Raw genomic sequence first — 115,343 nt, 5'->3', positions numbered from 1 at the left:
TGCCCGCAAAATTTTCCAGCGCACGCGCAATGGTCTGCGGCTCCACGCCCAGCTGCCAACCGATCGCGGCAGCGGCCAGTGCATTGAGCACGTTGTGACGGCCCGGCAAGGCCAGCGTCACCGGCGTGGTGGTGCCTTCGGGCAGACGCAGAGTGAAGCGCATGCGCGGGCCGTCCTGCACCACATCTTCGGCGCGCACGTCGGCGTTTTCGCTCATGCCGTAGCTCATCACGTGGCGCGGCGTTTTGCCGGCCAGTGCGGCCACTTCCGGGTCGTCGATGCACAGCAGGGCCAGGCCGTAGAACGGCAGGCGCTGCAGGAATTCTGCGAATGCCGCCTGGATGCGCGAGAAATCGTTGCCGTAGTTTTCCAGGTGATCCGAGTCGATGTTGGTGATCACCGCCATCAACGGATTCAGACGCAGGAAGCTGCCATCGCTTTCATCAGCTTCGGCCACCAGCCACTGGCCGCCACCGAGCTTGGCATTGGCGCCGGCTGCCAGCAGTTGCCCGCCGATGACGAAGGTCGGGTCCAGGCCACCTTCGCTCAGCACGGCCGCGGCCAGGCTGGTGGTGGTGGTCTTGCCGTGCGTACCGGCGACTGCGATACCGCGACGGAAGCGCATCAATTCAGCCAGCATCGCCGCGCGCGGCATGATCGGAATGCGCTGGCTGCGCGCTTCCATCAGCTCGGGGTTGTCTTCGCGGATCGCGCTGGACACCACCACGCAATCGGTACCGAGCACGTTGGCGGCCGAGTGGCCGCGCATCACGCGCGCACCGAGCTTGGCCAGGCGGCGGGTGGCCGCATTGTCGGCGTTGTCCGAGCCGGAGACTTCATAGCCCAGCGTCAGCATGACCTCGGCAATGCCGCTCATGCCGGTGCCGCCGATGCCGACGAAGTGCACGCGCGGAAATGCGCGGACCAGATCGCCACTGTCCTGCAGACGGCGGATCACTGGGCACCTCCTGAGGAAATGCGAATCGGGAATCGGGAATCGGGAATCGTGTGAAGCGAAGCACCAACGGCGACGGACGCCTGGTCGGTGCGCTTGTCTGCGTGCATTGAGGTGTATTCCTGCGGTTGATCTGAGCTCTTCCTATCCCCCAATCCCGACTCACCACTCCCGGCCTCTTGCAGAATGATGTCGGCAATGCGCTCGGCGGCGTCCGGTTTGGCCAGGGTGCGGGCGGCTTGCGCCATCGACAGGCGGCGCGCGGGGTCGGTGAGCAGGGTCTGCAAGACCTGCTGCAGGCGCACGGGCAAGGTGTCGTCCTGCTTGAGCAGCACGGCGGCGTCGGCGCCGACCAGGTATTCGGCATTGCGGGTCTGGTGATCGTCGACGGCGGCGGCAAAGGGCACCAGCACGCTGCCGACACCGGCGGCGCACAGCTCGGCCAGGGTAGAGGCGCCGGCTCGGCACACCACCAGATCGGCCCAGGCGTAGGCGGCGGCCATGTCGGCAATGAACGGTTCAACGCTCGCCTGTACCGCAGCCTGCGCATAGGAAGCCTCGGCTTCGGCGCGCAGCTTTTCGCCACACTGATGGCGCACTTCGACATCCGGATGCCCGAGCGCGGCCAGTGCCGACGGCACGGCTTGATTCAATGCGCGTGCGCCCTGGCTGCCGCCGAGCACCAACACGCGTACCGGACCACCCCGCCCGACCAGGCGCGTGGACGGGGCAGGAAGCGCGGCGATTTCCGCGCGCACCGGATTACCCACCGCTTCTTCGCCAGCAAAGCTGCCGGGGAAACCGGTCAGTACGCGGCGCGCAAAACGCGACAACACCTTATTGGTCATGCCAGGCGCGCGATTTTGTTCGTGCACGAGCAATGGCACGCCGAGCAGACGGGCAGCCAGGCCACCGGGGCCAGCCGCAAAGCCGCCGAAGCTGACCACCGCGCGTGGCTGTCGCTTGCGCAACACGAAGCCGGCAGCGCGTACTGCACGCATCACCCGCACCGGTGCGCCAAGCAACTTGATCACGCCCTTGCCGCGCAGGCCACTGATGGCCAGCGTGTCGATCTGGATATCGTGCTGCGGCACCAGCCGCGTTTCCATTGCGCCGTCGGCGCCCAGCCAGGTCACTGGCACGCCACGCGCACGCAGCACCTTGGCCACTGCCAGACCCGGGAAAATATGCCCGCCGGTGCCGCCAGCCAAAATCATGACAGGTCGACCGCCCGCAGATGGTTGTGCGGGCTGTTGCGAGGGATTCGCATAAACACTCATGCAATCCTCCCAAAGGTCGGTTCCACACGCGGCTGCATGCGGCTGGTGCCACGCAGGATGGCCGATGCCGGCGCCACCGAGGGTGCTGCAGCTGACGCCGCTGCAACGGGTGCAGGCGCTGCAGCGGCCTCGCGCTGCGGCTTGCGTCCCGCTGCATAGGCAGGCGGCACCGACTCGACCACCGGCTCGGCCGACTCGGCCGATGGCGCACCCGTACCCTGCGGCGACAACTTGCTGCGCAGGCGCTCGGCGCGATCCATTTCATAGGACACGCGCAGCAGCAGGCCCATCGCCACGCAGGTCATCAGCACGGACGAACCGCCGGAGGAAATCAACGGCAGGGTCAGGCCCTTGGTTGGCAAAATGCCTAGATTCACACCTACCGACACGAAGCTCTGCAGGCTGATCCACAGACCAATACCGAAGGCGATATAGCCGGAGAAATGGCGCTTCATCTCCACGCAGCGCATGCCCAGCCAGAACGCGCGGCCGACCAGCAGTGCGTACAGCGAGATCACACCGCAGACGCCGACAAAACCCAGCTCTTCGGCAATCACCGAAAAGATGAAGTCGGTATGCGCTTCGGGCAGATAGTTGAGCTTCTGCACCGAGGCACCCAGACCTGCGCCGGTCCATTGGCCGCGGCCGACCGCCATCAACGCGTTCGACAACTGATAGCCGGAGCCCAGCTGATCGGCCCACGGATCCAGGAACGAGGTGATGCGACGCAGGCGGTACGGCTCCAGAATCGCGATGAAGGCGAACACCGGCAAGCCGAACACGATGGGCATCGACATGCGCGGCAGGTTCACCCCGCCCAGCACCAGCATGCCGGCGGTGATCGCCAGCAGCAGCGTGGACGAGCCGAAGTCCGGCTGCATCAGCAACAGCCCCACCAATGCGATCGCCACGCCTAGCGGCTTGAGCATCGCGGGCCAGGTCGCGTTGACCTCATCGCGAAAGCGCACCAGGTAGCTGGACAGCCACACGATGTAGAGCACCTTGACCGCTTCCACGGTCTGGAATTTCGACACGCCCAGGTTGATCCAGCGCTTGGCGCCGTTGACGCTGCTGCCCAGGCCGGGCACGAACACCACCATCAACAGACCGAAGCAGGCCAGCAGCAATACCTGGTTGTATTGCTCGATGGTCTTGAGCTCGGTGCGCATCGCCCAGAACGCCAGGCCCACGCCGATGCCCAGAAACAGCAGATGGCGGGTCAGGTAGTAAAACGGGTTGTCGGACAGCTCGATCGAACTGGACGCCACCATCACCACGCCCAGCGACGCGAGCGTGGCCGCCGCGCCGAGCAGCCACGGGTCATAACGGCCGCCGATGGCGTCCAGTCGTGTGGCCTGGCGGGACATGTCGTTCATCAGCGCACCTTCAACGTGGCAAGGCCGATCAGCACCAGCACCACCGAAATAATCCAGAAGCGCACGATCACGCGCGGCTCCGGCCAGCCCTTGAGTTCGAAGTGGTGGTGGATCGGCGCCATGCGGAACACGCGCTTGCCGGTGAGCTTGAAGCTGGCGACCTGGATCATCACCGACAGCGTTTCGATGACGAACACGCCGCCCATGATCACCAGCACCATTTCCTGGCGCACGATCACCGCGATGGTGCCAAGCACCGCACCCAGCGACAGCGCGCCGATGTCGCCCATGAACACCATGGCCGGGTAGGTGTTGAACCACAGAAAGCCCAGACCTGCCCCGGCAATCGCCGAACAGATGATGATCAGCTCGCCGGCGCCCGGAATCAGCGGGATTTTCAGGTATTCGGCAAACACCACGTTACCCGAGGCATACGCAAATACGCCCAGCGCGCAGGCCACTAGCACGGTCGGCATGATCGCCAACCCATCCAGACCGTCGGTGAGGTTCACCGCGTTGGAGAAACCGACGATCCAGAAATAAGCGATTACCACGAAGCTCACGCCGGCCAGCGGCAGCGCGATCGACTTGAACATCGGAATGTAGAAGGTGATCGCCGCCGGTACGTCGGCGGTGTAGAACAGGAACAGGCCGGCGGCCAGGCCGAAGATCGACTGCAGCAGATACTTCCAACGCGACTTCAGGCCGTTGGGATCGCGACGCACGATCTTGATCCAGTCGTCGTACCAGCCGATCGCACCGAAGCAGAGCATCACCGCCAGCACCAACCACACATAACGGTTGCGCAAGTCGCCCCACAGCAGCACCGACAAGGTGACGGTGAGCAGGATCAGCGAGCCGCCCATGGTCGGCGTGCCGGCCTTGGAGAAATGCGTTTGCGGGCCGTCCTGACGGATCGGCTGGCCGCCCTTGAACTGGGCCAGCTTGCGGATCACTGCAGGGCCCATCCACAACGACAGGAACAACGACGTCAACGCCGCCAGAATGCCGCGGAAGGTCAGATAGTTGAACAGCCCGAACAGGCTCTCCAGTTGCTGTAGCCAACGCGCCAGCTCAAGCAGCATGTGAGGCATCCTCCGACGGTGCGAGCAGCGCGGCGACGATGCGGTCCATGGCGCTGCCGCGGGAGCCTTTTACCAGCAGCGTGGGCGGAAGTTGCGCGGTGGTGGCGACAGCCTGCGCCGCCGCACCAGTGTGTTCGTGCATCAAAGAAGATTCCTGCGTTTGAGTCTGCGAACCGGCGACCTGCGCCAGATCCGCCTGCAATGCCGTCGCCAAGGCGGCATGTGTGACAAACACGCGGCCGCCCTCGCCGAACGCCTGCGCGGCAGCGGCACTGAGCTCGCCCAACGCGTACAGACGCTGCAACTTGGCCGCGCGTGCGCGACGTCCGGCAGCGGCATGCAGTGCCGCGGCGTCGGCGCCGAGTTCGCGCATGTCGCCCAGCACCAGCCAGCCATCGCCCGGCGCGGCAGCCAGTGCATCGATGGCCGCATCCAGCGAGCCAGGGTTGGCGTTGTAACTGTCGTCGATCAACACCGCGCCACCGGGCAAGCGATGGGCGATCTGCCGGCCAGCCACCGGGCGCGCCTGCGCCAGGCCAGCGGCGATGATCGGCAGCGCGATCCCGGCGCCGATCGCCAAGCCGGTCGCAGCCAATGCGTTGAGCACGTTGTGGCGGCCCGGCAATGGCAGCGCAATCTGCGCCTCGCCCTGCGGGGTTACCAACGTGAACTGCGCGCCGTCGGCCTGCAGTCGCAGTTGACGTGCGGTGATATCGGCGCTGGCCTGCAGGCCATAACGCAACACGCGACGGCCTTGCACCGGCTGTGCGTGCAGTTGCTGCTCGAACCAGGCGCCGAAAGCATCGTCGGCATTGATCACCGCCACGCCATCGGACGGCAGCGCGGCATAGATCGCGCCCTTGGTCTGTGCAACGCCGAGCAGGCTGCCCAGGCGCTCCAGGTGCGCCGGCGCGATGTTGTTGACCAGCGCAACATGCGGCCGCGCGATGTCGGTGAGGTAGGCGATATCGCCCGGCTTGCCGGCACCCATTTCATAGATGGCAACATCTGCATCGTCGGGCGCGGCGATCACTGCCAGCGGCAAGCCGATTTCGTTATTGCGATTGCCCGGCGTGGCATAGACGGTGGTGCCATCGACACGCCCTGCTTCGGTCAGGATCGACAGCAGCAGCGCCTTGACGCTGGTCTTGCCGTTGGACCCGGTCAGCGCGATCACGCGGGTGGCGCGATCGCGCTGCATGCCGGCAGCAATCCGCGCCAGCGCCAGCTCGGTGTTTTGCACCAGCACCTGCGGCACGCTCAGCGTGGGCAACAAACGATCCACCAGCAAACCGCTGGCGCCCTGCGCGAGCGCATCGGCAGCGAAGTCGTGCCCATCGAACCGCTCGCCGCGCAGCGCCACATACAGGCTGCCGTTGGACAGCGTGCGCGTGTCGTTGCCGACCGCATCGATCATGGCATCGTCGCCGTGCAGCTCGCCGCCGGCCCAATGCGCAATCAACGACAGCGGAGTGAGCTTCATGCGCGCACTCCCAGCACGGTGCGCGGCAGCAAGGCCTGCGCCGCCACCACTGCATCGTCGAAGGCATGCTGCACGCCAGCCACTTCCTGGTACGGCTCGTGGCCCTTGCCGGCGATCAGCACGATGTCCGACGCGCTGGCCATGCTGATGGCCTGATGGATCGCAGCGGCGCGGTCGCGCTGCACGATGGCTGCATCCGGGCGCGCAAAGCCGCGCACGATATCGGCAACGATGACATCGCCGTCTTCGCCGCGCGGGTTGTCGTCGGTGACGATCGCCACATCGGCATTGAGTTCGGCAATGGCGGCCATTTGCGGGCGCTTGCCGGTGTCGCGTTCGCCGCCACAACCGAACACGCAGATCAGCCGGTCCTGCGCATGCGAGCGCAGGCTGGCCAGTGCCTGTTCCAGCGCGTCGGGCGTGTGTGCGTAGTCGACCACTACCAGCGGTGCGCCATGCGCGCCACCGAGGCGATTCATGCGGCCGTGGATCGGCTGCAGCTGGCCCAGCACCTGGGCGATCTGCGCCGGCGCATGGTCCAGCGCGTGCAAGGCACCGGCGACCGCCAGCAGGTTGTCCACGTTGAAGCGACCCAGCAATGGCGAATGCACGGCGTGGACGCTGGCATCGATCCGCAGCGCGAAGCTGATGCCGTTGTGATCCAGCTGCAGTGCGTCGGCGCGCACCGTGGCGCCAGCCTGCCCGCGCGAACTCACGCCGATCGCGCGCAGCGCAGGATCGAGCGAGGCGAACAGCGTGCGGCCGAACGCGTCGTCCAGATTCACCACCGCAGCCTGCAAGCCGGCGCGCGTGAACAGCTTGGCCTTGGCCGCGCCGTATTGCGCCATATCGCCGTGATAATCGAGATGATCGCGGGTGAGATTGGTGAACACCGCCACGTCGAAATGCACCGCATCCACGCGACCCTGATCGAGCGCGTGCGAGCTCACCTCCATCGCTGCGGCCTGCGCGCCTTCATCGCGCAGCTGTGCCAGCAACGCATGCGTGGGCAGCACCAACGGCGTGGTGAAACCGGTCGGGACGGCGCTGCCATACAGGCCGACGCCCAGCGTACCGAGCGTGCCAGTGGGCGTGCCGAGCAAGGTCAGCGCCTGCGCAAGCAGCTGCACGGTGGAGGTCTTGCCGTTGGTGCCGGTGACGCCCACCATCCGCAGCGTGCGCGACGGATGGCCATGAAACTGATCGGCCATGCTGCCAAGCCGCGCACGCAAGCCGGGCACGGCGATCGCATCGGCAGGCGCCGGCAGATCGGCAGGCGCGGGCGGCTCGAACAACACCGCCACCGCACCATTGGCGCGCGCCTGTTCAACAAAGCCCAGCCCATGCGCGCCGAAGCCGGCGATCGCCACGAACGCATCGCCTGCGCGCACTGCACGGCTATCCATCACCAGGCCTGACACCTGCACATCGCGCGCAAGCGTCAGGTCCGGCAGCAGCTGCGACAGCGGCATGGCGCGACTCACTGACGGCTCTCCTGCAACGGCGCAGGCTGCGCAGGCGCAGGCGCAGGCGGCGGTGCGATCGCGGTCGGAATGCCGGCCGACACTTCATCAACCGGGTCGGGCACCAGCGCCGGATCCAGATCGGCCGGTTGCGGCTTGACGATCGGTTGACCGGTCTTGCCGGCGGCCTGCGCGGCCAGCCACGACTGGATATCGTCCGGCGGCACGTCCATCAACCGCAGCGCACCTTCCATTACCTTATGGAACACCGGTGCCGACACCAGGCCGCCGTAATACACCTTGCCCTGCGGATCGTTGATCACGATGACGGTGGCAAACCGCGGGCGCGTGGCCGGTACCAGACCGGCAAACAGCGCGTTGTAATGCCCGCGCTCGTAACCATTGGCGCCGTTCTTGCGCGCGGTACCGGTCTTGCCGGCCACATGATAGCCAAGGATCGCCGCGCCCTTGGCGCCGCCCTGAGTCACCACCGTCTCCATCATGTCGATGACCTGTCGCGCCACCTCGGGGGTGATCACCTGACGGGTCTCGTTGTGCTGGCCACGCACGAAGGTCGGCGGCGTCAGCTTGCCGCCATTGCCCAGCGTGGCGTACGCCTGCGCAATCTGCAGCGGCGTGACCGACAGGCCGTAGCCGTACGACATCGTGGTCTTGGACGGGCCGCTCCAGCGCGCCGGCTGCAGCACCACGCCGGCCGATTCGCCCGGAAAACCGCTATGCGGCGCGCTGCCGTAACCGAAGTTGCGGATCGACTGATAGAACGTCTGGTCCGGCACCTTGGCCGCGATCTTGGCCGCACCGATATTGGAGCTGCGGGTGATCACGCCGGTGACGTTGAGCACGCCGTTGTTGCGCGGCACATCGCGAATGGTGAAGCGCCCCACCGACATATAGCCGGGGTTGGTATCGATGACGGTGTCCTTGGTCACCACACCGGCGGTCAGCGCGGTGGCCACGGTCAGCGGCTTCATCGTCGAGCCCGGCTCGACCAGATCGGTAACGGCGCGATTGCGTCGTGCCGACGGATTGATGCCGGTCACCGAGTTGGGGTTGTAGGTCGGCAGGTTGACCATCGCCAACACTTCGCCGGTGGCCACATCCATCACCACCATCGACCCGCCAGCGGCATTGTTTTCGACCAACGCGTTACGAAGCTCCTTGTAGGCCAGGAACTGGATGCGGCGGTCGATACTCAGCGTCAGATCCTTGCCCGGCTGCGCCGGACGCACCAGATCCACGCTCTCCACGATGGCGCCGCGCGCATCGCGCACCACCTTCTTGGAGCCGGGCTTGCCGCGCAGCCATTCGTCGAAGGCCAGCTCCAGCCCTTCCTGGCCGCGGTCGTCGATATTGGTGAAGCCCAGCACGTGGGCCATCGCTTCGCCTTGCGGATAGAAGCGACGGAACTCGCGCTGCGAAAACACGCCTGGGATCTTCAACTCGACGATCGCATGCGCCTTGTCCGGGTTGATCCGGCGCTGCAGGTACATGAATTCCTTGCCGGCTTTTTGCGCCAGCTTGGCGTTCAACTCGTCCAGCGGCTGGCCGAGCGCCTTGGCCAACTCGGGAATGCGGTCGGGGTTGCGCAGCAGTTCCTGCGGATTGACCCAGATCGATTCCACCGGCGTGGACACGGCCAACGGCTCGCCATTGCGGTCGGTGATCATCCCGCGCGAGGTGGCGATCGGCAGCTCACGCAGATAGCGCGCTTCGCCCTGGCGCTGATAGAAATCGCGATTGACCAGCTGCACGAATGCAGCGCGCCCGATCAACGTCACCGAACACAGGCCCAACGCGATACCGACCAGGGTCAGCCGGCCGCGCAGGTTGAAGTTGCTACGGGGGCGGTTGCGGCCGGCTTTCATGGCGCACCTCCGTGTGCGCCACCCTGCGGGCGGCTGCGCCGTGCAAAACGGCTGTCCTGCCGTTTTGTCATGGGCGCACCTGCTTGTGCGCCACACTGCGGGCGGCTTCGCCGTGCAAAACGGCTGTCCTGCCGTTTTGTCATGGGCGCACCTGCTTGTGCGCCACTCTGCGGGCGGCTGCGACGTTCAAAAAGGCTGTCGTGCCGTTTTGTCATGGGCGAAGCTGCTTGTGCGCCACCCTGCGGGCGACTGCGACGTTCAAAAAGGCTGTTGTGCGACTTCGTCATGGGCGCACCACCACGATGTCGTTGGTCTCCGGGAACTTCATCCCGATGCGCGCACGCGCGACCTGATCGACACGGTTGCTTTCCGCCCAGGTGGCCTGCTCCAGCTGCAGCCGGCCGAATTCGATGTTCAATTCATCGCGCGCGTGTTCGAGCTTGGACAACTGCACGAACAGCTTGCGGTGCATGTGGCGCATGTACACCACCCCGATCGCCGAGGCGATGCTGCAGGCCAGCAGCACGATCAGCAGCAGGCGGCTCATTGGGCGTCTCCGTCCGGAGCCGCCGGGAATCGGGAATCGGGATTTGGGAATCGGGGAGCAGTAGCGCTGTCGCCGTTACCCATTCCCCATTCCCCATTCCCCATTCCCAGCTTCTCGGCCACCCGCAGTACTGCGCTGCGCGCACGCGGGTTGACGCTCAACTCGTCGAAGTCAGCCTTGACTGCGCCTGTCACCAGCTGCAGCGTCGGCACGAACGGCTGCGCTTCGGGTAGGCGGCGGTTGCTCGGCGGGGCCTTGGCGTAGCGGGCCATGAACTGCTTGACGATGCGGTCTTCCAGCGAGTGGAAGCTGATCACCGCCAACCGGCCGCCCGGCTTGAGCGCGCCCAGCGCGGCGTCCAGCCCGGCTTCCAGATCGGCCAGCTCGCGGTTGATGTGGATGCGGATGGCCTGAAAGCTGCGCGTGGCCGGATGTGTCTTACTGTCGCCGCGCGGCATCACCGAGGCGATCAGGTCGGCCAGCTGCGCGGTACGCAGCAGCGGCTGTTCGGCGCGGCGAGCCACGATGGCGCGTGCGATACGGCGGCTCTGGCGTTCTTCGCCATAGGTCCACAACACATCGGCGATCTCGCGGTCGCTGGCATGCGCCAGCCACTCGGCCGCGCTCTGTCCGGCGTCCGGATCCATGCGCATGTCCAGCGGGCCGTCCTTGCCGAAACTGAAACCGCGGCCGGCCACGTCCAGCTGCGGCGAGGACACGCCCAGGTCCAGCAGGATGCCGTCGACGGTCGCAGCGGCGACCACCTGACCGAGTCCGGCGAAGCTGCCGCGATGGATGGACACGCGCGCATCGCCGCCGAACGTCTGTTCGGCCACTGCGATCGCTTCAGGGTCCTTGTCCATCACCAGCAGTCGACCTCCCGGGCCAAGGTGTTCCAGCACGCCGCGTGCGTGTCCGCCACGCCCGAACGTGCCATCGAGATAGGTTCCGCCTTCGGTCACCTGCAGGCCATCCAGAACCTGCGTGTACAGCACCGGCACATGGGCCGCCGGCGGCTGCGACACCGGGTGACCGGGCTGCGCTTCACCGCGCATCCGGGCACCCCGGCTCACAACCTGAGATCGAGCAATTCATCGCCCAGATCCCCGTCAGACAATGTCTGCTGGATCAGTGCGCGATGTGCCTGCTCGCTCCAGAGTTCGAATTTGTCGCCCATGCCAAGCAGCACGGCTTTCTTCTCGATGCCGACCGCATTGCGGTGGCTGGCCGGAATGCTCAGACGGCCATTGGCGTCCAGCTCCAGCACGGCGGAGGAACCCACCAGTTTTTGCTGCAGCGTGCGGACCACGCGCTGGGTATTGGGCTTGGACATCACATCGTCGCGCACCCGCTCCCACTCCTTCTCCGCATACAGCCACAGGCAACCGGCTTCGAACGGGTTGTAGGTGAGCACTAGGCGGTTGCCGCTCACACGCGTGACCAGGTCGCGATACGCGGTAGGTACCGCCATGCGCCCCTTGTCGTCCACCGTGATGGCAGTCTCGCCCTGAAACACCGAATGCAACCTCGAATACCCGCTGGGGGATCATTGAACCACGAAAAACCACAAAACACCTGGTTTTCCCTCCGATGCCCACCTTAGCAGTGCGCCAAAGGTTGTCAACAGTTTTCAAGATCGCAAATCGCCAGTCGCATCAATGAGTTGCAGCACTCTTTAGAGACTTGTTCAAAGCTTATCCACAAGTTGCTGTTTCGTCTCAGATTTTGAGATTGAACAAAAATTCAGGGGCGTGAAGGCTGTGTAAACACGACCCGCGTCTCACTTCACGCTGCGCCAGCTGCACCGCATGGCTGCGCAAACGCGCCACACTTGGCGGCATGTGCTTAGTCGCTCTTGCCTGGAAAACCCACCCGCGTTGGCGCCTGCTGCTGGCAGGCAACCGCGATGAATTCCACGAACGCCCCACCGCACCGCTTACGCGCTGGGCAGCGCCTGCCGACAACGTGCTGGCCGGGCGCGACCTGCGCTCTGGCGGAAGCTGGGTCGGACTGGGCAGCGACGGCCGAGTCGCCGTGGTGACCAACGTGCGCGACCCGATGGCCACCACGTCCGGGCGCTCGCGCGGTCATCTGATTGCCGACTATCTATCCGGCAGTTCCGACGCTACTGCCTATGCCCGGGAACTGGCCGCGGACGGACACGCGTTCCCACCGTTCAACCTGCTGCTGTGCGACGCCGAGCGCTGCGAACACCTCAGCAATCACCCACCGCTGGCACGCGCGCTGGCTCCCGGCATCCATGGGATGTCCAACGGCCCGCTGGACGCGCCCTGGCCCAAGACCGCTGCGCTAACTGCGGTCTTGCATGACTGGTGCGCCACAGGCAGCGAGGACCTGCAGCCGCTGTGGACCGCCCTGGGTAACGCCGTCATCGCTTCCGACGATGCCCTGCCTCACACCGGCGTCGATCTACCCACCGAACGCCTGCTCTCGGCCGCCTTCATCGCCGGCCAGAGCTACGGCACCCGCGCCAGCACCATCGTGGCGGTGGATCATGCAGGCAGTGGCTTCATCCACGAACGCCGCTTCGGCCCCGGTGGAACATTCCAGGGCGAAACACGTCTGGACATCTTCGGTACGCATTGACACTGCGCAATCATGCGCATAGCGTGCGCATGAACGACAGGAGGCTGCCCATGAGCCGTTACTACGACAGTTCCGCGCAAAAGAAACCGCTGAACCTGACCATCAACTCGGACCTGGCCGCACAGGCACGGGCGATGACCGGCAACCTGTCGGCAAAGGTCGAAGAACTGCTGGCCGACTACGTCACCAAAGAGCGCGACAGCCACAGCGCCAGAGCGATGGAGTTGCAGCGCGCTGCGAGCGAATGGAAGACCTTCACCGACACGCACGGCTCCTTCGCCGACGAGTTCTCCACGTTATGACCGACCAGTTCGATGTCTACGCAAACGTCGGACAGAACAAGAACATTCCCTACGTGGTCGTGGTCCAGTCGAAGATCTTCGACGCCTTCCCCCGCCGCGTCGTCGTGCCCTTGGTGATCAAATCCAAGCACTCCCCGACCCCGTCCCGCTTCACTCCGGAACTCACCGTCGCCGGCCAACGCGTCATTCTGCAACCCCTGGAAATGACCTCGGTGCCGCTCGCAGTGCTCAACAACCCTGCCGGCTCCCTCAAGGACCAAGCCCAGACCATCATCGACGCCCTGGACGAGCTGTTCACCCGCTCATTCGGCTAGCCATCTCGCCAATACGGGCAAGCGAGCGCATCGCGCAAGCGCCTCAACCAACCACCCAACTGCAAGCCCCCTTGAGTCAAGGGGGCGCGGCGACAGCCGCGGGGTTCTGGCATGCCACGGAGCGGGACCCGCGTTTTGTACTGCCGCAGGCGGTACGAAGCGTGGGTGTCTGCTTGGGGGCGAGCGCCCAAAGAAGGCAGCGATACAGCAGTAAGGATCTGACATGCCCATCAAATCGCTGGACGCACCATTCAACCACTCATTCGACTAATCATTCCGCAATTGGGGCAAGCGAGCGCATCGCGCAAGCGCCTCGACCAACCACCTAACTGCAAGCCCCCTTGAGTCAAGGGGGCGCGGCGACAGCCGCGGGGTTCTGGCATGCCCGGAGCGGGGCCCGCGTTTTGTACCGCCGCAGGCGGTACGAAGCGTGGGCGCCTTAAGCTTTGGGCGATGCCCAAAGCAAGGCGGCGGAGCCGGCCGATAAGCCGGGTTCTGTCGTGGACAGTCATTCGTCTAGGCGCTACGTCACCGCAGCGCTCAAGCAACCTACCCGGATCCAGCGCGGGCCACGCCAATGGATCCCTATTTGGTCTTGCTCCAGGTGGGGTTTGCCGTGCCGGTCCGTTACCGGACTCGCGGTGCGCTCTTACCGCACCATTTCACCCTTACCACGCGCCTCTTGCGAGACCGTTCGGCGGTATCTCTCTGTTGCACTTTCCGTCGGCTTGCGCCGCCCAGGCGTTACCTGGCACCTTGCCCTATGGAGCCCGGACTTTCCTCGGCACCCTTGCGAGTGACGCGACTGTCTGGCCGACTCCGCCGGGGCGCATTCTACGCTATCGCCACAATCCAGAACGGCGCAGCGTTTCCAACCGGCCATTGACCGTAGGAGCGCACCCGGGCGCGACAGCCTGACCGAAAAAGCGTCATCGCCGATCACAGCGCGCTCGCGACGACCACCCTAGCCGCCATACAACGCCTTGCGCGGCGCACCGGTCAGCTCGGCGGCGAGCTTGGCGGCGGTGGACGGCGGCAGGTGCTCGGCGAGTTTGGCGTAGACGCGGCGGCCTTCGGCGAGTTGGCCTTCGGCGGCGTCGGCGGCGCCCTGCACCATCACCACAAACTCGCCCTTGCGCTGGTTGTCGTCGGCTTCGACCTTGGCCTGCAACTCGGCCAGGCTGCCGTCGAGCACGGTTTCGAACAGTTTGGTCAGCTCGCGGGCGATCACCGCAGGACGGTCGTCGCCAAAGGCGAAGCGCAGGTCGGCCAGCGAGTCGACGATGCGGTGCGAGGATTCGTAAAACACCAGGGTGCGGGTCTCACCGGCCAGGTGCGCCAGGCGCTCCCGGCGCGCAGCGCTCTTGGCCGGCAAAAACCCCTCGAAGCTGAAGCGGTCGCTGGGCAGGCCAGCCACGCTGAGCGCGGCAATCGCCGCGCAGGCACCCGGCACCGGGCTGACCTTGATGCCGGCCGCGCGGGCGGCGCGCACCAGCTTGAAGCCGGGGTCGCTGACCAGCGGGGTGCCGGCGTCGCTGACGATGGCCAGCGACTCGCCCTCACGCAGGCGCGCCACGATGCGCTCGGACATCGCCTCTTCGTTGTGGTCGTGCAGGGCCAGCAGCGGGCGGTCAATGCCGAAATGGCTGAGCAATTGGCGGGTGTGGCGGGTGTCTTCGGCGCAGATCGCGGCCACGCCACGCAACACCTCCTGCGCGCGCGGCGACAGGTCGGCCAGGTTGCCGATCGGCGTGGCGACCACGTGCAGGGTTCCAGGGGACATCATCAGCGGTCTTCCGGGGGCAAAGGGTAGAATCGTAGCGGTTTTCAACGGACCGCCCTGGCGGTCCCTGTCCAATGGATCTGAAATGAACAAGCGTGTTGCAAGGATCTCCGCCCTGTCGTTACTGGTCATGCTGGCGGCCGGTTGCGCCACCAGCAGCGTCACCCAGACTGCCTCGCCGACGCAGAGCGCGGCGTTGGCGTTGCTGGACCAGGGCAAGCCGCGCGAAGCGGCGCAGCAGCTGGAAGCCGAAGCCGCCGGTGCCAGCGGTGCGCAGCGCAGCCGTCTGCTGGCCGCGGCCGCATTCGGCTGGCACGACGCTGGCGATGACGCCCGCGCACGCACGCTGCTGGCGCAGGTCAACGCGCGCCATCTGAGCGGCGAAGAACGCGCACGCTTCGAGCTGCTCACCGGCGAGCTGGCGGTGATCGACAAGCAGGCCGCGCAGGCGCTGCAGGCGCTGGGCGACAGCCCACAGGGGCTGACCCAGCCGCTGCAGACGCGCTGGCTGGTGGCACGCGCCGCCGCACTGGAAGCCACCGGCGACCTGTTCGGCGCCGCCGCCGACCGGGCACGCGCCGATGCCAGCCTGACCGGCACGCCGCGCAGCGACAACCAGCGCGCCATCGTGCGTCTGCTGGCGGCGCTGGACGATGCCACGCTCAAGGGCCGCACCGCCGCGCTACCGGCCGGCGACCCGCTGTACAACTTTGCCGGCCGCGCGTTGATCAGCCGCGGCCTGGCGTTGCCGCGCGCATTCGATCGCGATGCGCAATGGGGCTTCGACACCAGCAAGCGTCCGCCGGCCGAGCGCGACGGTTACCGCCCGCCGGTCAAACTGGCAGTGCTGCTGCCGCTCACCGGCAATCTGGCCACCGCCGCCGCGCCGGTGCGTGATGGGCTGCTGGCTGGCTACTACGCCGAAACCCGCCGCCGCCCGGAGGTGCAGTTCTTCGACACCACCGGCACCGCCGCCGGTGCCAATGCCGCCTACGACAAAGCCGTGGGCGCCGGTGTCGATTACGTGGTCGGCCCGCTGGGTCGCGACGAAGTCAGCGCATTGTTCGCGCGCGGCCAGCTTGCCGTGCCGGTGCTGGCGCTCAACCGCCCCACCGACAACAAGGCGCCGCCCGCTGGCAGCGCAGGCTTCTCGCTGGCACCGGAAGACGACGGCATCATGGCCGCCGAATATCTGCTCTCGCGCGAACGCCGCAACGTGCTGATCGTGGGCACCGGCGACGACAACGGCAAGCGCACCATCAAGGCCTTCCGCGACCGCTTCACCGAACGCGGTGGCAAGGTCGCCGGCAGCATCAGCGTGGCCGATGCACCGGGCGACATCGGTGCGCAGCTGCGCAACTACGGCACTGCCGATGCGGTGTTCCTGGCGGTGCGCGGCAATACCGCGCGCGCGCTGGCGCCGCAGCTGGCCTTGAGCGGGTTTGCCGGCAAGTCGCGCGTGGGCACCTCGCAGTTGGTGGCCGGCACCGGCAAGGTCGAAGACGACCTGGCGCTGGACGGCATCATCTACCCCAGCGAAACCTGGACCGCACTTGGCGTCTCCGGCCTGCCGGCGGCCAGCCAGGTCGCCAGCACCCTGCCCAGCGCACGCGGCCCGGCCGCACGCCTGTTCGCGTTCGGCTACGACGCCTGGAAGATCAGTGCATATCTAGAAAAGCTCGCCACCGGCACCGACGGCGGCCTGCGCGGCGCCACCGGCACCTTGCATCTGGACGGCTTCGGCAATGTGCTGCGCACGCCGGCATGGTCCACTTTCAACGGTGGCCGCCCGGTGCCGATCGCCGACGGCCGCTAAGTCATGCCGGCAGCGCGCCAGCAACGTGGTGCGGCAGTGGAAGCGGCCGCACGCGTGATGCTGGAGCAGGCCGGCTTGCGCCTGGTGGTGAGCAATGCCAACTACCGCGGCGGCGAACTGGATCTGGTGATGCGCGATGGGCCGGCGCTGGTGTTCGTGGAAGTGCGTTACCGCAGCGACAGCCGCTTCGGCGGCGGCGCGGCTTCGGTGGATGTGCGCAAGCGCCGCAAGCTGGTACTGGCGGCGCAGTTGTTTCTTGTCTCTCACCCTGCACTGGCGGCGCTGCCGTGTCGCTTCGACGTAGTCGAAGCCAGCGGCGAACCGCCGGTGCTGCACTGGATCCGCGACGCCTTCCGCGCCGACGATTGCTGATGCTTCAGAAGCGCGACTAACGACGTTCGATGCCGACCATCATGACCCACGCCGCAGTGCCGCTGGCACTGTGGTACGCCAGCGAACGCGGACGCATTTCGCCGCGTTTGCTCGGTGCCGGCATCGTGGCGGCGATGCTGCCCGATGCGGATGTGCTGGCGTTTGCGTTGCACGTTCCGTATGCCGATGCGTTTGGTCACCGCGGTGCCAGCCATTCGTTGTTGTTCGCCAGCGTCATCGCAGTGCTCGGCGCGGTGGCACATCGCAGCCTGCGTGCGGATGTCGTGCAGGCAGCGGTGTGGCTGTTTGTCTGCACCGCATCGCACCCGATCCTGGATGCGATGACCTCCGGCGGGCTCGGCGTGGCGTTGGCCTGGCCGTGGAGCGAAACGCGCTGGTTCGCGCCGTGGCGGCCGATTCGCGTCTCGCCGTTCGCCAACGGGTTTTTCAATACGCGCGGCTTGAACACGCTGCTCTCCGAGCTGCGTTGGGTCTGGCTGCCGCTCACCATCGCAGCGCTGGGATTTCGATGTATCCAGCGCGCGGCACCACAGGATCGCCCGCAATGACCGATGTACTTCCCACCGCGCTAGCCGAGCTGTTGGCCGCGCGGCTTGGATCCGATGGCTGGTTGACTGCCGACGATGCGCGCCGCCGTTATGGCGAAGACGATTCGCGTCGCTGGGCATTGCCCGCCGCGGTGGCGCTGCCGCGCGATACCGACGATGTGGTGGCGATCGTGCAGGCATGCCGCGCGCATGGCGTGCCGATCGTGGCGCGCGGTGCGGGCACCGGCACCACCGGCGCGGCGGTCCCGTTTTCCGGCGGTGTGGTGGTGTCGATGGCGCGCATGAATCGCATCGTGGCACTGCGCCCGGAAGACCGCTGCGCCGTGGTGCAGCCGGGCGTGCTCAATGGCGATCTGCAGCAGGCCTTGCAGCCGCATGGCTTGTTCTGGCCGCCGGATCCGTCCAGCGCGGAAATCTGCAGCATCGGCGGAAATCTATCCACCAACGCCGGTGGTCCGCGCGCGGTGAAGTACGGCGCCACCCGCGACAACGTGCTCGGCCTGGTGGCGGTGACCGGCACCGGCGATGTCATTCGCTGCGGCGGTGCGTACACCAAAAATTCCACCGGCTACGACCTCACCCATCTATTGGTCGGCAGCGAGGGCACGCTGGCGATCATCGTCGAAGCGACCTTGAAGCTGACCCCGCGTGCAGTTGCGCAAGCCGGGCTGCGCGCGTTGTACCGCGATGCCGCCAGCGCTGCGGCCGCGGTGTCGCGGCTGATGGCGCAACCCACCACGCCGACCATGCTGGAATTCATGGATGCCAGCGCCATCGCGTTACTGCGCCGCAATGGCAGCGACGTGCCCGAGGCTGGCGCGATGTTGTTGATCGAAGCCGATGGCGATCACGACACGCTGCCCTACGCATTGCAGGCCTTGCACGATGCCGCCGATGGCGACGGCGTGCTCAGCCTGGACATCGCCGCCGATGGCAGCGCGCGCGACAAACTGTGGGCGGCACGCCGAGCGTTGTCCCCCGCATTGCGCACCATCAAGCCCGGCAAGATCAACGAAGACGTGGTGGTGCCGGTATCGCGCATCCCGGAGCTGGTTGCAGGTGTGGAAGCGCTGGCGGCGGAATTCGCTCTGCCGATCGTCGCCTTCGGCCATGTCGGCAACGGCAACCTGCACGTCAACATCATGTACGACCCGGACGATGCCGATGAAAACGCGCGCGCGCATGCGGCATTACCGCGCGTCTTCGCGCTAGTGCTGTCGTTGGAAGGCACGCTCTCCGGCGAGCACGGTATTGGCGTGGCCAAGCGCGATTTCATGACCCAGGCCTTCAGCGCGCCGACGCTGGCGGCGATGCGCGCGATCAAGGCCGCGCTGGATCCGGATGGGATCTTGAATCCGGGCAAGGTGCTGCCGCCGGCCTAGTGCGGTTGTTGCTTCAGCGCGTCACACCGATAAAGCGCAGCCCCACGCCCGGTTCGGTGACGATGTAATGCGGGTCGGCAGCGTCGTCGTGCAGTTTCTGGCGTAGCTTGCCGACCAGGATGCGCAGGTAGTGGGTGTCCTCTTCGTGGGTGGGGCCCCACACTTCGCGCAGCAATTGCGGTTGGGTCACCACGCGGCCGGCATGTTTGAGCAGCAGCGCGAGCAAGGCGTATTCCTTGCGACTCAACGGGATGGCTTCGCCATTGAGGGTGACTTCGCGCAGGCCCAGATGGATGTGCAGGCGGCCATCGTCGAACACGCTTTCTTCCACCGTGTTGCCGGCACCGGCCTGACGCAACAGCGAGCGGATGCGCGCCATCAGTTCCTGCACGCCGAACGGTTTGGTGACGTAGTCGTTGGCGCCGGCATCGAGTGCGGCGACCTTTTCGGTTTCGCCGGCGCGCACGGTGAGCATGATCACCGGCACGTTAGACCACTGGCGGATCTCGCGCAGCACTTCATGGCCATCGCGGTCGGGCAGGCCGATATCCAGCACCACCAGTTCGGCACCCTGCCCGGCCAGCAGTGCAAGCCCCTCTTCGCCGGTGCCGGCCTGCAGCACGCGGTAGCCCTGCGCGCGCAGGCTGATGTCGAGAAAACGGCGGATCTGCGGCTCGTCGTCGACGATCAGCACGCGGGCGGGCGGGATGGCAGTGGTGTCAGTCGGCATCGGGGCGAGGTGGCGCGGCAGGAACGAGCAGCGGCAGCGTAATGCGGATCGTGGTGCCGTGACCATGCGCGCCGGCCAATGCCTCGACGCTACCACCGTGCGCGCCGATCATGCCCTGGCAGATGGTCAGCCCCAGGCCCGTGCCGTGACGGCCACGGTCGCCGCGTTCGACGCTATAAAACATGTCGAAGATGCGCGCGCGCTCGTCTTCGGGAATGCCCGGGCCCTGGTCGCCGATATCGACCTGCAAGGCGCCGCTGCGTAGCTGCGCCTGCACGGTGACGGCCATGCCAGGTGGCGAAAATTTCGCCGCATTTTCCAGCACGTTGAAGATGGCCTGCTCCACCAGCGCCGGGTGCACCCAGATCGCCGGCAGGTCGGCCGCCAGGTCCAGTTGCAGGCGCACATCCGGTTGGTAGCGCTGCAGGCGGCGGGTGGCCGAGCCGATCAACTCGTCCACGCCGATCCAGTCGCGATTCAAGGTCAGCCCGGTGTGGCCGAGCTTGGTCATGTCGAGCAGGTTCTGGATGTAGCGATCCAGGCGCTCGCCTTCGAGCTGGATGGTATCGAGCAAGGCGTGGCGATCCTGCGCATCCATCGCATCGCCATAACTGGCCAGGCTGCTGGCCGAGCCGATCATCGAGGCCAGCGGCGAGCGCAGGTCGTGCGAGACGGACGACAGCAATGCCGAGCGCAGGCGTTCGGTTTCGCCGCTCACGCGTGCGCCTTCCAGGTCGGCGACCAGACGCGTGCGTAGCGCGGCCTGACCGATGTCGTCCACCATCGCTTCGGCTAGCCGACGTTGCTCCAGGCCAGGACGCTGCACGGTCTGCCGGAAGCGCAACGCCGCCACGCCCAGACTGCCGCGCTCGTGGCGTACCGGCAGGCACCACCATTGCGCACCGGCCAGCGTGTCGGTGAAGCGGCCCGCAGGTTGCCCATGCCGCTGCGTCCACTCCGCCGCGCTGCGATCGAGTGCGCCGAAGCTGGCCGGTGCGTCGCTTTCGCGTTGCTCCAGGCGCAGCCAGACCTCGGCATCCAGTGCGGTAGTCAATGCACGGCGGCCGGCTTCCAACACCTGGCCGAGATCGGCGGCCGTGCTGAGCTGGCGGCCCAGCGCCTGCAGCGCGTTGGCATGCGCATTGGCCGCACGCAGCGCCAGCACCTGGCTACGCAGCCGTGAGGCCAGGCGCCCGGCGACCAGTGCGGCAATCAGGAACAGACACACCGTCACCACGCCCTGGCGCGCACTGATGTGCAAGGTGAAGCGCGGTTCGATGAAGAAGAAGTTGTAGGCGACAAAACTCAGCAATGCCGCGATCACCGCAGCGGCCATGCGCGTGCGTGACGCGACCAGCACCACGGCGACGATGAACACCATCGACAGATCGTCGATATCGGTCCAGCGCTGCAACAGCCAGGCCACAGCCACCGCACCGGCGGCGGCGATGGCGGCAAAAGCCAGGTCGTAGCCCTGCAGCCAATGGCGTGGATTGCGCCAGCGCTGACGCGCACGTGCACGCGCATCGGCGGAGCTGACGATGACCAGTTCGTAATGCGCGCCACGTTGCAGCAATTGCTGGGTCAAGGTGCGGTTGAACATGCGCGCCAATGGGCGCTCGCGGGTACGCCCGAGCACCAGGGTCGACACGCCGTTTTGCGATGCGAAATCCAGCAAGGCCTCGGCGACATTGGCGCCATGCAGTAGTGCCGTGTCGCCACCCAGGCGACGCGTCAGTGCGAAGGCGCGGTCGATCTCCAGCTGCCAGCCGGCATCGGCCACGGTGCGCGTCTGCACGGTGACCACCGTCCACGGCGCATCGCGGCGTTCGGACAATCGCCGCGCCACCCGCACCAGATACTCCGAGCTGCCACGCCCATCGATGGCCACCACCACACGGCGGCGCAGTGCGGCGGTACCGGGCAACCCACGCGCGGCCTGGGTATCACGCAGATCGCTGTCGACGCGGTCGGCGGCGGTCTGCATCGCCAGTTCGCGCAGCGCGGTCAGATTGGATGGCGAAAAAAACGCCTGCAAGGCCTGCGTCGCCTGTTCGGGCAAATAGACCTTGCCCTGCTGCAGGCGCTCGATCAGTTCGCGCGGCGGCAGATCCACCAGCACGATGTCGCGCAGACGATCGAACACCGCATCGGGCACCGTTTCGGACACACGTACGCCAGTGATGCGCAGCACGATGTCGTTGAGGCTTTCCAGGTGCTGGATGTTGACCGTGGTGTAGACATCGATGCCGGCATCCAGCAGTTCGACGATGTCCTGCCATCGCCGCTCGTGACGGCTGCCGGGCACGTTGCGATGGGCCAACTCGTCGATCAGGGCCAGGCGCGGTTTGCGCGCCAGCAGCGCATCCAGGTCGAGTTCTTCCAGCGTGCGGCCCTGGTAGCTCACGCGTGTGCGCGGCAACAGCGGCAAGCCGTCCAGCAACGCAGCGGTTTCGCTACGCCCGTGGGTCTCCACAATGCCGGCCACCACGTCCATGCCCTGCCGCAAGCGCTCGCGCGCCCGCGACAGCATGGCGTAGGTCTTGCCCACGCCGGGCGCCGCGCCCAAAAACACCGTCAGGCGCCCGCCGTGTTCGCGTTGCAGTTCGCCGATCAGCGCGTCGGCTTGTTGGGTGCGGGCGTCAATCATCGGAAATGGGGAATCGGGAATCGGGAATCGGGAATCGGGAATCGGGAATCGCAAAGCCTACAGTGGCCTGGTGCGCTTAGCGCTTTTGCTTCACCCCATTCTCTATTCCTATTTCTCCATTCCCAGCCTGATCCAACGCAAGATTCAAGGCCAGCACATTCACCCGTGGCTGGCCAAGCAGACCGAACTGTGGCGCCTCGGTGGCGGCTTGCAGCAATGCGGCGACGCGTTGCTCTGGCCAGCCGCGCGCGGCGGCGATACGGCGTACCTGCACCTGCGCGCCCGCCGGGCTCAGATGCGGGTCCAGGCCGCTGCCGGATTGGGTCAACAACTCGCTCGGCACCGCATCCGGTGCAATCCCGTCGCGTGCGGCGACCTCCGCGCGTGTGGCGGCGATACGTGCCTGCAGGTCGGGATTGGAGCGCGCCTGATTGCTGCCGGCCGCCGCAGTGAGGTCGTACTTGGTGGCCGATGGACGCGGCTGGAAATAACGCGCAGCAGTGAACGGCTGCGCGACCAAGGCCGAGCCGACCACGCGCGTGTCCTGGCGCAGCAACGAGCCGTGCGCCTGGGCCGGAAACAACGCGCCGGTGATGCCAGTGGCGATCAGCGAATACGCCAGGCCCAAGCCGAACAGGATGAACAGCGCGAGGATCACCGAGGCGCGTAACGCACCGTCATCGCGCAACGGCAACGCAGTGGAACGCGTATGAGTAGAAGACGTGGTCATGGCTCAGGCACCCAGGGTGGCGACAAGCGCCAGATCGATCAGTTTGATGGCGGCAAACGGCAGCACGATGCCGCCCAGCCCGTAGATCAGCATGTTTCGGCGCAACAAGGCGGTGGCGCTGGATGGACGAAACCGCACGCCACGCAAGGCCAGCGGAATCAACGCCGGAATGATCAGTGCATTGAAGATCAGCGCTGCCAGCACCGCATGCCGCGGGCTGGACAGCTGCATCACGTTGAGTGCGGCCATCGAGGGAATCGCCGCGGCAAACAACGCCGGCAGGATCGCGAAGTACTTCGACACGTCGTTGGCCAACGAGAAGGTGGTCAACGCACCGCGCGTGATCAACTGCTGCTTGCCCACTTCAACCACCGCCAGCAGCTTGGCCGGATCCGAATCCAGATCCACCATGTTGCCGGCCTCCTTTGCCGCCTGCGTGCCAGAGTTCATCGCCAGGCCCACGTCGGCTTGCGCCAGCGCCGGTGCATCGTTGGTGCCGTCGCCAACCATCGCCACCAACCGACCGCCAGCCTGCTCGGCACGGATGCGTGCCAGCTTGTCTTCCGGGCGCGCTTGCGCAATGTAATCGTCCACACCGGCTTCTGCGGCAATGGCGGCAGCGGTGAGCGGGTTGTCGCCGGTGATCATCACCGTCTTGATGCCCATGGCACGCAACTGCGCAAACTTTTCCTTGATGCCCTGCTTGACCACGTCGCTCAATTCGACCACACCGAGCACATGCCGGCCTTCGGCGACCACCAGCGGTGTGGCGCCGCCGCGTGCCACTTCTTCGATACGCCCGTTCAACTCCGGCGACACCGTGGCGCCCTGTGCCTGCACATACGCCACGATGGCATCGCCGGCACCTTTACGAATTGCGCGGCCGGCCAGATCGACACCCGACATGCGCGTCTGCGCGGTGAAAGCGATGAAATGCGCGCCTTCCGGTTCGACAGCCACAGCACCTTGTTGGCGTGCGAGCTTGACGATGGATTTGCCTTCCGGCGTGGGGTCGGCCAGCGAGGCCAGCATCGCGGCATCGCGCAGCTGCGCACGGTCGATACCAGCCAACGGATGAAACGCGGTGGCCTGGCGGTCGCCGTAGGTGATGGTGCCGGTCTTGTCGAGCAACAACACGTCCACGTCGCCAGCCACTTCCACCGCCTTGCCGGATTTAGCCAGCACATTGGCCGACAACGCGCGATTCATGCCGGCAATGCCGATCGCCGGCAACAGGCCGCCGATGGTGGTCGGGATCAGGCACACCAGCAATGCGATCAGCAGCAGCGGGTCCAGCGTGACGCCGACAAAGCCTGCGATCGCCGGCAGCGACGCCACCACGATCAGGAAGGTCAACGTCATTGCGGCCAGCAACAAAGTCAGCGCGATTTCGTTCGGCGTCTTCTGCCGATTGGCGCCTTCCACCAGCGCGATCATGCGATCCAGAAAGCTGTGGCCGGGTTCGGCCGTGACCTTGAATACGATCTCGTCGGACAGCACGCGTGTGCCGCCGATCACGCCACTGCGATCGGTGCCGGCTTCGCGCAGCACCGGTGCCGATTCGCCGGTCACCGCCGCTTCGTTGATGGTGGCAAGGCCGCGCACGATCTCGCCATCGGCCGGGACGAATTCGCCTTCGGACACCATCACGTAATCGCCCGGACGCAGCTCGGCCGCCGGCACGCGGGTTTCGCGCCCACCCAATGCGGTTTCGACGCGGCGCGCGATCAGGTCCTTGCGCGCACGGCGCAACGATGCCGCCTGCCCACGGCCACGCGCTTCGGCAATGGCTTCGGCAAAATTGCCGAACAACACCGTGACAAACAAGATCACCGTCACTGCCCAGCCAAAACCCGCATTGCCATAGCCACTGGCGGTGATCACCGCTGCCAGCAGCGTGCCGCCCATCACCACCGCCATCACCGGGCTACGCAGCAGATGCCGTGGCGACAGCTTGATAAAGGCCGCACGCATCGCTGCGATCAGCACCGCAGCATCGAACAACGCTGCGTCACCGCGCTCGCGTTTTTCAGTTGTATCGATCGTAGACATGCTCATTCTCAGGACGCCGCCAGGGCGAGGTGTTCAGCGATGGGGCCCAGCACCAGTGCCGGCATGAACTGCAGCACGGTCAGCACGAGCACGATCGCCATCAAGGTCAGCGCAAAGGTGGGTGTTTCCACCTGCAGGCTGCCGGCCGATTCGGGCGCGCGCCGCTTTACCGCCATGCGCGCGGCCACCATCAACGGCAGGATCAAGGCCGGGTAGCGGCCCAGGGCCAGCACCACCGAGCAACTCAGATTCCACCAATACGTGGCATCGCCTAGCCCTTCAAAACCCGAGCCGTTGTTGGCAAAAGCCGAGGTGTACTCGTAGAACACCTGGCTGATGCCATGGAAGCCCGGATTGGAATTACCGGTCAATGCCGGCACCGCCAATGCCACCGCGGTAAAGCCCAGCACCACCAGCGGCTGCAACAAAATCAGCAGTGCCAGCAACTGCACTTCGCGCGCTTCGATCTTGCGGCCGAACAGTTCGGGCGTGCGCCCGGTCATCAAACCGGCCAGAAACACGCTCAATAACAGGTACACCACAAATTGCTGCAGGCCACAGCCGATGCCGCCCCAGATGGCGTTGATCAGCATATCCACCAACGTGACCAGACCACTCAGCGGCGCCAGCGAGTCGTGCATTGCATTGACCGAGCCATTGGACGTCTGCGTGGTCAACGCCGCCCAGAGCGCGGAAGCATCGGCGCCGATGCGTACTTCCTTGCCTTCCATCAGGGCTGGCGAGGCGGCACTTGCCGAATGCGCTTCGGACCACACCAACAAGGCCGTGGATGCAGCCGACATCGTCAACATGGTGCCGAACACCAAGGCCGTGAGTCGCTTGCGCCCGGTCAGATAGCCGACCATGAACACCACGCTCATCGGCAGCAGCACCAGTGCCAGGGTTTCCAGCACGTTGCTCAACGGCGTGGGGTTTTCCAATGCCACCGAACTATTGGGGCCATACCAGCCACCGCCGTTTGTGCCGAGCTGCTTGACCGCCACCATCGCTGCCACCGGTCCCACCGGAATGGTCTGCGTGGTCATGCCGGCGCTGCTGTCCAGCGGTGCGGCAGTGGCCGCGCCTTGCAGCGTGGATGGCACGCCTTGCCAGCCGAGCAACATGGCCCACACCAGAGACAGCGGCAACAGTACGCGCACGCTGGCGCGGATGACGTCGGCCCAGTAGTTGCCGACATCGGCCTCGGGCAGCGCCTCTGGGCCAGACGTTGGCTGCTGCCCTGCATGGCGCGCCAACGCCGTCTCCTGCTCGTCCTGCTCGGTCATTCCTGGCCGGGCGCTCGCCGTCGCGTCCGATGCCAACGCGCCATCGGACACGCGTGCGACGGCGCGCCCACCGAACAACGCGCGCAAGGTCGCCACCGCCAACGCTAGACCCATCATCGGCGTCACCACCTGCAGGCCGACGATGCCGGTCATCTGCGCCAGATACGACAGCTGCGCCTGGCCGGAATAATGCTGCTGATTGGTATTGGTGAGGAACGACACCATGGTGTGCAGCGCGGTATCCCAACGCATATTGGGGATGCCATCCGGGTTGAACGGCAGCCACGCCTGGGTCATGAACACGCCCCAGGTCAGCAGCCCGACCACCAGGTTGCTGAGCAGAAACGCGATGGTGTAGCCGCGCCACGACATGCCCTGCTGCGGGCGGGTGCCGAGCAATGCGTACAACGGCCGTTCGATCCAGCCGAACAGCACATCGCCACGCATCGGTGCACCGCGCATCACTGCCGCCAGATAACGGCCCAGGGGCCACGCCAGCACGATGGCCAGCGCATAAACAAGAAAGGTTTCACTCATTGGAGCGCACTCGCATCAGAAGTCTTCGGGCCGCAGCACCACGTACAACAGGTAGGCGGCGGCAACGAGTACGGCCACGCCGCACAGCAGGGACAACCAGGCAGGCATGTCGGCTACTCCCCGTGACGCGCACAAGGGCGCAAGGCCGCTGCGCTGCGCGCGGGCGCATGCGGCAGCTGCATGACAACAAGGCAAGGCGCTGCCGCACCGCGCGCGCAGCGCCGATGGAGCAGACAGGTCAAGGGATGCATCAGGATCGTCCACGGCGGAACCGCTCCGCCACTGCGCGCAGTCTCGTCCCGAGCTGCGTAAAGTCGCTATGGACATGCCATGGGCGCTGCGTAAATTCCGCATAAAAGCGGCCGCGCGGTGGTTGGTCGATGCCTGGATTGTTTGCTGTCTTGGTGCTGTTACGGCTAGGAAGCTGGCGATTGGTTGGTTTGGCTGAGGGTGGTTGGTCGAGCGGTGGTTGGTCGAGACAGTTGGTCGAGACAGTTGGTCGAGACAGTTGGTCGAGACAGTTGGTCGAGACAGTTGGTCGAGACAGTTGGTCGAAGGCGCACTGCCCTGGCCGGTTCCGGGACACGCCGTGAATCCGTCCGTGGAGGCTCGGTGGCGGCATCCATGCCGCCACACGGTCCCGGAACCGGCCAGGGCAGTGCGTCTGTCGAGTTGGTTGCGTGCGGATGGAACGGCGACACGCAGTGGCGCAGATAGATGACGTTGTGGGGTTGATTGAGCTGATGCGGCTGACGACTCAGCTACAGACGTAACGACATGATTGCTGTATGTGAGTACATTCTTTTTATATGTGGGCTCTTCCCATAAAAAAGCGAGGAGTAGAAACTCATCTGCTCGCCACAGCACCGCACGCAAACGATGCCCTGCTTTTAATCACGCATACCGACATTCTCGAATGGCCCTTGCCCACCCACCGTCGCGGGACCTTACGCGGCATGGATGCCGCATAAGAGCCTTATCTGTTCGGAATCTGGCAGTTTAGGTGTCGAGAGCCGGCGTGGGCTGCCGTCAGAGCCTGGATCTCAGCGATCGCCATGTAGCTTGGTACCCACGCCGGATTCTCCCTTGATTCGCCCGAACAGTTGCCCGAGATGACACTCGAAACGATAAGACTGGGCAAGCGAGGGAACTCTCGACATTTCTAGCCTAGCGGAGATTTCCCATGAGCGGAATCGGGATCGATGTGTGCAAACACTTTCTGGACGTTGCGGTTTTTCGAGGCCAAACCCGTCAGTTCACCAACACCGCAGGCGGTCATCGGAAGCTTGTCGATTGGCTGAAGACGCTGTCGGTGCGGCAGGTGGTGCTGGAGGCGACCGGGGGCTACGAGCTGGCAGCGCTGGATGCCTTGCATCACGCCGCACTGCCGGTGGCGCGCGTCAATGCGCAACGGGCACGCAACCTGGCCAACGGTTTGGGACTGGCCAAGACCGACCGGCTGGACGCGGCCATGTTGGCCTGCATGGCCGAGAAGATGGAGCTCCATCGGTATGTTCCACTGGAACCCTGGCAGCGCGATCTGGGCGAGCATGTACGTGCCCGTCGGCAACTGGTCGAACTGCTGAAAGCAGCAAGGCAGCAGTTGCTGCAGGTTGCGGAAAAAGCGCTACGAAAGATCCTGCAGGGCAACGTGAACCAGCTTGTGCGCAGCGTGGCGCGGCTAGACAAACTGATCGCCGGGCAGCTGAAGACGCTACTCATCGAGCAACCGCACCTGGCCGCGTTGAAGACGCTCAAAGGCGTCGGTCCGGTGCTGCTGGCCGTGCTGGTGTACCGGTTACCGGAGCTTGGGACGCTCAGCGGAAAGCAGATCTCCCGATTGGTTGGCGTTGCCCCGCTCTCGCGCGACAGCGGCGCGATGCGTGGTAAACGGTGGATCGGTGGAGGCCGAGCCGATATCCGGCAGGCGCTGTATATGGCGGCGATGTCCTCGGCCCGGCACGAGCCAGGTCTGCGCGACTTTTACAGATCGCTGCGCACACGCGGCAAGGAAGGCAAGGTCGCCCTCGTGGCGGTGATGCGCAAGATGCTGGTCATCCTCAATGCGCGCGTGCGCGATCAAAGAGCCGCCATGCACCCCGCCTGAGCGCTCTCGGCGGGCGTGAGTAACCGCAAAAGTGTGCCAGCCAGCGGCCGGCACCTACCGATGAACACGCCCGAAGGAAACCGATCAACGGTCGCGGATTGAGGTTCTGACCAACACAGTTGTTACACGGACGTACTTGCGGCGTGTCCTGCGATGGTGGGCGGGCAAGGGCCCTGCAACGACCGCACAGATCAGCGGCTTCTCGCGGTCGCTCATCGAACGCAATGACATGCAGAGGTGCGAGCGCACTTTGGCAGCATCTGAAAACCCAAGCCAGTGTGATCGCAGGACGCGTTGCCCTACCCGTTAGCGAAATACGTCATCAACCGATGACTCAAGGATCCCTAGCGGCATCCATGCCGCAACAAGGCCAAAGAGAAAACTCCACTTGTTCGCAATCTGCACAGCAGCCATGCAAGTGCAATGGCAAGGCGAACACAGGTCATGGCAATCATCCACCGCTGATGTGAGCAAACGAGGGTTCGGTATTGCCCTGACGTCTTACCGCAGCGGTACGTTCAACACCGATGGCGTTGCCACCGGCGAGGTAAACGTCACCAAGCCGCCGCCATCGCTTGCGTCGGTGTAGCGCGCATCGCGGGTATCGATGACCAACACTAATCGCTGTCCTGCGGGGATTTCGGCGGCGGCGGCCTGCAGCGACCAGTCCAGGGTCACCGCGCGGCCGGGCGCTGCATCGCGCAGCGAGTACGGCGCATGCGTGATCAACGAGGCAATGCCCAATGCGTCCATGCGGTACAGATACGCAAACAGGCTCACCTTCGATTGCGTGGGCACCACCGTGATGCGTAACGACGGACTGCCCGCCAGCTGACGCACACCGCTAGCCGGCGACCCAACCCACACCGCCGCGCCAACACGCGTGACCAGCGGAATCGAGGTGGTCACCGGCAAGCCGATGCCTTGCAACAGGCCGCTAACCAGCACCACGCCCGAGTCGGCCAGGGTCGGCACGTCGGTGGCAATGCGCGATTGCCACCCGCTGGCCGTGCCAGCGATCAATCCGCCGGTGGGGCTGAGCAGCCCGGCCGGTGCAGATAGACCCAGGCGCGTGGCGCCTTGCTGCACCGATGCCCAATCCGGATACGTCAGCCATTGCCCGGCGCGCGGCGATAGCCGCACCGGCGCTTCGGCATCCACGCCATTGCGCACTTGCTTGAGGTGGCGATCGAACCAACGCGTGGCCGCGGTGTAAACCTCGTTGGGCAGGCCCAAAGCGCCGGGCAGTTCCGTGGTGGCGTGATCGCCCTGGCTCAGCAGCAGTTGCTTGGGCCCGCGCAGCTGATTGAAGAAGGCGATGGTTTGATTCGGCGGGAACAAGCCGTCGTTGAAGGCGTTGCCCAGCAGCACTGCGGTGCCGCGCGCGTTGAGCGCGGCCACGTCGGTGACCGGGCTGCGCGAGGCCGCCTGCGGCAGGAAGCCCTGCACCGCACCATCGAAATCGCCCTGCGCCACCTTCGTACCGATCTGCGCCAGATCCGGGCCCGCACGTCCGGTCAACGCGCCCGCGCCGACCAGCAACCCGACACCCTGCTGGCTGACGGTGCGATTGGAATACAGCGAGGCCTCCAGATCGGCCCAGCCACTGAGCGCAGCCACTGCCTTGATGCGCGGGTCGCGCTCGGCGGCCAGCAGGCTGATGCCCGCGCCATACGAGATGCCGGACGCGCCGATCGCATTCGGGTTGGCCGGCGTATGCGCCAGCGCCCAATCGATGACCGCACTGACGTCTTCCACGGTGTCCGGCCCGGCGATGTCGATCTGCCCGGCCGAATCCCAGAACCCGCGCGAGGTGTAGCTGACGACGACATAGCCATCGCTAGCCAGCTGAGTGGCGCGGCCTAGATATTCCAGATTGGGCAACGACCAACTGGCCGGCATCACGATCAGCGGAAACGGCCCGCTTCCCTGCCCCTGCGGCACCAGCACCAGCGCCCCCATCGGCGTGCCATCCCAGCCGGGGATGCGCTCGTAGGTCTTGCTGAAGGCGCCTGCCACGGCCGATGCCGACGACACCAGCAACGCCACCGCGGCGATGCCACGGATCCAAACCTTGTTCATGCTGCTCTCTCCCACGCAAAGCCGGGCCGGGATAGCCCAGCGGCAACTGCCATGCATCCGTGGTTCGGGGGAGAACCCGGCGAACGTACCAGACGGTACGGTATGGATTCAAGGCGAGATTCGAGATTCGAGATTCGAGATTCGAGATTCGAGATTCGGGATTCGGGATTCGGGATTCGGGATTCGGGATTCGGGATTCGGGATTCGAGAGGCGAGAGGCGAGAGGCGGAAATTGATACCCCCACTGAAGCACGGGCGTTGAGCCGCCCCGCCGCAGCCACAACCGCCCCAGTCGACACACGCCCTCATGGCGCCACTGCGACCGAATTTTTCAGAGGCATAGCCGTGCTGCAACCAGCGCGATATCGCGTGGCCGTTTTGTCTTCGCGAAACACATCAGCAGGACGGGTGAGGCCCAGAACGTCGCCCCGCAGCACCGCACTCGGCAACGCAGGCAGTTCGGAGACGCGCCCTACCACGCTCGCCGATGCGCATCGCCCGGCTGGCACCGCCACAGCGGACACACCGCCCAGCGCCAGCTTTCGTGACCCGTCAGCGCAGCAGCACCAGCCGCTACTCCCTCAAACGACGAAGTGCTGATACCCACGCTGTGAGGGTTGCCAGGGATGGCCGTCGGCGTCGTGCACCACCACGCCCGGCGCGGCAACGATCTGGCCGATGCGCGTGGCAGCCACGCCGGCAAACGCCATCGCCTGCAGCACGGCATCGCGGTGCTGTGGGGCAGCGGTGAAACACAGTTCGTAGTCGTCGCCGCCGCCCAATTGCCAGCCGATGCACTGCAACGCGCTGATTCCGTCGCTGCACGGCATCTGCGGCAAGCCAGTCAACCTCAGGTGGGCGCCCACACCACTGCGCTCGCACAGATGGCCCAGATCGGCCAGCAGGCCGTCGGAGACATCCACGCAGGCATGGGCAAGCCCACGCAGCCTCAATCCTGCCTGCACGCGCGGCTGCGGACGCAGCAAACGGCTGCGCCATGCTTCATGCAGCGGATCCGCCGCCACACGCGTGACATCCAACGCGCCGGCCTGCCACAGCGACAACGCCGCTGCCGCTTCGCCCAGCTGGCCGGTCACCCACACGTCATCGCCCACACGCGCGCCATCGCGTCGCAGCGCAGCCCCCGGCGGCACGCTGCCGATCGCGGTGACCGCGCACGACAACGGCCCGCGCGTGGTGTCGCCGCCGACCAACACGATGCCATGCGCATCGGCAAGCGCGAAGAATCCATCGGCAAATGCATCCACCCACGCCAGATCGTCGTGCGGCAAGGACAGCGACAAGGTGCACCAGCGCGGCTGCGCGCCCATCGCGGCAAGGTCGGACAGGTTGACTGCCAGCGTCTTCCAGCCCAGATCGTCGGCGCGCGTTTCGTGCGGAAAATGCACACCGGCATTGAGCGTGTCGGCAGTGATGGCCAACTGCTCGCCAGCCGGCGGCTGCAGCAACGCCGCGTCGTCGCCGATGCCCAGCGGCACATCGGCACGCGCGGCGATGCGCGCGCGCAGACGCGCAATCAGATCGAATTCGGGCATGGCAACGGGAATCGGGAATGGAGAATGGAGAATCGCAAATGCGGCGGGTGGTCGCGAGCAGTGGGGCTCTTCACGATTCCCCATTCCCGACTCCCGATTCCCGCGGCTCAGGCGCCGCTGACGCCGCCCGACTCGACCTTGCGCCACTCCACTGCAGCGCGATCCAGCACGCCGTTGACGTAGGTGTGCCCGTGTTCGGAGCCGAAGCGCTTGGCGGTTTCGATCGCTTCGTTGATCACCACGCGGTATGGCACGTCCTGCCGATGCAGCAGCTCAAAGGCGGCCAGACGCAGCACCGCACGCTCGATCGCATCGACCTCTTCCACGCCGCGATCCAGATACGGCGTCAACGCAGTATCCAGCTCGACGCGATGGGTGAGCACACCTTCCACCAGGCTTTCAAAGTACGCCAGGTCGGCCACTTCGTGCGCCTGCTCATGCGCAAACTGGCCGATCACCTGCTTGGCGAAACCACCCGAGATCTGCCAGGCATACACCGCCTGCAAGGCGCGGCGGCGCGCGCGCGAGCGCAGCACCGGGTCGATACCGTCGCGACGGCCGTGGCGGGCATGTCCACCGGACTTGCTCATGGCAACAACTCCATCAAATTCACCAGTTCCAGTGCGGCAAGCGCGCATTCCTCGCCCTTGTTGCCATGGCTGCCGCCGGCACGCGCCTCGGCATCTTCCACCCGCTCGACCGCCAGCACGCCATTGAGCACCGGCACGCCGGTCTGCAATTGCACGCTCATCAGGCCTTCGGCACACAGGTCGGCCACATGTTCGTAGTGGCGGGTATCGCCACGGATCACGCAGCCCAACGCGATGATCGCGCCGTGCTGGCCGGACTGCGCCACGCGGTTGGCAGCGATCGGAATTTCCCAGGCGCCCGGCACGCGGATCACGTCAATGGCGTCCTCGCCGACGCCGTTGCCGGCCAGACTCTGGCGTGCACCGGCAACCAGCACGTCGGTGATACGGGCATTCCAGCGGCTGGCGATGATCGCAAAGCGCGCGGTGGTGGGGCGAAGATCGCCTTCGTAGTGGGTCATGCGGGTCGGCAACTCGAGGGGGCAAGGAGTTTAACAGCTGCCGGGCCCAGGCCCGGCCGACATCTGAGGCAGCGGCCCGCCGAAGCAGGCACTGCCGGGCGTCCTGGACGCCCTGGTGCACCAGCTGCAGCGCGTTGTGCCAGCGGCATGCGGTTGTCGATGGGCCACGGGCGACATCACTGCCACCCGCTCCTTTGACGCCCGCACCCGCTAGCCACCACGTGCTGCCGGGACTGGATGCGCTACGGCACCGCTGTCGGCGGCACCGAACGCACCGCTTCGCCCGCGTGGCATTCCAGATACTCCACCACCTCCAGCCCGAAGCCGGCCAGGCCGACCTGGCGGCGCGGGGTGCCCAGCACGCGCAGCTTGCCCAGGCCCAATTCGGCCAGGATCTGCGCGCCGGCACCGTTGCGACGCCACTGGCTGACATCCTTGACGTTGGCGGAAGCTTCGGGCTGCTGACGCAGCCGCGCCAACAGCGATTCGCTGTCGCGCGGTGCCGACAGCACCACCATCACGCCCTGCCCTTCGGCAGCGATCGCACGCAAGGCATCGGTGGCGGCCACGCCGAAATCATCGCGCTGCCAATGCAGCAGATCGGCCAGCGGGTTTTCCACCTGCACGCGCACCAGCGTGGGGGTGTGCGGATCGGCCGCGCCGCGCACCAGCGCAAAGTGCAGGTCGTGCGCGATGCGGTCGCGGTAGGTCACCAGTTTGAACGGCCCGAACTCGGTGGTGATGTCGCGCTCGTCCACCCGCTCGACGGTGTGCTCGTTGGCCAGGCGGTACGCGATCAGATCGGCGATCGAGCCCATCTTCAGCCCATGCTCGCGGGCGAACACTTCCAGCTGCGGGCGGCGCGCCATGCTGCCATCCGGGTTGAGCACTTCCACCAGCACGCCGGCCGGTTCCAGCCCCGCCAGCATCGGCAGATCGCTGGCGGCTTCGGTGTGCCCGGCACGGGTCAACACGCCACCGGGCTGCGAAATCAGCGGGAAGATGTGACCCGGCTGACTCAGGTCCTGCGGCTTGGCATCCGGGCGCACTGCGGTCCGCACCGTATGCGCACGGTCGTAGGCCGAAATGCCGGTGGTGACGCCTTCGGCCGCCTCGATGCTGACGGTGAAGTTGGTCTGAAACTGCGCGGTGTTATTGCGCACCATTGGCGCCAAACCGAGTTGCGCACACCGCTCGCGCGTCAGCGACAGGCACACCAGACCGCGCGCGTGGGTCACCATAAAATTGATGTCCGACGGCTTGACCAGCTCGGCGGCCATGATCAGATCGCCCTCGTTCTCGCGGTCTTCGTCATCGACGATCACCACCATGCGCCCGGCACGCAACTCTTCGATCAGCTCGGGAACCGGTGCGAAATTCATGCCTCACCCCGCGTGCCGAGCAAACGTTCGACATAGCGCGCGACCAGATCGATTTCCAGATTCACCGCAGCGCCTACCGCAGTGGCCGCAAACGCGGTATTGGCGACCGTGTGCGGAATCAACGCCACTTCAAAGCCGTCCTGGTCCACTTCGTTGACGGTGAGGCTAACGCCGTCCACGCAGATCGAGCCCTTCTTGGCCACGTAGCGCAACACCGCCGGTGGCGCCGCAAACCGCCAGCGCTGCGCGCGCGCATCCTCGTGCACCGATTGCACCTGACCCAGCCCATCGACGTGGCCACTGACCAGATGCCCGCCAAGGCGGTCGGTCGGGCGCATCGCACGTTCCAGATTGATCACCGCGCCTTCCGGCAACGCGCCCAAGGTGGTCAGCGACAGGGTTTCGGTGGACGCATCGGCCTGAAAACTGCTCGCGTCGAACGCGATCACGGTCAGGCAAACGCCATTGACCGCGATGCTTTCGCCCAATTGGACCGCGTCGAACGGCAAGCTGCCGACAGCAAAGGTAAACCGCACATCGCCACCCTGCGGTTGGCGCGCCGCCAGACGGCCGACGCCTTCAATGATTCCGGTAAACATCAGCGCGCCCCCGTTAGCAGTAGCGATCGGGGTGAGTTGGCGCGATGGAAGGTCGCGATGCAACGCGACAGGTGATGCAAAGACATAGTCGTTTCTCGCAGAAGTTGAGCGAAAAACGCCGCAAGGCAAAGCAAACAGGCGCGCGCACAGCCGCAAGGGCTGCGCGTTGGCCGTCTTCTTTCATCCGGACTATACCGTCGGCTCCGGCATCGGACCGGATCTGCTGACCTTCGCACCACGCCCGGCACATAACGCCCCGGACACCGCTGCGAAGCGCTCGCGGGCTCGCACGCTTGCACGTGCCTACCGCCGGTGGGGAATCGCACCCCGCCCTGAAGACGTTCGTAAGTACCGGCGAACCGGCCGGCGCAGTTTAACAGCGCGCATCGGCGCCATTGCTGACCACCAGCTAAGGCCAACAGGACGCTGTGTCGTGTCAGGAATTTCCCCATAGCCAGTTTTGTGAAGAGTCTGTTAAATTGCGCACCGCGGCGGGAGACGTCGCCCATTTCGTTCCGCCTCGGGGCGAAACCATGGACATCAATTCGGAGAGAAGCACCCATGCGCAATACCCTCATTTTGGTCGCCCTGCTGGCAGCCGCACCTGTTGCTGCGTCGGCAGAAGGCTTGAGCTATTCCTACGTGGAAGGCGGCTGGAGCCGTACCGAAGTCACCGTCAACGCATCTTCCGATGACGTCGACGGCGGATTCGTGCGTGGTTCCTGGCAGATCGCCGAGCCGGTGTATGTCTTTGCCGGTTACCAGCGCGCCACCAACGAGTACGACCTGGTTCCAGGTGTCACGCTGGATGCCACCGTGCAGCAAGCCCATGTCGGTATCGGCTACCGTCAGGAAATGACCGAGCGCGTGGATTTCACCGCCGATATCAGCGTGCTGCGCAACAAGGGCGAGTTCGATGTGCGTCAGGGCGGCCGCAGCGTGGCCAGCGCCTCCGATTCGACCAATCTGGGCTTTGCCAACCTCGGCCTGCGCGGCAAGCCCTCGCCGCGGACCGAAGCATGGATCAAGGCCGGCTACATCGACGGCAGCGACGTGGACGAAGGCGAATTCGTCGGCACCCTCGGCGGCCAGGTGAACTTCACCCCGACCTGGGGCCTGGTCGGCGAAGTCCAGTTCATCGACAACGCCAATCAGTACCGTGTCGGCGTGCGCGCAAGCTTCTGATCGACGCGCTGCAGCTACAAAAAAAGGCTCCGCTTGCGGAGCCTTTTTTGTGTCAGCCACTCCTGGCACGATTAGAGTGCCCCTGAAGGCAAACGCGTTTCGCCAACGTAGATCCATACCGGTAGATTGCTTACAAATCGAAACGCCGCCTGCGCATCATTCGCAGTCTGGACCGTGCACCCCGACGGAACTCCACAAATCAGGTTCGCGGCTGAAGCACTCACCAACACCTCAGCCGCCGCACTCGTCAATGTCCAACGCGGGCAGGACACATACGGCAAATCAGAGGGCGCCAGGCCAAGTACACCATCCATCGACTTGCGGGAAGCGATTCAGAGCCAGCGGCGTACCTCCGCGCGGTACACCGCATACTGAGCCTGGAAGCGTGCCGACAGGCAGCGCTCCTCGGGCAGTATCTGAAAAACCGTTATGTAGCCGATAAACAGCGCAACTGCGAACAGGCCAAGCACCTGACCACGGCACATGACCCAGCCCAGCAATACCAGGGCATAGCCCAGGTACATCGGGTTACGCGAGTAGCGATACAGCCCGGATGTCACCAACGCAGAGGACCGTTCCGGGTGCAGTGGATTGACCGTGGTATGCGCAGACCGAAACATGACTTTCGACCATGCATTGATTGAAAGGCCAAGCGCAAGGCACAGCACGCCAACGGCAATGCACACACGCGAGTAGAACGCTCCGGGCAATAGCCACACCACGGCTGCAAGCACCACCAGCAGAATGGGCGGTGGAAGCCGCGTCTCTAGCGCCTGCAACATCGCATGCACGCTTGTTGCCGTTTGCATCTAGAAACGTCCAGAAGCCGGAGCATGCCGTCGACCACTACCAATGCCGCATCCTGCTACTGATTGATCGTGGTTTCGATGACATCGACGATCTCACTGACGGGGATCGTGAAAACTCCAGCGTTTCCTTCTTCAAAAGCAGTCCGCCAGGTTGTGTAGCCCTCCAGATACTCCGGGTTCACCGCGGCCTGGCCGACAAGCGTCGTGACGGAGCTTTCGAGTGTCGTTCTGGACACCGGAGAATGCGGCAACTCCGTTGAGATGGCGTTGGGCGCACGCGCATTTTTTACCCGAACGTCGCGAACGCTGATATGGAACACTTCGCCAATCTTCGGTTCGATCTCGATCCTGTTGATCTGCAGCGTCGATCCCGGCTCTTCGGCCCTGCTGCGGTATTCCCAGACTTGCCCTTCCGCAAACTGCCGGGCTTGTGCAGTGTCCATGGTCATAGTGAGAGATCCGATGACAAGAAGAAAAGTGAGCTTCATCTAAAGAGGCTTAAGAGCACGTGTTGGTCGGCAGTGTCTAACCGTCCCCTGCATCGCTGGTCCCTTCGGACCTGCCCTGCCCCGATGCAGGCAACGCATTCGATACGGCCACCCTCAGGCCTCAAGGCTTACAGAACACGTGAGCTACAGAATCAGCAGCCTGCAACGTTCTCTTGCGCCAGAGCCAGCGCTCATTCAACGACACCAGGCAGATAGCGCAGCCGCAGGTCCTGGCCAAGTTGGCGTACATCGGCCAGATGCAGCGTGCGACGCTGCGCCATGGTGTCGATGCCAAGCCCGGCTAACAACGGTCTGGCGGCATCGCCCAGCACCACCGGCGCCAGATAGACCAGCAGTTCGTCGACCAGGTTGGCTTGCAGCAGCGCGCCACTCAGGGTTGCGCCGGCTTCTGCGTGCACTTCGTTGATGCCGCGCTCGGCCAGCAGCGCCAACACCGCTCCCAGATCGAAGCGACCGTCGTGCAGTGGCATCCCGACGAACTCAGCGTTGTGCAGCGGCGTCGCTGGTGCAGCGTTGCCATGCAGATAGAGCGTCGGGGCGTCACCCTGGCGAATCTTCTCGCACTCCAGGGTGCGCAAGCGCGCATCCAGTACTACCCGCAACGGCGGCACGAAAGGGGTGTCATCGCCCAGACGCACCGTCATCGCCGGATCGTCGGCCAGCACCGTGCCGGCACCGGTCAGGATGGCACCGGCACGCGCGCGCCAGCGTTGTACGTCGGCACGTGCGTCTGCACCGGTGATCCACTTGGACTCGCCGCTGGCCAGCGCAGTGCGCCCATCCAGGCTGGCGCCCAGCTTGACCCGCAGCCACGGACGGCCACGCCCCACCCGCGACAAAAATCCACGATTGAGGTCGCGCGCCTGCGCCTGCAGCACGCCGCTGACCACCTCGATCCCCGCCTCGCGCAGCAGTGCGAAACCACCGCCGTTGACCTGCGGAAACGGGTCGGCCATCGCCGCGACCACGCGCGCCACGCCAGCCTCGATCAAGGCCAATGCGCACGGCGGCGTACGCCCGTAATGCGCGCACGGCTCCAACGTGACGTACGCGGTCGCTCCGCGTGCACGCTCGCCGGCAGCGCGCAGCGCAAACACTTCGGCATGCGGGCCACCGGCACGTTGATGGAAGCCTTCGCCCACGCACACGCCATCGCGCACGATCACGCAGCCCACCATTGGATTGGGCCGCGTGGTGTAGGCACCGCGTTCTGCCAGGCGCAGTGCCTGCGCCATCCAGCGGTGGTCGTCGGCCGTCACGTTCATTGCGTTGCTCCCTCCGGCGCGATGGCCATCACCACGATCTGCATCGGGCCAAGCAATAGCTCGGCATGCGTGTGCCAGCCAAGCCGCTGATAAAACGGCACCAGCGCAGGTTGGCAATACAGATACAGCAGCGGCACCTGCAATTGCGCAGCCGCACGCACGCAGTGCGCCACCAGTGCTTCGCCGATGCCCTGCCCGCGCGCCTGCGGCTGCACGTACAGCGATGCCAGCCAGGGCGACCATTGCCGGATGCGGCCATCGTCGTTCTCCAGCAGGCTGACCGAACCGAGCCAGTGCGACTGATCGAGCGCGACCCAGGTGGTGGGAATCACGCCATCGCGCGTGTGGCTGCGCAGTTCGCTCAACGCTTCGTCGATGTTCCAGTCCGGTAACAGGCTGCCGAAGGCCTGCAGATGCGCCTGCGCGATGGCAGGCAAATGTTCTGGCGTGTCCGCCACGCAGGCGATGCGCATGCGCTCAGCGCTTACCGGGTTTGCCGGCACGTTCCAGCGCCGCTTCCAGCAGCGGCAATTGCTCGCTACCGACCGGAAGCTCGCGTTCGAGCTTTTCGATTTCTTCGCGGAAGTCTGCTACGTCCTGAAAACTGCGATACACCGAGGCGAAGCGCACGTAGCCCACGTGGTCGAGTTTGCGCAGCTCGACCATCACGTATTCGCCCACGCGCAGCGAACCCACTTCGCGCTCGCCGGACATCCGCAGCTGATGCACCACCGCGCGCACCGCCGCTTCGATCTGCTCTTCGGACACCGGGCGTTTCTGCAGCGCGCGGTCGAAGCTGGTACGCAGCTTGCGCGCGTCGAACGCCTCGCGCCCGCCATCGCTCTTGACCACCGTCGGCAGTTTCAGTTCGATGGTTTCCAGGGTGCTGAAACGCTCGCCGCACGCCTCGCACTCACGGCGCCGACGAATCGTCGTGCCGTCTTCGGACACCCGCGAATCGATCACGCGGGTGTCGTTGTGCTGGCAAAAGGGGCAGTGCATCAGGTTGCCGAGATTGGTGAGTGGGGATTAGGGATTGGCAACAGCAGGAACAAGGACGCGCTTGCCGCGCATCCCCAATCCCGAATCACCAATCCCGGCACCTCAGCCATACACCGGATACTTCTTGCACTGCGCAGTTACTGCATCGCGCACCTTGGCCAGCACGGCTTCGTCGGCCGGTGCGTCCAGCACGTCGGCGATCCAGTTGGCCAGGTCGATGCTGTCCTGCTCCTTGTAACCGCGCGTGGTGATGGCCGGGGTGCCCAGGCGCAGGCCCGAGGTCACGAACGGCGAACGCGGGTCGTTGGGTACTGCATTCTTGTTGACGGTGATGTGGGCCTTGCCGAGCGCGGCCTCTGCATCCTTGCCGGAGACATCGCGGCCGATCATGTCGACCAGCATCAGGTGGTTCTCGGTGCCGCCGGAGACGATCTTGTAGCCGCGCGCGATCAGCGTGTTGGCCATGGCCTGGGCGTTCTTGACCACCTGCTGCTGGTAGGTCTTGAAGGCCGGCTCCAGCGCTTCCTTGAACGCGACCGCTTTCGCCGCGATCACGTGCATCAGCGGGCCACCCTGGATGCCGGGGAACACGATCGACTGCAGCTTCTTCTGCAGCTCTTCGCTGGCGCCCTTGGCCACGATGATGCCGCCGCGCGGGCCGCGCAGGGTCTTGTGGGTGGTCGAGGTGACCACGTGCGCATGCTCCATCGGACTCGGATAGACGCCGGCGGCAACCAGGCCGGCAACGTGTGCCATGTCGACGAACAGATACGCACCCACACTGTCGGCGATGGCGCGGAAGCGCGCCCAGTCGATCTTCTGCGAGTAGGCTGAGAAACCGGCCACGACCATCTTCGGCGTGTGCTCGGTGGCCAGGCGCTGGACCTCGTCGTAATCGATCAGGCCCTGCTCGTCGACGCCGTACTGCACCGCCTTGAACAGCTTGCCGGAGACATTGACCTTGGCGCCGTGGGTCAGGTGGCCACCATGGGCCAGGCTCATGCCCAGGATGGTGTCGCCGGGCTGCAGCAGCGCCAGATAGACCGCCTGATTGGCCTGCGAGCCGCTGTGCGGCTGCACGTTTGCGTAGTCGGCACCAAATACCTGCTTGATGCGGTCGATCGCCAGTTGCTCGGCGATGTCGACAAACTCGCAACCGCCGTAATAGCGCTTGCCCGGATAGCCCTCGGCGTACTTGTTGGTCAGCTGGCTGCCCTGGGCCTCCATCACCAGCGCACTGCAGTAGTTCTCGCTGGCGATCAGTTCGACGTGATCCTCCTGGCGGCCAACTTCAGCGGCGATGGCCTTGGCCAGTTCGGGGTCGTAGGTTTCCAGTCGGACGTCGCGCGAGAACATTCGAAGCTCCGGGGCAGCTGCAGCCAGTAGGGCCGCCGATTGTAAGCCCCCGCCGCACGGGTGACCAATCGCGCTGCTGTTGCGAACAATGCGCCCGGTCGGCCGGCGCGCGGCGCAAACGGCAAAGGCGCACCGAAGTGCGCCTTTGTGTGATGACCGGCCCGATTGCTCGGCGAGCAACCCGGTGCCTGCTCAGTTGTTGAGGACCAGGTCGGCGATGACGCCGGTGGCGATGGCGACCAGCAGCAGATTGCCGGTGTTGTCGCGCTGCCAACGGTAGCCGTACGGCGGGCGACGCAGGTTGTAGCGGTCATAGTCGTTCACAACATAGACCGGGCCGTGATAACGCTGGCCACGGGCCCAATACGGGCGCGGCGGCGGGCCAGCGCGGTAGTAGGTGGGGCGATCGTAGACATAGACCCGGTTGCGGTCGTAGCGACGCTCCTGATAGCGGGCATCGCGATAACCCTCGCGGTAACCATTGCCGTAATAGCGGCGGTCGTCGCGACGTTCGGCCCGACGGTCATCGCGCCAGTCGTGACGGTCGTTGCCCCAGTTGCCGCGATGATCGCGGCCGCGGTCGTGGCGATCGTCGCGGTCATGCCCGCGGCGGTCGTGGTCGCGGTCCCAGTCGCCGGCGAACGCAGCCGGGGCCATGGAGCCCAACGCCAGGATGGAAGAAAGCACAACAGTGACGATGCGATTGCGGTTCATGACCAGCTCCTGTTTGCGATGTCGCAATTTCATTAAGACGCTGCTCGCCTTAACGCATTCTTGCTGGAATCGATTACGAAAACGCCTATTCAGGTAATAGGTAGGCTGCCGTTTAGCTACACGCCCGTCTGCCGCGGCCCCGGGCACTTGCCCGTATAATCGGCGCAATCCCTTTTCCGCTGCCTCCGGCCTCGGCCGGCGGGCTGCCTGCGTCCACGGAGCACCCATGTCGCAATATATCTACACCATGAACCGCGTCAGCAAGGTCGTCCCGCCCAAGCGGCAGATCATCAAGGACATCTCGCTGAGCTTCTTCCCGGGCGCCAAGATCGGCCTGCTGGGCCTGAACGGCGCGGGCAAGTCGACGGTGCTGAAGATCATGGCCGGCGTGGACACCGACTTCGAGGGCGAAGCCCGTCCACAGGCCGGCATCAAGGTCGGTTATCTGGCCCAGGAACCGCAGCTCAACCCCGAGCACACCGTGCGCGAGGCGGTGGAAGAAGGCGTGGGCGATGTGCTGCAGGCCCAGGCCGCGCTGGATGCGGTGTATGTGGCCTATGCCGAAGAAGGCGCCGATTTCGACGCGCTGGCCAAGGAACAGGAACGCCTGGAAGCGATCCTGGCCGCCGGCGATGCGCACACCCTGGAAAACCAGCTGGACGTGGCCGCCGATGCGCTGCGCCTGCCGCCGTGGGAAGCCATCGTGGGCAAGCTGTCCGGTGGTGAAAAGCGCCGCGTGGCGCTGTGCCGCCTGCTGCTGCAGAAGCCGGACATGCTGCTGCTCGACGAACCGACCAACCATTTGGACGCCGAATCGGTGGAGTGGCTGGAACAGTTCCTGGCGCGCTACACCGGCACCGTGGTGGCGGTGACGCATGATCGCTACTTCCTGGACAACGCCGCCGAGTGGATCCTGGAACTGGACCGCGGCCGCGGCATTCCGTGGAAGGGCAACTACACCGACTGGCTGACCCAGAAGGACGAGCGCCTCAAGCAGGAAGACAACCAGGAAAAGTCACGTCAGAAGGCGATCCAGAAGGAACTGGAATGGTCGCGGCAGAACGCCAAGGGCGGCCGCACCAAGGGCAAGGCGCGTCTGGCCCGCCTGGAAGAACTGCAGTCGGTCGATTATCAGCGCCGCAACGAGACCAACGAGATCTTCATCCCGCCGGGCGAGCGCCTGGGCAACTCGGTGATGGAGTTCAAGAACGTGTCCAAGAAGTTCGGCGACCGTCTGCTGATCGACAACCTGTCGATGATCGTGCCGCCCGGCGCCATCGTCGGCATCATCGGCCCCAACGGTGCCGGTAAGTCGACCCTGTTCAAGATGATCACTGGCCAGGAAAAGCCCGATTCCGGCGAAATCGTGGTCGGCCCCACCGTGCAGCTGTCTTACGTGGACCAGAGCCGCGATGCACTGGAAGGCAACCACAACGTGTTCCAGGAAATCGCTGGCGGCCTGGATATCCTCAACATCAACGGTGTGGAGATTCAGTCGCGCGCCTACATCGGCCGCTTCAACTTCAAGGGCCAGGACCAGCAGAAGATGGTCGGGGCGCTCTCCGGTGGTGAGCGCGGTCGTCTGCACATGGCCAAGACGCTACTGCAGGGCGGCAACGTGCTGCTGCTCGACGAACCGTCCAACGATCTGGACATCGAAACGCTGCGTGCGCTGGAAGATGCGTTGCTGGAGTTCCCGGGCAACACCTTCGTGATTTCGCATGACCGCTGGTTCCTCGACCGTATCGCCACGCATATCCTGTCGTTCGAAGGCGACTCGCATGTGGAGTTCTTCCAGGGCAACTACCGCGAGTACGAAGAAGACAAGCGTCGCCGCATGGGCGATGACGCGGGCCCGAAGCGTCTGCGCTTCAAGGCGCTGAAGTAAGCGCGTTCAAGTTGTCACGTTCAAGTTGTCACGATCAGGGCGCCGCTAGGCGCCCTTTTTGTTTGTGGGGTTTGGGGGCGGCAGGTGTGAATGTGTGTTGTGCTGTTTGGTGTGCGGGTGTGTGACGCGTTGGTGCAGGCAACGCTGGGACGCGGCGTATCTGAGCGATTACGCGGGCGCTTGCGCTTGCCATGATTGGGTACATCACTAGTGGTCGAGGGCGCGATGCCCTTGCCGCTTCCGGGACACGCCGTGAATCCGTCCGTGGAGGCTCCGTAGCGGCATCCATGCCGCCACAGGGTCCCGAAACCGGCAAGGACATCGCGCCTGTTGCGTTGGTTGAGCATTGATGGAATCGAGTGGTGCTGCGTTGCGGGGGACGAGGGACAGGGCACGAGGTACGAGTTGATCGGGTGCGACGTCGACCACGGCTGGACGGTATGCATGCGCTACAGAACGTGCAGTAGCTGCAGAGCTACACCTTTTCAACTCTGCGCGGCCGGCAGCCATCGTCACGCTTGGTGCGCGATCGCTTCGGCACGGCCGCGTTTGCGCACGCGACCGTGCATGGATGAAGTAACGCGTTACAGATCGTAGGACAGCACGTCTTCGAAGCCGAAGGTGTCGAAATTCTCGATACGCGAGGGATACAGGCGGCCGACCAGATGGTCGTATTCGTGTTGCACCACGCGGGCATGGAAACCTTCGGCCTCGCGCTCGATCGGGCTGCCGTCGGGGGCGAAGCCGCGATACCGGATGTGGCGGCAACGCGGGATCACCGCGCGTAGGCCGGGAATCGACAGGCACCCTTCCCAGCCGTTTTCCATCTCGTCCGACAGCGGTTCGATCTGCGCATTCGCCAAGGCCGTGCGCGGTACCGTGGGCGCGTCCGGATAACGCTCGCTGACTTCGAAGCCGAACACCATCAGTTGCAGGTCCACCGCGATCTGCGGAGCGGCCAGACCGACGCCGTGCGCATCATCCATGGTCTCGAACATGTCGGCCACCAAGGCATGCAACTCGGCACTGCCCAGGTTGCTCACCGGTGGCGCCACGCGCAGAAGGCGCTTGTCGCCCATGCGGATAATTTCGCGAATCATATCGATGCTCCTCAAAAACACGACAGCGATTTTAGAACGGCCAACACACGCTAGCGAGCGGCTGCCGGGCGGGCATGGGTGGCGCCAACCGGAGTGTACGAGTGCTGCATAACACTTCCTGGCACCGGCCTCGCCTGCCTGTGGTCAACATGCCTGCGGTTAAACGGTCACTTTGCTGGTCGCTCTCAGCGCGGCAAACGCAGTGCGATTTGCGGTAAAGACTGCCATGGCGCCAAGCTGCCAATCCGTCCGGCTGGGTAGTCGCGCAACCGTTTTATTGCTTGCTTTTAGCGCAGCAGCCGCAGAGTGGTTAGCGATGCAGTGCAGGACTGCGATCCGCTGCAGCGCTCAAGCGCCGATCCGCTGCCCGCTCTCGTCCAGCACGGCTTCGCCGTCTTCCTTGGCGAATGCGCTGGTGGCCGGTGGCAACAGGTCGAGCACCTGCTCGGATGGACGACACAGGCGCGTACCCAACGGCGTCTGCACGAACGGGCGATTGATCAGGATCGGGTGCGCAATCATCGCGCTCAACAGTGCGGCGTCCTCCAGCGCGGGATTGTCCAGTCCCAGCTCCAGATACGGCGTGCCCTTCTGACGCATGGCATCGCGCACCGACAGACCGGCATCGGCAATCAGCGATTGCAACGTCTGTCGGCTGGGCGGGTGCTGCAGGTAGTCGACAATCTGCGGTTCGATGCCGACATGCCGGATCAGCGCCAGCGTGTTGCGCGACGTGCCGCAGGCGGGGTTGTGGTAGATGACGGCGTGCATGCGTGACCTGTTCGGTTCGATGGATGCGTGTGTCGCTGCAATCGTTGACGATCGATAGCGCTCTGCAGGACGCGCAGTGTACGAGTGGACGTGTCGAGTCCGTACACGCACGCCTGCGCTTTCCTGCAGGCCTGTCTGCTTGCCCGCTGCGGCCTATCGCTGCGCTGGCTGTTGGTTTCTGACGGCTGGTTGGTCACTGCTGCTTGCCGCTCGCAGGCATTGGGTCGGCGGTGTCGGCTGCGTCGTTGCGGCGAAATCCTGACCCCCTCGCGCGGAGCAGGAACGTACGGCTCGCGCGCGACTGACGCGGCTTGCCTTGGTGCGTCCGCGCCAGCCGCACGGGCCGGGGCGAGGAGCGGCATGGAGCTGTGTGCGCAGCCACCTTGGTGCAGTGAGGTCCACGAGGCGCGGCCCGTCTCGCCCCGCGGGCGCTCCCGGGCAAACAGGAAGCTTGGCGATCTGCCGCACACCGTCGCCAGGGCGTCAGATTTCTGACTAGAACGCCCTAGGACCGCTACCGAATTCAGAAAAGCATCGTGGCGCAAGCGCGAGGCTGACGTTTCCAGGACATCTGTTCGCATTCAGCGCGCCAACTGTCAAAAGATTGACACACATCACGGATTCATGGTTCAGTCATGAACAGACTGAAACGGAAGTATCTCTCGAACTCCGGTGTGTCGCACGGCGTTCTTTCTGCGGTTGGACTTAAGGAAATCCCAACGATGATGAGCTTTCGCAAGCCCGGATGGATGCTGTCCGGTGTGCTGTGTGTTGCCTGCCTGCCCGCTGTTGCGGGGGCGCAGGACGTCGCCGCCAGCTCCAAGGTCGGTATCGATCCCGTCACCGGCAAGCTGCGTCCGCTGACCGACGCCGAGAGTGCGGCGCTGGACCAGCAGGCCGGCTCCGCCGCCCGCAGTGGGGCGAGCCGCACGACCGTGCCGCAGACCGAGGCGGCCGCACGCGCCACCGAGCGTCGCCTGCCCAACGGCACCGTGGTGCGCAAGTTGCCGGCCACGCAAATGAGCTCGCTGACCGCGACCCGCCAGGCCGACGGCCGCATCGTGATCGAGCACAGCGACGACGCAGACACCCAACCCGCCCACGCCGAGCACGGAGCGCTGCCGCATGAATAAGCCCTTGTTGCTGTTATCTCTGGCCGTGGGCGCGGCGCTGGCGCCGCTGCACGCATCCGCTGCCAACGTCACGCTGATCAATGGCGATGCCGGCACCGTGGTCGGGTTGAACGACCCCACCACCGCGGCACCGTTGGGCGGCAATCCCGGGCGGTCGGTCGGCGAACAGCGTCGCATCGCCTACCAGTACGCCATGGATCTGTGGGGCGCGGTGCTGCAGAGCAACGTCGAAATCAAGGTGTATGCCTCGTTCGCACGGCTGACCTGCACCGCCACCGGCGGCACGTTGGGCCAGGCCGGCCCGAACTGGATCGTCAACGACTTCCCCGGCGCCAAGGCCAATACGCTGTATCCGTCCGCGCTGGGCGATGCGATCGCCGGGCAGGACCTGGTGCCCGATCCGGCCGATCCGGCCGACGTGTTTTCGCAGTTCAACGGCGATCTGGGCAAGGACGACTGCCTGGCCGGTTCGGGCTGGTACCTGGGCCTGGACGGCAAGACCCCGGCAGGGCAGATCAACTTCCTCAACGTGGTGATGCACGAGATCGGCCACGGGTTGGGCGCTGCCGGCTTCCTCAACAAGACCACCGGCGTGCTCGGTTCGGGCAGCGGCCTGACCGACGTCTACACCTCGCAGGCCTTCGATAACGTGCAGAACAAGCGTTTCGACGACCCGACCATGACCAACGCCTTGCGCGCCGAGGCGATGCGCACGCCCGGTCGCACGGTATGGGCCGGCACCCGCGTCAACCGCGAGGCGGCGTTGATCCTGGACCCGCGCACACTGCTGCAGGTCAGCGCGCCGGCCACTGCGGCTGGCAAGTTCGAAGTGGGCTTTGCCAGCTTCGGGCCGCTGGCCAGCGCCGGTAACTTCCCGGCGCGCGCAGTGGTGACCATCAATGACGGCGTTGCCGCCGCATCGGCCACCGATGGCTGCGAAACGCCGTTCGTCAATGCGGCCGAGGTGGCCGGCAAGGTGGCGCTGATCGACCGCGGCACCTGCGCCTTCGCCATCAAGGTCAAGAACGCACAGCTCAACGGTGCGGTGGGCGTGATCGTGGCCAACAACGCCGGCGGCGTGCAGACCATGGGCAATGCGGCGCCGCCGATCACCGACATCACCATCCCGGCGATCATGGTGTCGCAGGCCGATGGCGCACGGTTGAAGAGCAGCACCGGCGTGGTGGCGGCGCTGTACGAAGATCCCGAGCTGCTGCAAGGCACCGACAGCGCAGGCCGCACGCGGTTGTATGCGCCCAGCGTGGTGGCCGGTGGTTCGACGTTCTCGCACTTCGATACCGACCTGCAGCCCAACGCGTTGATGGAACCGTTCGATACGCCGGAAGTGCAGGCGCATCTGAACATCGACCTGACCCCGGCGATGTTTGCCGATATCGGTTGGACCTTGAACCGTGGCCTGACCCGGCTGGGCAACTGCAGCACGCTGGTGCCGACGGTGGAAACCGGCGGTCTGATCGTCGGTGCGAACCTGACCGCCGAGAGCAGCCTGTGCAAGACGCAGAATGCCGGTAACCGCTTCGGTTATCTGACCTGCATGAACGATCACATCCGCGAACTGGAAGACCAGGGTGCGATCAGTCGTCTGCAGCAGGCCGCCACGTTTATCTGCGCGACCAAGGTACGCCCGTAACCCAGGCGTAGACGGTCAGATGTGATGCGAACGGCGCCGCGAGGCGCCGTTCGTTTATGCGTAATCAGCTGTGTACTGGATGCAGCCATGTGCGTCGATGCAGTGCGCGCCATCGCAACTCGACGTGGCGCAGAGCGATGCACTGCGTCTGCGCAACGGCTACAACCGCATCAGCTGTGTACTGCATGCAGCAATGTGCGTCGATGCAATGCGCGCCATCGCACCTAGACGTGGCGCAGAGCGATGCACTGCGTCTGCCGCAACGGCCACACACGCTGGCCTCGTTAGGGAGGCTCTGCACAACGCGTCCGCGTGTTTTCGATCAACACCGCTGGCAATGTTCACTACGCAGAACTGCTAGATGTTCAGCAGTGGAGGCCGCGCGCGTGAGCGACATTCCAGGTTCCCCCGTCATGTCGCGCGTTGTTCAGCCCTTCCTTCGCTTACACCACGCGCTGCCGTGCCTTACCGATCTGCGGCATACGGCGAGGTCAGCACCTGCGGTGCGCGACCCAACGCGGCGCCCAGGCGATCCATCACAAAGCGCAGATAGAGATTGCTGCTGAACTGGTTGTAGTCGCGTGCATTGTTGAAGGTCATGCGCCCGCCCAGGAACAACTGCGGCGCCACCTGCCATTCGGCTGCGCCACTGAGGTTGTACGACACGCCGGTGCGACTTTCGCCCACATACACCGGGTCGGTGTAGCGGTCGACCAGGCCGAGCAGCGCCGCCAGCGATGCGGCGTCGTAGGCGGCCTGCTGCAGCGTCGGGTCGGTGGGGAAGTACGGCGTGGGGTCGGTCTTGAAATGCTGCACGCCGACGCTGGCATCGACCTTCCAGTTGACGCTCTGCCCGGCGCTGCGCCCGCTCCAGTGCACCGGGAAACCGAGGTCCACATATTCCTGCGGGCTGAAGTAACCGCCGTGGCCGTACGTAAATCCACTGAGGTTCTTGTCGTACTGCATGGCGGTCAGATTGACGCCGGCGGTCAGCGACTGATGCTGGGTTTCCAACGCATGTACGTAGAAGCCCAGGTCGGCCTGGCGGTGGTCGTTGTCGGCCACGTTGTTACCGATCAAGCGGTGCGCGGCAAGGTTGGCATACCCACCGAGCAGGCCGTTGTCGGCGGTGGCCGAGAGCACGATGCCGTTGCTGGTGACGCCGCCCCACTCGCGGCTGCTGCGCGCATCTTGCGCACCGGCGAACGACAGCACGCTGTCGGTGACCGCGCGCCGCGAGGCATCGGCCGACCAGCTCACCGTGTCGCCGATCTCGCCGCGATAGCCGACGCCACCGACGACGTTCTGCTCCTGGAACCCGATCGGCGTGCTGCCCACATCGGCGCTGAAACCGCCATTGCGATAGCGCACGCCGATACCCACGCCGGTGTCGTCCTGGCTGAGCCGGCGCGCACCATTGCCGGTGGCGGCCATGCTGTTGAGCGTGGCCGCCAGCGAAGTGGGCGTCTGCTGCGCGGCAGCGGTGCTGCTGGCCAATGCCTGCAGCGCGGCACCGTCGCCGGCGGCCAGCTGTTCACTGATTGCGGTGTTGCTGAGGATGTCGCGCGCCAGCTGCGCAATCGGCGTGCTGGACGCGTTGACGCTGAGCAGATACGCCGGCAGCGGTTCGTTGGCCAGCGCGGCCAATGCCGCCGGCGTGCTGTTGTTGTTTTCGGTCAGCAGCTCGCCGAACAAGCCGGTATTCAAGGCGTAACGGCGCAGGCGTTCGCGTGTGGCAACGTTATCGCCCTGGGTGGCGAGCAACTGATACACCGACGAGTTGGTCAGCGTGTCGATCGGGCTGCGGTCGGCGGCAAGCGCATCGTTGACTGCCGTCTGCGGGCCGGCGCCGAAACGGCTGGCGGTGGCGTAATCGGTGGTCAGCGTGCCGGCATCCACCACGGTGGGCGTCAGCGTGACGCCGAGCTTGCCTTCGCCCACCGCAAAGTCGGCCTGCACCGGCATTTCGATGTCGTCCAGTCGCCCAAGGCCGTCCTCGCCATCGCGCGAACGATACAGCGCGCCACCGGCGAGGTTGTCGCTGTTTTCCGATTGCACCGCGCGCAGTTCGTCGAGCACGCCGTTGCCGCTGCTGGGCGCACGCGTTTCTTGCGCGGCAACGCTGCGCGAAGGAGCGGTGTTGTCCGGCACGAACGCGGGAGCGCTGCGCGTGGGCAGGCGGGTGCGGCTGTTGGGCGCCGGCAAGAACGAGGGTGCGGCGCTGGCGCTCACCGGCTGCGGCAGCGTATCGACCGTGTTGCCGGCGTAGGCATCGACGGCTGCGGCGGTGGCGAAGCGTGCAGTTGCCGGTTGGGTGGCGGCCGGCGGCTCCAGTGCGACATCGGCAAACGCGTTCCCCGCCGGCATGCGCTCGGACAGCACTGCCGGCGAGCGCGGCATGGCGCCGGTCATGCCGGAGAACGGATTGAGCGGACGGCCGGCCGAGGCCACTGCCGCCGGGCCACGTGCGCCCGGCAGGCCGTTGTCGAGCTGACCGGCCTGGCGCTGCTGTGCGGCCAGCGATGCGCGGAAATACTGCTCGGCCTTGCGGTTCTTGCCGGCGCTGCGATACACGCGGCCGGCAGCGGCGAGCACGTCCGGCGATTCCGGCGCCTGCGCCAGCGCGCGCTGCAGATAACTGTCGGCGTTGCGCAGATCCGATTGCGCGGCGGCGCTGTTGGCGGCAGCGGTGAGCGTGTCCAGATCGTTGGGGTGGCGCTGCAGGATCTGCTGATAGATCGCCAGCGCCTGGCGCTGATCGCCGGCGGCGGCATACAGCCGTGCCAATGCCGCCTGAGCGTCGCGGTTGTCCGGTTGCTGAGCCAGAATCGGCGACAACGCATCGTAGGCGCCTTCCAGATTGCCGAGCTCGCGCAAGGCGTCCACCTGGCGCAGCGTGTAGGCGCTGCGCAAGTTTTGATAGCGACGCAATTGTTCCGGCGTCATGGTGGTGGATTGCAGCTGGCGCAGCACCGCCGACAACTCGGCGTCCTGACGCGCACGCAGCAGCACGCCGGCATATTGCAGGCGGTCTTCGGTGCGCGGGTTGGCACCGGTGACCAGCCGCTGCGCCAGCACCAGCGCGCGCGAGGCATTGCCGGCGTCGGCATGCGCGCCGGCCAGGGCGGCCAGCAATTGCGGATCGTCGAGCTGGTTGCCCAGCGCGGTTTCGGTACGTGCGAGCAATTGCTGCGCCTCGCCTACCCTGCCCTGCTCCACCAGCAGCCGCGCCTGACGCGCCTGCAGTTCGATCCAGGCGTTGGTGCGCAGCTGGGTCATCTCCGGCGTGCGCGCTGCGGCAGGGATGCGATCCAGACTGTCGTAAGCGCCCTGCCAGTCGCCGCTTTCTTGCGCGAGCAAGGCGTTGGCGTGCAGCGCTTCGGGTTGGTCGCCGTGCACGGCAAGCAGGCCATCCATGACGCTGCGCGCCTGATCGGGGCGGCCGGCCTGTTGGTACAGGCGAGCCAGATCCAGGCGAATCCAGGCATCGCCGGGGCGTTCGACCATGGCCGCTTCCAGCTCGGCCTGCGCGCTGACCGTATCGCCGGCCTCCAGCGATTGCCGCGCGCGGGCGCGCTGCACATTGGAACGCAGCAAGGCTTCGCCACCGGATTTGGCGCGCTCGGCGGCCGGCAGGCGATTGAACAATTCGCTGGCTTCGGACATGCGCCCCTGGCGGCTGTACAGCCCGACCAGGCCCTGCAAGGCGCCGGCATTGTCGGCATCGCGCGACAGCGCCTTGCGATAACTGGCTTCGGCCGCAACCGGGTCGCTGGCGCTTTGCAGACCGCCCAGCGCGACATGGCCGGCCGGCTCGTTGGGCAGCAGCTGCACCGACTGCTCCACCAGCTGGCGTGCCTGCGCGATGTCACCGCGTGCGCGTGCGGCCTCGGCCTGCTGCAGCTGTTGCCAGTAGCGCGCGCTGTCCAGCGCACCTTTCCATTTGCCATTGCTGGCCGCGGCCGGGCGCAGCAGTTCCTGCGCTTCGGCAAAGCGTTGCTGACGCAGCCGCACCGAGCCCAGGCCGCCCAATGCCTCCGGATCGCGCGCACGGGCGCGCAGCACCTGGGTGAAGCGTTGTTCGGCCGCGCTCAGATTGCCGGCATTGAGCGCGCGAAAGCCCTCGGCCAGCGCGATGCCATTGGGATCGGCGGGCGCAGCGGCAGCGGCCGTGCGTTGTTCGCGCAATTGACCGAGCTTGGCGGTTACTTCCGCATCGGCCGGGCTGCCGGCCAGAAATGCCTGATACAGCGGTGCATCGGCGGTGCTGGCGTTGAGCCACAGCAGCGCCTGGCGCCAGCTGGTGCGCGCCGGGCCGCCCACATCAGCGCGTTGGGCAAGCGTGCGCAATTGCGCGATGCCTTCGCGACGGGTGGGTTCGCGATAACTCAATACCTGGGCCAGCGCCATCTGCACGGACGGGTTGGCCGGGTCGCTGGCCTGCAGCGTGCGCAGACCATCGCGCGCACGCTCCCAACCGGTCGGCGTGCCGGCCAGCGATTGGTAGTACTCCAGCGCAAGCGTCGGCGGCGGCGCCTTGCCGGCAAACACGGCCTCGTAGCTGCGCGCGGCCTCTACATAGCGCCCAGCCGCGGCGGCGCGGCGTGCGTTGCGCAGATTGGGGTCTTCGCCGGCAGTGGCGCTGCCGCGCGCACCGATCGCCACGCGCAGACGCTGCGCCTGCGGCGATTGCGGATGCGCGGCTTCGAGCTGCTGCAGACGCTTGCGCGCCTCCGACTGACGGCCCTGCGCCAGATCGATCTGCGCCAGGCCGAGCAAGGCGTCTGGCTGGTCCGGATCGATGCCGAGCAGCTTTTTCCAGGTGTCGGCGGCCAGATCGTCGCGTCCCTGGTCGTGCCAGTAGTTGCCCTGCCCGACCAGTTGCTGGGTCGCGCTGGTCTGCGCGTGCACCGGTGAGACGAGCAGGCACAGGTCGATCATGCCGGCGAGGTAGAGCGGGGTCAGGTTTTTGCGGAGCATGCAGGCGTTCTCCAGGCGGGCAGCAGGCGCCCGTCTGCGGCAAAGCGGTAGCGGTTCTCAAGCCAGCCCTGTCCGAACAGGGCCAGCGTGCGTTCGAAGTACGGCAGCGCGGCGGCGGCCGGTGTAGCGGCGAGCGGAATCCGCTGCGCCTGTGCCTTGAGCAGGGTGGGCTGACGCAGCGCGCTCAGGTAAGGCAGCAACGCGGCGGAAAACCCCACCGGCACGGCGCCGGTACCCACGCCGCGGGCGGTGTCGATCTTTTCGGCGAACGCGGTGCCTGCGGCCAGCAGATCGGCCGGGCCGGACAAATCCTGCAGCAACTTCGCGCGCAGCGGCTCGCCGGCATCCAGCATGCCGGCCCACAGATACACGCGAATGGCATCGTAACTGCCGAGATTGCCGCGTTTGGGATCGGCGCCGAAGGCCTTGCCGTCCCACACCGTCCAATCCGGTGCAAAGCCGACCGGCGCACTGTCGTGCAGCACGCGCGCAGCGTTGGCGGCGATCGCCGCCCACGGCCCCTTGGGGTCGGCGTTGGCGCAGCGCCGCAGTACCTGGATCGGCAGATAGCTTGGATTGAGCGTCCAGCGGCCCGGCTCGACAAAGCCGCTGCGGCCGGGCAACAACATCGGCCCCAGCCCGGGTAGCGTGGCCACTTCCTGGGTGCGCATCAGTTGCAGGATCTGCTGGCCGGCCTTGCCGTAACCAGGGCGGTTCCACAGCCGGCCGGCTTCCAGCAAGGCGTAGGCGATCCACAGCTCGCCATCGCTGGCGGTGTTGGCATCGAGCACGCGCCACTCGCCGCTGCCATCGCGGCCCCACAACCAGGCCGGCAGATTCAGATCCGGGCGGCCGCCGCACAGGTTGTGCCGGGTCCAGCCCAGCACCTTGTCGAATAGCACCTGGTCGTTGGCCACCAGCGCGAAGAACAGCGCGTACGACTGGCCTTCGGAGGTGGAGCGTTGATCGGCGTTGAGGAAGTCCACCACCCGGCCATCGGGCTGGATGTGCTTGGACACGAACGCGTTCCACAGTGGCCAGGCGCCGCACTGTGCGGGCGCTGCCGTCGCGCCGGCCGGCAACAGCGCGGCCAGTGAGGCCAGTGCACCGGCGCGCAGCAGGCCGCGGCGCGTCATGGCACTGCCGCGCGCGGCCGCGTTCATGCGCCGTGGCCGTCGTTGAGGCGCTCGGCGGTATGCCGGCGCAGCAGCACGCGCGCGGCCAGTGCCAGCAGCAGCGCCAGCAGCACCACGGTCAGGGCCAGCCACACCGGGTGATGCGAGAAGTACCAGCGCAGCCAGGTCGGCAGCGGCAAGTGACCCACGTAGTAGGTCTGATTGCCAACCAGGCTGGTGACCTTCTTCTGCTGCAGCAACACCACGCTGCCCTGGAAGTCCTTGAGCAAGGCCGGGTCGAACCAGGCATCGAACAGACGATTCATGTTGGCCGGGTCTTCGGTCTGAAACGCGACCACGCTGCGGCCGGATTTCAACGGCGATTCGAAGCCCATCAACAGCACGTCGTCCGGCTGCGGCTGCAACGCGATGTCGGTGGTGGTCGGCAGATCGGTGCGGCGCGCGTCGAAGGACAGGAAGCCGGGTAGTTTTTCGAACAGCCAATCGGTCAGGCCGATGCGGCGGTTCTGCCCGTCCTGGCCCACCGGCAGCTGCGCACGCCATTGCTTGAACAGCGGTTGCGATTCGGCGCTGCCCAGTAGCAACAGATCGCGATCGGCGTGCTGCTGCACCGCGCTGGCGGCGATGATCTGCGCATGCAGTGCCGGGTAGCCGGTGGACGCACCGAACCTGCCGAGCAAGGTCAGCACATTGCCCAGATCCTGGTCGCCCGGATTATTGGGCAGCACGATCGCCGATTCGGACAGATCGGCCAGCCGCGTGAACGGATAGCCGGCGTTGGCGAACGCGGCCAGATTCGGCATCGCCATGTAGTGGTCGAAACCGCTCAGGTCGATGGTGGAATCGGCATCGATGGCGCCGGAGACATCCGGGAAGGTGTTCTTGCAGGCCTCGCCTTGCGGGCGATCGAAAAAGAAGTGGAAGCGCAGCTGGCTATTGGCCGAAAACGCGCCCACCGGCAGTGTCAGATCCTGATGCACCGGCATGTTGCCGCGCGTGCCCAGGCTGTTCCACCAGCGCACCGGCGTGGACTCGGCAAATGGGCGGCCGGTCAGCGGCAAGGTGGTCACGAACGACTCGTTGATGCTGACGTTGAGGGCGGACTTGTTGTCCTCTTCCGGCAGCGTATAGCGGTATTTCAGCGCCACCGGAATGCCGTCGCGCTCCCACACGAACAAGTCCGGCGGCAACTGCAGACCGACCCGGATCAGGTCCGGGTGATAGCCGGTGACGTTGAGCGCGCCGGGCTGGGTGACCAGATCGCCGAAACGCACCGGATGCTCGCTCGAAATCCATTTGGGCGCGTCGTACGGCCGACGCGGCGTCGGCGCAGACATCTCGCCGATCCGCGCCACCGCACCGGTCAGCGGTGCGCGCAACGCCAGCGCGGTGGCCGCGCGTTGCAGATCCTCGGTGTTGCGGCCGAGCACCAGCAGCAGCTTGCCGTTGGGATCGGTCGGGTTGACCACGACAGCAACCGTCGGCCCACGGATATCGGCCACGCCGCTATCGGCGGTGGCGAACTGCGCAGGCAAGGTGTTGGGTGTGGCGAACACCACCGCGTTGCCGCTCGCCGGCAAGCTGCTGGTCGAGGCCGGGAATACCGCGCCGCGATAACCGGCCAGGGTGCCGAACCACGATGCCACGGTGCCGGCCGCCTGCAGCGTGGCCATGTCCGGCTGCTGCGGGAAATAGAACGGCAGCTCCAGACGCCGCGTATCGCGCACATCGAAAAACGGCACCGGCAGCAGCGCCAGGTTGTTGGCCAGCGCCAGCGGCGTGGTGGTCAGCGACAGACTGGTGGCCGCATCCACATTCGCCCACAGGCTGCTGTGGTCGGGGTCTTCGCACTCGCGGGTGTAATGCCCGATGAGTTGCAGGTTGAGCTGGTTGTAGTCGGTGATCAGCCGCGAGTCGATCGGCAGATCGGCCGACAGCAACTTGCCGGCGTTGGCCTTGTCGGTGGGCAAGCTCGCAACGGTCACGCCGTTGATGGTGACCTTGACGTGCGACAGGTCCGGCAGCAGCGATGGCGAGTAGCTGTATTTCAGATTGAGCGTGGCGGCGGTGACGATTTCGTCGCTACGCACGCTGAAGGGCACTCCGGCACTGCCCTGCACACCACGCAAGGTGATTTCGTAATCGATGCCCAGATCGCGCAGCGTGGCCGCGCGCGCGTTGCCGGCGGGCGGTGTGGGCGCGGTAGGCACGACCGCTGCGGCGGTGGCACTTTGCGCATCGGCGCCTGTCTGCGCGGCAGGCGCCGTCGGTGCGGTCTGTTGCGCCTGCGCCAGACCGGCCAGAAGCGTGAACGCACAGGTCAACACGGCCGGGGACATTCGCATCAGTTGCTTCTTGGCAGGGGAAAGGGAAACACCACGCATCACGCTCACGACTCCAGATCCGCGCGCGCCGGGCGGAAGCCCTGACGCGTGCTGTCCACCATATGCCGACCCAGGCGCCCGAATCCGCGCGCACTGGCGGCCAGCACCTGGCCCATCGAGCGCCAGAACGAATCGCGATCGTGCTGGCCCCATTGCGACAACCAGATATCGGCACGCGCAAAGGTCGATGCCACCAGCCAGCGTTCCTGTTCCATCGACATCTCGGTGAATTGGATGCTGACCTGACCATCGCGATCCTGACGCACCACGGCCGGCAAAGTCTGCTCCACACCGCGATGACTGAGCCCGATCTGCACCGTCGAGCCGGGCTCGATCGGTTGCGGTTGCGCGAGCTTGATCGCCATGCCGCCGGTGGAAAAATTCACTGAGCGGCAGGCCAGCACGCCGCCGTCGGGCAGGTACAGATTGACCGGAACATCCAGCGGCACCCGGTGTGCGCTACGCACCTGGCGGGTTTCGCTGGCGGTGGCGATCGTGGCGCCCAGCAGCACCATGTTGTAGAGCGTCCAGGCCAGGTTGAACCAGATCGTCTGCTGCTCGCCGCTGCCGCCGACATAGACCAGCCGCAGCACGCCGGCCACCACGCCGGCCACGTTGAGCAGCAGCAGGAACAGATACGGCTTGGCAATCTGCGCATCGAAATAACCGCGCGCCACCAGCCCGCCCTTGGGCGTGACGTTGAACTTGCCGAGCTTGGGATTGAGCAAGGCCACCAGCGTCGGGCGGAAGATGTACCAGGCCAGCGTGGTCTCGTAGACCTCGTTCCACAGCAGGTGCCGGAAGCGGCTCTGCACGCGCAGATTGGTCAGATTGGCCTGCAGAATATGCGGCAGCGCGTAGGCCAGGATCATCAATGCCGACGCCTGGATCACATGCGCGCCGAAGAACAGATACGCCAGCGGTGCGGTGAGATAGATGATGCGCGGCAAGCCGTAGAAAAAATGCAGCATCGCGTTGAGATAGCACAGCCGCTGCGACAGCTTGAGCCCGCGGCCGAGCAACGGATTGTCGATGCGCGCGATCTGCGCCATACCGCGCGCCCAGCGGATACGCTGCGCCACGTGCCCGGACAGGCTCTCGGTGGCCAGACCCGCCGCCTGCGGCACCGCCAGATACGCGGTGCGATAGCCGCGACGCTGCAACTTGAGCGCGGTGTGCGCATCTTCGGTGACGGTTTCCACTGCCACGCCGCCAACCTCTTCCAACGCAGTGCGCTTGATCACCGCGCACGAACCGCAGAAGAACGTGGCATTCCATTGGTCGTTGCCATCCTGCAACAAACCGTAAAACAGCTCGCCTTCGTTGGGCACCTTGCCATGCGTATCGAGGTTGCGCTCGAACGGGTCAGGCGAAAAGAAATAGTGCGGCATCTGCACCAGCGCCAGTTTGGTGTCGCGCAGAAACCAGCCCATCGCCACCTGCAGGAACGAGCGGGTCGGGATGTGGTCGCAATCGAAGATGGCCACGTATTCGCCGCTGCATTTTTTCAAGGCAGCGTTGATGTTGCCGGCCTTGGCGTGCGCGTTGTTGGTGCGGGTGACGTAGTTGATGCCGACCTCGGCACAGAACTCGCGGAACTCGTCGCGGCGGCCGTCATCGAGCAGATAGATGTTGATCTTGCCGGCCGGCCAATCGATCACGCTGGCGGCCAGCACCGTGGTGCGCACCACCGACAACGGCTCGTTATAGGTGGGAATGAACACATCCACGCTCGGCCACAGGCTCTGATCGGCAGGCAATGGAACCGGCTTGCGATTGAGCGGCCACAGCACCTGAAAATAGCCCAGCACCAGGATCACGAACGCGTACAGCTCCGCACCAAGCAGGCCCAGGCCGAGGATGAAATCCACCGCGCTGCCCACGCCCATGGTCTGGGTCATGCGCCACCAGATGTAGCGGCACGACACTGCCAGCGACATCCCCATCATCATCAGGATGACCACCCGCCCACCACGGTTGCGCACCGCCAGCGCCACTGCGAACAGCACGCCGGAGAACACCAGCTGCTGGGTGACATCCATCGGGACTGCGACCACGAACACCAGCAACAACGCGCCCAGCAGCCACAGCGCCCAGGTTGCCAGCGTGGGCAACGGTGATGCGGAACGAAGGCTGGCAGTGGTCATCGGGCAATCCTGGAAACGTGGCAGACGTACTGCAACGCGGCGACAAACGCATCACGCGCTTGCCGGGCATCACGGAAGGGAGCGCTCAACGCGAGCGCAGGCGCTGGAGCGGGCTGTGCGCAGAGGCGCGCGCGTCGGCCTGCAGCAAACGCTGGAACAGCTGTTCCAACGGCGTCTGCGCCGGCCGCTCCAGCGACGACAGGCCGCGCGCGCCAGGCTCATCGCGTTGCCGCAATTTGCGCAGCGGTGCCAGCGCATCGCCGGGCGATACGCCAACCGTCTTGTCGGCAGGCGCCGTTGCCTGCATCACGGGCGACGGGGCCACGAGCGGTGCGATCGGCGGTGCCACTGCCGCCGACACTGCGGGCGAACGCGCTGTCGGCACGTGTACCGGCGCGACCGCAGCCTCCGTCGCAACCGGCGCCGTCTGCGCAGCTTCCGGCGCCTCGACAGGCGCCACGCCCGGCTTGCGCGGCGGCAGCTGGGTGTAGGCGAAATCGTGATAGCCCTCGCTCGCCTGCGTCCCCAAACGCGCGAACAGACCCGATACGTCGTCGTGTCCCGGCGTGTTCTTGGTGTTCTTCGGTGCCATCACACTCCCCTTGCCTGATCGCACATGCTCATGCCGTCCGCGCCAACACAAACAGGCGCAGATCGACGGAATCGGCCGGCACGGTCTGCACCGCCAGGCCTGCCAGCATCCCCAATTGCTGGAACCATCCTTCGTAGACCCCTTGCAGGAACCCATCGCTCCAGCCAGCCCCGTCCAGAGCCACGCTCAACGGCGCACCGCCGTGCCGGATCTGCACGTGGTCGGGGTATTCGTCCATTGCGCACTGGCCCCAGTCGCAGCTGTCCCAGATCGCATTGGCGGCCTGTTGCACCTCGTCCAGCGCGGCGCAGGACGCCAGCCTGTGCTCACGCGCGAAGCGGCGGCCGATCCGAGCCATCAAGGTGGCCAGGTCGTGCTCGGGCAGCTCGGCGCCGAACTCCTCGGCCATCGCCCGCACAAAGCCCAGCCACTGCCGGGAGCAGCTCCGCGTGCGGTACAGCGACAAGGGGTCGAGTGCAGGCATTCAACAGGCTTCGCAAGGAAAGGGACGTCACATACGACGGTTGCACTAAAAGTGATGCAAGCGTGATGCCAATGTTAACGTTTGCCAACCAGCGATTGAGAGATGCATCTCACTTTTCCGGGCATTCCCCGACAGCAGGCCGCCCGTTTCGGCAGTTCATGCCGGCCTGCGTCAGTCATTGCCGCCGCTGGTCAGGCCCCTTCGGGCATCGGCGGCAGACCGAATACGTCGCGCAGGTAGCGCAGGTAGCCGGCGTCTTCGCACATGCTCTTGCCCGGCGAATCGCTGAGCTTGGCCACCGGTTGGTCGTTGCAGCGGACCATCTTGATGACGATCTGCAGCGGCGTCGGCCCCAGGTCGTTGGTGAGGCTGGTGCCCACCCCGAAGGCCAGCCGGCAACGGGTGTGGAAGTGCGCGTACAGGCGCATCACCTTGTCGATGTTGAGGCCGTCACTGAAGACCAGCACCTTGGTATTGGGATCGATGCGGTGGGCTTCCAGATGCGCGATTACCCGCTCGCCCCATTCGAACGGGTCGCCGGAGTCGTGGCGCATGCCGTCGAACAGCTTGCAGAAATACAGATCGAAGTCGCGCAAGAACGCGTCCAGCCCCACGATGTCCGACAGCGCAATGCCCAGATCGCCGCGGTATTCGCGCGCCCACGAGTCCAGCGCGGCGACCTGGCTGTCGCGTAGCCGCGGCCCCAGCGCCTGGAACGCCTGCAGGTATTCGTGCGCCATGGTGCCCAGCGGGGTCAGCCCGTAGTGCTTGGCGAAATACACGTTACTGGTGCCCACGAACTGCTCGCCCAGGCCATCGCGCAGCAGCGGCAGCAGCTCACCATGCCAGTGCCGCGAATAGCGGCGACGGGTGCCGTAGTCGGCGATCTTGCAGCCGGCCGGCATGTTGCGCAGGCTGCTCACCTTGGCGCGCAGGCGGCTGCGGCCCTCTTCGAAATCCGGCTCGGAGGTGTTGCGGAACCACACCTCGTTGATGATCGCCAGCAACGGCACTTCAAACAGGATCGTGTGCAGCCACGGGCCGCGGATGGTCAGTTCGATCTCACCTGGGTGGGTGGTCGATGCAGACAGCTGCAGGTATTTGCGGTCCAGATGGAACAGCGCCAGAAAGTCGGCGAAATCCGGCTTGATGAAGCGCAGGCTGCGCAGGTAGTCCACCTCGTCCTCGCGCAGGCGCAGCCGGCACAAGGCATCGATCTCGCGCGAAATCTCATCGATGAACTGCGCCAGATCCACGCCGGGCGTGCGGCACTTGAAGCGGTAATCGACCTGCGCGGCCGGATGCTGATGCAGCACCGCCTGCATCATGGTGAATTTGTACAGGTCGGTGTCGAGCAACGAATGGATGATCATGCCGCCGGATTATGCCCGCAGCGGCAGTGGCCGCGCGTGCATTGGGCATGACCCGGCCGCCGGCCGCGGCTCCCCCCTGCGTTAAGGGCGCACGCTCCAGCGCGGGGCTTTGTCGAATTCCCCTGGGCGTCTGCGGGGCCGCATGGGGCTTGCGGTCACTTAGAGCAGCTAAGAAAAGGACGGTGCTCACCGCCAGGCGGGCGCGGGCGGTGCCGGTGCCGGTGCTGGTGCCGGTGCTGGTGCTGGTGCCGGTGCTGGTGCTGGTGCCGGTGCTGGTGCTGGTGCTGGTGCGGCATGTACATGCCGGTTCTGAGCGCGTCGTCTACACCCTCCTGACGACTGCTCGCTACGTTTTGTGCGCAGCGCTTAGTGTCAGGCACCCGCGGCGCCAGTCAGATCCACAAGGCTGCAGCTCGCGGATCGCAGCCCCCCCTGAGCAGCTGCTCAAGCTGGGGCGACCACACAAAGGCCGCGCCGGCCTGTCGCCGAGCGCGGTCGGGCATCAGTGCCTCAACGCGCCAACACCTGCTGCGCCGGCTTGCCCTGCACGGTGAAGTCGCTGTCGCCCGGGCCGCCGGCGGCGGGGTCGGTGTACCAGCACCACAGCGCGATGCCGTCCACGCCGTGCGCCTGCAACACCTTTCGCCACTGCTGCAGCACCTGCAGTTGCAGGCGGGTATCCACCGCGGCGGTGCGTTGCTCCGGGCTTTCCCACGGTGCGGCAAGGCTGCCGCGTGCCGAGCGCAGGCCCAGCTCGGCCACCCACACCGGCTTGCCCACGCGTTGCCCCAGATCCTGCAGGCGCTGCGCGGCAGCGTTCATCTCGGTAGCGCGCGCGCCGGCAGCGTCGGACAGACGCGGATACAGGCTGGTGCCGACCGCATCGAACAGCGACCAGTAACGGAAGGTTTCCGCATGCTCCATCCCGTCGGCCACATACAACAGCTTGCCGCGATAGACCTTGCGCACCGCCGCGACCAACTCGGGCCATTGCGGCGCGTCCTGCAGCTTGCGCAGTTCGGTGCCGACCACCAACGCTTCGGCGTGTTCGTCTTCGGCCAGCTGCGCCAGCGGCAGCAGTGCCTTTTGATATGCGGCAAACCAGGCCGCCTGGTCGGCGGGCGCCACCTCGCCGGCCCAGTGGCCGGGAATCCAGACATGCACCTTGAGCGTGGGCTGCAGACCGGACCGATGGCTCTGACGCAGCGCAGCGCGCATGGCGTCCAGGCTGCTGTCGCTACCCAGCACCGGGTCGTTCGATTGCGGGTTCGCCTGCCAGACGAAGGCCACCAGCAGCGCCTTGCGCGCACCGGTGCCGGCCAACGCATCCAGCGACTGCGCAGCGGCAGCGCTTTCCCACGGCGCATTGGCCGAGACCTTGACGTTGGCACCCATCCACATCGGCGCGGCCGCATTGCATCCATTGGCCAGCAGGCACACGGCAAGCAACGCTGCGAGGATTAGAACGCGTTTGCACATGCGCCAGACACCTCGGTGGTCGACGCTGCCGTGCCCGGCACGCAGGTGCCGGTACGCAGCGCTGCGTTACTCACGCCCGGCTGCAGCGCGGTCGCGGTTGCAGGGCCGGTTGACGTGGCGGCGGCGCTCATCTGCGCGGGCACGTGCGTCTTGATCGCGGCATCCGCCTCAACCAACGGCATCGCCGTGTCCACTGCCGCAGGCATCGCCCCACCCGCGACCGGCAGCGATGCCGGTGCGGCCATGACCACCGCCTCGCCCTGCAGCAGCGACTGCGCATCGGCGGGCGCTGTACGCATCCAGCTGCCCCAACCCTGCGGTTGCACCCAGGCCGCGCCGATCAGGCCGAGCAGCAATAGTCCAGCGGCCTGGCTGCGCTGATCGGCCTGCAAGGCGCGCAGCAACAAGGCTGCCGGCACCCACAGCAACAACAAGGCATCGAAGCCCGCCCAGCCGAACGCAAACGACAGTGCAGCCGCGCAGATCACCGTGCCGACGCTGGCCACCACGCCACGCGCAAGCGCACCGTTACGCGCCCGCATCACCAACGCCAACACCGGGAAGCAGGCCAGCGCCGCCACGCCCCAACGCACCGCCGGCAACCAGCCTTCGGCCTGTGCAGCCAGCGGCAACGGCAGCGGACTGGCCCCTTGCGAGATGCTCGACAGGGTCGGCCACGGCGCATTGAACACGGTCAGATTGACGTAGGCCCACATGCCGACCAGAAACGCGAACGGCAGATAGCACACCAGGTAGAACGAGCCCGGCGCCTTGCGCAGCATCTGCGGCGGCATCACCAGCAGCAGCCACGGCGCGACCATGGTCGACAACGCCAATGTCTGCAGATCCAGGCACAGCAAAATGCACAGCCACCCGGCGATACGCAGATAGGTGAAGGCCTCCACCGGCCCCTGCAGGCGGCGCAGCGTGCGGCATAAGCCGTAGAACGCCAGCGAGCCCACCGCCTGGCTGCCGCCGGCAGCGATCGGCAGCAGGAACAGCGGGTTGCAGCCCACCAGCAGGGTCAGCCCGCTGGCCCAGCCACGCCCGAACACGCCGGCCAGATCGCGCCACAGCAGCGACAGGAACAAGGCGTTGGCAGCCACCGCCAAAAACGGCCATACCTGAAACGGCAGATCCCAACGATGCAACGCCAGATCGACGGCCCAGGCCAGCAGGCCGCTGGCCGGCACACCGATGCCGGGCGCGCTGGTCGGTGCAACACCGCCCATCGACTGCACCAACAACGGCTGGCTCAGCAGCGACAGCGCCACCACGGCCACCAGAAACGCCGGCAAGCCGCTGTCGCGACGCGCTGCCGGCTCACTCTTCGAGTGCGGCGCGGCGTTCGTTTTCCGAATGCTTGCTGATGCCATGTGTGGTCTTCTCCCAATAGAACGGATTATGGATCAGCTGCCAGAGACCCTTGTAGGCGGCGATCGATTGCAAAGCCCAGTAAAACGGCACCGTCAGCGCGTACGGCGCCAACTTGAAGTAGTCGCGTTTGAACGCGGCCACCAGCGTGATGTAGATGAAGAACGCATTGGCCAGCAGCAGATTGACCAGCGAGACCGCTGCAAGCCACGGCGGGAAGAACCGCTCGAACATGGTGGTGCCGGTGACCATCCACACCGCATACAGCGCCCACAAGACCGGCACGCCCAGCGCGGTGAAAAATCCGCCGCCGATAAAGAACTGAAAGCCCCAGAACCCCTTGAACCCGGTGCTGCGATACAGATGCACCGGGTCGCGCATATGCACCAGCCAGGTCTGCATGTAGCCCTTGAGCCAGCGCGAGCGCTGCCGGATCCAGTTGGGAATGCTGACGTTGGCTTCTTCGAACGTGGTGGAATTGACCACGTTGACGCGGTAGCCGTTCTGGATCAGCCGCACGCCCAAATCGGCGTCTTCAGTGACGTTGTACGGGTCCCACGCGCGCACCTGGCGCAACACGTCCAGACGGAAGTGATTGGAGGTGCCGCCCAGCGGAATCGGGATACGCAGGTATTCCAGCGCCGGCAGGTAGAAGTCGAACCAGAGCGTGTACTCCAGCGTGAACATCCGCGTCAGCCAGTTTTCGTCGGCGTTGTAGTAGTTCAGCCGCGCCTGGATGCACACCACATCCTTTTCTGCCTTGCGGAAGGCGGCTACCACGCGCTTGAGCTGATCCGGCTCGGGCTTGTCTTCGGCGTCGTAGATGGTGAGCAGTTCGCCGCGCGCAAAATGCAGCGCGTAGTTGCAGGCCTTGGGCTTGGTCTTGGGCTGCGACGGCGGCACCCGGATGATTTCGAAGAATGCTTCCAGACCGAGTTTCTTGGCCGCGTCGATGGTCTCGAAGTCGTCGGCTTCCAGCACCAGTTTCACGTCGAGCTTGCTGATCGGGTAATCCAGCTTGCGCAGCGCGTTGGCCAGGATCGGCAACACCTCCGGTTCCTTGTACATCGGCACCAGCACGGTATAGACCGGCAGGTCGTCGTCGCGCAGCGCGGCCACTTCGTCTTCGGTGACCTTGATGTCGATGCGGTGGCGCGAGCCGAACCACACCAGCAACAGCTTCAAACCGAACGTCGCCAAAAAGCCGAGCGCCACCAGCACGTTGACGGTGATCAGCGCAGGCACCGGGAACAGCACCATCGCGATCAGCAACACCGCCGCGATCGCCCACAAGGTGAATTTCTGACCGCGCGTGACCACCTGGCGCGCCGAGTACGTCGGTGCGTGCGAGGCGAGCAGGTTCAAGGCGTTGTCGGTGAGCTGCTCGTCGGCGTAGCGCTGCAGGCTCCAGATCACGTCGAACTTGGCGGTGCCGACAAAGCGCACGTCTTCGCCGTAGTGCGCGCGCGCCCAGGCAAACACCGCCGGGTCGGGGTCGGCCACCGCCAGCACCAGCACACCGTCCTCGCGACGCCACGGCAACAGCAGACGCTGCGCATAGCTGTCCAGGTCGGCGGCGGTGAGCAGCTCGGCGTCCGGCGGCTGCTGCACCAGATCGATGAACTCCAGCCCGAAGTGCGCGGCAACGATGGCGTAAAAGCGCTGCGCCGGCACGCCGCGCTGGGCCAGGATCACATCGCCCAGGCGCGAGTTCCAGCGCTGCTGCAACGCCAGCGCCGAGCGCAGCTGTTCGTCGGTGATGACGCCTGCCGTCACCAGCGCACGACCCAACAGACCGCGTTCGCGGCCGATGTCCGGCGCCCGTCCCAGCGCCTCCATTTCGCAGGTGACCGTCATTGTCGTGGCGTCCTTAGAACCGCCACCAGGCGGCCACGAACGGCCCGCCTGCGGCACCGGTGTTGCGGCCCATCACCGGCTGCTGGTAACCCAGCTGCCACTGGCTGCCGCCCGGCGCGGTGTACAGCGTCGACAGCTGCAGCTTGGTGAGGTCGTAGTTGGTGCCGGTGGCGACGAAGCCGGAATCGCTAGGTGTCTCGCCGTTGACAAACGCGTCGTTACGCCCGTTGCCCAGCCCCTGGATCACATTGAGTTCGCCCAGCAACAGCCAGCTCGAGGTCAAGCTCAGACCGGTGGACGCATCCACTCGCACTTCATCGGAGGCAGCGCTGCCACGCAGACGCACCGCGCCACCCAAATCGACGTAGCCGTTGCGCCCGCCCAGCGTGTAACCGCGGCCACGGCTGTAACGCAGCTCCAGTCCGTAATCGCCGAGACCGAGTGCCGGGTCGCGTCCAGGATTGCTCGGGTGGTAGGTCTTGCTGCGGCCATAAGCCGGGATGCTGACCAGCGCTTGCACCGAACTCCGCCAGACATCGTCAGCAGCACTCGGCAGGGCATAACGCAGCCCGATTTCCTGATCGGCAAAGCCGGTCGTGCTAGTGCGCGTACGGCCACTTCCGCCGTAATTGCTGAAACCGACGTCGGTGAAATAGAAATTGCCGATCACACTGAGCGTGTCAGTCACACCATGCTCGACATAGACGTTGAGCTGGTCCTGGCGACTGCGGCCGTTGCCATCGAATTGCTGGCCATCGCCAAAGGTCGTGCGGCGGTGACTGTCGTCGAACCAGCCACGGCCATCGCTATGCAGCGCCTTGACGATCACTAACGTGTCGCCCTGCGGCTGGGTCCAGGCACCGGCAATGGCGCTACCCGGCAACGCAGCCAGCGCGCAACTCAAGGCGAGTGCAGACACCGCGGCCACCGGCGTGCGGCGGGCGTTACTGGACGGGGTAGACGATGCGGCAACCGGGCTGGACTGCACGGAGGTAAGGCACGACGGACGTACCCGCGAGCGCGGGTAGTTCTGTAAAGACATTTGTACGATTCCTGATGGGGGACCCGTTAGGGACAGGAAGCACGGGCTAGGTCACACTTCGCTGCGAAACGTATCACAGTTCCGGACAGTTCCACATCACGGATTTATCACTAATTTAACACTAGCGACCACTATTTCCGACGCAACAATCGCGGCACCTGGGCAGCTGCATGGGTCCAGATCGCCAGCCATACCCCGAGCTGGGTCAACGGCCCGCGCTGGCCGGCCTCGAACTTGCGGAAATAGCGCCACAACCCGCGGTGCTTGTGCCATTCCACGAAGAATGGGCGCGAGCGGCTGGACACGCCGCGTACGTGCACCACTTGCAGATCGTTGGCCACCGCCACCAGCGCGCCAGCCTGGCGCGCGCGCCGGCACAAATCCAGGTCCTCGGCGTGCAGGCGATACCTGCCGTCCCAGCCGTCCAGCCGATCGAACAGGCTGCGCTGCATCAGCATCAAGGCACCGGAGATCGCATCCACCGGCTGCAGGGCAACCGACGGATTGGCGGGCACCGCCAGCTGGGCAGCGGCACGCGGGGCGCGCAGCATCGCGGCAAAGTCCGGGTCGCGGCGGCGCACGGCCGCATCCGGCCGGCCCTGCTCGTCCACCTGCTCCACCCCAAGCAGCACTGCGGCATGCCCGGTGGCGCGCGCGCACAGCTGCACCAGGGTGTCGGCTTCGACCATCAGATCCGGGTTGATGAAGACCAGCCAGGGCGCCTGCGAGTCGCGCGCGCCCTGATTGCAGGCAGTAGCAAAGCCGGGGTTGTCCGGGTTGGCGATGAAGTGCACCCGGGCATCGGCCAGCGCATGCCGTTGCACCACATCCAGGGTGTCGTCGCTGGACGCGTTGTCGACCACCCGAATCTCGCTGATGCCATCGGCCGCACGCAGCCGCGACAGGCAGGCATCGATGGTGCTGCTGCTCTGATAGGTGACGACGACGGCGGCGATCTGGACTGGAGTCATCCGGTCATTATCCGGTGCCGGGACCACGCAGCGCCATCGCAGCGACGGCCAGGCATGGCGGCCGACGGCGGCACGGGGCATACTGCGCGCCCGACGGCCGCCACGCGGCCTAAGTCGGCGCCGCCTGCGGCACTCCCACACTTGATTCTTGAGATGACGGCCAGCGACCTTTCGGTTTCGCGCTGCCCTTCCACTCCATGTCGCGCGACCGCCTGATGGCGCCAGCGCGACAACGACGGCCCGGCAGCGCCGTCTGTGTTGTTACCGGCCTGCGTGCCGGCCCCGTTGAACCGGCTGCGCGCAATTGGTCTATACCACTCATCTTTTCCTCGGCATGCCTGCAGAGGGTGTACGCATGAGCGCGACGCATCAGGTCCATGGCATGAGCCTGGAGTTGGCGCTGCCCGACTGGCCGGCACTGACCGTGGATGAAATCCGCCACGTGCTGCAGCGGTTCTCCGGGCTCGGGTCTGACCACGGCGTGCACTGGCACAGCGCGCGTCCGTTCTCCGCCGCCGCCTGCGTGCAGACCGCGTCCGGCCCGGTGATCGTCAAGCGCCATCACCGCAGCGTGCGCAGTGTCGCTGCCTTGCGCGAAGAACATAGCTTCATGGCCCATCTGCGCTGGGCCGGCGCGCCGGTGGTGGAGGTGCTGTACGCGGCTGACGGCCAGACCGCACTCGCGCAGGACCAGTGGGTCTACGAGGTGCAACGCGTCGGCGCGGGGCGCGACCTGTATCGCGATGCTTTGTCGTGGACACCGTTTAGCAACGTTGCGCACGCGCAGGCCGCAGGGGCTGCGCTCGCGCGGCTGCATCACGCCGCGCAGGGCTTCGATGCACCACCGCGCTCCACCACGGTGCTGGTCGCCAATCTACGGCTGTTTGCACAGCAAGATCCGGTGCAGGCGCTGCAGCGCGCGTTACCCGCGCGGCCGCATCTGGCCGCAGCGTTGAAGGAGTTTTCCTGGCAGCACGATCTGGCCACCCACGTGCTGCCCTGGCATGCGCGCGCCTGGCCATTGCTGTCTGCGCCAGGTGCGATGCCGCCGCTGTGGACGCATGGCGACTGGCATGCGTCCAATCTGCTCTGGAACACCGATCACGGCGACACCGACGTAAGCGCGATCTTCGACTTCGGATTGAGCGATCGCAGCAGCGCCTTGTTCGATCTGGCCACCGCCATCGAACGCAACCTGATCCCGTGGCTGCAGCTGGATACCGGCGCGCGTGCGCCAGCGGACCTGCAACAACTCGATGCCTTGCTGGATGGCTATGCGTTGCATCGCCCAATCAGCGCCACACAGCTGCGCTGCCTGGCCGCCCTGTTGCCGATCGTGCATGCCGATTTCGCCTTGAGCGAGATCGAGTACTTCGCCGGCATCACGCGTTCGCCCGACAACGTGGACATCGCCTATCACCGCTATCTGCTGGGTCATGCGGACTGGTTTGCCAGCACCGATGGTCAAGCGCTGCTGGCGCATCTGCATGCGCGCGCAGCCCTGCTGCGATGAGCGGCAACACCGTGTCTTTCCTCTTCCCTTCTTTACGAGTTGCTTGCATGTCCCGTCTGTCGTTAGCCGCACGTCCCCATCGCCCGCTGACGCTCGCCCTGGCGCTGAGCCTGGCCGCCCCTGCATTGGCGCAACAGCAGCAACCCGGCGAGTCCGCCGTGCAGCTGGATACGGTCAATGTGCTGGGCGAGCGCAGCGATAGCAACACGGCGCTGACCGGCTTCGGCGCAACGCCCCTGCTCGATGCGCCGGCCTCCATCGCGGTGATCGAGCGCCAGCAATTGCTCGATCGCCAGGCGCGCGTGCTCAGCGAGGTGTTGCGCGCCGATGCCTCTGCCGGCGATGCGTATGCACCGATCGGCTATTACGAAAACTTCGTGGTGCGCGGCTATTCGCTCAATGCCGCCAACAGTTATCGCATCAACGGGCTGAGCGCGGTGGGCGAGCAGTCGATTGCGCTGGAAAACAAGCAGCAGGTGCAGATTGTCAAGGGCCTGACCGGGCTGCAGTCGGGCATCAACGAACCGGCCGGGTTGATCGACTACCGCACCAAACGCCCCGAGCATGTGCGCAGCGTGACCCTGGGCACCGACGAGCAGGGCTCGCGCTATGTCGCCGCCGATTTAGGCGACTGGTTCGGTGCCGAGCGCACGCTGGGCCTGCGCGTGAACGCCGCGCGCGAAGACATCAACAGCTATGTCGATCACGCCGATGGTTACCGCAATTTTCTGTCGCTGGCCGGTGACTGGAAGATCACCGCGCAATCGTTGTTGCAGCTGGATGTGGAGTATCAGCATCGGCAACAGCGCTCGGCGCCCGGCTACCAATTGCTCGATGGCACGCAGGTGCCGCGCGACATCGATGTGCACCGCCTGCTCGGTTACCAGCCGTGGGGGCGGCCGGTGGAGATGGATTCGCTCAACGCGCAGCTGCGCTATGCGTATCAGTTCAACGACGACTGGCGCGCCACTGTCGAGGCCTCGCGCAGCCGCGCAGTGATCAACGATTTCTCCACATTCGCCTGGGGCTGCTATGGCGCCGCGAGCTGTACCGAGATCTTCACGCCCAACTTCTTCAGTGCGCAAGGCGAGTACGACGTTTACGACTACCGCAGCCCCGACGACACCCGCGTGCACGATCAACTGCGCGCCACCCTAGAAGGCCACGTGGTCACCGGCGCGCTGGAGCATCATCTGAGCATCGGCGGCGACTGGCTACGCCGCACCATCGACCGCTTTGGCTCGGTCAACGAATTCATCGGCAGCGGCAGCATCGATCGCGACCCGGAGGTTTTCGCACAGACCGATGTGGCGCTGGACCCCAAGCAACGCCGCCTGGATAGCCGCCAACGCGCGTTGGTGCTGACCGACCGCATCGGCCTGGGTGCCCTGTGGGAACTGTCGCTCGGCGCACGCGCTGTCCGCTTGGACGAGCGCGCCTTCGACCGCGATGGGCTGCTGGAACGACGCACCCGCAAGGACGCGGTGTTGCCGCAGGCCGCGCTGTTGTTCAAGCCGCAGCAAAACGTGTCGCTGTACGCCAGCTACGCCAAGAGTCTTGCCGCCGGTGGCACCGCCCCGTGGTTTGCCGACAACGCCGATGAAATCCTGCCGCCAACCAAGGCCTACCAGCTGGAAACCGGCGCCAAGCTCGAACTGGATGGCCTGCGCCTGGGCGCGGCGCTGTTCGACATCCGCCAGGCCTATCAATTCACCCAACCGCAGGCCGATGGAGGTCTGTTATTCGTGCAACAAGGCCGGCTGCACAACCGCGGGCTGGAACTGTCAGCCGACGGTGCGGCCACCGAGCAACTGCGCCTGTTCGCCAGCGTCGCCGCCATCCGCGCACGCGCAGAAGAGACCGACATTGCCGAGTACGAAGGCCATCAGGCGATCAATGTGCCCAAGCTGCGTGCCAGCGTGCAGGCCGACTACAGCGTGCCAGGCGTCGATGGCCTGGCGGTGCTGGCCGGTGTGCAATACAGCGGGCGCAAGTTCGCCGACCGGCTCGGCAATGCCAGCGTGCCGGCATACACCGTGGCCAACCTGGGGGCGCGCTACGCCACCGCGCTGGGCGGCCTGGCGACCACCTGGCGTTTGAACGTGGACAACGTGTTCGACAAACGCTATTGGCGCGATTCGGGCGAATACCAGGGCGATGCGTATCTGTTTCCGGGTGCGCCGCGCACTGCGCGTCTGAGCGTGCAGGTGGATTTTTGAGGTCTGCTGCCCCCATCCGCCCTTCGGGCACCTTCCCCCGCAGGCGGGAGAAGGACGTCGAAGCGTCCGTAAGCGGGGGAAGGATGTCGGAGGGTCCGCAGGCGGGGGAAGGACATCGAAGCGAAATTACCTGTGCGTTTGCGTGTTTCAGGCACTGACTGAAGGCCGCAGGCACCAGCTGAAGGCAGGGGCTCAGCGGTGCAGGCGCTGACGCGCTTGCAGTGCACTTAGGTACGGGGCACCGCGCAGCATCCACTTCCGACTGCACCACTGTTTTGCACGGGTTGCGCCTCTCCCACCGCTCTCCACTTTCCATCAGGCCTTGCATGTCCTTGCTCGAATCCATCGCCGTTGTGATCAACCTGCTGGGCGTGTGGCTGACCGCACAGCGCATCCGCTGGTGCTGGCCGGTCGGCATCGTGGCGGTCGCGCTGTATGCGTGGCTGTTCTATCAGTGGAAGCTGTACTCGGACATGCTGCTGCAAGGCGTGTATGTGCTGACCCAACTCTACGGGTGGTGGCAGTGGCAACGCGGCAACAGCGTGGACGCGCGCATCCGCCCCTTGCCGATGCAGCAGCGTGAACTGTGGCTCTCACTCTCTATCGGCGCTGCATTCGCTGCTGCGCTGGGCGCATACATGCATCACCGCACCGATGCCGCACTGCCATGGCTGGACGCGGCGCTGGCCAGTTTCAGCCTGGTCGCCAGCGTGTGGGCCGCGCGCAAGCGCCTCGCTAACTGGGTGCTGTGGATCGTGCTCGATTGCATTTACGTCGGCGTGTTCGTCAGCAAGGAGTTGTATCCCACTGCCCTGCTCTACGCCGGCTTCGTAGCGTTGGCGATCTACGGATGGCGCAGCTGGAAAACCCAACAGAACCGGAACCTGACAACGCCACGCTAAGCCCGGCGCAGTTTGCGTGCGCGTTCTTCTTTACCATCGCGGCATGCACGATCTTCCTCTCAGTGTCTCGCCCATGGCCCGCATCTCCGATTGGCGGTGCGCCGCATGACTGCGTCGCGCCAGCACGCCATCACCGAAATCATCGCCGCGCAGATTGCCGCCGGCGAATGGGGCCCGGACCAGCGCCTGCCGGTGGAGCGCGCGCTTGCCGAGCGCTTCGACTGCACCCGCATCACCCTGCGCGAAGCCTTGCAGCACCTTGAAGCCGAAGGCCGAATCTACCGCGAAAACCGCCGTGGCTGGTTCGTCAGCGCACCACGCGTGCGCTACGACCCCACCAGCATTGCCGGCTTCATGCAGTACGTGGCCGCGCAAGGGCGCAAGCCGCGCACCGAGTTGTTGAGTGCCACCCGCCAGGCCTCGGGCGCCGCGTTTGCAGCGGCGTTGCGACTGGACACGCCGTATGAAGACGTCTTCGTGCTGCAACGCCGACGCTGGATCGACCGCCGCGCCGTGCTGCTGGAAACCAACGTCGTGCTGGCAGCGTGGGCACCGGGCCTGCTCGAACACGACATGGCCGGCTCGCTGTCGAGCGTGTTCAACCAAAAGTTGGGGCTATTCCTGAGCCGCGCACAGGTGTCGATGCATCCGGCCGGCCTGGATGCCACCCAGGCGATCCTGCTGCAGTCCACCACCGGCACGCCGTGTTTCCGCCTGCAGCGGATCAGCTTTGCCGAAGACGGCCGCGCGGTGGAACTGGATATCGAATCCTGGCGTCACGACGCACTGGACGTGGTGGTACGCACCGATGCGCCGATGCGGTCGGCTTCTTAAGAGGTGCTAACAAAACTACGTCACGCCGGTCTACTGCAGGCCGGCTGATCTGTTGCCTGGCTGCAGGCCCCTTGCCCGCCCACCCTCGCGGGACACGCTGCAAGTACGTCCTTATCAGCGCTTACGCAGCATCCATGCCGCGTAAGGTCCCGCGACGGTGAGCAGGCAAGGACCAGTCGAGATGGTCGGTGTGCATGGTGCAAGCAATGCATGATGTGCTTCTACTTTGCTAGCTCACATGTGTGTGCGATCCGCATCAGCAGGCCACTGCGACGCGCGAGACGACCAGCTCTTTCACGCAGCTACCGACCAACGTCCTGGTGCGGTGTCCTCGCCGCTTGCGGGACCGTGTGGCGGCATGGATGCTGCCACCGAGCCCCCAGGGACGGATTCACGGCGTGTCCCGCGAGCGGCGAGCGCACCGCGCACTCGACCCACTCAGCGTTTGATCTGGACTTCCGATGCGTTTGACCTGAACTTCCGACGGCATCCACCAGGATGCGGCCGACAACACCCCTGCACTCAGCGCACAGCGAGCAGTCGTCAGCTTGCAAGGGACAGCGCTCAAGGAACCGCACTGCACGCGTGCTACATGCCGCACCGAACACCGGCTGCGCCCGCCTAGCGATGAGCATGCCACTTGGCAGCTGCGCTACGCGTCGAACAGCATGCGCTGCGGGTCCGGCGGTGGCAGGTCGGCGAGCAGCTGACCTAACTGGTCGCGTTGCGCACGCAAGGGGTCGTGCATCAGAAAGTTGGCCAGCCGCGCGTGCCAGGCTGGCCAGCGTGTGGCCAGTGCATCCATGTCGCCATCGGCCGGGCGGCCTTCGTGCGGCGAGGCGACGAAGGCGGTGTCGCACAACACATTGCGCCATCCCAGCCCGCCCATGCGCAGGCTGAGGTCCACCAACGCGGCATACCAGGAGCCGTAACTGCTGGCATCCAATCCACCGGCCTTGCGCCGTGCAGCACCCCGTAGCAGCACCGCGTGCCCGACCGCCGAGGGCAGCTCCGGATGCAGCGGCGGCATCGCCGCACAGGCAGCGGCCAACCGCTCCGGCGCGTCCGGCAGTGGGTTGAGTTCGCCCAGCCGCGGCCAGCTGCAGGCTTCGCCCACATTGCTCCAGGGCGTGGCCGTGGCAATCGCCGCATCGCGCGCAAAACACGCGGTGAGCTGCCGCAACCAACCGGGCAGCGGGCAGGCATCCACCCCCAGCACCACCACGTCGGCATCGCCGCATGCGGCGAGCATTTCATCCAGATGCGCCACTTCGCCGAGCATGCGCTGGCGCCGGGTGTGGTGCGCCTGCAGCTGCGTCCGCGCCAGCCAGTGATCGATCACCGCGCGGCCGCGCGGGCCGGCCTGCGCGTCGTCGGCCAGCCACACCCGCGTGCCCGCAGGCGTGGCCGCATCCAATGCGCCCAAGCACGCATCCAGCGCCTCGTCGTCGGTGCCGACCGGCACCAGCACGACGGGCAGTGCCGCACTCATTGCGGCTTCTGGCTGGGTTTCAGCGGCTCCATGACCTTGAACTTCTGACCGTATTCGTCGGTGAGATTGCGCGCTTCCTGCGGGTTGCGCACGATCGATGGGGTGATCAGTACGATGACTTCGCGGCGGGTGTTGCTCTTTCCCTTGGTTCCGAACAACGCACCCACTACAGGAAGCTTGCTCAGGAAGGGCACACCATCGCTCGTATCGGTGGTTGTGTCATCAATCAAACCGGCCAGCATGATCGTATCGCCACTTTGCACAGCGGCCTCTGTTTTGACACGACGGGTATTGATGTCGACGTTACAGGCCGCTGCGTTCACCGTTGCGGTCGCGGACGTACATGCCGCAGGCCGATCACCCGGGCTACTTACTTCCTGGACGATATCCAAAAACACCATCCCGTCCTTGGTCACACGAGGACGCACCTTCAAAATCACGCCGGTATCAATGTATTGCACAGAAGAGAAACTACTGTCGCTCCCAAGACCGGTGTTGATCGAGGTTGAATTGATTGCGATACGCGAGCCGACGTTGAGCGTTGCTTCTGCATTGTTTCGCACAAACACCGACGGCGTTTGGAGCAGTCGCACATTTGTCACCCGATCCAAGGCTGTGATGATGGCCGCGGCATTCTTTCCAAGAAATGTCCAACCCAACCCGTTACTAGTAACGCTTCCGGCAATATCTCCCCAGATGTTCCGACCTGCAGCATTGGTAAGGCCAGCGCCAACACCGATACCAGTGGCATTCGCTAATGCAGTCGCTGGATCTCTCGAAGCATTCACAGCGTTTTCGAAATACCAATTGACGCCGTAGCTCAGGTCACCGGTCAAATTCACCTCAGCCACCTGCGCTTCGATATGCACCTGCATCGGCATCACGTCGAGCTTTTCGATGACATCGCGGATGGACGCCCACGATTGCGGCGTGGAGCGCACCAGCAAGGTGTTGGTTTCGGCCACAGCCGACACACCGACCTTGTCGCCTTCCACTTCCAGCGTCACTGCGCCGTTGCCGTTGCTGCGCGGTGAGAGCTGCAAGCTGCCGTTGCCCAGGCCACCGCTGCTGCTACCACTGCCGCCGCTGCTTCCGCTGCTGCCACCAAAACTGCTGCCCGAGCCGCTGCTGTCGCCGCTTTCGCCGAGGCTGCCTCCGGTCATGCCGGAGCTGGCGCCCATGCTGCTGTCGCGATTGCCCAGCGCGCCGCCGAGCACGCTGCTCTCGGCACCCGGCGCCAGCGAGGCGTTGGAGTCGCCGCCACCACCGCGCCCACCGAACACTTCCGACAATCGATCGGCCAGGTCCTTGGCCTTGATGTACTTCAATTCATACGAGAACAAGCGCACGCCGCCGCCGGCGCTGTCGATGCGGTCCAGCCACTGCTGGATCTGATCCAGATAGCGCGGCTGCGGAGTGATCACCAGCACCGCATTGGCGTTTTCCAGCGGCATGAAACGGAACATGCCGGCGCTGGGCGTCTTGCTCTGTTCGCCGAAGACCTTTTCCAGATCGGCACTGACCTTTTCGGCCTTGCCGGACTGGATCGGGAACACGCCCACCGACATGCCCGACAACCAGTCCACGTCGAAAATCTGCACGGTGCGCAGGTAGTTTTCGAGTTCGGCGCGGGTGCCGCCAAGGGTGATCACATTGCGCGCGTTGTCGGTGCCAACGATGGCATTGGGCCGTGCATACGGCTCCAGCACCTTCTTCATTTCGCTGGCGGAAATGAACTTCAACGGCACCACGCGCACTTCGAAACCGCGTGCGGCAGACGGCGATGCGGTGCTGGGCGCAACGGTGCCGGCCAGCGCCTGGTCGGCCGGCACGATGTTGTAGCGGCCACCGCTGAACACCATGCGCGCGTTGTTCCAGCCCAACACCATTTCCAGCAGGTTCAAGGCTTGCGCCGGCGAGACCGGATTGGGTGTGGCCAGGGTCACGGTGCCCTGCACGCCGGGCGCGATGACGTAGTTCTGGCCAAGCATGTCGCCCAGGATCGCCTTGACCACCGCCTGTACCGACTCGCCTTCGAAGTTGAAGGTGGCGCTGCCGCTGCTGGCCATGCCCAGCGTGGGCGACGGCGACGCCGCCGCGCTCTGGTTGATCATGGTGCCGCTGCCGCGCCGGATCACCGGGCTGGGCTTGGCGCTGGCGGCGGCATTGCCGTCGGCGCGTTGGTCGGCAACGGTCTGGGTGGCGCCGGCAGCGCCGACTTGTGGGTCCAGGCGCGCGTCGCGGCGCACGTCCGGTGGCGGAGTGGTGGCGCAACCGGCCAACAGGCCAATCAGCAGGGACACGGGAAACAGGCGCGGCGTCATGCGTTCACTCATTGGGTCTGACCGGGGGTAGAGCCGCTCTGGCGCTGCTGTTGCAGCTGGCGGCGTCGGGCTTCGATACGTTCGCGGATGGCACGCATCTGATCGTCGGAGGGGCGTGGAGCTTCCTGCGCGCCATCGCTGCGCTGCGGCGGCACCGTCGGCGGGGCTTGCCCGCCAGGTTGTTGCGCCGGCGGGGTGGCAGGCGGCGGTTGCGCGACCGCGGCGGCATCGGGCGACGGCGGCACCGGGGGCAATGGCGGGAGCGTGCCCGGCGCACCACGCGCGGCGGCATTGGCGGTCGGCGGTTGACCGCCCTGGCCGTTGAACACGTGCAGCTCCAACGTCTGGGTGCCGCCGGGGCCTTCGATGGTGGCACTGCGTGGCTGCAGGGCCAGCAGGCGCCAGCCCTTGACCGCGTCGCCGCCGAGCTGCACGCGCACCGAATCCTGCGGATCCAGGGTCAGCGTGGCCATCTTGAAGTTCTCGGTCAGCAGCACGCCGGTCAGGCGCACCGTCGAGGCCGCGCCGCTACCGTCGGTGCCGGACAGGAAGAACGGATGCGGCAGGCGGTCTTCGGCGAATGCGGGATGCGCGGCGATCTCCGAATATTTTTCAAAGGCCCCCAACCGCTCCGGCGCAGGCGCCGGTAGCGTGGGCAGGCGCTGCACCAGTGCCGGGTCGTCCGGTAGCAGTTCCACCCGCTTGCCTAAGCCAGCCACGGCCAGGATGCACACCAGCAGCGCCCAGCCGACCACGGTGGCCAGCAACCAGGTGCGTAAACCGATCAGGTCAAGGCGCATTGCTGGCCTCCCCGGCGGCGGCGGCGGCGGGCGCAGCATCGGTGTTCAACGGCGCAGCGCTAGCGCCGGGCCGCAGATAGCCGGCCAGTTCGAACGCAATGTCCAGGCCGTTGCCGCTTTCGTTGGGCGATAGTTGGTAGCGCTGCGCCATCACGTTGAGGTTGTCCACGAACAGCCGCGGAGTGCCGTTTTCCAGGCTGTACAACACCGAAGCCAGTTCCGGCGTGCCGCAGCGCAGGCGCACCTGCACCGCCACGCGGGTGAAGCGGTCCTTGCTCTCCGGCTGCAGCGGCGAGCGGTTGCTGATGGCGCAGCTGCGGTTGCCGGGGCTGGCTTCCACCACTGCGCGTTCCAGCCGCTGCACCAGTCCGGCCGAGGCCAGCTCGGCGGAGGTTTCCGGCAAAAATCCCGGGCGGCTTTCCAGCGTCTGCCGCGCCTGGCGCAGCCGCTGGCTGACCTGCGGCGCCTGCTGCAATTGCACGCGCACGCGCAGCTCGCGCTCGCGCAGCGATTGCAGTTCGTCCTGCATGGCGATCATCGGCTGGGTGAACCACGGGTGCACCAGCACCAGATACGCCACGCCGAGCACCAGCAGCAGCAGACCCAAAGCGATCCAGCGATCGCGCTTAACGCTGCGTGGCATCGGCCGCCTCCTTCGCATCGGGGCCAGCCAGCTCGGCGGTGATGGTGAAACGGTCGACGTTGCGACCGGCATCGCTCTGCAGCACGCCGGTCAGCGACGGCGTGCGCCATAGCGGCGAACCTTCCAGGCGACGCACCAGCGACGAGGCTTCGTTGCTCAAACCGATCAACTGCAATTGCCCGCCTTCGACCGAGAATTTTTCCAGATAGGTGCCGCCCGGCAGACGCCGGCTCAACTCGTCCCAGATTTCCACCGAGGTCGGGCGCGTGGCGCGTTGCTTCTGGAAGAAGGTAGCGCCTTCGACCAGATCCATCAGCTGCTGGCGTTCGGCAGCCACCTGGCGCGCGCGCGCGGCATTGGCCTGCACCTGCGCGCGCAGATCGTGGGCGGCTTGGCGGCGATTATCCAGCAGCAGCCAACCGGCCACAGCCAGCAACACCACCGCGGTGGCAGTGAGCAGCAGGTTCCATCGTTGCATCGGGTCGCTACGTCGCAGCCGGCGTGCCGGCGGCAGCAAGTTCACTCCCAATGGAGCGCCCTGCGCATCGGCCACATCGATGCCGGACAGCGCGTTGGTCCAGGCATCGGGCACACCGGCCGGGCCATCGATCATGCGCCGTGGCACCACGACCAGTTCCGCATCCAGTTGGCCGTCTTCGCGCACATCGAGCACGCGTGCGTCGAAATACACCTGGTCGGCGGTGAACGGGGTTTGCCGGTCGATTTCGAAACGCGCTACATCCTGCAGCCGCGCGGCGGCCGCTGCCGGCAGCCGCAACGGCCGCCGCAACGCATGCGCCGACGGCAACAGCCAATGCCGCGGCAGACCATCCAGCGCAGTCGGCAGCACGCCATTGACTTCCTGCGGCTGCACCGGCCACGGCAGGCTGGCGATCGCCTCACGGCTCTGATCGCGTTGGCGCAGCAACTGCAACGTGTCGCCATCGAGCTGCAACAACAGGCGCGCCTGCGACAGGCCCAATTGCCATTGCCAGCGCTGCGGCAGCCACGCCAGCAGCGATTGCTGCCACCAACGCCAGAAGCCTCCGGCTCCCGGCATGGCGCGTACGCCGATACGACCCAAGGTATCCCGCCATGCGGTCATTGCACTGCTGCTCCCTCTTCCCAACGCAACACGGTGTAGGCCGATCCCGGTACTGCGGACGCGCTTGTCGACACGACCGCGCGCAACACAGCCTCGCGTCCCTGACTCAGTCGCGCCCGGCTCTCGATACTATAAGTGTCAGACCCACCGACCGTCGCCTCGCTGCCCGGCAAACCCAGCGGCGCGTCACGCTGCGCCAGCAGTTGCCGCGCATCCAGGCCCATTGCAGTCAACACCGGGCCGGGTGCAAAACGCGCTTCGGGCCGCGAGCGGCCGCTGTACAAGGTGATGTTGGGCAGCAACTTGCGATACAACTCGCTGTCCATGCCCAGCACCAGGCGCAGTTCGCCCAACGTTTCGAACGGGCTGTCCTTTGCGCCATAGGGCAAGCCGGCATCGGCGTAATCGCGGTCTTCTGCGCCACCGCCGGGCTGGCTCAGCGAGTCGCCATCGCGCCAATCGACGATGGCACCGGCAATGCGCGTATCGCGGCCTTGTTCGCCGCCCACGGCACGCACCAGCCCGGCCAACAGCGCCGGCTCGGCCATGTTCAGATCCACCTTGCCGCTTTCGTCAGTGATACGGATCTCCACCGTGGCATCGTCCATCTGCCAACGATACCGTCGGCCATCTGCGCGCCAGCGTGCCTGGGTATCGGCGCTCTGCAAGCGGGACAGTGCGTATTCCAGGCCAGCGCGTGCGTATTCCTGCGCCTGCGCGCCATTGCGCAGCATAGTGCCTTGCAAAGCTTCCACACGCGCGGTGAGCGCAAACGCGCCGATCATCGCGGTGAGCAAGGCGATCAACCACAACACCAGCACCAAGGCAGCGCCACGTATCCGGCTCATTGCCCCGCTCCGGGGTTGCTGGATTGCGGCAACGCCACGACCAGCGGCGGCCATGCAGCGTCGCCACTACGAATCTCGATCCGCACCAGCAGCGGCAGGCGGTCGTGCCATTCCCACTGCGGCAACCATGCGCTCAGGCGGCCGTTCTGCGGATCCATGCCACGGTAACGAAAGCTCACCTGCTGCACGCCTTCCGCCAGCGGCTCCGGCGGCAATTTACTGCCTTCCTCGATCGACTTGCCCGATTGCAGCATGGTCAACGCAATCTGCAAGGTGCGTTGTTCGCCATCGCCGACCACCGACAACTCGTGCAGATACGGGCCACCGCGTCCCAGGTAATCCGGCACATCGGCGGCAAAGCGCATGCGCTGCGGTTCGCCGACAAACAACATCGGTTGCTGGCTTTGCGGGTCGATGCTCATCGCCAGTGGCAATGCAGCAGCCAACCGACGGCGCAGGAATTCTTCCACCGCACGCACACGCTCGCTGCGCTGGGCAATCGCCTCGCCGCGCTGACTCACCGCGCTGGCCGAGCGCAATGTGGCGAAGGCCAACGCCAGCCCGCCGACCAACAGCATCGTGGCCAGCAGCACTTCGATCAGGGTGAAGCCGGCGCTGCGCGAACGGATCACAGCGCACTGTCCTGTGCAGTGGCGGCCACCAGGCGCAAGGTGCGCCATTGCAGCATTTGATTGGGCGCCTCGCCCCAACGCACCACCAGGGTCAGTTGCAGCAGTTTGTGCGCACCAGGAGCCACCGGCGCCTGCGGATTACGCCGCGGTTCGTCGTAGGGGCGCACATCCATCGACCAACGGAAATGCCCGGCTTCGAACGTGCCTTGTTGTTGCTCGGGCACCAGCGGTTTGTCCATGCCTTGCAACGCCAGCAGCGATTGCGCGTGCAAGGTCGCACGCGTGCTGTCATCGGCCGCGCGCACCTGACGTGCCGCACCGGACAACGACCCCAGCAACAGGCTCAATGCCAAGGCGAGCAAGGCAAAAGCGACGATCACCTCGATCAGGGTGTAACCACGTTGCCGCTTCATGGCGCAGGCGTCCGCAGCGGACCCGAACGCACTTCGCCGGTGATCCAGCCCACGTCCACGCGCCAGCGCGCGTCCTTGACCTGCAGATCGATGCGACCGCCCGTGGACGCCCCATCGGGGAAGAACTGGATGGCGCCCTGATCTTCCCGCGACTGCACCTGGCGCGCGCCGGTGAAGCGCACCTGCAGCGACGACGGCAGGTCGCCGTGATGGCCGCCGGGCGCTTCCCAGCGGCGCTGCAGCGGATCGATCAGAAAGCGTTGCGGGGTGCCGGTGGCAATCGCCTGGGTGCGCGTATAGCGCAGTTGCGAGGCGATCGCCTTGCCGGCGGTGCGCAGCCGCATGCCATCGATGCCGCCGTTCAATGCGGCGGCGGCCAGCACGCCGGCCATCGCGATCAACGCGATGACCAGCAGCATTTCGAGCAGCGAGCTACCACGCGTGCGGGTACGGCCAGGACCGACTCCATGCGGATGACGCAACGGCTGACACGCAACGCGCATGGCGAGAACTTATTGGTACTTGATGTCCGAGTCGTAGCTGCTGCCGCCGGGGCGACCATCCTTGCCCAGGCTGATCAGATCGAACGGCTGGCCATCGCCCGGCGCGCGGTACTCGATGGTGTGACCCCACGGGTCGTTAAGCTCCACCGCCTTGGCGTACGGGCCAAGCCAGCCGCTGCTGCCGCCGGGCTGGGTCACCAGGTCATCGAGCTTGCTCGGCAACTTGCCGGTGTCGAGCTGGAAGTTTTCGATCTTGCCGGCCAGGGTCTGGATCTGCGACTTGGCCAGATTGGCCTTGCCGCGATCGGCGCCACCAAGCACGCGGCTGCCGACCAAGGTGAGCACCGCGCCGATCAGCACGATGACGATGATGATTTCCAGCAAGCTCATGCCGGCCTGGCCTGCGCGCGACGGACTACGGGTGATGGAACGCTTGATCATGAACGATTTCCTTGCACGTCGATGAAGGATGCTGCCGCCACTAAATGACATGGCGGCCATTGCATTGGTTCCCGCGTAGGTGTCGTGCGGTCACCGGAATGTTGTTGTGAATGCGCCGCCTAATGAAAAGCGCCGCGTGCCGTTAATGGAGTGTACGAGCGATGCATGCCGATGCCGAGTCCCGCTTGCGCCCGCCTTGCAGCTGCGCAGTCGCGTTGCCCGCGCGCTCAACCGATCGCATTGGTGAGGTCATACAGCGGTACCAGTACCGAAATGATGACAAGCCCCACCACCGAGGCCAGGACCAGCGTGATCAGCGGTACCAATGCAGCCAGCGCACGGTCGATGGCTTGTGCGGTTTCCAGCTCGAAGGTGTCAGCGGTCTTGAGCAACATCGTGTCCAACGCGCCGGATTCTTCGCCCACCTGGATCATCTGCAGGGCCAATCGCGGAAAGCGCTTGCCGCGCGCCAGCGATATCGCCAGACCATGCCCGTTCTTGACATCGTCGGCAGCGTTGGCGACATCCTCGACCAACGCCAGATTGGACATGACGTTGCGCGCGATGCCGATCGCGGCCAGCAACGGCACGCCGTTGCGCAATAAGGTGCCCAGGGTGCGCGTCAGCCGTGCGGTTTCCAGCCGCGCGATCAGGCTACCGACCACTTTCTGGCGCAGCAACCATTCGTCCAGCGCTGCACGGAAGGCGGCATTGCGACGCTTGCGATCCAGCCACAACCCGAGCACACCCGGCACCACGATCAGCACAAGCCACCAGTCGCGCACCAGCAAGCCCACGCTCAACACCGCCTGGGTGAACCAGGGCAGCGCGACATCCAGGCTTTCGTACATCTGCGCGAACTGCGGCACCACATAGCCCAGCAAAAACAACAAGGCGCACCCGACCACCGCCAACAGAATCGCCGGGTAGATCAATGCATTGATCACCTTGCCCTTGAGCGCGCGGCTGCGCTCCAGGTAATCGGCCAACCGTTGCAAGGTGTCCTGCATGCTGCCGCCGGCTTCGCCGGCACGCACCATGTTGATGTACAGCTTGGAGAACAGCCCATGCTGACGCTCCAACGCGGACGACAGCGGCGCACCGCCGCGCACGGTGTCGCGGATGTCGCCGATGACGCGCCGGCTTTTTTCGTCTTCCGGCAGATCCATCAGGATCGACAACGCGCGATCCAGTGGTTGCCCGGCCCCAATCAAGGTGGCCAGCTGCTGGGTGAATTGCACCAGCGCGGCATTGTCGAACGGTTTCTTGCGCAGCAGCATGCGCAGCGATGGCGAATCGTTTTCGCCGGTGGCCAGCCGCGTTTCCACCGGCAGATGGCCCTGCTCCTGCAGACGCAGCGCCACCTCGGCATCGCTGCCCGCTTCCATCTGGCCGTCGAGCATTTCGCCGTGGGCGTCGAGCGCTTTGTAACGGTAGAGGGGCATCAGGAACGGCCGGGACCGGGGGCCCGGGACCGGCGACCCGGGGAAAGCGGCGTACAGCAGTACTGGAATCCGGCAGCACGTCGGTCGGCGCATACGACAGCGACGACCAAGCACTTGCCTTGGCTGTTCCCGGGTCCCCGGACCCGGGTCCCCGGTCCCGACCACCCGGTCACTTCACCGCTCATGCATCCTCCGTCACGCGCAGGACTTCTTCGATGGTAGTTTCGCCGCGCAAGGCCTTGGACAGGCCGTCTTCGTACATGGTGCGCATGCCGGCCTTGCGGGCGAGTTGTTCGATCTCGCCCATGCCGGCACGGCGCATCACCGCACGCCGCAATTCGTCGTTCATCACCAGGAATTCGACGATGGTGGTACGGCCCAGATAGCCGGTCGGCGCGGCCGCCGAGGCACGCGGGCGATACAGGAAGATCTCGCCCTCCGGCTGCAGGCGGCGCAGGTTGAAGCGTTCGATTTCTTCCGGCGATGCGGGGTAGCGTTCGGCGTTGGCCAGGTCGAGTTTGCGCACCAGGCGCTGCGCCAGAATGCCGTTGATGGTGGAGGTGAGCAGGTAATCCTCCACGCCCATGTCCAGTAAACGGGTGATGCCGCCGGCGGCATTGTTGGTGTGCAGCGTGGACAGCACCAGATGGCCGGTGAGCGCGGACTGGATCGCAATGCGCGCGGTTTCCAGATCGCGCATTTCGCCGATCATGATGATGTCCGGGTCCTGACGCACGATGCTGCGCAGCGCATTGGCGAAATCCAGCCCGATCTGCGGCTTGGCCTGGATCTGGTTGATGCCTTCGATCTGGTATTCCACCGGGTCTTCGACGGTGATGATCTTGACGTCGGAGGTATTGAGCTGGCTCAGCGCGGTGTACAGCGTGGTGGTCTTGCCCGAGCCGGTGGGGCCGGTGACCAGCATGATGCCGTGCGGTTGTTCGAGCACCTTACGGAACTGCGGCAGGAAGTCTTCGGTAAAGCCCAGCTTGTAGAAGTCGAACACCACCGTTTCGCGATCGAGCAGACGCATCACCACGCTCTCGCCGTGCGCGGTGGGCACGGTGCTGACGCGCAGATCCAGCTCCTTGCCCTGCACGCGCAACATGATGCGACCGTCCTGCGGCAGGCGGCGCTCGGCGATATTGAGCTTGGCCATGATCTTGATGCGGCTGATCACCGCAGCGGTGAGTTTGGCCGGCGGGCTTTCGCCTTCCACCAGCACGCCATCGACGCGGTAACGCACCTTGAGGCGGCTTTCGAACGGTTCGATATGGATGTCCGAGGCGCGTAATTCCACCGCGTGCTGGATCACCAGATTCACCAGGCGAATCACCGGCGCTTCGGAGGCCAGATCGCGCAGCGCTTCGATATCGTCGCTGCTGTTGGCATCGCCATCGGCGGTTTCAACGATGGTGCCCATCGCACTACGGCCCTGGCCGTACCAGCGCTCGATCAGATCGTCGATTTCCGAACGCAGGCCGACCTGCAGGAACAATGCACAGCCGGTGGCAAGACGCACCGCATCGATGGCGTAATCGTCGTATGGATCGGCGATCCACAGATCCAGACGGCCATCGTGTTCGCCCACCGGGCATAGATGAAATTGTTTGAGAAAGCGCAGCGACAAGCCCTGCACGTCGGGCAGCATTTCCGGCGGGGTATCGCCGAGTTGGCGTGCATCCACCAACGGCAGGCCGAGCACATCGGCGCAGGTCTCTGCATGATCGCGTTCGGACACCAGGCCCAGGCGGCCGAGCAGGGCCAGCAAGCCCATGCCGGATTCGGCCTGTAACTGGCGCGCGCGCAGCAGGTCGGAGTCCTTCAGACGACGGCGTTCAAGCAATGCTTCGACGATGCGCGTTTCCGCACTTCGATGCTCAATTGGATCGACGGCAACCGCGTTCACACTCGTCTCCACTGGTTCGGCGCCGACTGTAGCAGTTTGCCGCGACGATCAACCGCACGCATCTGAATCGTCCTGAAAAACAATGCCCCCGGTGATTAGCCGGGGGCATTGGTCACACTATTTCAGTACTTACTGTCGTGCAACGAGGGTCAGCTTCGCGTAATCGGATGCACCCACCAACTTGATGTAGTACGTGCCTGCCTTGGGGGCAGTGAAGCGGACGGTTTCGCTGTTGCCCGGACGCGTCGACTTGGCATCGAAACTGGTGGCGCTGGGCTCGGCTTCATAGCTGACGTACACCGACACATCGCCGGTACCGCCGTAGGTCATGAAGCTCAGCACCGCACCGGCCTTGGCTTCGAAGCTGTACAGCGTAGAGCTGCCGAAGGTGCCACTCAGGCCGGTCAGCGGCGCCTTGTTGGTCAACGCGACGGCGGTCGGTGCGCAGGACTCGGTGGCCGGATCGCACGGCTCCACCAACACTGCTTCCAGTGCGGCCTTGGCGTCGACGATGCCGCTGCCGATCGGGGTGCTGGCCGGCGGGGTCACCGGGAAACGGCGGCTGGTCTGCTTGAGCAACGCTTCGACCGCAGCCGGGGTCAGCGGGCCGTCGCCCAGACCGATCGCCGCGCTCTGCACCAGCGCCACGACGCCAGCCACGTGCGGGGACGCCATCGAGGTTCCGCCCATGCCCATGTAGCTATAGCTACCGGAGGTCGGCGTGGTCGCACCGTCGTAGCCGGCCTGCCAGATGTAGCCGCCCGGATTGCCGTCCACGCTGCCACCGCCGCCCGGGCCGGACAAATCGACCTTGCTGCCGTAGTTGGAGTAGTAGGTGATGCCGCCGGTGATGCGGGTGGCACCGACGGTGACGGTGTTGTTGCAGCTGGCCGGCGAATGGTTGGCCGCGTCATCGCCATCGTTGCCGGCAGCGACCACGACAGTGGTGCCGCGCGCCACCGCACCGTTGATCGCCAGCTGGGTGGCCGAATCGCAAGCCCCACCGCCGCCCAGGCTCATGTTGATCACTTCGGCCGGGTTGGTGTTGGCGGGGACGCCTTCGACCGTGCCGCCGGACGCCCACACGATGGCGTCGGCGATGTCGGAGGTATAACCGCCGCAACGGCCAAGCACGCGGACCGGCAGGATGGACGCCTTGGGTGCAACGCCAGCCATGCCGATGCCGTTATTGGTCGCTTCGGCCACGGTGCCCGAGACATGGGTGCCGTGCCAGGAGCTTTCCTGCGCCACCGAGCCGGTGTAGCAGACGTTGTCGGCTTCTTCCCAATCGCCGTAATCCAGTGCACCGGGGACGCGGGCATCGGTCGGACGACGCGAGACTTCGGCATCGCTGATGAAGTCATAGCCCTGCAGCAGGTTGCCGGCAAAATCGGGATGGCCCGGCAGGATGCCGGTGTCCAGCACTGCCACCACCACGCCAGCGCCCTGCGACAGATCCCATGCGGCCGGCGCATTGATACCGCCGTTGGGGTTGCTCAGGTGCCACTGGTACTGCGCATACAGCGGGTCGTTGGGAACCAGCTGCGGGCTCACATCAGTGGTCGCAACGCTTTTCTTGATCTCGACCGGACGCAGCATGCGATCGATCTGCACGTCTGCCACCGACGGATCGTTCTTCAGCTCGACCACCACCTTGTCCACCTGCGCGGCGGTCAGCGTGCTGGACAGCTTGATCAGGTCCGAGCCGATACCGAGCTTGCGCACATACGTCGCCTTGGCGGCGGCTGCGCTGCTACGTGCGCCGGTACTGGCGCCGACGCGGCCGACAGCGGCCTGCACGGCATTGAGCTTGCTGCTGCGATCGGTCGCAGCGGCAGTGTTGTCCTTGTAGCGCACGATCAGGCGGCTACTGAATTGGGCGCCGGCCGAAGCGGACTGGGTCGGTTCCTTGACCAGCAGTTTCGGTGCGGCTGCCAGGGTGCCGGATGCACCAAGGGCCATCATCAGGATGGCGCCGGTCAGCGGGGTGAGGCGGAAGGTCTTGTCGATCACGGTGAAATCCTCTTCGTGTTTTTCGTGAATCAGGCTTGGAACGGGGTCGACAACGCCGCGCAGCCGTGAGCCGGCCTGCGGCAGTTGATCGATCGCTCCTGGTACGGCCATCACTCCATGCGAATCCGTTGGCTGGCCTAGCCACGGTCCTTGCCCGCCCCCTCAGGCCTTACCGCGGCGGCGCACATCGGCGCCGCCGCGTTTGATGCAACTGCGTACGCTGTTGCTGAGCGTTACCAGCCGAAACCGGCACCCACGCCGATCGAGCTGTCGTCGCCGCTCAGCGCACCGCCCACGGTCAACGTGGCGCGCGGGCTGATCGCACGCTGGTAGCCCACCGACAACGCCGACTCGCCGTTCTGGAAACCGACGCCGGCACCGACGCGGTTCTGCGAGGCGATACCGGCCACGCTGGCAGACATGTTCAACATCGCCGAGCTCATCGCGCCCTGACGATCCAGACGACGGTTCTGCCGACGCAGACGGTCTTCGATATCGCCCTGATAGCTTTCGAAGCTGTCGGCCATCGCGCTGTAGCGGCTGTCGGTGTAGCTGTTGGCCGTCGCAATACCGCCATCCAACTGGCCCTTGTTCACCGCATCGGTGGCGCGCGTACCGGCCGCCACATTGGCCACCTGCCGCTCGCCGCCGACACTGCCCACCGACACCGTGTTGGCGCGGTCGGCGACCGAGCCCTGACCCAACGCGACCGCACCCTGTGCACTGGCACGTGCGCCCTGGCCGATGGCGGTACCGGATGCGGCGCTGACCTGCGCACCCTCGCCCATCGCCACCGCATTGGTAGCCACCGCCGCAATCTGCGTGTTGGCGCCGACCGCCGTACTGCCGTCGGCATTAACGCGCGCATTGCTGCCGATGGCGGTGTCGTTGGGGCCGTGCGCGTAAGCGCTGCCGCCAATCGCGGTACCGGTGACGTGGTTAGCCACTGCCGCCGTGCCCACCGCCGTCGAGGTTGCCGCCGGGGTGATGCTGCCGACCACCGCTGCCGTCGGCGTGCCCTGCACGCCGGCAGTCGCAGTGGCGGTGCTGACGTTGCTTGCCGCATCGCTAGCAGCAGGTGCAGCGACAGCCGGCACCGTGGCGGTCCGCAGCGATGCCGTGGTGCTGGCAACCGCAGTGCCACCACGTGCATCCAGTTGGGTGACCTTGGTGTCCAGCGCGGTCAATGCCGCGCCCACGTTGTTGTAGCTGGCGCCTTGAATCACGTAGGTCGGCGCAACGAAGACGCCTTGCGCGCCGATCGCCGCACCGCCACCAAGGAAGCTGGCGGCATTGCTGAGCGACTGGAACAACTGACCGCCGTTGATGGCATCGGTGCTGGCATCGGCAATCGCGCCGGCACCCACGTTGACGATGCGACGCGTTGCCGGACCACCGCGGCCATTGCCGCTACCCACCGACACCGTATTGGCCTCGTAGGTGCGCGAACCCGAGCCCAACGCCACCGAATCGGCGCCAGTTGCACCGGCATTGGCACCCAACGCCACGCTGTTGACCGCACTCTGGCGGACGAAGGAGTTGTAGCCGAGCGCCACGCTCTTCTCGCCAATGGCATTGGTCTGTTGACCCATCGCGGTGCTGTTCATGCCGCTGGCGCTGCTGTCCACGCCCACCGCACTGGCACCAGTGCCGGTGGCGCTGCTGCCGGAAGCAATGGCGACACTGCGTGCACCACTGGCAGTGGCACCGGCACCTGCGGCGGTCGCGCGATCACCGGTTGCCACGGCTACGCCGGTGCCGGTGGTCTTGACCATGCCGCTGGTGGTCTGCACATCGGCCGCCAATGCGTCCAGCTGCCCCTTGTTGACGGCATCGCTGGCGGTCTGGCCGTCGCTGACGTTGACGATGCGACGCGTTGCCGGACCACCGCGACCATTGCCGCTACCCACCGACACCGTATTGGCGTCGTAGGTGCGCGAGCCCGAGCCCAAGGCGACCGAATCGGCACCGCTGGCACCGGCATTCGCACCCAGCGCCACCGCATTGCTGCCGCTTTCGCGCACGAAGGAGTTGTAGCCCAGCGCCACGCCATTCTCGCCAATGGAATTGGTCTGACGGCCCATCGCGGTGCTGTTCACGCCGCTGGCGCTGCTGTCCACACCCATCGCGCTGGCACCGGTCGCCGACGCGCTGCTGCCGGAAGCGATGGCAACACTGCGTGCACCCGTGGCAACAGCACCGGAGCCCGCAGCCGTGCTGCGCTCGCCGGTTGCGGTGGCCACCGTATCGCCGGTGGTCTTGAACTTGCTGCTGGTGTTCTGCACATCGGCCGACACCGCATCCAGCTGACCCTTGTTGACCGCATCGGTCGCGGTCTGGCCATCGCTGACATTGACGATGCGACGCGTCGCCGGACCACCGCGGCCATTGCCGCTGCCGATCGACACCGTGTCGGCTTCATAAGTGCGCGAACCCGAGCCCAATGCCACCGAATCGGCACCGGTTGCACCGGCGTTGGCACCCAGCGCCACACCGTTGACCGCGCTCTGGCGGACGAACGAGTTGTAGCCCACCGAGACTGCGTTTTCGCCGATCACATTGACCTGACGACCGACACCGGTGCTGTTGATGCCGGTAGCCGACGCATCCACGCCGATCACGCTGGCGCCGACCGCATCGGCGCGGCTGTTGCCGCCCAGTGCCAGCGTGTTGTTGGCCAACGCCGCAGCGCTCTGACCTAGCGCAGTGGCATTGGTGCCGTCCGCATACGAGTTCCAGCCGATTGCGGTGGTGTAGTCCGCGGTTGCCCACGCACCCGCACCGAAGGCGGCCGCGCCGGTTCCCGAGGCACGCGCCGGGATGAAGCCGAAGAACGTGCTGCCACCGACCGCAACGCTTTCGTCGCCGGTGGCTTCGCTGAACTCACCCACGGCCACCGCGCTGGCGCCGGAGGCCAGCGATGCCGCACCGACGGCGGTGCTGTAATCGCTGGACGCCACCGCGCCGTAACCCAGTGCCGACGACAGCCGGCCGCTGGATTCGCTGTAGCCGCCAAATGCCGCGCTGCCGACGTTGGACGCCGCACTGCGGAAGCCCGCAGCGGTGGCCTGGTTGTCCGATGCCACTGCCTCGCTGCCGAGCGCGGTGGTGTAGGTGGAGCTTGCCTGCGCGCCAGCGCCATTTGCGGTGGCGCCGATAGCGCTCGCCTGCGCATTGCTGCCGAATGCGCTGCTGTTTTCGGCCAACGCCTGCGCGTTGCTGCCGACCGCTGCGGCACTGGTGCCGCTCGCCAGCGCATTCAAGCCGACTGCGGTGGCTGCATCGGCCACTGCCTGTGCACCTGCGCCCAATGCAGTGGTGCCGGTGGCGGTGGCGTTGGCGCCCTCGCCTGCAGCCAATGCGTTATCGCCTGCGACGTACGCACCGGCATCGCTGTCGTCGCTGCCGCTGGCCTGGAAGTACTTGCTGGTGGTTGCACCGGCTTCGGCAACCGCATTGAGCTGATCCAGATTCACCGCATCGGTACCCTGGGTGCCGGCCGCCACGTTGGTGATCTGACGCTCGTTGCCGGCGCTACCGACGGACACCGCAAAGTCGCGATCGGCGACCGAATCGGCGCCCAATGCCACGCTGCTTTCGCCGGTGGATTCGGCAAAGTTACCCAACGCGGTGCTGTTGAGGCCCGGTGCCCATGCAGCACCACCCACGGCGGTGGAGAAATCGCCGGACGCTTCGGTCGGCAACAGGCCGAGCAAGGCGCCGCCGACCGACACGCTGTTATAGCCGCTGGCCACACTGCCCTGGCCGGCTGCAACGCTGTAGGCGCCAGTGGCGGTGGCGTCACTGCCCACGGCGACCGTGTTGGAGCCGCTGGCGGTGCTGAAGTTACCCAAGGCGGTGCTGTTGAAGCCGCTCGCGGTGGAATACCCACCGACGGCGGTGGCGTAATTGGCCGTCGCCTGTGCGCCGAAGCCCAGTGCTGCGGCGGTGGTGCCGTCGGCGACGCTTTCTGCGCCGATTGCCGTGGCCGATTCGCCGCTGGCGCTGGCGAAGTAACCCATCGCGGTGGATTCGCTGCCCTGTGCCTCGCTCAGCGCACCGACCGCCAGCGAGCCATCGCCATAGGCACCTGCCGCTGCACCGAGCGCGGTGCTCTGCGCGCCGGCTGCTTCGCTCTCGCCACCCACGGCCACGGCATAGTCGCCGCTGGCCTGGCTGAAGGCGCCGTTGGACACGCTGCCGAAGCCGCTGGCTGCTGCGTTGTAACCGGCGGCATTGGCGTACTGCGCCGTTGCGTTGGCGCCGCTGCCGATGGCCACTGCACCGATCGCGGTGGCATTGCTGCTGGCACCGAACGCGCTGCTGTAATCGCCTTCAGCGGTGGCATTGGAACCGGCCGCCGTTGCATCTTCGCCCTGTGCGACGGCAGTGCCGTCGCCGGTGCCTGCATACAGGCGCGCGGTGGTTTCGGCGGTGCCGGCCACTGCGTTGAGCTGATCCAGGTTCACCGCATCGGTGCCCTCGGTACCGGCAGCGACATTGGTGATCTGACGCTCGCCGCCGACCGTGCCCACCGACACCGTGTTGGCGCGATCGGCGAGCGAGCCTGCGCCCAGCGCGACGCTGTTGTCGGCAGGGGTATACGCACCGCTGCCGAGGCTGACGCTCTGCGCGCCCGAAGCGTTGGATTGCCAGCCCAGCGCGACGCTCTCGTCGCCACCCGCGAAGGATTGGCCGCCAAGCGACGTGGCACCCTGGCCAGCCGCGACTGCATAGGTGCCCACAGCGATCGACGCGAGGTTGGTTGCAGACGCATTCGCGCCCAGCGCCGTGCTGTCATCGCCGTAGGCGACACTTTCGGTACCGATGGCGGTGCCACCGTCACCCCACGCCACACTGGCAAGGCCCAGCGCGGTTGACGCGGTCCCGTTGCCGATGCTGTCGTAGCCGATCGCCGTTGCACCGCGCTCATTTGCGACGCTGTAGCCGCCGACGGCAGTGCTCGAAGCTCCCAATGCCCTGCTGTCGGCACCGAGCGCGGTAGCGTGGATACCGCTGGCGCTGCTGTAGGCCCCCACCGCCGTGGCGTAGACGTCGCTGGCGCTGGCGTAGCTGCCAACGGCCGCGGCACCCGTCGCAGCGGCCTGACTGCTTGCACCGAATGCAATGCTTTCGTCGCCCGACACGTTGCTGGAGGCGCCCAGCGCAACGCTGTCGGTGCCGCTGGCGCTGCTCTGCGCACCGATTCCGATCGCGCGCTCACCGCCGCTCAAGGCGGTGTTGCCGATCGCCACGGAGCCGGTGCCACCGGCACCCGAACTGAACCCAAGCGCCACGCTACCCTCACCGTAAGCGGTGCTTTCCGCACCCACCGACGTGCTGAGATCGCCCCATCCCACGCTGGCAAACCCAAGCGCCGTGGATTCAAGCCCGTTGCCGATGCTTTCGAAACCGACCGCAGTCGCACCGCGGCCGAAGGCCACGCTGGTGCTGCCAAGTGCGGTGCCGTAGAAGCCCGACGCGGTGCTGTCTGCGCCCAGCGCAGTGGCATAACGGTCGCTGGCGATGCTGTTGAAACCCACCGCCGTGGCGTTGTTGAAGTTCGCAACTGCACCGCTGCCCACGGCAGTGGTGTTGATGTCCGATGCAATGCTGCTGGAACCCAGCGCAGTGCTGTAATCGGCAAGCGCCGACGCATTGGACCCTGCCGCGACGCTGTCCACGCCTTCGGCAACTGCAGCGCCCTCACCGGTGGCGACGAACGTGCGCGCGGTGGTGGAGGCGACATCGGAGACGGCGGTGAGCTGGCCGAGATTCACTGCATCGGTGGCTTCGGTACCGGCAGCAACGCTGGTGATCTGACGCTCTGCGCCGGCCGCGCCGACCGACACGGTGTCGGCGCGCGTGGCGACCGAATTGGCGCCCAGCGCCACCGAGTTGGCGCCGCGTGCGGTGCTGTAGTAGCCCAGCGCCGTGCTCAGCTCACCGCTGGCCCAGGATTCAGGACCGACCGCGGTTGCGCCTTCGCCCGGTGCGTAGGCGAAGTAGCCCACTGCCGTGGCTTCGGTGCCCGATGCCTCGCTCAACGTGCCGACAGCGGTGGTGTAGGTGCCCGATGCAATCGCACCGGCGCCGAGCGCAGTGGACGCGTCGCCGCTGGCCTGGGTCTGCACGAAGAAGCCCAGTCCGGGAATAAAATCCACCGGGCCGCCCACAGCCGTGCTGCTGGTGCCGCTGGCGCTGGTCTGGGTGCCGACGGCAGTGGCGTAATCGCCACCGGCGTTGGCCACTGCACCGAATGCCGATGCCTGCGCACCGGCGGCATACGCGCCGACGCCGAACGAGGACGCCGCGAAACCGTCGGCATTGGCGCTGGCGCCGACCGCAGTTCCGCCAACGCCGGCGCTGGTGGCGCCGGTGGTGACCGGCACACCGCCGTTGGTGATCAACGGCTGGCCATCTTCGTTGACCGCAGCACCGCCCACAGCCACGCTGGCCGGGCCATTGGCCTGCGCGTTATGGCCGAACGCTGCGCTGTTCTGGCCGGAGGCCAGTGCATTGGCGCCCACGGCGGTCGCGTTCTCGGCGGTGGCATTGGCGCCGGTGCCGAGCGCGGTGGTTGCGGTACCGATCGCATTGGCGGCATCGCCTGCGGCCAGTGCGCTATTGCCATCGACATAGGCGCCGACGCTGTCGTCGCCCGGGCTTGCCTTGAAGAACAGCGCGGTGTCTTCGGCCACATCGGCCACGTCGCGCAGCTGCGCCACATTGACCGCATCGGTGGCGTTGATGCCGGCACCGACGTTGGTGATGCGACGCGTTGCCGGGCCGCCGCGACCATTGCCGCTACCGACCGACACCACGTCGTCTTCGTGAGTACGTGAGCCTGCGCCCAGCGCCACCGAATTGACACCGGTGACGCCGGCATTGGCGCCCAGCGCCACGCCGTTTTCGCCTGCCTGGCGCACAAAACTGTTGTAGCCGATGGCCACGGCGTTTTCGCCGATGGCGTTGGTCTGGCGTCCGATCGCGCTGCTATTCACACCGCTGGCGCTGCTGTCGGCACCGGTAGCGACCGCGCCGGTGGCGCTGGCCGTGCTGCCGGCACCGATGGCGGTCGCCTTGGCGGCGGGTGCAGAGGCACCGCGGCCGACTTCGACCGATTGCGCGTTGGCGGGGAGTGGCGTGACGAATCCGGCGCCGCCGAGCGCCAGGGTGATGGCGGCGGCCAATGCCAGGCTTTGGCGGCGGTCGATGAGCGAGGCTGGAGCAACGGCTCCGGTGCTGTCACCGCTGGCCAATTCCGAGGCCACGGCCCACACACCCAATGACTTGTTCCAGACCTTGCGATAAATCCGATTCATCGACGCACTACTCCTGAGTTGTTGGGACTGGTTTTTGGCGAGCGCCCACCCTCGGAAGGCCTTTCGGCCACGCGATTACCCGTGGTTGTGCGCGCTATGGGCCTTGCGGCGATGGGCGGCTTGCGCCTGCACCGTGGATAGTCAAAAAGTGAACGCTACCCAACCATAGAACTGCGCGAAGTGTTAACAGTCGTCAAATCCGGCGTCAAGTTTTTGACAGAAAGCGAAGATAAGAGTGCTTTTCGTCACACTTCTGCTTGCTTTTATTAGATTTTTGATAATTCTTTGGAAAACAGCGACCTAGATCATGTCTCTCAAGACATTTCAAAGCTGAATAGCCATGTCTTTTGCAGACAAAAAAACCCGCTGGCGAGACGCCAAGGGGCTTGGTTGCGCAAAAACACACCAGGAGCAGGTCAGATGGCGGGTCAGCCCGCTGCGTGTCGGCCGCGGTTGTCCAGCAGGCTCGCCGCTAGCAGCGCCGGATCCATTTGCGCCAAGGAACTGACGACTGCGCCCTGCATCGATGCCAGACGTCGACTCATTGGCGCTCCAGCAGGCTCACGCCGTCGAAGATGGCGCCATCACGTTTGAGCACGTAGGCACCTGCGCGCGGCGCGGTGAAGCGCACTGCCTGGCTGGTGCTGCTGCGCATGGAGGCGTTGTCGTTGTCGTTGTCGTTGTCGTCGGCGCTGGGCACGCGGCCCAGTGCGCCATACAGCGACGCCTGCCCGCTGCTACCGACGCTGAGAAAGCTCAGTCCCTGGCCTGCGGACGCCTGGAGCGTGAACACATCCGCCTCCCCGGCCGCAATGGACACGCCGCGCTGGATCGTGCCGTTTTGCAGGACTTGGGCATCCTGCCTGCAGTTCAGATCATCGGCGTCGCAACCCCGCAGCGCACGTGTCACCGCCGGCGCCGACTATTGCCGTCATGAGCGCGTCGACCGCCTTGGCACCGCCACCGATCGCGTTGGACACAACACCGGCGGCCTCGGTGGCTTGCTCGTTGATGCCGACAACAAGGCCGAACGCGTCGTAGTCGTGCACCGTTGCAACCCCGCTAACCACCGCTGCAGATGTGCCGATCGCCATCGCATTTGTACCCCACCGCGGTCGCATCGCGCGCCAATGCCGGGCTGCCCGCTCCCAGCGCGCTGGCGCCATCGGCAAGCGCATTGCTTGCCGCCCACAGGGCAATGGCATCGTGCGCGTCGACGAATGGAAGCACGTCGGTGTCGTCTTCGGCCGGCATTGCCGCGCTGGACAAGCGCGTCGGCTCCACTGCACTGGCAACCGAACCCGTCGACGCGTCAACGACAGCCGGTCACTGCGCACACAGACGTTAGCCATCGACGACGCTGTACGGCATCGTCGGACTACGCGCCTGCGCCATTGCGGTGAATGTGATGGCACTGCCCACCAGCACTACGCAGATGGCAGCGACCAGGCCGCGGCACACAGGCAGACGGCCCCGCGCCGGCATGTTCGAGATAATCGAATAATGCATCGCCTTACCGGAGGGCGGCCACCCTCGGCATTTTCGATACTCTTCATTTAACACTTACTTTTCAGCATTTCCGGGCGTTTGATAACCGACCACCGCACTCCTGATTTGCGTGCGTCACACCAAGGTTTTATCGAGCGCAGCAGCTCCCCTTCACCGAGATTTACCTTGAAAAATAAGCGCCGCCGAGTGCGTGACAGACGTCCCACTTACACTAAAGACGTAATTCTAGATGATTTTATTGAACACCCGAATAACTAAATACGGAGCGCATCACGTACGCAAGAAACCTTTGATGCGAATAACTAGCAACTCTCAAATTTACTTCAAGAAAACGTTATTGTCTTTACGAAACCTAGCCGCGACTGCACAGCCAAGGGCGCGACACCGTGTCGATCGCCGAGTTGCTGCACAGCACGCAGGCCGCATTGTCGCAACGCACTGCCGGGGACACATGGTTGGACCGACCCGTACGCGCCAGCAGCCGGCAAGAACGCACGGGTTACACGCCTCTTTCAGCGACAGCATCGCCGCACCACTGCATGGCGATGCGCGATGCAACCCAATCCATCCAGACCATCGCGCAGCCACCTTGCGGCACGGTGGCATCAGACCGGGGGCACAAACGAAAACGGCCGTGTGCATCGCTGCACACGGCCGTCAGGGAAACGCGTGACGCGCGCTTAGCGCACGCGGCTCCGGATCACCTCACTCAACCGCACCACACCCGCGCATTACGGAACATCCGCAACCACGGCGAGTCGTCGCCCCAGTCGGCCGGATACCAACTCAGGTTTGCCGTGCGCGGCGTGCGCTCGGGATGCGGCATCAGGATGGTGGCGCGGCCATCGGTGCTGGTCAGCCCGGTGATGCCATCCGGCGACCCGTTCGGGTTGAGCGGGTACTGCGATGCCACCGCGCCGTTGCCATCGATGAAACGCAGCGCCACGCGTGCGGCGGCCTGGTCCACGGCAGTCTCGAACTCCGCACGGCCTTCGCCATGCGCCACCGCCACCGGAATCCGCGAGCCTGCCATGCCGCGCAGAAAGATCGACGGCGACTCCACCACTTCCAGCAGCGCGGTGCGCGCTTCGAACTGCTCGCTGCGATTACGCAGGAAACGCGGCCAATGCCCGGCACCGGGAATGATGTCCTTGAGCTGGCTGAGCATCTGGCAGCCGTTGCACACACCCAGCGCGAACGTATCGCTACGTGCGAAAAACGCGGCAAACGCATCGCGCAACGCGGTGCGCTCCAGGATCGAGGTGGCCCAGCCGCGGCCGGCGCCCAGCACGTCGCCGTAGCTGAAACCGCCACAGGCGGCGAAGCCGGAAAATTGCGCCAGATCCACGCGCCCTTCGATCAGGTCGCTCATGTGCACATCGAATGCACTGAACCCGGCGCGCTCGAAGTTGTAGGCCATTTCGATCTGCCCATTGACGCCCTGCTCGCGCAGGATCGCCACCTTGGGCCGCGCGCCGGTCGCCACGAACGGCGCGGCCACATCCTCGGACGGGTCGAACACCAACGTGGGACGCAACCCGGGCGCCTGGAAATCGCGCGCCAGCGCGCGCTCTTCGTCGGCACTGTCGGGGTTGTCGCGCAGCTTCTGCATGGCGTGGGTCACCGACCACCACGCATCGAACAACTCCTCCCAACGCCATTCCGCCAGCACCCGCCCCTGCCCGCTTACCCGCACGCGCGGTGCGCCGGTGGGACGCGCGATACGCTGCGCGCACTCGGTCAGTGCATGGCGTTCGACCAGATCGGCAAACGCAGCGCGATCTTCGCTGGCGATCTGCACCACCGCACCGAGTTCTTCATTGAACAAGCTACGGAACGCGTCGTCGCCCCACGCATCCAGCGTGATATCCAGGCCCTGGCGCGAGGCAAACGCCATCTCGCACAGCGCCGCAAACGCACCGCCATCGCTGCGATCGTGATACGCCAGCAACAGCCCGCTTTCGCGCGCATCGCGGATCAATTCAAAGAAACTGCGCAGCCGTTGTGCGTCCTCCAGATCCGGCACGTCGCCGCCGAACGCCGGCAAGGCCGCATCGTCGGCATACACCTGCGCCAGCACCGACCCACCCAAACGCTGCTTGCCGCCGCCCAGCCCGATCAACCACAGCTCGCTTTCTTCGTCGTTGCGCAACAACGGCGTCAGCTGCGTCCGCACATCGCCGACCGGCGCGAAGGCGCTGATGATCAGCGACACAGGTGAAACGCTTTTCAGCGTTTCACCGGGAATCGGGAATCGGGAATCGGGAATGGAAGAAGCGGAGGGCTCTGGCAGTTCACCATTCCCAATTCCCGATTCCCCATTCCCGGCAACCCACTGCGCCTGCATCGACAGCGAGTCCTTGCCCACCGGCACGCTCAGCTCCAGCGCCGGGCAAAGTTCCATGCCGATCGCACGTACCGCGTCGTACAACAGCGCGTCTTCGCCAGCGTGGCCGGCGGCGGCCATCCAGTTGGCCGACAGCTTGATGCTGTCCAGCGACTGCACCGGAGCGGCGCACAGATTGGTGATCGCTTCGCCCACCGCCATGCGTGCGGACGCGGCGGCGTTCAACAGCGCCAGCGGCGTGCGCTCGCCGATCGACATCGCCTCGCCGGAAAACGTCTCGAACCCTGCCAGGGTGATCGCGCAGTCAGCCAGCGGCAGCTGCCACGGGCCGATCATCTGTTCGCGCGCGGTCAAGCCACCCACGCTGCGGTCGCCGATGGTGACCAGAAAACTCTTGGACGCCACCGTGGGATGCGCCAGCACCCGCAACCCGGCCTGCTGCAGATCCAGCGTCGCCGTCTGCAACACCGGCCACTGGGGCGCCGGCGGATGCACCGCATCGCGATGCATCTTCGGCGCCTTGCCGAACAGCACGTCCATGGGGAGGTCGATCGGGAGCTGGGAATCGGGATTGGGGAATCGGGAATGGTTTGAAGCAGCAGCATCGGCAACCGACGCGGCGCCGTTGCCATTCCCGATTCCCGATTCCCCATTGCCGGCGTCAAGGACGCCGTATCCCACCACCAGCCGCTCTTCGGCGGTGGCGACGCCGACGGCGGCGAACGGGCAGCGTTCGCGGGCGCAGATGGCGGCAAATTCCTGCAGACGCGCCTGCGGCACGCCCAGCACGTAGCGTTCCTGGGATTCGTTGCACCACAGTTCCAGCGGCGACAACGACGGGTCGTCGCTGAGCACGCGGCCCAGGTCGATGATGCCGCCCACGCCGGAGTCATGCAGCAGCTCGGGAATCGCGTTCGACAGTCCGCCTGCACCCACGTCGTGGAACCAGCGGATCGGGTTGTCGATGCCCAGCGCCACGCAGCGGTCGATGACCTCCTGGCAGCGGCGCTCCATCTCCGGGTTCTCGCGCTGCACGCTGGCAAAATCCAGCGCCTCGGCGCTGTCGCCGGCGGCCACCGAACTGGCCGCACCGCCGCCCAGGCCGATCAGCATCGCCGGGCCGCCCAGCACGATCACCGCATCGCCCGGCTGCAGGCGCAGCTTTTCGACCTGATTGCGATCGATCGCGCCCAGGCCGCCGGCCAGCATGATCGGCTTGTCGTAGGCGCGGGTCAGGCCCGGGCCTTCGGCCAGTTCGAAGCTGCGGAAATACCCGAGCAGATTCGGCCGGCCGAATTCGTTGTTGAACGCGGCGCCGCCCAGCGGGCCGTCGAGCATGATGTCCAGGGCCGGAGCCATACGCGGGTTCAGCGCGCGCGGCGCTTCCCACGGCTGCGGCAGGGTCGGAATACGCAGGTGCGACACCGTGAAACCGGTCAGGCCGGCCTTGGGCTTGCCGCCGCGCCCGGTGGCGCCTTCGTCGCGGATCTCGCCACCGGCACCGGTGGCCGCACCAGGAAACGGCGCGATCGCGGTCGGGTGATTATGCGTTTCCACCTTGATGGCGAATGCCGACGGCAGCACCGCTTCGCTGCGGTACTGGCCGGTGACCGGATCCGGGCGATAGCGCGCGGCCGGCACGCCTTCCACCACCGCCGCATTGTCGCTATAGGCCGACAAGGTGTGTTGCGGGGTCTGCTGGTGGGTGTGCTTGATCATGCGGAACAGCGAGCGTTCCTGCGGCTTGCCGTCGATGGTCCAGCTGGCGTTGAAGATCTTGTGCCGGCAGTGCTCGGAATTGGCCTGCGCAAACATCATCAGCTCGACATCGGCCGGGTCGCGCCCCAGTTCGGCGAAGCGCTCGCGCAGGTAGTCGATCTCGTCCTGCGCCAGGGCCAGGCCGAGGTCGCGGTTGGCCTGCTCCAGCCCATCCAGCGGCACGCGCCGCAGATGGCCCGGGTCGGGCACGTTGAACAGCGCCTCGGCGGCGGCGGCCGAGCCGAGCAGCGATTGCGTCATCGGGTCGTGCAGCAGCTTGGCCACGGCGCCCCTGGTAGCTGCGTCGTCCGGCCAACCGACCAGATCGATGCGGGTGCCGCGCTCTACGCGCTGGATCGGCTGCCCGGCGCCGCGCACCAGCTCGGTGGCCTTGCTCGACCACGGCGACAGCGTGCCCAGACGCGGCACCACGTAATGCGAGGACGCCTGTTCGTCGCGCGGCGCGGGGTCCGCTTCGGCCTGCAGGATGCGCTGCAAGGTGGCCTGATCGGGCGACTGCCCGGCCTCGGCGCGGATGAAATACACGTGCCAGGCGCCGGTAATGCGCAGCGCGGGGACGAGGGTTTGCAGGCGGGTTTCGAGCCGAGCGCGGCGGAACGGCGAAAGGGCGGAAGCGCCCTCGAGGACCATCATGTCCGGGGAACCGTGTCAGAAACGGGGCCGATCATTGTAGCGGAGGTTGGTCGGTGCGGGCCGGGATTGGGGATTGGGGATTGGGGATTGGGGGTCGGGGGTCGGGGGTCGGGGGTCGGGGTCGGGGTCGGGGTCGGGGTCGGGGTCGGGGTCGGGGTCGGGGTCGGGTAGTTGGTAGTTGGGAGTCGGCTTCCAGGCTGGATGCTTGACTGGCATCGCTCCAGTCAGCAACTGACCACTGTCTTTTTCCGCACGGCAATGCCCCTAAAACGACGAAGGGCCGGATGCCTGCGCATCCAGCCCTTCCTCAACCGTGTCCTGTCGTTGCGACGCGCCTTACCGGCGCGCCACCACTGCCAGACTCACATATTCCAGCTTAGCGGCTGCCACCGGCGGTGGTGACGGCGCGCTTTTCCAATGCTTCGCGCAGCTGCGCCGGCGGCAGGTAGCCACCCAGCTGGGTGCCATCTGGCGCAAAGATCGCCGGGGTGCCGTTGACGCCAAGACGCTGACCCAGTGTGTATTCCATCGACACCGGGTTCTTGCAGTCCTTGGCATTGACCGGCTGGCCCGACTTGGCCGCCGTCAAGGCCTGCTTGCGGTCGGCCGCGCACCACACGGCGATCATTTCCTTGTGGTCCTGGCTGCCCAGGCCCATGCGCGGGAAGGCCAGATATTCGACCGCGATGCCCTGCTTGTTGAGCTCGCCGATCTCGCTGTGCAGCTTGCGGCAGTAGCCGCATTCCACGTCAGTGAACACGGTGACGGTGTACTTGGGGTTGGCCGGTGCGAACACGATGCGGTCGGCCTTGGGCACGGTGTCCAGCTGCTTGCGGCGGTACGCCAGCAAGCCCGGGCTAGCGGCAAACTGCTTGTTCTGGATGTCGAACGGCTGCGCCTGGATCAGGTAACGGCCGTCATCGCTGACGTACAGCACCTGCCCACCGACTACCACCTCACGGAACCCGGGGAACGGCGCGGCGCCGATGTAATCCGGCTTGAAGTCCGGATCCAGTGCCTTGAGGGCGGCGCCGACGCGCTGATCCACATTGCCAGTCGCGGCGGCGGGGGCCGCAGCGGCTGGCTTGGCGCCGGCGGTGCTTGCCGCAGGCTGCGACGATTGTGCGCAGGCGGTAAGGCTGAGCGCGCCCAGCAGCGCGGCGATAGCAAGACGATACATTCACGCATCCAGTGGAATCGGGGTGACTGGATTCTCGCACAGGGCGGATGAAGCCAGGCAGCGGCCGCGACAGTTTGTTCGTTCGCCGGCCGGTGGGTTCGTGGCGCCTCCAGTGCAGACGAGCGGATTGTTGCGCTTGGCACTGCCACGTCAGCGTTTGGCGCATTGAAGCTTGCCTAGGTGCGGCGGGATTTACCGGCCAAAAGCCGTCGCGCCCGGGTGCGCTCCTACGTGTGTGATCCATGGCGCTGCGAGGTCAGACGTAGGGCTTTGTTACGCCTGGTGCTGCCAAGGCAGCGCTTGGAGAGCACCGGAGCGGGATTGGGTGCGGCGGGTTTTCCCGGCCAACGGCCTCGCGCCCGGGTGCGCTCCTACGTGCGTGACGCATGCAGCAGCGATGTCAGACGTAACGGCAGGGCAGGCGCTGGCGATAGGTGGCCGATCACCAACGTGGCGCATCGCAATGTGCGCGGCACGCTCTATGCTGTGGCGATGTCAGCCAGCAGTCCTGCCGAACGTCGCCAACTCACCCAACAGCTGCCGCCGGTGCAGGCGGCCGATGCCGCCGCCATCGAGCGCTTTCTGGATCGCTTGTGGGCCGAACAAGGTGTGGCGCGGCAGACACTGGATAGTTACCGACGCGATCTGGAGGGCTTGGCGCGATGGCGCGATGGTGCCGGCGGCGGCTTGCTGGGTATCGATCGTTCGGTGTTGTTCGATTACCTGCGCTGGCGGACCGAGGCCAGATATTCGCCGCGCAGCAATGCCCGGCTGTTGTCGACCTTGCGCGCCTTCTACGGCCTGTGCCTGCGCGATGGCGTGCGCAGCGATGACCCCACCGCCCTGCTCGATCCACCCCGATTGCCGCGCTCGCTGCCCAAGGCGCTGACCGAAACCCAGATCGAGGCCTTGCTGGCGGCGCCGGATATCCAGACACCGCTTGGCCTGCGCGACCGCGCCATGCTCGAGTTGATGTACGCCGCCGGGCTGCGTGTCAGCGAGTTAGTCAATCTGCCGGCGGTGGGCGTCAATCTGCGCCAGGGCGTGCTGCGCGTGACCGGCAAGGGCAGCAAGGAACGCCTGGTGCCGCTGGGCGAAGAGTCGCAGCATTGGCTGGAGCGCTATCTGCACGAGGCGCGCCCGTTGCTGGCCGATCACAAAGCCGTGGCGGCGGTGGACGGCCAGGTGCCGCTGTTCATCGATGCGGCACGCCAGCCGCCCAGCCGTCAGCACTTCTGGGCCTTGGTCAAACGCTATGCGGCGGTGGCCGGCATCGACCCCGCAACGGTCAGCCCGCACGGCCTGCGGCACAGTTTTGCGACCCACCTGCTCAACCACGGCGCAGACCTGCGCGCGCTGCAGATGCTGCTGGGCCACAGCTCGCTGTCGACCACCCAGATCTACACGCTGGTGGCCAGGCAGCACCTGCAGAAGCTGCATGCCACGCATCACCCGCGCGGTTAGCGATTTGCGAAAGACACATTACGGGCGCCAATTTCATCTGCGCACCTAACCAGCGTAGGAGCGCACCTGGGCGCGACGCAGCAGTCGAGAAGCCCACCGCGCCCAAGCGCGCCCCGAAACCCAAGCGCGACGTGGTAAAGCAAGACGCTCCAATCCGGACATCTATTGTTTGAGAACTTCGACCGCGCTACCAACAGCGTCCAAGCCAACTCCAAACCCCGGCCGCAACCGCTCTGCCGTTACCACAGCCAGCATCGGCCGCCGCGTGTTCGATACGCCGTGCTGCTGGGCATCAAGATGCCGCGGCTGGATGGGCTAGACAGTATTACTGCAACGCGGCGTTGCTGGATCGCTGGCGCCAGCTATGCTCGCGCCATGACGTCGATCGCCGCATCCGATTCCCCACGGCCAGCCGCCTTGCTGCACTGGCGGCTGCTGTCCATGTGCTACGACGCCTGGCCGGTGCTGGCGCTGTGGATGCTGATTTCCGCTGGCTTCACGCTCGGCTTTACCCTGGCCGGGCATCCGGCACGCGAAAACATCGAACCGTTCAGTGGCTGGCAGTGGCTGCTCTGGCTGTGCTGCTGGGCCGCCGCCGGCGGGTACGCCACGGTGAGCTGGCGACGCGGCGGCCAGACCCTGGGCATGCGTCCTTGGCGGCTACGGTTGGTCGGCCCGCAAGCCTCCTGGCGTGCACTGTGGATCCGCTATGCGGTAGGCACGCTATCGTTGGCCCTGGGCGGACTCGGATTCTGGTGGGCGTTGGTCGATCGCGATCGGCTGACCTGGCACGACCGCGCAAGCGCAACCAGATTGCAGCGAATGGTCAGACCCAAAGCCTAAAAGCTACGGCGCACACCACCATGCTGGCGCGGCCTGTGCTTGGTGTGGCATGGACCACTCCTACGCTCAGGGTCTGACTGCGCCCGTCCGCACCCACCTAAGCATTCTCGCTACGCTTTCCTAGCAATTCCGATGTCAGCGGGCACAGCGTGGTACCGAATGTCACACGCAGCGTCATGGCATAACGCCTCATTCGCAGGGCACGATGATCACGCAACTGACACCAGGCCACTGCGATGTTTTGAGCCACTAGCCTGATAGTTGGATGTGGAGTAGGCGGCGGCCGACCGGACTGTGCGAGTCCTGCTAATCGCGGTCGCATTACAGCCGCATGGACGGCGCAAGAGTGTGAATCTCAGTGTCCGCGCTCATCCTTTTTGGATGCGCCCTTCGAAATCGCGCGATAATCTCTGAAGGTGTTCTCCAGCACGCTACCGAACAGGTAAAGCGCCAGGAGCATGGGCGCTACCATCAGCACATAGGCCACAGCCCAGGGTAGCTCGAAAGGCAAGCGCGTCAGGCCCAGAGCGTCCGCAATCATCATCTGCGACATCACTGGCAGTTGCTGCCATACCAGCTGGGTCTTGTAGTTGACCTCCGGATCGTGCGCCAACCGCAGACAGAACGCGGTCAGCGCCGCATACGGCACGCACATCGCCAATCCGGTCAGACTCAGCCGGCGCACCTCAACTACTACGCCGCCGGAACAACCACGCCGACACGCCCAGCATCACCATCGGGGGCAGTGCGTAGGCGATGCGGTAATCCAGCTTGAGCGCGCCCGCCATACGGCCGAAGAACAGCTGCAGCAGCCAGAAGCCGAGGGCGAACAAGATGCCCAAAAACAGGCGCTTTCCCAGGCCGCCGCTACGCAGCGAACCGAACGAGAACGGAATCGCCGCCATGCATAACGCCAACACGTTGAGCGGGTAGAACCAGCGGCTCCAGTACTGATCTTCGTAATCGCGCGCGTCCAGTCCGTTGCGGCGACGGTATTCGATGCTCTGCTCCAGCTCGTGCGCCGAGAGATTGCGCGGCTTGGCCAATCCAGCCGCCAGCGCGGCAGGACTTAGTTGCGATTGCCATGGCAGTTCGGGGAAGGTTTCGCGCTGCACCGAACGTTCCTGGAAGGTATCGCGACGCACCTGGCGCAAGGTCCAACGGCCATCGCGGTGCTCGGCCACGGAGGCGTAAGTCAGCTGTTGCAGCCTGCCGTTGGCATCCAGGTGATACAGCCGCACATCGTGCAGATCGAGTGCGGTGCCGCCGCCGTCGAGCAGCTTTTCTTCGCCGCTGAGCGCATTGAGGAAGGTGTCGCCTTCGCGTGCCCACAGGCCCGAATAGCGCGAGGACGCCATGCTGTTGTTGTAGCGGGCACTGGCCTTGAGGCTGTCGGCCTGGTTCTGCGCCCATGGCCCAACGGTTTCGCCGCTGATCACCATGCTCGCGGTCAACAGCGCCATCGCTGCCACCACCGAGGCGGACATGCGCTTGCGCGACACGCCCAGCGCGCGCAAGGCGGTCAATTCGGATGTGGCCGCCAGCTGCCCCAGGCCCATCAGCGCGCCGATCACTGCGGCGGTGGGGAACAAGGTGTAAGCGCGACGCGGCACGGTGTAGGCCACAAAGGCCACCGCGTGACCGAAGCTGTAGCTGCCCTGGCCGATGTTCTTGGCCTCGCTGGCGAAGGCATTGACCAGGTCCAGACCCAGCAGCACCGCCCAGGTCAGCAGCACGGTGAACAACACCACGCGACCGACGTACCAATCATGGACCCGCGGGGTCAGCCTCATGCGTTCGCCCTCGGCCGACGCACGCGGCCATCGCGTGCATACGCCCAGACCGCCACCGCCAGCAGCGGCAGCGTCAGCCACCACAAGCCCAGCGCAGCCGGGGTCTTGCCGTTGGCGATCCACTGGGTGCCGACGATCATCAGATTGGTGCCCACCATGTAGGCCAGGAACGCCAGCATGATCCGGCCGTAGCGCTGCTGCCGTGGCGCGCTGCGCGACAGCGGCAGGGTCAGCAACGCGAAGGCCAGCGCCAGCAAGGGCGGCGCCAGGCGCTCGTGCAACTGCGCACGCGCAGCCGGACGCTCATCGGACAGCAGCTGCGTGGTCCACATCACTTCCGGGTCGTTGGCGTCGTGGGTCCGGGTGCGGTCGGGCAAGGCCACGTCGTTGCTGGCGAACTTCATCAAGCGGTAGTCCAGGGTGTCGCCGGCGGCCGGGCCTTCGATGCGATAGCCGTCCTCCAGACGCAGGTAACGGTCGGTCTTGCCTTCGAAGAACATCGCGCCGCGCTGGGCAGTGACCACATCGATGCGGTCGTCCTTCTGGCGCTGCATGAAGACCTTGCCCAGGCCCTTGCCATCGGCGGAGATGGTGGTCAGGTAGACCACGCCACCGCCGGACAGCGGGGTGAACTTGCCCGACTCCAGGCCGGCCATCAGCACGCTGCGGTTGGCGTCTTCCAGCATGGTTTCGGCGGTACGGCTGGCCCAGGGACCCAGCCACAGCGAGCACAGCCCGATGATGATCACCACCGGCACCACCAGCATCAGCATGGGCCGCAACATGCGCTTGGGGCCGACGCCAATGGCGGTAATCACCGCCATTTCTGAATCGCGGTACAGCCGCGCCAGCGCCAATAACAGGCCCAGCATCAACGCCAGCGGCAGGATGATCGGCAGATAGGCCACGAATTGCAGGCCCACCTGAGACAGCAGCAAGCGCGCTGGGATGCGGCCATCGGCGATATTGCCGAGGATATCCACCAGCACACCGCCGACGCTGACGACCAGCAGCACGATCAAGGTGGCCAGGAAGCTCTGGGTGAAATCGCTAAGCAGATATCGATCGAGCTTCGGCATAGGGTGGGCTTGTTTTAAACTCTCGGATTCGTTCGCGGCGCCGCCAGCCTAATCAGGTTGGCGTAAACAGTCCGCGATTGTACGGATTTGCCTACGGAATCTGATCAATGGCCCTGCAATTCACCCTGAACCAAGACGCGCCGGCAAGCGCCGCCGTCGACTGCATCGTGGTTGGCGTGTTCGCCGACAAGACCCTGTCGCCCGCCGCGCAGGCGCTGGACAGCGCCAGCCAGGGCCGCCTGACGGCCCTGGTGACACGCGGCGACGTGGTTGCCAAGACCGGCAGCACCACCCTGGTCCACGACCTGCCCGGCGTAACCGCACCGCGCGTGTTGGTGGTCGGGCTGGGCGAGACCGCCAAGTTCGGCGTGGCGCCTTACCTCAAGGCCATCGGCGATGCGACCCGCGCGCTGAAGACCGGCGCCGTCGGCACCGCCCTGCTCACCCTCACCGAACTGCCGGTCAAGGCCCGCGACAGCGCATGGAATATCCGCCAGGCAGTCATCGTCAGCGACCATGCGGCGTATCGCTACACCGCCACGCTGGGCAAAAAGAAGGTCGACGAGACCGGCCTGACCACGCTTGCGATCGCCGGCGACGACGCCCGCGCGCTGGCGGTGGGCATTGCGACCGCCGAGGGCGTGGAGTTCGCCCGCGAGCTGGGCAATCTGCCGCCGAACTACTGCACCCCGTCCTACCTGGCCGACACCGCGGCCGCATTTGCCGGCAAGTACGCCGGTGCCGAAGCCGAGATCCTGGACGAGGCGCAGATGGAAGCGCTGGGCATGGGCTCGCTGCTGTCGGTGGCACGCGGCTCGGCCAACCGCCCGCGCCTGATCGTGCTGAAGTGGAATGGCGGCGGCGACGCGCGCCCGTATGTGCTGGTCGGCAAGGGCATCACCTTCGATACCGGCGGCGTCAATCTCAAGACGCAGGGCGGCATCGAGGAAATGAAGTACGACATGTGCGGTGGCGCCAACGTCATCGGCACCTTCGTGGCCACGGTCAAGGCCGAGCTGCCGATCAATCTGGTGGTGGTGGTGCCGGCGGTGGAAAACGCCATCGACGGCAATGCCTATCGTCCGTCGGACGTGATCACCAGCATGTCCGGCAAGACCATCGAAGTGGGCAATACCGATGCCGAAGGCCGCCTGATCCTGTGCGATGCGCTGACCTACGCCGAGCGCTTCAATCCCGAAGCGCTGGTGGACGTGGCCACGCTGACCGGCGCCTGCATGGTGGCCCTGGGCCACCAGACTGCCGGCCTGATGAGCAAGCACGACGACCTGGCCAACGAACTGCTGGCCGCTGGCGAACACGTGTTCGACCGCGCCTGGCGCTTGCCCTTGTGGGACGAGTACCAGGGTCTGCTGGATTCCACCTTTGCCGACGTCTACAACATCGGCGGTCGCTGGGGCGGCGCGATCACCGCGGGCTGCTTTCTGTCGCGCTTCACCGAAAACCAGCGCTGGGCGCATCTGGACATCGCCGGCGTGGCCAGTGACGAAGGCAAGCGCGGCATGGCCACCGGTCGCCCGGTCGGTCTGTTGACGCAGTGGTTGCTGGATCGCGCGGCCTGATGTCGCCGCGCGCCGCGCTGGCCCTGATCGCCGGGTTCACCCTGGCGGACGGGGCCACCTGCGCGCTGCCCGGCTGGACCGGCACTGGCAGCGATCTGTTGCGGTTTGCGCTATTGCTGGCGCTGATCTTTGTCTGGCTGGCGGCCGACAGCCGCCGGCAGGGCTTTCACCGCCCGACGTGGATCAACATCGGGATGGTGCTGGCCTGGCTGGTGTTCATCCCCATCTATCTGTATCGCTCGCGGCCGGTGGGCCGGCGCCTGCGCGCAATGGGCGGGTTCGTGCTGGCGATACTGGCCTCCGGCCTGCTGTTCATGCTCGGCGTGTTTATCGCTGAATCCGTTTTCCCTTACGTTTCGTGACCTTCCCATGCCCCGTGCCGATTTCTACCTGATCGCCAAACCGCGCTTCCTCGACGAACCGCTGCGGCTGGTCTGCGAGCTGGCGCGCAAGGCCAACGACGCCAACCTGTCCACACTGATCCTCGCGCGCGATGCCGCACAGGCCGAGGCGCTGGATGACCTGTTGTGGGCGTTCGACGACGAAGCCTATGTGCCGCACCAGATCGCCGGCACCGATGAGGAAGACGAACTGACGCCGGTGCTGATCGCCACGCCGGAGTTCGCCGCGCCCTCGCGCCCGCTGGTGATCAACCTGCGCGACGACCCGTACCTGGGCGCCTGCGACCGCGTGCTGGAAGTGGTGCCCGCCGACCCCGCCGCCCGCGAACCGCTGCGCGAACGCTGGAAACAGTACAAGGCCCTGGGCCTGGAACTGACCAAATACGATATGTGAGTGGGGCGGGGATTGGAGAGTGGGGATTGGTAAAAGCGGATTTTTCGCGCATCCCAATGCTGCACCCAACGACGAATCCCGAATCGCCGATCTTCGCTCCACAACACCACCGCCGACGTTGATGAGTGGATTGCCAGTGATTCTCGCCGGCCCCATGACGCAACCAATCCCGAATCCCGAATCAACGAATCCCCGCCCCACTATGACCACCCTCGCCTCCAGCTACGAACCCTCTTCCTTCGAATCGCGCCTGTACGCGCAGTGGGAGGCGGCCGGTTACTTCGTGCCGTCCGGCAAGGGCGAGCCGTACACCGTGTTGCTGCCGCCGCCCAATGTCACCGGCACGCTGCACATGGGCCACGCGTTTCAGCAGACGCTGATGGATGCGCTGGTGCGCTATCACCGCATGCGCGGCTTCGACACGCTGTGGCAGGTGGGCACTGACCACGCCGGCATCGCCACCGAGATGGTGGTGTCGCGCAATCTGGCGCTGGAAGGCAACGGCGAAACGCGCGACTCGCTCGGGCGCGACGGCTTCATCGCCAAGGTGTGGGAATGGAAGGCTGAATCCGGCGACATCATCGAGCGCCAGATGCGTCGCCTGGGCACGTCCAGCGATTGGTCGCGCAGCACCTTCACCATGGACCCGCAACCGTCGGCAGCAGTCAACGAAGCCTTCGTGCGCTGGTACGAGCAGGGCCTGATCTATCGCGGCCAGCGGCTGGTCAACTGGGACCCGGTGCTGAAGACCGCCATCTCCGACCTGGAAGTGGAAAACGTCGAAGAAGACGGTTTTTTGTGGTCGATCCGCTACCCGCTGGCCGATGGCGTGACCTACGAACACGTCGAGCACGATGCCGACGGCAATGAGACCCTGCGCGAAACCCGCGATTACTTGGTGGTGGCCACCACGCGTCCGGAAACCATGCTGGGCGACACCGCGGCGATGGTGCACCCGGACGATACGCGCTACGCAACACTGCACAACGCGCGCATCGTGCTGCCACTGACCGGCCGGCAAGTGCCGGTGATCACCGACGATTATGTCGACCGCGCCTTCGGTACCGGCGTGGTCAAGGTCACGCCTGCGCATGATTTCAACGATTACCAGGTGGGTGTGCGCCACGACTTGCCGTTGATCAATCTGTTCACCGTCACCGCCACCATCAACGACAACGCACCGGAGCGCTACCGCGGCCTTGATCGCTACGACGCACGCAAGCTGGTGTTGTCGGAGCTGGAAGAGTTGGGCCTGTTAGTCGAAACCAAGCCACACAAACTGCAGGTGCCACGTGGCGACCGCACCGGTCAGGTGATCGAGCCGTATCTCACCGACCAGTGGTTCGTGAAGATGGATGCGCTGGCCAAGCGTGGCCTGGAGCTGGTCGAAAGCGGCCAGATCAAATTCGTGCCACCGAACTGGATCAACACCTATCGCCACTGGATGGAGAACATCCAGGATTGGTGCATCAGCCGTCAGCTGTGGTGGGGGCATCGCATTCCGGCGTGGTTCGACGACGCAGGCAAGTGCTATGTCGGCCACGACGAAACCGAGGTGCGTGCTAGACACGGCTTGGGCGCAGAGATCGCGTTGCATCAGGACAGCGATGTGCTGGAAACATGGTTCTCCTCGCAACTGTGGCCATTCTCCACGCTGGGCTGGCCGGATGCCGATGCGATGGCCGAGCGCGGTTTCGAGCGCTATCTGCCCTCTAGCGTGCTGGTCACAGGCTTCGACATCATCTTCTTCTGGGTGGCGCGCATGATCATGGCCACCGATAGCTTCACCGGGCAGGTGCCGTTCCGTGATGTCTACATCACCGGCCTGATCCGCGATGCGCAGGGCCAGAAGATGTCCAAGTCCAAGGGCAATGTGCTCGACCCGCTGGACATCATCGACGGCATCAGCATCGAGGACCTGGTCGCCAAGCGCACCAGCGGGCTGATGCAACCGCGGATGGCCGAGAAGATCGAAAAAGCCACGCGTCGCGAATTCCCGGACGGCATCATCGCCCACGGCGCCGACGCGCTGCGCTTCACCATCGCCGCACTCGCCACCCATGGTCGTGACATCAAGTTCGACCTGGGCCGCGCCGAGGGTTACAAGAATTTCTGCAACAAGCTGTGGAACGCCACGCGCTTTGTCCTGATGAACACTGAAGGCGCGCGCTTTGCCGGTGTGCCGCAACCGCGTACCGAAGCGGAGAAGTGGATTCTCGCGCGGCTGGACAAGGTCACTGCGGAAACGCATGCGCATTACGCCAACTACCGCTTCGACCTGCTGACGCAGTCGTTGTACGAATTCGCCTGGAATGCTTTCTGCGATTGGTTCGTGGAGCTGGCAAAGCCTGCGCTCAACGGTGCCGTGCAGGACAACGACGCTGCCGCCAGCACGCGCCACACCCTGCTGTACGTGCTCGAATCGCTGCTGCGCCTGCTGCACCCGCTCACCCCGTTCGTCACCGAAGAGCTGTGGCAACAGGTCGCTCCGCGCCTGGGCATCACCACCGCGACGATCTCCCTGCAGGCGTTCCCGCAAGTCGGCGACGTGGACACCAGCAGCTACGCCAGCGCAGACGCCGATGTCGAATGGTTGAAGTCGATGGTGTCGGCCTTGCGCCGCGTGCGCAGCGAGTTGAACGTGCCGCCCTCAAAGCAGGTGCAGCTGCTACTGCAGGCAGGCACCGCCGACGACCGCACGCGCGTATCGCGCTTCGCATCGCAGCTGGCGTTCTTGCTCAAGCTCGAAGCCATCGACTGGCTGGACGCGGGCCAGGACACCCCGCCGGCCGCTGCCGCCATCGTGGGCGAACTCACCCTGCTGGTGCCGCTGGAAGGCCTGGTCGACATGGAGGCCGAGCGCACCCGCCTGGACAAGGAGATCAAGCGCGTGGAAAGCGAGATCGGCAAGTGCAACGGCAAACTCGGCAATGCCACCTTCGTGCAGAACGCACCGGCGGCGGTCGTCGAGCAAGAGCGTGCGCGCTTGAACGATTGGACTGTGCAATTGACGGGTCTGCGGGAACAACGCGCCAAGATCTGACGCAGCGGAACGTCTAGATGCCCTGCAGCTGCACGGTCACGCACCGTGCAAACGGCCGCCGATTCGACAGCAGCACCTAACCGTGCGCGGCGCGTATCGCTCAGATCGATGGAATCATGCACTGCTTCAATGGTGCACACCGACCATCGTGACGGGCCCTTGCCCGCTCACTGTCGCGGGACCTTTGGCGGCATGGATGCCGCCAAAGAGCTTACATGGACGTACTTGCAGCGTGTCCCGCGATGGTGGGCGGGCAAGGGCCCTGCAGCGAACCCGCAGCTCAATCGTCGTAGCCTTGGCTCACTCGCATCCTCCAGCTGACATGAGCGCGGCTCACAGTGTCGGCACGGCATGCTCCAGCTAGTCGGAGGTGCGATGCCCTCACCGCTTACGGGACACGCCGTGAATCCGTCCATGGAGGCTCCGTAGCGGCATCCATGCCGCCACAGGGTCCCGCAAGCGGCAAGGACACCGCACCATGACGTTGGTCGGCACTTGGACGAGGAGCAGTTGCTGCGAGGTCGTGCCGGTGGCTGCTGCGGGTTGCTGCGTTATCGCGATCGATTGTGGGCGCAGACCTTAGAGATAGAGCTAAAACGCCTCCTGGGTGCGCATAGCGACGTTCTGCAGCGCTCCCCCATGCGCACCGACCTGCACGGCTGGCCCTTGCCCGCTCACCGTCGCGGGACCTTTGGCGGCATGGATGCCGCCAAAGAGCTTACATGGACGTACTTGCAGCGTGTCCCGCGATGG

General features: G+C 65.6%; 88 protein-coding genes, 4 other RNA genes, 1 pseudogene and 1 riboswitch (1 of these 94 running past the window's edge). Of the genes and pseudogenes, 23 read left to right on the top strand and 70 right to left on the bottom strand.

The window, feature by feature from the left end; all coding sequences use genetic code 11:
- From murC to mraZ, 10 genes are all read right to left on the bottom strand, one after another.
- On the bottom strand, positions 1 to 958 hold the 5' portion of the coding sequence (gene murC / locus ABQU90_RS00460; protein WP_055850935.1) for a UDP-N-acetylmuramate--L-alanine ligase. Its footprint begins 476 nt before the window's first position; the window shows 958 of its 1,434 coding nt (coding positions 1-958); the start codon lies at positions 956 to 958; its stop codon lies beyond the left edge, outside the window.
- Complete coding sequence (gene murG / locus ABQU90_RS00455) at positions 955 to 2,235, bottom strand: undecaprenyldiphospho-muramoylpentapeptide beta-N-acetylglucosaminyltransferase (RefSeq protein WP_055850932.1); 1,281 nt, start codon at positions 2,233 to 2,235, stop codon at positions 955 to 957. Before murG ends, murC begins: the two co-directional genes overlap by 4 nt.
- Positions 2,232 to 3,611: a putative lipid II flippase FtsW gene (ftsW, locus tag ABQU90_RS00450; protein ID WP_055850929.1), complete on the bottom strand. Its 1,380-nt coding sequence runs from the start codon at positions 3,609 to 3,611 to the stop codon at positions 2,232 to 2,234. Before ftsW ends, murG begins: the two co-directional genes overlap by 4 nt.
- On the bottom strand, positions 3,611 to 4,696 hold the full coding sequence (gene mraY / locus ABQU90_RS00445) for a phospho-N-acetylmuramoyl-pentapeptide-transferase (protein WP_055850927.1): 1,086 nt from the start codon (positions 4,694 to 4,696) through the stop codon (positions 3,611 to 3,613). The genes ftsW and mraY overlap by 1 nt, the downstream gene beginning before the upstream one ends.
- Positions 4,686 to 6,179 (bottom strand): UDP-N-acetylmuramoyl-tripeptide--D-alanyl-D-alanine ligase, encoded by a 1,494-nt coding sequence (locus ABQU90_RS00440; protein ID WP_323521657.1) that lies wholly within the window; start codon positions 6,177 to 6,179, stop codon positions 4,686 to 4,688. The genes mraY and ABQU90_RS00440 overlap by 11 nt, the downstream gene beginning before the upstream one ends.
- Entirely contained in the window at positions 6,176 to 7,651 is a 1,476-nt protein-coding gene (locus ABQU90_RS00435; RefSeq protein ID WP_323517832.1) for a UDP-N-acetylmuramoyl-L-alanyl-D-glutamate--2,6-diaminopimelate ligase, read from the bottom strand. The genes ABQU90_RS00440 and ABQU90_RS00435 overlap by 4 nt, the downstream gene beginning before the upstream one ends.
- 8 nt (positions 7,652 to 7,659) lie before the next feature.
- On the bottom strand, positions 7,660 to 9,528 hold the full coding sequence (locus ABQU90_RS00430) for a peptidoglycan D,D-transpeptidase FtsI family protein (protein ID WP_323521656.1): 1,869 nt from the start codon (positions 9,526 to 9,528) through the stop codon (positions 7,660 to 7,662).
- 283 nt (positions 9,529 to 9,811) lie between these two features.
- Complete coding sequence (gene ftsL, locus ABQU90_RS00425) at positions 9,812 to 10,075, bottom strand: cell division protein FtsL (RefSeq protein WP_055850917.1); 264 nt, start codon at positions 10,073 to 10,075, stop codon at positions 9,812 to 9,814.
- A complete protein-coding gene (rsmH, locus tag ABQU90_RS00420) occupies positions 10,072 to 11,130 on the bottom strand; it encodes a 16S rRNA (cytosine(1402)-N(4))-methyltransferase RsmH (RefSeq protein ID WP_055850914.1) in 1,059 nt (352 codons plus the stop codon). The genes ftsL and rsmH overlap by 4 nt, the downstream gene beginning before the upstream one ends.
- Before the next feature lie 14 nt (positions 11,131 to 11,144).
- On the bottom strand, positions 11,145 to 11,591 hold the full coding sequence (gene mraZ / locus ABQU90_RS00415) for a division/cell wall cluster transcriptional repressor MraZ (protein ID WP_033006748.1): 447 nt from the start codon (positions 11,589 to 11,591) through the stop codon (positions 11,145 to 11,147).
- Positions 11,592 to 11,914: 323 nt separating this feature from the next.
- On the opposite strand from mraZ, the gene ABQU90_RS00410 reads away from it, so the two are divergent.
- The 3 genes from ABQU90_RS00410 to ABQU90_RS00400 are packed head-to-tail and all read left to right on the top strand — an operon-like array spanning position 11,915 to position 13,298.
- A complete protein-coding gene (locus ABQU90_RS00410) occupies positions 11,915 to 12,682 on the top strand; it encodes an NRDE family protein (RefSeq protein WP_323521655.1) in 768 nt (255 codons plus the stop codon).
- A 50-nt stretch (positions 12,683 to 12,732) separates the two neighbouring features.
- Complete coding sequence (locus ABQU90_RS00405) at positions 12,733 to 12,984, top strand: type II toxin-antitoxin system CcdA family antitoxin (protein ID WP_055850909.1); 252 nt, start codon at positions 12,733 to 12,735, stop codon at positions 12,982 to 12,984.
- Complete coding sequence (locus ABQU90_RS00400; RefSeq protein ID WP_323521653.1) at positions 12,981 to 13,298, top strand: CcdB family protein; 318 nt, start codon at positions 12,981 to 12,983, stop codon at positions 13,296 to 13,298. Before ABQU90_RS00405 ends, ABQU90_RS00400 begins: the two co-directional genes overlap by 4 nt.
- 468 nt (positions 13,299 to 13,766) lie before the next feature.
- On the opposite strand, the gene rnpB is transcribed toward ABQU90_RS00400, so the two are convergent.
- Positions 13,767 to 14,119: RNase P RNA component class A (gene rnpB, locus ABQU90_RS00395), an RNA gene on the bottom strand.
- A 143-nt stretch (positions 14,120 to 14,262) separates the two neighbouring features.
- Entirely contained in the window at positions 14,263 to 15,084 is an 822-nt protein-coding gene (gene rsmI / locus ABQU90_RS00390) for a 16S rRNA (cytidine(1402)-2'-O)-methyltransferase (protein WP_055850904.1), read from the bottom strand.
- A gap of 82 nt (positions 15,085 to 15,166) precedes the next feature.
- Here rsmI and ABQU90_RS00385 point away from each other — a divergent pair, with 82 nt between their 5' ends.
- The 4 genes from ABQU90_RS00385 to ABQU90_RS00370 are packed head-to-tail and all read left to right on the top strand — an operon-like array spanning position 15,167 to position 19,220.
- Positions 15,167 to 16,897, top strand: coding sequence for a penicillin-binding protein activator (locus tag ABQU90_RS00385; RefSeq protein WP_323521652.1), 1,731 nt, complete (start codon positions 15,167 to 15,169; stop codon positions 16,895 to 16,897).
- 3 nt (positions 16,898 to 16,900) lie between these two features.
- Positions 16,901 to 17,269, top strand: a complete 369-nt coding sequence (locus ABQU90_RS00380; protein ID WP_323521650.1) for a YraN family protein — start codon at positions 16,901 to 16,903, stop codon at positions 17,267 to 17,269.
- Between the two features lie 29 nt (positions 17,270 to 17,298).
- Positions 17,299 to 17,838: a metal-dependent hydrolase gene (locus tag ABQU90_RS00375; protein ID WP_323521649.1), complete on the top strand. Its 540-nt coding sequence runs from the start codon at positions 17,299 to 17,301 to the stop codon at positions 17,836 to 17,838.
- Positions 17,835 to 19,220, top strand: coding sequence for an FAD-binding oxidoreductase (locus ABQU90_RS00370; RefSeq protein ID WP_323521647.1), 1,386 nt, complete (start codon positions 17,835 to 17,837; stop codon positions 19,218 to 19,220). Before ABQU90_RS00375 ends, ABQU90_RS00370 begins: the two co-directional genes overlap by 4 nt.
- A 13-nt stretch (positions 19,221 to 19,233) precedes the next feature.
- Here ABQU90_RS00370 and ABQU90_RS00365 read toward each other — a convergent pair whose 3' ends face one another.
- The 6 genes from ABQU90_RS00365 to ABQU90_RS00340 all read right to left on the bottom strand — a co-directional run bounded on the left by ABQU90_RS00365 (position 19,234) and on the right by ABQU90_RS00340 (position 27,313).
- Positions 19,234 to 19,950 carry a response regulator gene (locus tag ABQU90_RS00365; protein ID WP_055850891.1) on the bottom strand — a complete coding sequence of 239 codons (717 nt, stop codon included), beginning with the start codon at positions 19,948 to 19,950 and terminating at the stop codon, positions 19,234 to 19,236.
- The gene (locus tag ABQU90_RS00360) at positions 19,940 to 22,600 is read right to left on the bottom strand and encodes a DUF4118 domain-containing protein (protein WP_323521645.1); all 2,661 of its coding nucleotides are present in this window, start codon (positions 22,598 to 22,600) and stop codon (positions 19,940 to 19,942) included. The genes ABQU90_RS00365 and ABQU90_RS00360 overlap by 11 nt, the downstream gene beginning before the upstream one ends.
- Positions 22,601 to 22,676: 76 nt before the next feature.
- On the bottom strand, positions 22,677 to 23,330 hold the full coding sequence (gene kdpC / locus ABQU90_RS00355; protein WP_323521644.1) for a potassium-transporting ATPase subunit KdpC: 654 nt from the start codon (positions 23,328 to 23,330) through the stop codon (positions 22,677 to 22,679).
- 3 nt (positions 23,331 to 23,333) lie between these two features.
- Positions 23,334 to 25,382 (bottom strand): potassium-transporting ATPase subunit KdpB, encoded by a 2,049-nt coding sequence (kdpB, locus tag ABQU90_RS00350; RefSeq protein ID WP_115528200.1) that lies wholly within the window; start codon positions 25,380 to 25,382, stop codon positions 23,334 to 23,336.
- Between the two features lie 8 nt (positions 25,383 to 25,390).
- A complete protein-coding gene (gene kdpA / locus ABQU90_RS00345; RefSeq protein WP_323521642.1) occupies positions 25,391 to 27,205 on the bottom strand; it encodes a potassium-transporting ATPase subunit KdpA in 1,815 nt (604 codons plus the stop codon).
- Between the two features lie 15 nt (positions 27,206 to 27,220).
- On the bottom strand, positions 27,221 to 27,313 hold the full coding sequence (locus tag ABQU90_RS00340) for a potassium-transporting ATPase subunit F (protein ID WP_006452907.1): 93 nt from the start codon (positions 27,311 to 27,313) through the stop codon (positions 27,221 to 27,223).
- Between the two features lie 1,075 nt (positions 27,314 to 28,388).
- On the opposite strand from ABQU90_RS00340, the gene ABQU90_RS00335 reads away from it, so the two are divergent.
- Positions 28,389 to 29,312, top strand: coding sequence for an IS110 family RNA-guided transposase (locus ABQU90_RS00335; protein WP_323521640.1), 924 nt, complete (start codon positions 28,389 to 28,391; stop codon positions 29,310 to 29,312).
- Positions 29,313 to 29,813: 501 nt separating this feature from the next.
- On the opposite strand, the gene ABQU90_RS00330 is transcribed toward ABQU90_RS00335, so the two are convergent.
- From ABQU90_RS00330 to ABQU90_RS00305, 6 genes are all read right to left on the bottom strand, one after another.
- Positions 29,814 to 31,394, bottom strand: coding sequence for a CocE/NonD family hydrolase (locus ABQU90_RS00330; RefSeq protein WP_323521638.1), 1,581 nt, complete (start codon positions 31,392 to 31,394; stop codon positions 29,814 to 29,816).
- 581 nt (positions 31,395 to 31,975) lie between these two features.
- A complete protein-coding gene (gene thiL, locus ABQU90_RS00325; RefSeq protein WP_323521637.1) occupies positions 31,976 to 32,950 on the bottom strand; it encodes a thiamine-phosphate kinase in 975 nt (324 codons plus the stop codon).
- Between the two features lie 107 nt (positions 32,951 to 33,057).
- Positions 33,058 to 33,540 carry a transcription antitermination factor NusB gene (gene nusB, locus ABQU90_RS00320; protein WP_323521635.1) on the bottom strand — a complete coding sequence of 161 codons (483 nt, stop codon included), beginning with the start codon at positions 33,538 to 33,540 and terminating at the stop codon, positions 33,058 to 33,060.
- Positions 33,537 to 34,001: a 6,7-dimethyl-8-ribityllumazine synthase gene (gene ribH, locus ABQU90_RS00315; RefSeq protein WP_055850871.1), complete on the bottom strand. Its 465-nt coding sequence runs from the start codon at positions 33,999 to 34,001 to the stop codon at positions 33,537 to 33,539. The genes nusB and ribH overlap by 4 nt, the downstream gene beginning before the upstream one ends.
- Positions 34,002 to 34,243: 242 nt before the next feature.
- Complete coding sequence (gene ribB / locus ABQU90_RS00310; RefSeq protein WP_115527091.1) at positions 34,244 to 35,383, bottom strand: 3,4-dihydroxy-2-butanone-4-phosphate synthase; 1,140 nt, start codon at positions 35,381 to 35,383, stop codon at positions 34,244 to 34,246.
- On the bottom strand, positions 35,380 to 35,982 hold the full coding sequence (locus ABQU90_RS00305) for a riboflavin synthase (protein WP_115584350.1): 603 nt from the start codon (positions 35,980 to 35,982) through the stop codon (positions 35,380 to 35,382). Before ABQU90_RS00305 ends, ribB begins: the two co-directional genes overlap by 4 nt.
- Before the next feature lie 168 nt (positions 35,983 to 36,150).
- Positions 36,151 to 36,326, bottom strand: a riboswitch (FMN riboswitch).
- A 217-nt stretch (positions 36,327 to 36,543) separates the two neighbouring features.
- Here ABQU90_RS00305 and ABQU90_RS00300 point away from each other — a divergent pair.
- Complete coding sequence (locus tag ABQU90_RS00300; protein WP_323521633.1) at positions 36,544 to 37,167, top strand: hypothetical protein; 624 nt, start codon at positions 36,544 to 36,546, stop codon at positions 37,165 to 37,167.
- A gap of 332 nt (positions 37,168 to 37,499) precedes the next feature.
- On the opposite strand, the gene ABQU90_RS00295 is transcribed toward ABQU90_RS00300, so the two are convergent.
- The 7 genes from ABQU90_RS00295 to ABQU90_RS00265 form a co-directional block, all read right to left on the bottom strand.
- On the bottom strand, positions 37,500 to 37,949 hold the full coding sequence (locus tag ABQU90_RS00295) for a methyltransferase family protein (RefSeq protein WP_323521818.1): 450 nt from the start codon (positions 37,947 to 37,949) through the stop codon (positions 37,500 to 37,502).
- 83 nt (positions 37,950 to 38,032) lie between these two features.
- Positions 38,033 to 38,464 carry a hypothetical protein gene (locus tag ABQU90_RS00290; protein WP_323521632.1) on the bottom strand — a complete coding sequence of 144 codons (432 nt, stop codon included), beginning with the start codon at positions 38,462 to 38,464 and terminating at the stop codon, positions 38,033 to 38,035.
- A gap of 191 nt (positions 38,465 to 38,655) precedes the next feature.
- Positions 38,656 to 39,750 (bottom strand): bifunctional diaminohydroxyphosphoribosylaminopyrimidine deaminase/5-amino-6-(5-phosphoribosylamino)uracil reductase RibD, encoded by a 1,095-nt coding sequence (gene ribD / locus ABQU90_RS00285; RefSeq protein ID WP_323521631.1) that lies wholly within the window; start codon positions 39,748 to 39,750, stop codon positions 38,656 to 38,658.
- Positions 39,747 to 40,223: a GNAT family N-acetyltransferase gene (locus ABQU90_RS00280; protein ID WP_055850857.1), complete on the bottom strand. Its 477-nt coding sequence runs from the start codon at positions 40,221 to 40,223 to the stop codon at positions 39,747 to 39,749. The genes ribD and ABQU90_RS00280 overlap by 4 nt, the downstream gene beginning before the upstream one ends.
- Before the next feature lie 4 nt (positions 40,224 to 40,227).
- A complete protein-coding gene (gene nrdR, locus ABQU90_RS00275; RefSeq protein WP_005997276.1) occupies positions 40,228 to 40,752 on the bottom strand; it encodes a transcriptional regulator NrdR in 525 nt (174 codons plus the stop codon).
- A 102-nt stretch (positions 40,753 to 40,854) separates the two neighbouring features.
- Complete coding sequence (gene glyA / locus ABQU90_RS00270) at positions 40,855 to 42,108, bottom strand: serine hydroxymethyltransferase (protein WP_055850854.1); 1,254 nt, start codon at positions 42,106 to 42,108, stop codon at positions 40,855 to 40,857.
- Between the two features lie 192 nt (positions 42,109 to 42,300).
- Positions 42,301 to 42,822, bottom strand: coding sequence for an RcnB family protein (locus tag ABQU90_RS00265; protein WP_323521630.1), 522 nt, complete (start codon positions 42,820 to 42,822; stop codon positions 42,301 to 42,303).
- Between the two features lie 226 nt (positions 42,823 to 43,048).
- Between ABQU90_RS00265 and ettA the strand changes: the two genes are divergently transcribed.
- Positions 43,049 to 44,710 carry an energy-dependent translational throttle protein EttA gene (gene ettA, locus ABQU90_RS00260; protein WP_055850852.1) on the top strand — a complete coding sequence of 554 codons (1,662 nt, stop codon included), beginning with the start codon at positions 43,049 to 43,051 and terminating at the stop codon, positions 44,708 to 44,710.
- Between the two features lie 584 nt (positions 44,711 to 45,294).
- Here the strand turns inward: ettA and def are convergent.
- The 3 genes from def to arsC form a co-directional block, all read right to left on the bottom strand.
- Positions 45,295 to 45,810, bottom strand: coding sequence for a peptide deformylase (gene def / locus ABQU90_RS00255; RefSeq protein WP_323521629.1), 516 nt, complete (start codon positions 45,808 to 45,810; stop codon positions 45,295 to 45,297).
- A 38-nt stretch (positions 45,811 to 45,848) separates the two neighbouring features.
- Positions 45,849 to 45,920, bottom strand: a non-coding RNA gene (locus tag ABQU90_RS00250) — sX9 sRNA.
- Between the two features lie 238 nt (positions 45,921 to 46,158).
- Positions 46,159 to 46,581 (bottom strand): arsenate reductase (glutaredoxin), encoded by a 423-nt coding sequence (gene arsC / locus ABQU90_RS00245; protein ID WP_323514294.1) that lies wholly within the window; start codon positions 46,579 to 46,581, stop codon positions 46,159 to 46,161.
- Positions 46,582 to 47,303: 722 nt separating this feature from the next.
- On the opposite strand from arsC, the gene ABQU90_RS00240 reads away from it, so the two are divergent.
- Complete coding sequence (locus tag ABQU90_RS00240) at positions 47,304 to 47,714, top strand: post-PEP-CTERM-1 domain-containing protein (protein ID WP_115561291.1); 411 nt, start codon at positions 47,304 to 47,306, stop codon at positions 47,712 to 47,714.
- Positions 47,707 to 49,365, top strand: coding sequence for a PA domain-containing protein (locus ABQU90_RS00235; RefSeq protein ID WP_115527084.1), 1,659 nt, complete (start codon positions 47,707 to 47,709; stop codon positions 49,363 to 49,365). Before ABQU90_RS00240 ends, ABQU90_RS00235 begins: the two co-directional genes overlap by 8 nt.
- Before the next feature lie 465 nt (positions 49,366 to 49,830).
- Here the strand turns inward: ABQU90_RS00235 and ABQU90_RS00230 are convergent, their stop codons facing one another.
- From ABQU90_RS00230 to pncB, 7 genes are all read right to left on the bottom strand, one after another.
- Positions 49,831 to 54,345, bottom strand: coding sequence for a cellulose biosynthesis protein BcsC (locus tag ABQU90_RS00230; protein ID WP_323521627.1), 4,515 nt, complete (start codon positions 54,343 to 54,345; stop codon positions 49,831 to 49,833).
- The gene (bcsZ, locus tag ABQU90_RS00225) at positions 54,327 to 55,508 is read right to left on the bottom strand and encodes a cellulose synthase complex periplasmic endoglucanase BcsZ (protein WP_323521626.1); all 1,182 of its coding nucleotides are present in this window, start codon (positions 55,506 to 55,508) and stop codon (positions 54,327 to 54,329) included. Before bcsZ ends, ABQU90_RS00230 begins: the two co-directional genes overlap by 19 nt.
- Positions 55,505 to 57,826 (bottom strand): cellulose biosynthesis cyclic di-GMP-binding regulatory protein BcsB, encoded by a 2,322-nt coding sequence (gene bcsB, locus ABQU90_RS00220; protein ID WP_323521624.1) that lies wholly within the window; start codon positions 57,824 to 57,826, stop codon positions 55,505 to 55,507. Before bcsB ends, bcsZ begins: the two co-directional genes overlap by 4 nt.
- Before the next feature lie 44 nt (positions 57,827 to 57,870).
- On the bottom strand, positions 57,871 to 60,012 hold the full coding sequence (gene bcsA, locus ABQU90_RS00215) for a UDP-forming cellulose synthase catalytic subunit (protein WP_055850829.1): 2,142 nt from the start codon (positions 60,010 to 60,012) through the stop codon (positions 57,871 to 57,873).
- 85 nt (positions 60,013 to 60,097) lie between these two features.
- The gene (locus ABQU90_RS00210; RefSeq protein ID WP_323521622.1) at positions 60,098 to 60,604 is read right to left on the bottom strand and encodes a hypothetical protein; all 507 of its coding nucleotides are present in this window, start codon (positions 60,602 to 60,604) and stop codon (positions 60,098 to 60,100) included.
- A 28-nt stretch (positions 60,605 to 60,632) separates the two neighbouring features.
- On the bottom strand, positions 60,633 to 61,088 hold the full coding sequence (gene bcsD / locus ABQU90_RS00205; protein ID WP_115527079.1) for a cellulose biosynthesis protein BcsD: 456 nt from the start codon (positions 61,086 to 61,088) through the stop codon (positions 60,633 to 60,635).
- 191 nt (positions 61,089 to 61,279) lie between these two features.
- Positions 61,280 to 62,461, bottom strand: coding sequence for a nicotinate phosphoribosyltransferase (gene pncB / locus ABQU90_RS00200; protein ID WP_323521620.1), 1,182 nt, complete (start codon positions 62,459 to 62,461; stop codon positions 61,280 to 61,282).
- A 285-nt stretch (positions 62,462 to 62,746) separates the two neighbouring features.
- Between pncB and ABQU90_RS00195 the strand changes: the two genes are divergently transcribed.
- A non-coding RNA gene (locus ABQU90_RS00195) (sX9 sRNA) lies at positions 62,747 to 62,823 on the top strand.
- A 148-nt stretch (positions 62,824 to 62,971) separates the two neighbouring features.
- Here ABQU90_RS00195 and ABQU90_RS00190 read toward each other — a convergent pair.
- The 5 genes from ABQU90_RS00190 to ABQU90_RS00170 all read right to left on the bottom strand — a co-directional run bounded on the left by ABQU90_RS00190 (position 62,972) and on the right by ABQU90_RS00170 (position 69,184).
- A complete protein-coding gene (locus ABQU90_RS00190) occupies positions 62,972 to 63,940 on the bottom strand; it encodes a glycoside hydrolase family 113 (protein WP_323521618.1) in 969 nt (322 codons plus the stop codon).
- Positions 63,922 to 65,217, bottom strand: a complete 1,296-nt coding sequence (locus tag ABQU90_RS00185; protein WP_323521817.1) for a hypothetical protein — start codon at positions 65,215 to 65,217, stop codon at positions 63,922 to 63,924. The genes ABQU90_RS00190 and ABQU90_RS00185 overlap by 19 nt, the downstream gene beginning before the upstream one ends.
- Before the next feature lie 46 nt (positions 65,218 to 65,263).
- The gene (locus ABQU90_RS00180; RefSeq protein ID WP_055850816.1) at positions 65,264 to 67,171 is read right to left on the bottom strand and encodes a glycosyltransferase family 2 protein; all 1,908 of its coding nucleotides are present in this window, start codon (positions 67,169 to 67,171) and stop codon (positions 65,264 to 65,266) included.
- 13 nt (positions 67,172 to 67,184) lie between these two features.
- A complete protein-coding gene (locus ABQU90_RS00175) occupies positions 67,185 to 68,213 on the bottom strand; it encodes a hypothetical protein (protein WP_323521617.1) in 1,029 nt (342 codons plus the stop codon).
- Positions 68,214 to 68,344: 131 nt separating this feature from the next.
- On the bottom strand, positions 68,345 to 69,184 hold the full coding sequence (locus ABQU90_RS00170; protein WP_115512548.1) for a glycosyltransferase family 2 protein: 840 nt from the start codon (positions 69,182 to 69,184) through the stop codon (positions 68,345 to 68,347).
- 355 nt (positions 69,185 to 69,539) lie between these two features.
- Here ABQU90_RS00170 and ABQU90_RS00165 point away from each other — a divergent pair, with 355 nt between their 5' ends.
- The 4 genes from ABQU90_RS00165 to ABQU90_RS00150 all read left to right on the top strand — a co-directional run bounded on the left by ABQU90_RS00165 (position 69,540) and on the right by ABQU90_RS00150 (position 74,652).
- Positions 69,540 to 70,697: a phosphotransferase enzyme family protein gene (locus ABQU90_RS00165; RefSeq protein ID WP_323521615.1), complete on the top strand. Its 1,158-nt coding sequence runs from the start codon at positions 69,540 to 69,542 to the stop codon at positions 70,695 to 70,697.
- Positions 70,698 to 70,744: 47 nt separating this feature from the next.
- On the top strand, positions 70,745 to 72,916 hold the full coding sequence (locus ABQU90_RS00160) for a TonB-dependent receptor (protein ID WP_323521614.1): 2,172 nt from the start codon (positions 70,745 to 70,747) through the stop codon (positions 72,914 to 72,916).
- A gap of 326 nt (positions 72,917 to 73,242) precedes the next feature.
- Positions 73,243 to 73,818, top strand: a complete 576-nt coding sequence (gene pnuC, locus ABQU90_RS00155) for a nicotinamide riboside transporter PnuC (RefSeq protein ID WP_323521613.1) — start codon at positions 73,243 to 73,245, stop codon at positions 73,816 to 73,818.
- A 105-nt stretch (positions 73,819 to 73,923) separates the two neighbouring features.
- Complete coding sequence (locus ABQU90_RS00150; protein WP_323521612.1) at positions 73,924 to 74,652, top strand: UTRA domain-containing protein; 729 nt, start codon at positions 73,924 to 73,926, stop codon at positions 74,650 to 74,652.
- Between the two features lie 502 nt (positions 74,653 to 75,154).
- On the opposite strand, the gene ABQU90_RS00145 is transcribed toward ABQU90_RS00150, so the two are convergent.
- From ABQU90_RS00145 to ABQU90_RS00050, 21 genes and pseudogenes are all read right to left on the bottom strand, one after another.
- Positions 75,155 to 75,246, bottom strand: a non-coding RNA gene (locus ABQU90_RS00145) — sX9 sRNA.
- Between the two features lie 58 nt (positions 75,247 to 75,304).
- A complete protein-coding gene (locus ABQU90_RS00140; protein ID WP_323514306.1) occupies positions 75,305 to 76,144 on the bottom strand; it encodes a glycosyltransferase family 2 protein in 840 nt (279 codons plus the stop codon).
- A complete protein-coding gene (gene gspD / locus ABQU90_RS00135; RefSeq protein ID WP_323521610.1) occupies positions 76,141 to 78,480 on the bottom strand; it encodes a type II secretion system secretin GspD in 2,340 nt (779 codons plus the stop codon). Before gspD ends, ABQU90_RS00140 begins: the two co-directional genes overlap by 4 nt.
- Positions 78,477 to 79,268, bottom strand: coding sequence for a type II secretion system protein XpsN (xpsN, locus tag ABQU90_RS00130; RefSeq protein ID WP_323521608.1), 792 nt, complete (start codon positions 79,266 to 79,268; stop codon positions 78,477 to 78,479). The genes gspD and xpsN overlap by 4 nt, the downstream gene beginning before the upstream one ends.
- Positions 79,258 to 79,911 (bottom strand): type II secretion system protein GspM, encoded by a 654-nt coding sequence (gspM, locus tag ABQU90_RS00125; RefSeq protein WP_055850791.1) that lies wholly within the window; start codon positions 79,909 to 79,911, stop codon positions 79,258 to 79,260. Before gspM ends, xpsN begins: the two co-directional genes overlap by 11 nt.
- Positions 79,895 to 81,016: a PilN domain-containing protein gene (locus tag ABQU90_RS00120; protein ID WP_323521606.1), complete on the bottom strand. Its 1,122-nt coding sequence runs from the start codon at positions 81,014 to 81,016 to the stop codon at positions 79,895 to 79,897. Before ABQU90_RS00120 ends, gspM begins: the two co-directional genes overlap by 17 nt.
- On the bottom strand, positions 81,013 to 81,864 hold the full coding sequence (locus ABQU90_RS00115; protein WP_055850786.1) for a type II secretion system minor pseudopilin: 852 nt from the start codon (positions 81,862 to 81,864) through the stop codon (positions 81,013 to 81,015). Before ABQU90_RS00115 ends, ABQU90_RS00120 begins: the two co-directional genes overlap by 4 nt.
- Entirely contained in the window at positions 81,861 to 82,496 is a 636-nt protein-coding gene (locus ABQU90_RS00110) for a type II secretion system protein J (RefSeq protein WP_323521605.1), read from the bottom strand. The genes ABQU90_RS00115 and ABQU90_RS00110 overlap by 4 nt, the downstream gene beginning before the upstream one ends.
- Positions 82,493 to 82,909: a type II secretion system protein XpsI gene (gene xpsI / locus ABQU90_RS00105; RefSeq protein ID WP_055850781.1), complete on the bottom strand. Its 417-nt coding sequence runs from the start codon at positions 82,907 to 82,909 to the stop codon at positions 82,493 to 82,495. The genes ABQU90_RS00110 and xpsI overlap by 4 nt, the downstream gene beginning before the upstream one ends.
- Positions 82,906 to 83,412, bottom strand: coding sequence for a type II secretion system protein XpsH (gene xpsH, locus ABQU90_RS00100; protein ID WP_055850779.1), 507 nt, complete (start codon positions 83,410 to 83,412; stop codon positions 82,906 to 82,908). The genes xpsI and xpsH overlap by 4 nt, the downstream gene beginning before the upstream one ends.
- 9 nt (positions 83,413 to 83,421) lie before the next feature.
- On the bottom strand, positions 83,422 to 83,853 hold the full coding sequence (gene gspG, locus ABQU90_RS00095) for a type II secretion system major pseudopilin GspG (protein WP_055850775.1): 432 nt from the start codon (positions 83,851 to 83,853) through the stop codon (positions 83,422 to 83,424).
- 227 nt (positions 83,854 to 84,080) lie between these two features.
- Positions 84,081 to 85,298, bottom strand: coding sequence for a type II secretion system protein XpsF (xpsF, locus tag ABQU90_RS00090; protein WP_115561277.1), 1,218 nt, complete (start codon positions 85,296 to 85,298; stop codon positions 84,081 to 84,083).
- A 181-nt stretch (positions 85,299 to 85,479) separates the two neighbouring features.
- Positions 85,480 to 87,207, bottom strand: coding sequence for a type II secretion system ATPase GspE (gene gspE / locus ABQU90_RS00085; RefSeq protein ID WP_055850769.1), 1,728 nt, complete (start codon positions 87,205 to 87,207; stop codon positions 85,480 to 85,482).
- Positions 87,208 to 87,336: 129 nt separating this feature from the next.
- Positions 87,337 to 89,220: a S8 family serine peptidase gene (locus ABQU90_RS00080; protein ID WP_323521815.1), complete on the bottom strand. Its 1,884-nt coding sequence runs from the start codon at positions 89,218 to 89,220 to the stop codon at positions 87,337 to 87,339.
- A gap of 233 nt (positions 89,221 to 89,453) precedes the next feature.
- Positions 89,454 to 93,965, bottom strand: coding sequence for an ESPR-type extended signal peptide-containing protein (locus tag ABQU90_RS22730; RefSeq protein WP_503064408.1), 4,512 nt, complete (start codon positions 93,963 to 93,965; stop codon positions 89,454 to 89,456).
- A gap of 21 nt (positions 93,966 to 93,986) precedes the next feature.
- A pseudogene (locus ABQU90_RS22725) lies at positions 93,987 to 96,545 on the bottom strand (ESPR-type extended signal peptide-containing protein); the annotation flags it as partial.
- Positions 96,546 to 97,086: 541 nt separating this feature from the next.
- Positions 97,087 to 97,338 carry a hypothetical protein gene (locus tag ABQU90_RS00070; RefSeq protein ID WP_407078730.1) on the bottom strand — a complete coding sequence of 84 codons (252 nt, stop codon included), beginning with the start codon at positions 97,336 to 97,338 and terminating at the stop codon, positions 97,087 to 97,089.
- A gap of 82 nt (positions 97,339 to 97,420) precedes the next feature.
- Entirely contained in the window at positions 97,421 to 97,594 is a 174-nt protein-coding gene (locus ABQU90_RS00065; RefSeq protein WP_323521601.1) for a hypothetical protein, read from the bottom strand.
- Positions 97,595 to 97,607: 13 nt separating this feature from the next.
- A complete protein-coding gene (locus tag ABQU90_RS00060; protein ID WP_323521599.1) occupies positions 97,608 to 97,814 on the bottom strand; it encodes a hypothetical protein in 207 nt (68 codons plus the stop codon).
- Between the two features lie 949 nt (positions 97,815 to 98,763).
- A complete protein-coding gene (gene purL, locus ABQU90_RS00055; protein ID WP_323521598.1) occupies positions 98,764 to 102,813 on the bottom strand; it encodes a phosphoribosylformylglycinamidine synthase in 4,050 nt (1,349 codons plus the stop codon).
- 376 nt (positions 102,814 to 103,189) lie between these two features.
- The gene (locus ABQU90_RS00050; protein ID WP_115512561.1) at positions 103,190 to 103,993 is read right to left on the bottom strand and encodes a DsbC family protein; all 804 of its coding nucleotides are present in this window, start codon (positions 103,991 to 103,993) and stop codon (positions 103,190 to 103,192) included.
- A gap of 492 nt (positions 103,994 to 104,485) precedes the next feature.
- On the opposite strand from ABQU90_RS00050, the gene xerD reads away from it, so the two are divergent.
- The gene (gene xerD / locus ABQU90_RS00045; RefSeq protein ID WP_055851414.1) at positions 104,486 to 105,457 is read left to right on the top strand and encodes a site-specific tyrosine recombinase XerD; all 972 of its coding nucleotides are present in this window, start codon (positions 104,486 to 104,488) and stop codon (positions 105,455 to 105,457) included.
- Positions 105,458 to 105,832: 375 nt separating this feature from the next.
- Entirely contained in the window at positions 105,833 to 106,300 is a 468-nt protein-coding gene (locus tag ABQU90_RS00040; RefSeq protein ID WP_323521597.1) for an RDD family protein, read from the top strand.
- A 355-nt stretch (positions 106,301 to 106,655) separates the two neighbouring features.
- Here ABQU90_RS00040 and ABQU90_RS00035 read toward each other — a convergent pair whose 3' ends face one another.
- Genes ABQU90_RS00035 through lptF form a run of 3 tightly spaced genes read right to left on the bottom strand, consistent with a single transcriptional unit; the run spans position 106,656 to position 109,172 of the window.
- A complete protein-coding gene (locus ABQU90_RS00035) occupies positions 106,656 to 106,955 on the bottom strand; it encodes a hypothetical protein (RefSeq protein WP_323521596.1) in 300 nt (99 codons plus the stop codon).
- A gap of 31 nt (positions 106,956 to 106,986) precedes the next feature.
- Positions 106,987 to 108,093: an LPS export ABC transporter permease LptG gene (lptG, locus tag ABQU90_RS00030; RefSeq protein ID WP_115561269.1), complete on the bottom strand. Its 1,107-nt coding sequence runs from the start codon at positions 108,091 to 108,093 to the stop codon at positions 106,987 to 106,989.
- Positions 108,090 to 109,172 carry an LPS export ABC transporter permease LptF gene (lptF, locus tag ABQU90_RS00025; protein ID WP_115512564.1) on the bottom strand — a complete coding sequence of 361 codons (1,083 nt, stop codon included), beginning with the start codon at positions 109,170 to 109,172 and terminating at the stop codon, positions 108,090 to 108,092. Before lptF ends, lptG begins: the two co-directional genes overlap by 4 nt.
- 107 nt (positions 109,173 to 109,279) lie before the next feature.
- On the opposite strand from lptF, the gene ABQU90_RS00020 reads away from it, so the two are divergent.
- The 4 genes from ABQU90_RS00020 to ABQU90_RS00005 all read left to right on the top strand — a co-directional run bounded on the left by ABQU90_RS00020 (position 109,280) and on the right by ABQU90_RS00005 (position 114,590).
- Positions 109,280 to 110,752, top strand: coding sequence for a leucyl aminopeptidase (locus tag ABQU90_RS00020; RefSeq protein ID WP_323521595.1), 1,473 nt, complete (start codon positions 109,280 to 109,282; stop codon positions 110,750 to 110,752).
- Positions 110,752 to 111,114 carry a hypothetical protein gene (locus tag ABQU90_RS00015; protein ID WP_323521594.1) on the top strand — a complete coding sequence of 121 codons (363 nt, stop codon included), beginning with the start codon at positions 110,752 to 110,754 and terminating at the stop codon, positions 111,112 to 111,114. The genes ABQU90_RS00020 and ABQU90_RS00015 overlap by 1 nt, the downstream gene beginning before the upstream one ends.
- A 7-nt stretch (positions 111,115 to 111,121) precedes the next feature.
- Positions 111,122 to 111,547, top strand: a complete 426-nt coding sequence (locus ABQU90_RS00010; RefSeq protein WP_323521593.1) for a DNA polymerase III subunit chi — start codon at positions 111,122 to 111,124, stop codon at positions 111,545 to 111,547.
- Positions 111,548 to 111,749: 202 nt separating this feature from the next.
- Positions 111,750 to 114,590 carry a valine--tRNA ligase gene (locus tag ABQU90_RS00005; RefSeq protein WP_323521591.1) on the top strand — a complete coding sequence of 947 codons (2,841 nt, stop codon included), beginning with the start codon at positions 111,750 to 111,752 and terminating at the stop codon, positions 114,588 to 114,590.
- Positions 114,591 to 115,343 lie beyond the last annotated feature (753 nt).

It is taken from the genome of Xanthomonas sp. WHRI 10207, assembly GCF_040202975.1.
Lineage (GTDB): Bacteria > Pseudomonadota > Gammaproteobacteria > Xanthomonadales > Xanthomonadaceae > Xanthomonas.
Note: the sequence above shows the minus strand (reverse complement) of the source record. Positions and strands in the feature narration are given on the sequence as shown.

What these genes read in the sequence shown, in the direction of transcription:
- ABQU90_RS00305 (WP_115584350.1), bottom strand. Translation starts at nt 35,982, where the DNA reads ATGTTTACCGGAATCATTGAAGGCGTCGGCCGTCTGGCGGCGCGCCAA.
- ABQU90_RS00175 (WP_323521617.1), bottom strand. Translation starts at nt 68,213, where the DNA reads ATGTCTTTACAGAACTACCCGCGCTCGCGGGTACGTCCGTCGTGCCTT.
- kdpA (WP_323521642.1), bottom strand. Translation starts at nt 27,205, where the DNA reads ATGAGTGAAACCTTTCTTGTTTATGCGCTGGCCATCGTGCTGGCGTGG.
- ABQU90_RS00435 (WP_323517832.1), bottom strand. Translation starts at nt 7,651, where the DNA reads ATGCCGCTGTCGCAGCTGCTGCCGGACCTGACGCTTGCGCGCGATGTG.
- ABQU90_RS00150 (WP_323521612.1), top strand. Translation starts at nt 73,924, where the DNA reads ATGACTGCGTCGCGCCAGCACGCCATCACCGAAATCATCGCCGCGCAG.
- bcsB (WP_323521624.1), bottom strand. Translation starts at nt 57,826, where the DNA reads ATGCGAATGTCCCCGGCCGTGTTGACCTGTGCGTTCACGCTTCTGGCC.
- purL (WP_323521598.1), bottom strand. Translation starts at nt 102,813, where the DNA reads ATGATGGTCCTCGAGGGCGCTTCCGCCCTTTCGCCGTTCCGCCGCGCT.
- ABQU90_RS00290 (WP_323521632.1), bottom strand. Translation starts at nt 38,464, where the DNA reads ATGAAGCTCACTTTTCTTCTTGTCATCGGATCTCTCACTATGACCATG.
- xpsN (WP_323521608.1), bottom strand. Translation starts at nt 79,268, where the DNA reads ATGCGCCTTGACCTGATCGGTTTACGCACCTGGTTGCTGGCCACCGTG.
- ABQU90_RS00040 (WP_323521597.1), top strand. Translation starts at nt 105,833, where the DNA reads ATGACGTCGATCGCCGCATCCGATTCCCCACGGCCAGCCGCCTTGCTG.
- ABQU90_RS00235 (WP_115527084.1), top strand. Translation starts at nt 47,707, where the DNA reads ATGAATAAGCCCTTGTTGCTGTTATCTCTGGCCGTGGGCGCGGCGCTG.
- bcsZ (WP_323521626.1), bottom strand. Translation starts at nt 55,508, where the DNA reads ATGAACGCGGCCGCGCGCGGCAGTGCCATGACGCGCCGCGGCCTGCTG.
- ABQU90_RS00170 (WP_115512548.1), bottom strand. Translation starts at nt 69,184, where the DNA reads ATGACTCCAGTCCAGATCGCCGCCGTCGTCGTCACCTATCAGAGCAGC.
- ABQU90_RS00380 (WP_323521650.1), top strand. Translation starts at nt 16,901, where the DNA reads ATGCCGGCAGCGCGCCAGCAACGTGGTGCGGCAGTGGAAGCGGCCGCA.
- ABQU90_RS00300 (WP_323521633.1), top strand. Translation starts at nt 36,544, where the DNA reads ATGCGCAATACCCTCATTTTGGTCGCCCTGCTGGCAGCCGCACCTGTT.
- ABQU90_RS00280 (WP_055850857.1), bottom strand. Translation starts at nt 40,223, where the DNA reads ATGCGCATCGCCTGCGTGGCGGACACGCCAGAACATTTGCCTGCCATC.
- glyA (WP_055850854.1), bottom strand. Translation starts at nt 42,108, where the DNA reads ATGTTCTCGCGCGACGTCCGACTGGAAACCTACGACCCCGAACTGGCC.
- bcsA (WP_055850829.1), bottom strand. Translation starts at nt 60,012, where the DNA reads ATGACCACTGCCAGCCTTCGTTCCGCATCACCGTTGCCCACGCTGGCA.
- ABQU90_RS00020 (WP_323521595.1), top strand. Translation starts at nt 109,280, where the DNA reads ATGGCCCTGCAATTCACCCTGAACCAAGACGCGCCGGCAAGCGCCGCC.
- ribH (WP_055850871.1), bottom strand. Translation starts at nt 34,001, where the DNA reads ATGACCCACTACGAAGGCGATCTTCGCCCCACCACCGCGCGCTTTGCG.
- ABQU90_RS00360 (WP_323521645.1), bottom strand. Translation starts at nt 22,600, where the DNA reads ATGATTGACGCCCGCACCCAACAAGCCGACGCGCTGATCGGCGAACTG.
- ABQU90_RS00210 (WP_323521622.1), bottom strand. Translation starts at nt 60,604, where the DNA reads ATGGCACCGAAGAACACCAAGAACACGCCGGGACACGACGACGTATCG.
- lptG (WP_115561269.1), bottom strand. Translation starts at nt 108,093, where the DNA reads ATGAGGCTGACCCCGCGGGTCCATGATTGGTACGTCGGTCGCGTGGTG.
- ABQU90_RS00430 (WP_323521656.1), bottom strand. Translation starts at nt 9,528, where the DNA reads ATGAAAGCCGGCCGCAACCGCCCCCGTAGCAACTTCAACCTGCGCGGC.
- ABQU90_RS00180 (WP_055850816.1), bottom strand. Translation starts at nt 67,171, where the DNA reads ATGACGGTCACCTGCGAAATGGAGGCGCTGGGACGGGCGCCGGACATC.
- ABQU90_RS00010 (WP_323521593.1), top strand. Translation starts at nt 111,122, where the DNA reads ATGCCCCGTGCCGATTTCTACCTGATCGCCAAACCGCGCTTCCTCGAC.
- ABQU90_RS00295 (WP_323521818.1), bottom strand. Translation starts at nt 37,949, where the DNA reads ATGTTGCAGGCGCTAGAGACGCGGCTTCCACCGCCCATTCTGCTGGTG.
- gspG (WP_055850775.1), bottom strand. Translation starts at nt 83,853, where the DNA reads ATGATCAAGCGTTCCATCACCCGTAGTCCGTCGCGCGCAGGCCAGGCC.
- ABQU90_RS00405 (WP_055850909.1), top strand. Translation starts at nt 12,733, where the DNA reads ATGAGCCGTTACTACGACAGTTCCGCGCAAAAGAAACCGCTGAACCTG.
- arsC (WP_323514294.1), bottom strand. Translation starts at nt 46,581, where the DNA reads ATGCACGCCGTCATCTACCACAACCCCGCCTGCGGCACGTCGCGCAAC.
- mraY (WP_055850927.1), bottom strand. Translation starts at nt 4,696, where the DNA reads ATGCTGCTTGAGCTGGCGCGTTGGCTACAGCAACTGGAGAGCCTGTTC.
- ABQU90_RS00375 (WP_323521649.1), top strand. Translation starts at nt 17,299, where the DNA reads ATGCCGACCATCATGACCCACGCCGCAGTGCCGCTGGCACTGTGGTAC.
- ABQU90_RS00365 (WP_055850891.1), bottom strand. Translation starts at nt 19,950, where the DNA reads ATGCCGACTGACACCACTGCCATCCCGCCCGCCCGCGTGCTGATCGTC.
- lptF (WP_115512564.1), bottom strand. Translation starts at nt 109,172, where the DNA reads ATGCCGAAGCTCGATCGATATCTGCTTAGCGATTTCACCCAGAGCTTC.
- ribB (WP_115527091.1), bottom strand. Translation starts at nt 35,383, where the DNA reads ATGAATTTCGCACCGGTTCCCGAGCTGATCGAAGAGTTGCGTGCCGGG.
- ABQU90_RS00190 (WP_323521618.1), bottom strand. Translation starts at nt 63,940, where the DNA reads ATGTGCAAACGCGTTCTAATCCTCGCAGCGTTGCTTGCCGTGTGCCTG.
- nusB (WP_323521635.1), bottom strand. Translation starts at nt 33,540, where the DNA reads ATGAGCAAGTCCGGTGGACATGCCCGCCACGGCCGTCGCGACGGTATC.
- pnuC (WP_323521613.1), top strand. Translation starts at nt 73,243, where the DNA reads ATGTCCTTGCTCGAATCCATCGCCGTTGTGATCAACCTGCTGGGCGTG.
- rsmI (WP_055850904.1), bottom strand. Translation starts at nt 15,084, where the DNA reads ATGATGTCCCCTGGAACCCTGCACGTGGTCGCCACGCCGATCGGCAAC.
- ftsL (WP_055850917.1), bottom strand. Translation starts at nt 10,075, where the DNA reads ATGAGCCGCCTGCTGCTGATCGTGCTGCTGGCCTGCAGCATCGCCTCG.
- kdpB (WP_115528200.1), bottom strand. Translation starts at nt 25,382, where the DNA reads ATGTCTACGATCGATACAACTGAAAAACGCGAGCGCGGTGACGCAGCG.
- thiL (WP_323521637.1), bottom strand. Translation starts at nt 32,950, where the DNA reads ATGCCCGAATTCGATCTGATTGCGCGTCTGCGCGCGCGCATCGCCGCG.
- ABQU90_RS00400 (WP_323521653.1), top strand. Translation starts at nt 12,981, where the DNA reads ATGACCGACCAGTTCGATGTCTACGCAAACGTCGGACAGAACAAGAAC.
- murG (WP_055850932.1), bottom strand. Translation starts at nt 2,235, where the DNA reads ATGAGTGTTTATGCGAATCCCTCGCAACAGCCCGCACAACCATCTGCG.
- pncB (WP_323521620.1), bottom strand. Translation starts at nt 62,461, where the DNA reads ATGATCATCCATTCGTTGCTCGACACCGACCTGTACAAATTCACCATG.
- xpsI (WP_055850781.1), bottom strand. Translation starts at nt 82,909, where the DNA reads ATGAAGCGGCAACGTGGTTACACCCTGATCGAGGTGATCGTCGCTTTT.
- ABQU90_RS00160 (WP_323521614.1), top strand. Translation starts at nt 70,745, where the DNA reads ATGTCCCGTCTGTCGTTAGCCGCACGTCCCCATCGCCCGCTGACGCTC.
- ABQU90_RS00140 (WP_323514306.1), bottom strand. Translation starts at nt 76,144, where the DNA reads ATGAGTGCGGCACTGCCCGTCGTGCTGGTGCCGGTCGGCACCGACGAC.
- ABQU90_RS00230 (WP_323521627.1), bottom strand. Translation starts at nt 54,345, where the DNA reads ATGCTCCGCAAAAACCTGACCCCGCTCTACCTCGCCGGCATGATCGAC.
- xpsF (WP_115561277.1), bottom strand. Translation starts at nt 85,298, where the DNA reads ATGCCCCTCTACCGTTACAAAGCGCTCGACGCCCACGGCGAAATGCTC.
- ABQU90_RS00330 (WP_323521638.1), bottom strand. Translation starts at nt 31,394, where the DNA reads ATGAACAAGGTTTGGATCCGTGGCATCGCCGCGGTGGCGTTGCTGGTG.
- bcsD (WP_115527079.1), bottom strand. Translation starts at nt 61,088, where the DNA reads ATGCCTGCACTCGACCCCTTGTCGCTGTACCGCACGCGGAGCTGCTCC.
- ABQU90_RS00115 (WP_055850786.1), bottom strand. Translation starts at nt 81,864, where the DNA reads ATGAGCCGGATACGTGGCGCTGCCTTGGTGCTGGTGTTGTGGTTGATC.
- ABQU90_RS00340 (WP_006452907.1), bottom strand. Translation starts at nt 27,313, where the DNA reads ATGCCTGCCTGGTTGTCCCTGCTGTGCGGCGTGGCCGTACTCGTTGCC.
- ABQU90_RS00335 (WP_323521640.1), top strand. Translation starts at nt 28,389, where the DNA reads ATGAGCGGAATCGGGATCGATGTGTGCAAACACTTTCTGGACGTTGCG.
- ABQU90_RS00035 (WP_323521596.1), bottom strand. Translation starts at nt 106,955, where the DNA reads ATGTGCGTGCCGTATGCGGCGCTGACCGCGTTCTGTCTGCGGTTGGCG.
- xerD (WP_055851414.1), top strand. Translation starts at nt 104,486, where the DNA reads ATGTCAGCCAGCAGTCCTGCCGAACGTCGCCAACTCACCCAACAGCTG.
- ABQU90_RS00005 (WP_323521591.1), top strand. Translation starts at nt 111,750, where the DNA reads ATGACCACCCTCGCCTCCAGCTACGAACCCTCTTCCTTCGAATCGCGC.
- ABQU90_RS00440 (WP_323521657.1), bottom strand. Translation starts at nt 6,179, where the DNA reads ATGAAGCTCACTCCGCTGTCGTTGATTGCGCATTGGGCCGGCGGCGAG.
- def (WP_323521629.1), bottom strand. Translation starts at nt 45,810, where the DNA reads ATGATTCGCGAAATTATCCGCATGGGCGACAAGCGCCTTCTGCGCGTG.
- ABQU90_RS00410 (WP_323521655.1), top strand. Translation starts at nt 11,915, where the DNA reads ATGTGCTTAGTCGCTCTTGCCTGGAAAACCCACCCGCGTTGGCGCCTG.
- rsmH (WP_055850914.1), bottom strand. Translation starts at nt 11,130, where the DNA reads ATGCGCGGTGAAGCGCAGCCCGGTCACCCGGTGTCGCAGCCGCCGGCG.
- ABQU90_RS00050 (WP_115512561.1), bottom strand. Translation starts at nt 103,993, where the DNA reads ATGTATCGTCTTGCTATCGCCGCGCTGCTGGGCGCGCTCAGCCTTACC.
- ABQU90_RS00265 (WP_323521630.1), bottom strand. Translation starts at nt 42,822, where the DNA reads ATGAACCGCAATCGCATCGTCACTGTTGTGCTTTCTTCCATCCTGGCG.
- ABQU90_RS00370 (WP_323521647.1), top strand. Translation starts at nt 17,835, where the DNA reads ATGACCGATGTACTTCCCACCGCGCTAGCCGAGCTGTTGGCCGCGCGG.
- nrdR (WP_005997276.1), bottom strand. Translation starts at nt 40,752, where the DNA reads ATGCACTGCCCCTTTTGCCAGCACAACGACACCCGCGTGATCGATTCG.
- ABQU90_RS00015 (WP_323521594.1), top strand. Translation starts at nt 110,752, where the DNA reads ATGTCGCCGCGCGCCGCGCTGGCCCTGATCGCCGGGTTCACCCTGGCG.
- ribD (WP_323521631.1), bottom strand. Translation starts at nt 39,750, where the DNA reads ATGAACGTGACGGCCGACGACCACCGCTGGATGGCGCAGGCACTGCGC.
- gspM (WP_055850791.1), bottom strand. Translation starts at nt 79,911, where the DNA reads ATGCCACGCAGCGTTAAGCGCGATCGCTGGATCGCTTTGGGTCTGCTG.
- xpsH (WP_055850779.1), bottom strand. Translation starts at nt 83,412, where the DNA reads ATGCGCGTTGCGTGTCAGCCGTTGCGTCATCCGCATGGAGTCGGTCCT.
- ABQU90_RS00240 (WP_115561291.1), top strand. Translation starts at nt 47,304, where the DNA reads ATGATGAGCTTTCGCAAGCCCGGATGGATGCTGTCCGGTGTGCTGTGT.
- gspD (WP_323521610.1), bottom strand. Translation starts at nt 78,480, where the DNA reads ATGAGTGAACGCATGACGCCGCGCCTGTTTCCCGTGTCCCTGCTGATT.
- ABQU90_RS00120 (WP_323521606.1), bottom strand. Translation starts at nt 81,016, where the DNA reads ATGACCGCATGGCGGGATACCTTGGGTCGTATCGGCGTACGCGCCATG.
- kdpC (WP_323521644.1), bottom strand. Translation starts at nt 23,330, where the DNA reads ATGACCACGTCTTCTACTCATACGCGTTCCACTGCGTTGCCGTTGCGC.
- ettA (WP_055850852.1), top strand. Translation starts at nt 43,049, where the DNA reads ATGTCGCAATATATCTACACCATGAACCGCGTCAGCAAGGTCGTCCCG.
- ftsW (WP_055850929.1), bottom strand. Translation starts at nt 3,611, where the DNA reads ATGAACGACATGTCCCGCCAGGCCACACGACTGGACGCCATCGGCGGC.
- ABQU90_RS00165 (WP_323521615.1), top strand. Translation starts at nt 69,540, where the DNA reads ATGAGCGCGACGCATCAGGTCCATGGCATGAGCCTGGAGTTGGCGCTG.
- ABQU90_RS00385 (WP_323521652.1), top strand. Translation starts at nt 15,167, where the DNA reads ATGAACAAGCGTGTTGCAAGGATCTCCGCCCTGTCGTTACTGGTCATG.